At 58.9% G+C, this 112,614-nt stretch carries 111 protein-coding genes, 8 pseudogenes and 1 riboswitch (2 of these 120 only partly in view); of the genes and pseudogenes, 55 read left to right on the forward strand and 64 right to left on the reverse strand.

All coding sequences use genetic code 11. The features are described 5' to 3' along the window. The 5 genes from QA644_RS30000 to QA644_RS30020 all read right to left on the reverse strand — a co-directional run. Positions 1–1,083, reverse strand: the 5' end (the start) of a protein-coding gene (locus QA644_RS30000) for an error-prone DNA polymerase (RefSeq protein WP_283072801.1). Its footprint begins 2,178 nt before the window's first position; 1,083 of the gene's 3,261 nt are visible here — the first part of the coding sequence; it begins with the start codon at positions 1,081–1,083; the stop codon falls past the left edge of the window. Continuing rightward, positions 1,080–2,594 carry a DNA polymerase Y family protein gene (locus QA644_RS30005; RefSeq protein ID WP_283072802.1) on the reverse strand — a complete coding sequence of 505 codons (1,515 nt, stop codon included), beginning with the start codon at positions 2,592–2,594 and terminating at the stop codon, positions 1,080–1,082. Before QA644_RS30005 ends, QA644_RS30000 begins: the two co-directional genes overlap by 4 nt. Beyond that, positions 2,512–3,270: an ImuA family protein gene (locus QA644_RS30010; RefSeq protein WP_283072803.1), complete on the reverse strand. Its 759-nt coding sequence runs from the start codon at positions 3,268–3,270 to the stop codon at positions 2,512–2,514. The genes QA644_RS30005 and QA644_RS30010 overlap by 83 nt, the downstream gene beginning before the upstream one ends. Before the next feature lie 841 nt (positions 3,271–4,111). After that, positions 4,112–4,534 (reverse strand): type II toxin-antitoxin system VapC family toxin, encoded by a 423-nt coding sequence (locus QA644_RS30015; protein ID WP_194730743.1) that lies wholly within the window; start codon positions 4,532–4,534, stop codon positions 4,112–4,114. Then, complete coding sequence (locus tag QA644_RS30020) at positions 4,531–4,785, reverse strand: type II toxin-antitoxin system Phd/YefM family antitoxin (protein WP_283072804.1); 255 nt, start codon at positions 4,783–4,785, stop codon at positions 4,531–4,533. Before QA644_RS30020 ends, QA644_RS30015 begins: the two co-directional genes overlap by 4 nt. Before the next feature lie 495 nt (positions 4,786–5,280). Between QA644_RS30020 and QA644_RS30025 the strand changes: the two genes are divergently transcribed. Next, on the forward strand, positions 5,281–6,123 hold the full coding sequence (locus QA644_RS30025; RefSeq protein WP_283072805.1) for an SHOCT domain-containing protein: 843 nt from the start codon (positions 5,281–5,283) through the stop codon (positions 6,121–6,123). 522 nt (positions 6,124–6,645) lie between these two features. Here QA644_RS30025 and QA644_RS30030 read toward each other — a convergent pair. The 5 genes from QA644_RS30030 to QA644_RS30050 all read right to left on the reverse strand — a co-directional run bounded on the left by QA644_RS30030 (position 6,646) and on the right by QA644_RS30050 (position 10,170). Then, positions 6,646–7,050 (reverse strand): type II toxin-antitoxin system VapC family toxin, encoded by a 405-nt coding sequence (locus tag QA644_RS30030; protein ID WP_283072806.1) that lies wholly within the window; start codon positions 7,048–7,050, stop codon positions 6,646–6,648. Continuing rightward, positions 7,047–7,280 (reverse strand): AbrB/MazE/SpoVT family DNA-binding domain-containing protein, encoded by a 234-nt coding sequence (locus tag QA644_RS30035; RefSeq protein WP_283074055.1) that lies wholly within the window; start codon positions 7,278–7,280, stop codon positions 7,047–7,049. Before QA644_RS30035 ends, QA644_RS30030 begins: the two co-directional genes overlap by 4 nt. Positions 7,281–7,576: 296 nt before the next feature. Beyond that, positions 7,577–7,780 (reverse strand): hypothetical protein, encoded by a 204-nt coding sequence (locus QA644_RS30040; protein WP_283072808.1) that lies wholly within the window; start codon positions 7,778–7,780, stop codon positions 7,577–7,579. 52 nt (positions 7,781–7,832) lie between these two features. Then, a complete protein-coding gene (locus QA644_RS30045) occupies positions 7,833–8,792 on the reverse strand; it encodes a DUF2950 domain-containing protein (protein ID WP_283072809.1) in 960 nt (319 codons plus the stop codon). A 19-nt stretch (positions 8,793–8,811) separates the two neighbouring features. Beyond that, positions 8,812–10,170 (reverse strand): DUF3300 domain-containing protein, encoded by a 1,359-nt coding sequence (locus tag QA644_RS30050; RefSeq protein ID WP_283072811.1) that lies wholly within the window; start codon positions 10,168–10,170, stop codon positions 8,812–8,814. A gap of 390 nt (positions 10,171–10,560) precedes the next feature. Here QA644_RS30050 and QA644_RS30055 point away from each other — a divergent pair. From QA644_RS30055 to QA644_RS30070, 4 genes and pseudogenes are all read left to right on the forward strand, one after another. Further along, positions 10,561–13,301 (forward strand): annotated as a pseudogene (locus QA644_RS30055) (glucosidase). Between the two features lie 73 nt (positions 13,302–13,374). Continuing rightward, positions 13,375–14,235, forward strand: a complete 861-nt coding sequence (locus QA644_RS30060) for an SDR family oxidoreductase (protein ID WP_283072812.1) — start codon at positions 13,375–13,377, stop codon at positions 14,233–14,235. Positions 14,236–14,459: 224 nt separating this feature from the next. Beyond that, positions 14,460–14,876: a potassium channel family protein gene (locus QA644_RS30065; RefSeq protein WP_283072813.1), complete on the forward strand. Its 417-nt coding sequence runs from the start codon at positions 14,460–14,462 to the stop codon at positions 14,874–14,876. Between the two features lie 114 nt (positions 14,877–14,990). Beyond that, positions 14,991–16,076: an AI-2E family transporter gene (locus QA644_RS30070; protein ID WP_283072814.1), complete on the forward strand. Its 1,086-nt coding sequence runs from the start codon at positions 14,991–14,993 to the stop codon at positions 16,074–16,076. A 41-nt stretch (positions 16,077–16,117) separates the two neighbouring features. Here QA644_RS30070 and QA644_RS30075 read toward each other — a convergent pair whose 3' ends face one another. From QA644_RS30075 to QA644_RS30090, 4 genes are all read right to left on the reverse strand, one after another. Continuing rightward, positions 16,118–16,405: a hypothetical protein gene (locus tag QA644_RS30075; protein ID WP_283072815.1), complete on the reverse strand. Its 288-nt coding sequence runs from the start codon at positions 16,403–16,405 to the stop codon at positions 16,118–16,120. Beyond that, positions 16,402–17,430, reverse strand: a complete 1,029-nt coding sequence (locus QA644_RS30080; RefSeq protein ID WP_283072816.1) for a DUF2955 domain-containing protein — start codon at positions 17,428–17,430, stop codon at positions 16,402–16,404. Before QA644_RS30080 ends, QA644_RS30075 begins: the two co-directional genes overlap by 4 nt. Continuing rightward, positions 17,420–18,538 carry an HlyD family secretion protein gene (locus QA644_RS30085; protein WP_283072817.1) on the reverse strand — a complete coding sequence of 373 codons (1,119 nt, stop codon included), beginning with the start codon at positions 18,536–18,538 and terminating at the stop codon, positions 17,420–17,422. Before QA644_RS30085 ends, QA644_RS30080 begins: the two co-directional genes overlap by 11 nt. An 89-nt stretch (positions 18,539–18,627) precedes the next feature. Continuing rightward, entirely contained in the window at positions 18,628–18,909 is a 282-nt protein-coding gene (locus QA644_RS30090) for a hypothetical protein (protein WP_194730734.1), read from the reverse strand. A 466-nt stretch (positions 18,910–19,375) separates the two neighbouring features. On the opposite strand from QA644_RS30090, the gene QA644_RS30095 reads away from it, so the two are divergent. The 5 genes from QA644_RS30095 (at position 19,376) to QA644_RS30120 (ending at position 26,550) form a co-directional block, all read left to right on the forward strand. Further along, positions 19,376–20,602, forward strand: coding sequence for an alpha/beta hydrolase (locus QA644_RS30095; RefSeq protein WP_283074056.1), 1,227 nt, complete (start codon positions 19,376–19,378; stop codon positions 20,600–20,602). Between the two features lie 51 nt (positions 20,603–20,653). Further along, positions 20,654–22,825, forward strand: a complete 2,172-nt coding sequence (locus QA644_RS30100) for a mechanosensitive ion channel family protein (protein WP_283072818.1) — start codon at positions 20,654–20,656, stop codon at positions 22,823–22,825. 64 nt (positions 22,826–22,889) lie between these two features. Further along, positions 22,890–23,537: a MarC family protein gene (locus tag QA644_RS30105; RefSeq protein WP_283072819.1), complete on the forward strand. Its 648-nt coding sequence runs from the start codon at positions 22,890–22,892 to the stop codon at positions 23,535–23,537. Between the two features lie 56 nt (positions 23,538–23,593). Then, on the forward strand, positions 23,594–25,420 hold the full coding sequence (locus QA644_RS30110; RefSeq protein WP_283072821.1) for an adenylate cyclase: 1,827 nt from the start codon (positions 23,594–23,596) through the stop codon (positions 25,418–25,420). Positions 25,421–26,388: 968 nt separating this feature from the next. After that, on the forward strand, positions 26,389–26,550 hold the full coding sequence (locus tag QA644_RS30120; protein ID WP_283072822.1) for a Thivi_2564 family membrane protein: 162 nt from the start codon (positions 26,389–26,391) through the stop codon (positions 26,548–26,550). 150 nt (positions 26,551–26,700) lie between these two features. Here the strand turns inward: QA644_RS30120 and QA644_RS30125 are convergent, their stop codons facing one another. Together QA644_RS30125 and QA644_RS30130 are read right to left on the reverse strand one after the other, a co-directional pair. Continuing rightward, complete coding sequence (locus QA644_RS30125) at positions 26,701–27,123, reverse strand: pyridoxamine 5'-phosphate oxidase family protein (RefSeq protein ID WP_283072823.1); 423 nt, start codon at positions 27,121–27,123, stop codon at positions 26,701–26,703. 676 nt (positions 27,124–27,799) lie between these two features. After that, a complete protein-coding gene (locus tag QA644_RS30130; RefSeq protein ID WP_283072825.1) occupies positions 27,800–28,912 on the reverse strand; it encodes an AI-2E family transporter in 1,113 nt (370 codons plus the stop codon). A 360-nt stretch (positions 28,913–29,272) separates the two neighbouring features. On the opposite strand from QA644_RS30130, the gene QA644_RS30135 reads away from it, so the two are divergent. After that, the gene (locus tag QA644_RS30135; RefSeq protein WP_194730728.1) at positions 29,273–29,437 is read left to right on the forward strand and encodes a DUF3309 family protein; all 165 of its coding nucleotides are present in this window, start codon (positions 29,273–29,275) and stop codon (positions 29,435–29,437) included. A 48-nt stretch (positions 29,438–29,485) separates the two neighbouring features. Here the strand turns inward: QA644_RS30135 and QA644_RS30140 are convergent, their stop codons facing one another. Together QA644_RS30140 and QA644_RS30145 are read right to left on the reverse strand one after the other, a co-directional pair. Next, the gene (locus QA644_RS30140; RefSeq protein ID WP_283072826.1) at positions 29,486–31,264 is read right to left on the reverse strand and encodes an SLC13 family permease; all 1,779 of its coding nucleotides are present in this window, start codon (positions 31,262–31,264) and stop codon (positions 29,486–29,488) included. 174 nt (positions 31,265–31,438) lie between these two features. Beyond that, positions 31,439–31,753 (reverse strand): hypothetical protein, encoded by a 315-nt coding sequence (locus QA644_RS30145; RefSeq protein ID WP_283072827.1) that lies wholly within the window; start codon positions 31,751–31,753, stop codon positions 31,439–31,441. Positions 31,754–31,954: 201 nt separating this feature from the next. Between QA644_RS30145 and QA644_RS30150 the strand changes: the two genes are divergently transcribed. Continuing rightward, positions 31,955–32,188 carry a hypothetical protein gene (locus QA644_RS30150; RefSeq protein ID WP_283072828.1) on the forward strand — a complete coding sequence of 78 codons (234 nt, stop codon included), beginning with the start codon at positions 31,955–31,957 and terminating at the stop codon, positions 32,186–32,188. 25 nt (positions 32,189–32,213) lie between these two features. Here QA644_RS30150 and QA644_RS30155 read toward each other — a convergent pair whose 3' ends face one another. Continuing rightward, positions 32,214–32,405 carry a hypothetical protein gene (locus QA644_RS30155; protein ID WP_239603226.1) on the reverse strand — a complete coding sequence of 64 codons (192 nt, stop codon included), beginning with the start codon at positions 32,403–32,405 and terminating at the stop codon, positions 32,214–32,216. Positions 32,406–32,980: 575 nt separating this feature from the next. Here QA644_RS30155 and QA644_RS30160 point away from each other — a divergent pair. The 3 genes from QA644_RS30160 (at position 32,981) to QA644_RS30170 (ending at position 33,684) form a co-directional block, all read left to right on the forward strand. After that, the gene (locus QA644_RS30160) at positions 32,981–33,130 is read left to right on the forward strand and encodes a hypothetical protein (protein WP_194730725.1); all 150 of its coding nucleotides are present in this window, start codon (positions 32,981–32,983) and stop codon (positions 33,128–33,130) included. A gap of 62 nt (positions 33,131–33,192) precedes the next feature. Next, positions 33,193–33,375, forward strand: a complete 183-nt coding sequence (locus QA644_RS30165) for a DUF2934 domain-containing protein (RefSeq protein WP_194730724.1) — start codon at positions 33,193–33,195, stop codon at positions 33,373–33,375. Positions 33,376–33,489: 114 nt separating this feature from the next. Beyond that, positions 33,490–33,684, forward strand: a complete 195-nt coding sequence (locus QA644_RS30170; RefSeq protein ID WP_194730723.1) for a hypothetical protein — start codon at positions 33,490–33,492, stop codon at positions 33,682–33,684. A 126-nt stretch (positions 33,685–33,810) separates the two neighbouring features. Here QA644_RS30170 and QA644_RS30175 read toward each other — a convergent pair whose 3' ends face one another. From QA644_RS30175 to QA644_RS30185, 3 genes are all read right to left on the reverse strand, one after another. Then, positions 33,811–34,113 carry a hypothetical protein gene (locus QA644_RS30175; RefSeq protein WP_283072829.1) on the reverse strand — a complete coding sequence of 101 codons (303 nt, stop codon included), beginning with the start codon at positions 34,111–34,113 and terminating at the stop codon, positions 33,811–33,813. A gap of 227 nt (positions 34,114–34,340) precedes the next feature. After that, positions 34,341–34,628: a hypothetical protein gene (locus QA644_RS30180; protein WP_239603219.1), complete on the reverse strand. Its 288-nt coding sequence runs from the start codon at positions 34,626–34,628 to the stop codon at positions 34,341–34,343. Positions 34,629–34,789: 161 nt separating this feature from the next. Continuing rightward, a complete protein-coding gene (locus tag QA644_RS30185) occupies positions 34,790–35,092 on the reverse strand; it encodes a hypothetical protein (protein WP_283072830.1) in 303 nt (100 codons plus the stop codon). Between the two features lie 1,025 nt (positions 35,093–36,117). Here QA644_RS30185 and QA644_RS30190 point away from each other — a divergent pair. Together QA644_RS30190 and QA644_RS30195 are read left to right on the forward strand one after the other, a co-directional pair. Further along, complete coding sequence (locus QA644_RS30190; protein ID WP_074072450.1) at positions 36,118–36,474, forward strand: hypothetical protein; 357 nt, start codon at positions 36,118–36,120, stop codon at positions 36,472–36,474. Further along, on the forward strand, positions 36,474–36,668 hold the full coding sequence (locus QA644_RS30195) for a hypothetical protein (RefSeq protein WP_283072831.1): 195 nt from the start codon (positions 36,474–36,476) through the stop codon (positions 36,666–36,668). Before QA644_RS30190 ends, QA644_RS30195 begins: the two co-directional genes overlap by 1 nt. 177 nt (positions 36,669–36,845) lie before the next feature. On the opposite strand, the gene QA644_RS30200 is transcribed toward QA644_RS30195, so the two are convergent. Next, positions 36,846–37,094, reverse strand: a complete 249-nt coding sequence (locus QA644_RS30200; protein ID WP_283072832.1) for a GAD-like domain-containing protein — start codon at positions 37,092–37,094, stop codon at positions 36,846–36,848. A gap of 213 nt (positions 37,095–37,307) precedes the next feature. Between QA644_RS30200 and QA644_RS30205 the strand changes: the two genes are divergently transcribed. Next, positions 37,308–37,781 carry a VOC family protein gene (locus QA644_RS30205; protein ID WP_283072833.1) on the forward strand — a complete coding sequence of 158 codons (474 nt, stop codon included), beginning with the start codon at positions 37,308–37,310 and terminating at the stop codon, positions 37,779–37,781. 276 nt (positions 37,782–38,057) lie between these two features. On the opposite strand, the gene QA644_RS30210 is transcribed toward QA644_RS30205, so the two are convergent. Together QA644_RS30210 and QA644_RS30215 are read right to left on the reverse strand one after the other, a co-directional pair. Continuing rightward, on the reverse strand, positions 38,058–38,243 hold the full coding sequence (locus QA644_RS30210) for a hypothetical protein (protein WP_194730715.1): 186 nt from the start codon (positions 38,241–38,243) through the stop codon (positions 38,058–38,060). A gap of 481 nt (positions 38,244–38,724) precedes the next feature. Further along, complete coding sequence (locus QA644_RS30215) at positions 38,725–39,999, reverse strand: c-type cytochrome (RefSeq protein ID WP_283072834.1); 1,275 nt, start codon at positions 39,997–39,999, stop codon at positions 38,725–38,727. Between the two features lie 382 nt (positions 40,000–40,381). On the opposite strand from QA644_RS30215, the gene QA644_RS30220 reads away from it, so the two are divergent. Beyond that, positions 40,382–41,899 carry an FAD-dependent oxidoreductase gene (locus QA644_RS30220; protein ID WP_283072835.1) on the forward strand — a complete coding sequence of 506 codons (1,518 nt, stop codon included), beginning with the start codon at positions 40,382–40,384 and terminating at the stop codon, positions 41,897–41,899. Between the two features lie 480 nt (positions 41,900–42,379). Here QA644_RS30220 and greA read toward each other — a convergent pair whose 3' ends face one another. Next, on the reverse strand, positions 42,380–42,862 hold the full coding sequence (greA, locus tag QA644_RS30225) for a transcription elongation factor GreA (protein WP_283072836.1): 483 nt from the start codon (positions 42,860–42,862) through the stop codon (positions 42,380–42,382). Between the two features lie 919 nt (positions 42,863–43,781). Here greA and QA644_RS30230 point away from each other — a divergent pair. Continuing rightward, a complete protein-coding gene (locus QA644_RS30230) occupies positions 43,782–44,039 on the forward strand; it encodes a YMGG-like glycine zipper-containing protein (RefSeq protein ID WP_022718096.1) in 258 nt (85 codons plus the stop codon). A gap of 262 nt (positions 44,040–44,301) precedes the next feature. Here QA644_RS30230 and QA644_RS30235 read toward each other — a convergent pair. From QA644_RS30235 to QA644_RS30245, 3 genes and pseudogenes are all read right to left on the reverse strand, one after another. Beyond that, positions 44,302–44,421 (reverse strand): annotated as a pseudogene (locus tag QA644_RS30235) (LysR family transcriptional regulator); the annotation flags it as partial. Positions 44,422–44,585: 164 nt separating this feature from the next. After that, entirely contained in the window at positions 44,586–45,002 is a 417-nt protein-coding gene (locus tag QA644_RS30240) for a cupin domain-containing protein (RefSeq protein ID WP_194731897.1), read from the reverse strand. A gap of 71 nt (positions 45,003–45,073) precedes the next feature. After that, a complete protein-coding gene (locus QA644_RS30245; RefSeq protein ID WP_283072837.1) occupies positions 45,074–45,841 on the reverse strand; it encodes an SDR family oxidoreductase in 768 nt (255 codons plus the stop codon). Between the two features lie 352 nt (positions 45,842–46,193). On the opposite strand from QA644_RS30245, the pseudogene dinB reads away from it, so the two are divergent. Continuing rightward, positions 46,194–47,032 (forward strand): annotated as a pseudogene (gene dinB / locus QA644_RS30250) (DNA polymerase IV); the annotation flags it as partial. A 125-nt stretch (positions 47,033–47,157) separates the two neighbouring features. Here dinB and QA644_RS30255 read toward each other — a convergent pair. Then, positions 47,158–47,346 carry a hypothetical protein gene (locus QA644_RS30255; RefSeq protein ID WP_022712572.1) on the reverse strand — a complete coding sequence of 63 codons (189 nt, stop codon included), beginning with the start codon at positions 47,344–47,346 and terminating at the stop codon, positions 47,158–47,160. 169 nt (positions 47,347–47,515) lie between these two features. Beyond that, positions 47,516–48,061, reverse strand: coding sequence for a DUF4440 domain-containing protein (locus QA644_RS30260; RefSeq protein ID WP_283072838.1), 546 nt, complete (start codon positions 48,059–48,061; stop codon positions 47,516–47,518). A 108-nt stretch (positions 48,062–48,169) separates the two neighbouring features. Here QA644_RS30260 and QA644_RS30265 point away from each other — a divergent pair. The 3 genes and pseudogenes from QA644_RS30265 to QA644_RS30275 form a co-directional block, all read left to right on the forward strand. Continuing rightward, positions 48,170–49,154, forward strand: a pseudogene (locus QA644_RS30265) (LysR family transcriptional regulator). 1,217 nt (positions 49,155–50,371) lie between these two features. Further along, positions 50,372–50,707 (forward strand): hypothetical protein, encoded by a 336-nt coding sequence (locus QA644_RS30270; RefSeq protein WP_283072839.1) that lies wholly within the window; start codon positions 50,372–50,374, stop codon positions 50,705–50,707. A gap of 49 nt (positions 50,708–50,756) precedes the next feature. Next, positions 50,757–51,033: pseudogene (locus tag QA644_RS30275) on the forward strand (transposase); the annotation flags it as partial. Between the two features lie 45 nt (positions 51,034–51,078). Here QA644_RS30275 and QA644_RS30280 read toward each other — a convergent pair. After that, positions 51,079–51,867 (reverse strand): hypothetical protein, encoded by a 789-nt coding sequence (locus tag QA644_RS30280; RefSeq protein ID WP_283074057.1) that lies wholly within the window; start codon positions 51,865–51,867, stop codon positions 51,079–51,081. 697 nt (positions 51,868–52,564) lie between these two features. On the opposite strand from QA644_RS30280, the gene QA644_RS30285 reads away from it, so the two are divergent. From QA644_RS30285 to QA644_RS30325, 9 genes are all read left to right on the forward strand, one after another. Next, positions 52,565–53,449: a peptidylprolyl isomerase gene (locus tag QA644_RS30285; RefSeq protein ID WP_283072840.1), complete on the forward strand. Its 885-nt coding sequence runs from the start codon at positions 52,565–52,567 to the stop codon at positions 53,447–53,449. After that, a complete protein-coding gene (locus tag QA644_RS30290; RefSeq protein ID WP_283072841.1) occupies positions 53,446–54,453 on the forward strand; it encodes a HupE/UreJ family protein in 1,008 nt (335 codons plus the stop codon). Before QA644_RS30285 ends, QA644_RS30290 begins: the two co-directional genes overlap by 4 nt. A 21-nt stretch (positions 54,454–54,474) precedes the next feature. Then, complete coding sequence (locus tag QA644_RS30295) at positions 54,475–55,593, forward strand: hypothetical protein (RefSeq protein ID WP_283072842.1); 1,119 nt, start codon at positions 54,475–54,477, stop codon at positions 55,591–55,593. Between the two features lie 58 nt (positions 55,594–55,651). Continuing rightward, complete coding sequence (locus QA644_RS30300; protein WP_283072843.1) at positions 55,652–57,613, forward strand: DUF3604 domain-containing protein; 1,962 nt, start codon at positions 55,652–55,654, stop codon at positions 57,611–57,613. Between the two features lie 502 nt (positions 57,614–58,115). After that, a complete protein-coding gene (locus tag QA644_RS30305) occupies positions 58,116–58,871 on the forward strand; it encodes a DUF2092 domain-containing protein (RefSeq protein ID WP_283072844.1) in 756 nt (251 codons plus the stop codon). Next, positions 58,868–59,080 carry a hypothetical protein gene (locus tag QA644_RS30310; protein ID WP_022712582.1) on the forward strand — a complete coding sequence of 71 codons (213 nt, stop codon included), beginning with the start codon at positions 58,868–58,870 and terminating at the stop codon, positions 59,078–59,080. The genes QA644_RS30305 and QA644_RS30310 overlap by 4 nt, the downstream gene beginning before the upstream one ends. A gap of 67 nt (positions 59,081–59,147) precedes the next feature. After that, positions 59,148–60,668 carry a guanitoxin biosynthesis MBL fold metallo-hydrolase GntH gene (gntH, locus tag QA644_RS30315; RefSeq protein ID WP_283072845.1) on the forward strand — a complete coding sequence of 507 codons (1,521 nt, stop codon included), beginning with the start codon at positions 59,148–59,150 and terminating at the stop codon, positions 60,666–60,668. A 2-nt stretch (positions 60,669–60,670) separates the two neighbouring features. Next, entirely contained in the window at positions 60,671–61,756 is a 1,086-nt protein-coding gene (locus QA644_RS30320; RefSeq protein ID WP_283072846.1) for a GTP-binding protein, read from the forward strand. 563 nt (positions 61,757–62,319) lie between these two features. Further along, positions 62,320–63,036: a DUF4157 domain-containing protein gene (locus QA644_RS30325; RefSeq protein WP_283072847.1), complete on the forward strand. Its 717-nt coding sequence runs from the start codon at positions 62,320–62,322 to the stop codon at positions 63,034–63,036. A 451-nt stretch (positions 63,037–63,487) separates the two neighbouring features. Here QA644_RS30325 and QA644_RS30330 read toward each other — a convergent pair. Together QA644_RS30330 and QA644_RS30335 are read right to left on the reverse strand one after the other, a co-directional pair. After that, positions 63,488–63,611 (reverse strand): annotated as a pseudogene (locus QA644_RS30330) (IS630 family transposase); the annotation flags it as partial. Positions 63,612–63,778: 167 nt separating this feature from the next. After that, on the reverse strand, positions 63,779–64,177 hold the full coding sequence (locus QA644_RS30335; RefSeq protein WP_074072470.1) for a RidA family protein: 399 nt from the start codon (positions 64,175–64,177) through the stop codon (positions 63,779–63,781). Positions 64,178–64,347: 170 nt separating this feature from the next. Here QA644_RS30335 and QA644_RS30340 point away from each other — a divergent pair, with 170 nt between their 5' ends. Further along, a complete protein-coding gene (locus QA644_RS30340) occupies positions 64,348–64,935 on the forward strand; it encodes a TetR/AcrR family transcriptional regulator (RefSeq protein WP_083636005.1) in 588 nt (195 codons plus the stop codon). Between the two features lie 733 nt (positions 64,936–65,668). Then, positions 65,669–66,301, forward strand: coding sequence for a glutathione S-transferase family protein (locus QA644_RS30345; protein ID WP_283072848.1), 633 nt, complete (start codon positions 65,669–65,671; stop codon positions 66,299–66,301). 473 nt (positions 66,302–66,774) lie between these two features. Here QA644_RS30345 and QA644_RS30350 read toward each other — a convergent pair whose 3' ends face one another. Continuing rightward, on the reverse strand, positions 66,775–67,047 hold the full coding sequence (locus tag QA644_RS30350; RefSeq protein WP_246763403.1) for a hypothetical protein: 273 nt from the start codon (positions 67,045–67,047) through the stop codon (positions 66,775–66,777). A 339-nt stretch (positions 67,048–67,386) separates the two neighbouring features. After that, complete coding sequence (locus tag QA644_RS30355) at positions 67,387–68,295, reverse strand: LysR family transcriptional regulator (RefSeq protein WP_194730692.1); 909 nt, start codon at positions 68,293–68,295, stop codon at positions 67,387–67,389. A 105-nt stretch (positions 68,296–68,400) separates the two neighbouring features. On the opposite strand from QA644_RS30355, the gene QA644_RS30360 reads away from it, so the two are divergent. Beyond that, positions 68,401–69,273: an SDR family NAD(P)-dependent oxidoreductase gene (locus QA644_RS30360; RefSeq protein ID WP_283072849.1), complete on the forward strand. Its 873-nt coding sequence runs from the start codon at positions 68,401–68,403 to the stop codon at positions 69,271–69,273. 78 nt (positions 69,274–69,351) lie between these two features. Continuing rightward, positions 69,352–70,173 carry an alpha/beta hydrolase gene (locus tag QA644_RS30365; RefSeq protein ID WP_283072850.1) on the forward strand — a complete coding sequence of 274 codons (822 nt, stop codon included), beginning with the start codon at positions 69,352–69,354 and terminating at the stop codon, positions 70,171–70,173. 282 nt (positions 70,174–70,455) lie between these two features. Here QA644_RS30365 and QA644_RS30370 read toward each other — a convergent pair whose 3' ends face one another. Continuing rightward, positions 70,456–71,223, reverse strand: a complete 768-nt coding sequence (locus QA644_RS30370) for an alpha/beta hydrolase (RefSeq protein ID WP_283072851.1) — start codon at positions 71,221–71,223, stop codon at positions 70,456–70,458. A 188-nt stretch (positions 71,224–71,411) separates the two neighbouring features. Between QA644_RS30370 and QA644_RS30375 the strand changes: the two genes are divergently transcribed. Continuing rightward, on the forward strand, positions 71,412–71,870 hold the full coding sequence (locus QA644_RS30375) for a MarR family transcriptional regulator (protein ID WP_283072852.1): 459 nt from the start codon (positions 71,412–71,414) through the stop codon (positions 71,868–71,870). A 321-nt stretch (positions 71,871–72,191) separates the two neighbouring features. Beyond that, positions 72,192–73,841 (forward strand): EAL domain-containing protein, encoded by a 1,650-nt coding sequence (locus tag QA644_RS30380; protein ID WP_283072853.1) that lies wholly within the window; start codon positions 72,192–72,194, stop codon positions 73,839–73,841. A 228-nt stretch (positions 73,842–74,069) separates the two neighbouring features. Here the strand turns inward: QA644_RS30380 and xth are convergent, their stop codons facing one another. From xth to QA644_RS30405, 5 genes and pseudogenes are all read right to left on the reverse strand, one after another. Beyond that, positions 74,070–74,843: an exodeoxyribonuclease III gene (xth, locus tag QA644_RS30385; protein WP_283074058.1), complete on the reverse strand. Its 774-nt coding sequence runs from the start codon at positions 74,841–74,843 to the stop codon at positions 74,070–74,072. After that, positions 74,840–75,031, reverse strand: a complete 192-nt coding sequence (locus QA644_RS30390; protein ID WP_283072854.1) for a hypothetical protein — start codon at positions 75,029–75,031, stop codon at positions 74,840–74,842. Before QA644_RS30390 ends, xth begins: the two co-directional genes overlap by 4 nt. Positions 75,032–75,988: 957 nt before the next feature. Continuing rightward, a pseudogene (locus QA644_RS30395) lies at positions 75,989–76,081 on the reverse strand (exonuclease); the annotation flags it as partial. A 139-nt stretch (positions 76,082–76,220) separates the two neighbouring features. Further along, positions 76,221–76,487, reverse strand: coding sequence for a BON domain-containing protein (locus QA644_RS30400; protein ID WP_283072855.1), 267 nt, complete (start codon positions 76,485–76,487; stop codon positions 76,221–76,223). A 79-nt stretch (positions 76,488–76,566) separates the two neighbouring features. After that, positions 76,567–76,833, reverse strand: coding sequence for a DUF1488 domain-containing protein (locus QA644_RS30405; protein WP_074072487.1), 267 nt, complete (start codon positions 76,831–76,833; stop codon positions 76,567–76,569). A gap of 652 nt (positions 76,834–77,485) precedes the next feature. Here QA644_RS30405 and QA644_RS30410 point away from each other — a divergent pair. Next, positions 77,486–77,704 carry a DUF3072 domain-containing protein gene (locus tag QA644_RS30410; RefSeq protein WP_283072856.1) on the forward strand — a complete coding sequence of 73 codons (219 nt, stop codon included), beginning with the start codon at positions 77,486–77,488 and terminating at the stop codon, positions 77,702–77,704. A 303-nt stretch (positions 77,705–78,007) separates the two neighbouring features. Here the strand turns inward: QA644_RS30410 and QA644_RS30415 are convergent, their stop codons facing one another. Both QA644_RS30415 and QA644_RS30420 read right to left on the reverse strand, forming a co-directional pair. Continuing rightward, the gene (locus QA644_RS30415) at positions 78,008–79,393 is read right to left on the reverse strand and encodes an MFS transporter (protein ID WP_283072857.1); all 1,386 of its coding nucleotides are present in this window, start codon (positions 79,391–79,393) and stop codon (positions 78,008–78,010) included. Between the two features lie 240 nt (positions 79,394–79,633). After that, positions 79,634–80,581: a dihydrodipicolinate synthase family protein gene (locus QA644_RS30420; protein ID WP_283072858.1), complete on the reverse strand. Its 948-nt coding sequence runs from the start codon at positions 80,579–80,581 to the stop codon at positions 79,634–79,636. 159 nt (positions 80,582–80,740) lie between these two features. On the opposite strand from QA644_RS30420, the gene QA644_RS30425 reads away from it, so the two are divergent. Continuing rightward, the gene (locus QA644_RS30425) at positions 80,741–81,772 is read left to right on the forward strand and encodes a LacI family DNA-binding transcriptional regulator (RefSeq protein ID WP_194731892.1); all 1,032 of its coding nucleotides are present in this window, start codon (positions 80,741–80,743) and stop codon (positions 81,770–81,772) included. A gap of 199 nt (positions 81,773–81,971) precedes the next feature. Beyond that, a complete protein-coding gene (locus tag QA644_RS30430) occupies positions 81,972–82,688 on the forward strand; it encodes an SOS response-associated peptidase (protein ID WP_283072859.1) in 717 nt (238 codons plus the stop codon). Here QA644_RS30430 and QA644_RS30435 read toward each other — a convergent pair. After that, positions 82,657–82,950, reverse strand: a complete 294-nt coding sequence (locus QA644_RS30435) for a hypothetical protein (protein WP_283072860.1) — start codon at positions 82,948–82,950, stop codon at positions 82,657–82,659. The genes QA644_RS30430 and QA644_RS30435 overlap by 32 nt on opposite strands. Before the next feature lie 115 nt (positions 82,951–83,065). Between QA644_RS30435 and QA644_RS30440 the strand changes: the two genes are divergently transcribed. From QA644_RS30440 to QA644_RS30455, 4 genes are all read left to right on the forward strand, one after another. Continuing rightward, the gene (locus tag QA644_RS30440; RefSeq protein WP_194732003.1) at positions 83,066–83,350 is read left to right on the forward strand and encodes a hypothetical protein; all 285 of its coding nucleotides are present in this window, start codon (positions 83,066–83,068) and stop codon (positions 83,348–83,350) included. Between the two features lie 347 nt (positions 83,351–83,697). Continuing rightward, positions 83,698–83,955, forward strand: coding sequence for a DUF982 domain-containing protein (locus QA644_RS30445; protein ID WP_283072861.1), 258 nt, complete (start codon positions 83,698–83,700; stop codon positions 83,953–83,955). Between the two features lie 1,467 nt (positions 83,956–85,422). Further along, entirely contained in the window at positions 85,423–85,869 is a 447-nt protein-coding gene (locus QA644_RS30450; protein ID WP_283072862.1) for a hypothetical protein, read from the forward strand. 1,069 nt (positions 85,870–86,938) lie between these two features. Then, complete coding sequence (locus QA644_RS30455) at positions 86,939–88,792, forward strand: ABC transporter ATP-binding protein (RefSeq protein ID WP_283072863.1); 1,854 nt, start codon at positions 86,939–86,941, stop codon at positions 88,790–88,792. Between the two features lie 125 nt (positions 88,793–88,917). On the opposite strand, the gene QA644_RS30460 is transcribed toward QA644_RS30455, so the two are convergent. The 4 genes from QA644_RS30460 to QA644_RS30475 form a co-directional block, all read right to left on the reverse strand. Then, the gene (locus QA644_RS30460; protein ID WP_022712627.1) at positions 88,918–89,871 is read right to left on the reverse strand and encodes a sugar-binding transcriptional regulator; all 954 of its coding nucleotides are present in this window, start codon (positions 89,869–89,871) and stop codon (positions 88,918–88,920) included. 21 nt (positions 89,872–89,892) lie between these two features. Next, on the reverse strand, positions 89,893–91,359 hold the full coding sequence (locus QA644_RS30465) for an FGGY-family carbohydrate kinase (RefSeq protein ID WP_283072864.1): 1,467 nt from the start codon (positions 91,357–91,359) through the stop codon (positions 89,893–89,895). Positions 91,360–91,424: 65 nt separating this feature from the next. Beyond that, the gene (locus QA644_RS30470; RefSeq protein WP_283072865.1) at positions 91,425–92,381 is read right to left on the reverse strand and encodes a transketolase family protein; all 957 of its coding nucleotides are present in this window, start codon (positions 92,379–92,381) and stop codon (positions 91,425–91,427) included. Next, a complete protein-coding gene (locus tag QA644_RS30475) occupies positions 92,381–93,190 on the reverse strand; it encodes a transketolase (protein ID WP_283072866.1) in 810 nt (269 codons plus the stop codon). Before QA644_RS30475 ends, QA644_RS30470 begins: the two co-directional genes overlap by 1 nt. 211 nt (positions 93,191–93,401) lie before the next feature. Between QA644_RS30475 and QA644_RS30480 the strand changes: the two genes are divergently transcribed. The 7 genes from QA644_RS30480 (at position 93,402) to ribB (ending at position 99,865) form a co-directional block, all read left to right on the forward strand. Continuing rightward, positions 93,402–94,382: an ABC transporter permease gene (locus QA644_RS30480; protein ID WP_283072867.1), complete on the forward strand. Its 981-nt coding sequence runs from the start codon at positions 93,402–93,404 to the stop codon at positions 94,380–94,382. A 117-nt stretch (positions 94,383–94,499) separates the two neighbouring features. Beyond that, entirely contained in the window at positions 94,500–95,429 is a 930-nt protein-coding gene (locus tag QA644_RS30485) for a sugar ABC transporter substrate-binding protein (RefSeq protein WP_040115964.1), read from the forward strand. Positions 95,430–95,457: 28 nt separating this feature from the next. Next, positions 95,458–96,936, forward strand: coding sequence for a sugar ABC transporter ATP-binding protein (locus tag QA644_RS30490; RefSeq protein ID WP_283072868.1), 1,479 nt, complete (start codon positions 95,458–95,460; stop codon positions 96,934–96,936). A 22-nt stretch (positions 96,937–96,958) separates the two neighbouring features. Continuing rightward, positions 96,959–97,747, forward strand: a complete 789-nt coding sequence (locus QA644_RS30495; protein WP_283072869.1) for an SDR family oxidoreductase — start codon at positions 96,959–96,961, stop codon at positions 97,745–97,747. A gap of 4 nt (positions 97,748–97,751) precedes the next feature. Continuing rightward, positions 97,752–97,958 (forward strand): hypothetical protein, encoded by a 207-nt coding sequence (locus QA644_RS30500; protein WP_283072870.1) that lies wholly within the window; start codon positions 97,752–97,754, stop codon positions 97,956–97,958. Positions 97,959–98,089: 131 nt separating this feature from the next. After that, entirely contained in the window at positions 98,090–98,872 is a 783-nt protein-coding gene (locus QA644_RS30505; protein ID WP_283072871.1) for a glucose 1-dehydrogenase, read from the forward strand. A 106-nt stretch (positions 98,873–98,978) separates the two neighbouring features. Continuing rightward, positions 98,979–99,123, forward strand: a riboswitch (FMN riboswitch). A 115-nt stretch (positions 99,124–99,238) separates the two neighbouring features. Beyond that, entirely contained in the window at positions 99,239–99,865 is a 627-nt protein-coding gene (gene ribB / locus QA644_RS30510) for a 3,4-dihydroxy-2-butanone-4-phosphate synthase (RefSeq protein ID WP_283072872.1), read from the forward strand. 159 nt (positions 99,866–100,024) lie between these two features. Here the strand turns inward: ribB and QA644_RS30515 are convergent, their stop codons facing one another. The 7 genes from QA644_RS30515 to QA644_RS30545 form a co-directional block, all read right to left on the reverse strand. Beyond that, positions 100,025–100,309 (reverse strand): hypothetical protein, encoded by a 285-nt coding sequence (locus QA644_RS30515; protein ID WP_194730670.1) that lies wholly within the window; start codon positions 100,307–100,309, stop codon positions 100,025–100,027. A 125-nt stretch (positions 100,310–100,434) separates the two neighbouring features. Beyond that, the gene (locus QA644_RS30520; RefSeq protein ID WP_074072512.1) at positions 100,435–100,650 is read right to left on the reverse strand and encodes a hypothetical protein; all 216 of its coding nucleotides are present in this window, start codon (positions 100,648–100,650) and stop codon (positions 100,435–100,437) included. A 75-nt stretch (positions 100,651–100,725) separates the two neighbouring features. Further along, a complete protein-coding gene (locus QA644_RS30525) occupies positions 100,726–101,028 on the reverse strand; it encodes a hypothetical protein (protein WP_074072513.1) in 303 nt (100 codons plus the stop codon). Between the two features lie 294 nt (positions 101,029–101,322). Beyond that, positions 101,323–101,565 (reverse strand): hypothetical protein, encoded by a 243-nt coding sequence (locus QA644_RS30530; protein WP_283072873.1) that lies wholly within the window; start codon positions 101,563–101,565, stop codon positions 101,323–101,325. Between the two features lie 175 nt (positions 101,566–101,740). Further along, positions 101,741–103,474, reverse strand: coding sequence for a cache domain-containing protein (locus QA644_RS30535; protein ID WP_283072874.1), 1,734 nt, complete (start codon positions 103,472–103,474; stop codon positions 101,741–101,743). A gap of 336 nt (positions 103,475–103,810) precedes the next feature. Further along, entirely contained in the window at positions 103,811–104,143 is a 333-nt protein-coding gene (locus QA644_RS30540) for a gamma-glutamylcyclotransferase (RefSeq protein WP_194731891.1), read from the reverse strand. Positions 104,144–104,278: 135 nt separating this feature from the next. Beyond that, on the reverse strand, positions 104,279–105,151 hold the full coding sequence (locus QA644_RS30545; RefSeq protein WP_283072875.1) for a hypothetical protein: 873 nt from the start codon (positions 105,149–105,151) through the stop codon (positions 104,279–104,281). Positions 105,152–105,521: 370 nt separating this feature from the next. Here QA644_RS30545 and QA644_RS30550 point away from each other — a divergent pair, with 370 nt between their 5' ends. Next, a complete protein-coding gene (locus QA644_RS30550) occupies positions 105,522–105,866 on the forward strand; it encodes a hypothetical protein (protein ID WP_283072876.1) in 345 nt (114 codons plus the stop codon). Between the two features lie 285 nt (positions 105,867–106,151). Further along, the gene (locus QA644_RS30555; protein ID WP_283072877.1) at positions 106,152–106,601 is read left to right on the forward strand and encodes a DoxX family protein; all 450 of its coding nucleotides are present in this window, start codon (positions 106,152–106,154) and stop codon (positions 106,599–106,601) included. A gap of 157 nt (positions 106,602–106,758) precedes the next feature. Here the strand turns inward: QA644_RS30555 and QA644_RS30560 are convergent. From QA644_RS30560 to QA644_RS30595, 8 genes and pseudogenes are all read right to left on the reverse strand, one after another. Beyond that, positions 106,759–107,062: pseudogene (locus QA644_RS30560) on the reverse strand (DUF736 family protein). Between the two features lie 107 nt (positions 107,063–107,169). Then, positions 107,170–107,565: a hypothetical protein gene (locus QA644_RS30565; protein ID WP_283072878.1), complete on the reverse strand. Its 396-nt coding sequence runs from the start codon at positions 107,563–107,565 to the stop codon at positions 107,170–107,172. Next, positions 107,558–107,803 carry a type II toxin-antitoxin system prevent-host-death family antitoxin gene (locus QA644_RS30570; protein WP_194730664.1) on the reverse strand — a complete coding sequence of 82 codons (246 nt, stop codon included), beginning with the start codon at positions 107,801–107,803 and terminating at the stop codon, positions 107,558–107,560. Before QA644_RS30570 ends, QA644_RS30565 begins: the two co-directional genes overlap by 8 nt. A 404-nt stretch (positions 107,804–108,207) precedes the next feature. Next, positions 108,208–108,933, reverse strand: coding sequence for a ribonuclease activity regulator RraA (locus QA644_RS30575; RefSeq protein ID WP_183927086.1), 726 nt, complete (start codon positions 108,931–108,933; stop codon positions 108,208–108,210). A gap of 21 nt (positions 108,934–108,954) precedes the next feature. Next, positions 108,955–110,691: an L-arabinonate dehydratase gene (gene araD, locus QA644_RS30580; RefSeq protein WP_283072879.1), complete on the reverse strand. Its 1,737-nt coding sequence runs from the start codon at positions 110,689–110,691 to the stop codon at positions 108,955–108,957. 55 nt (positions 110,692–110,746) lie between these two features. After that, positions 110,747–111,619: an ABC transporter permease gene (locus QA644_RS30585; protein ID WP_283072880.1), complete on the reverse strand. Its 873-nt coding sequence runs from the start codon at positions 111,617–111,619 to the stop codon at positions 110,747–110,749. Positions 111,620–111,625: 6 nt separating this feature from the next. Continuing rightward, on the reverse strand, positions 111,626–112,444 hold the full coding sequence (locus QA644_RS30590) for an ABC transporter ATP-binding protein (protein ID WP_022712652.1): 819 nt from the start codon (positions 112,442–112,444) through the stop codon (positions 111,626–111,628). 75 nt (positions 112,445–112,519) lie between these two features. Then, positions 112,520–112,614: the final stretch of an ABC transporter substrate-binding protein gene (locus tag QA644_RS30595; RefSeq protein WP_239603112.1), read on the reverse strand. The gene runs 910 nt beyond the window's last position; only the last 95 of its 1,005 coding nucleotides appear in the window; its start codon lies off the right edge, out of view; its stop codon occupies positions 112,520–112,522.

Below are 112,614 nucleotides of genomic sequence, written 5' to 3' on the forward strand. Positions count from 1 at the left end.
TCGCTCGAATAGGAGATCATTGGTTTCCGGGTCGATCGACGTGATGCCGAGGCAATAGCAGACAGCCGAGTTTGCCGCAGATCCCCTGCCCTGACAGAGAATGCCCTTTGAACGGGCGAACCGCACGATGCTGTAGACCGTCAGGAAGTAAGGTGCGTATTTCATGGTCCTGATGAGTTCGAGCTCATGCTGGACTGCCCTCCTGACCTTGTCGGGAATGCCCTCGGGATATCGTTCGGCCGCCCCTTCCCAGGCGAACTTCGTAAGGCTCTGCTGGGCGTCGAGGCCCGGAACGATCGCCTCCTCGGGATACTGATATTCAAGTTCGCTCAGATCGAAACGGCAGCGGTCGGCAATCTCCCGCGTTCGGGCCAACGCTTCGGGGTATTCGGCAAACAGCCGATGCATTTCCTCGGGAGCCTTGAGGAAGCGGTCTGCATGCCGCTCGCGCTCGAAGCCGACATCGTCGATCGTTGTCTTGTTGCGAATGCAGGTCACGACGTCCTGTAGCTGGCGGCGGGAAGGCTCGTGAAACAGCACGTCGTTTGTGACAACTGTCCGAACTTTGAATCGGGTCGCCAAGGTCGAAATACCATGGAGGCGCAGCCTGTCGTTCGGCCGCCGCCGGAGACAGAGGCTGATATAGGCACGGTCATCGAAGAGCTCGGCGAGCTTGCGCAACTGCATGCCGCAGGTCTCGTCTGCCTCGTCCGGAACGAGGACTGCAATAAGGCCATCGGCGTACTGGACGAGATCCGAGAAATCGAGAACGCAGTTTCCCTTGCCGCCCCGCGATTTTCCGAGCGACAGCAGACGGCAGAGCCGCGAGTAAGCCGGACGATCTGTCGGGTAAACGAGGATCGACATGCCGTCCGAAAGGTCCAGCCGGCATCCGACAACGAGCCGCACGCCGGTCGTCTTCGCCGCCTCCCAGGCACGCACGATTCCTGCCAGAGTATTGCGATCGACGACGCCGAGCGCATCGATACCGAGGACCGCGGCTGTGGCAAAGAGTTCCTCAGCGGAACTGGCGCCTCGCAGGAAGGAGAAATGCGTCGTGACCTGGAACTCGGCGTATCTCATCCGAACACTCCATGGAGGAACCACTGGTGGGAGCCGGTCTCCGCATCGACACCGTCGCCGGCCCGAAAGATCCAGTATCGTTCGCCCACCTCGTCTTCGACGACGAAGTAATCCCGAACCGCGGACCTCTCCGTGGGGCGAAGCCACCATTCGCCGAAGATGCGTTCTGGACCGTCGGCGCGTTTTACGCGTCGCCGCTTACCGCGCCAGGTGAAGACGGCAGGTGGCTGGTCGGGAAGCAGGGCGATCACCTCGATCCGCTCGGGCGTCGAAAGCAGACGTGACGGCCTGGGCCACTTCGCCGCCCAGTTCTCTCCGGTTTCACCTGCCGTCGGACTGATCTTCCTGACGGACCTTTCCGGAACGTCGGAAGCAACGGGGGCGACGCGATAGAGACGCTGGCCGCGATTGCCGAGGATATCGACCAATGGCGTCACGTCGACGATCGTCTCCTCGATCAAAGAGGAGGCGATTTGCTTCTCCACCAGCGGCTCGACCATAACCGCAACGAGCGCCATCTTCTCGATTCCGAAGCCAGGATCGATCTTCTCGATGCGGTCGCAGAGGAGTTTCGAAAGTCGGGCGGGCTCGCGGACAGGCTTTGCGAGGCCCGCCCGCAGACATTGCCTGATGTTGTCCACGCGGTGAATGATCAGGTCGCATCGGCGTACGCCAAGCCCTCGCTCCTCCAGCCTGGCCGTCAATTGAACGACGAGGCGGCGCGTGTATTTTGCGATGGTTTCGGCCGCGCCGATCGGTTCGGAGAAATTGCGGGATACCTCGACCAGGTCCGGCGTCCGGATCGGGTCAATCGGTTCGGCGATCCGGCCGAACATCTGGTCCAGGCGACGGCCGGGTTCCGGACCGAAGCGAAGCGTCAGGGGTGCGCGCGGCATTGCCGAGAGGTGGCCGACGGTATCAACACCGAGCACCCGCAGACCCTGGACCATTTCCGATGGCAGCCTGAGACAGTGGATCGGCAGTTCGGTTACCGCCTTGGCGACCGCTCCAACTGGGACGACGGTCGTTTCGTCCGAAGCAAGCCTCGCAAGCGCGTGGGCCGCACCCCAGGTATCGGCTACGGCTGCCTTCGCTGACAATCCCTTCGCCCGCAGTCTGTTCACCAGACCGCTGACGAGGAGGGCTTCGCCGCCCTGCAGATGATCCGCCCCCTCGGTGTCCATCACGAAGCCATCTGTCCCATCCACGGCGACCACCGGCGTGTACTGCCGGAGTGCCCAAAGGGCGAGCCGCTCGAGCGCGGCGGCGTCCTCGCCAGGAGCCGCGTCAACCATGACCAGATCGGCGACCATCGCCTGAGCCTTGCTGGCGGGCATGTCGATTCTTAGACCTAGCTTTGACGCATTGCAGTCGGCGGCGGAAATCCATCGCTTGGAGCCGCTCTTCGAGATGACGACGAGCGGGCGTTCAGCTGGCACGGCTTCTGCTCCATGCCGTCTGATCCGATCCGTGGCCAGACGCGGGAAGTAGACAGATACGACCCTTGGCATCGCAGGCTCCTATTTCAAACTCAGCACACTCGCCCGCCTTCACACGCATCAATTCCGCCAGCCATCGCGCCCGGCCGACACCGGCAACGGGAAGCGGTTCGGACGGCAAGACGCTCACGCGCCATCTCGTTGTTGCAGCGGTGGGCTGGCCGTAGTCCGAGGCTTCCGTCTGCCGCCGCCAGCGCCGGAGCGCTATACCCATCGTGCCGGTCTTTTCGGCTGCCAGCTGGAGACGGCGCGAGGCTGTCATGGGAAGACGTACGAGCTCGCCGACCACCGCTCCAAGGCCACCGAAACCGAGGCCTTCTTCCATCGAAGCCAACACATCCTCTTCCCGGTCGGCCTCGCAGAAGATCACCCGGTCGGCATGCAGCCCCGCCTGAGATATGGCCGGAAAAAACAGGTCGGGCCTTGTCAGGCACCACAGGATTTTACCCTTTGTGCGGGCGGCGATTCCCGCCGTAAACAGCGCTGCGGCCGCTCCATCGACAGTCCCTGTCCCGCCGCCGGCGACCTCATGCAACGCTCCGTATGAAAGGCCACCGCCCGGAAGGTGTCCATCGATTTCGGCGACCCCGAACGGCAGCACGACCTTGCGGCGGCCAGCCGTTCCTTCGAGATGCTGGATACGGTCTCGAAGCTCGGAGAGGGTAAGGTTCGCGCGCGGCTGCGCCATCTGTGGCTTTCGTCAAAAGCAGGTTTCCATCTCGTTAAAAGCGAGAATGTTCCTCTTTTGTTCCTATGCGAAAAGCGAGTCAATCGGCATGTTTCGGATGGCATCTCAGTTCAAGCGTCCTCCACAGGACGAAAACTCGTGATCCATTAGAGAAATCAATGCGGTACAGGGAGCCTGTCCACAGCGGTCGAAAATGTCATCGATGAGAAAAGATTCCTGCGGCGGCGCAACTTTGAGTGAGCGGTCTCGGGCAACGTGAATAAAAGCCAGACCTGTTGCCTGACGCTAGTGTGTCGCCACGCACTTGCACCGAAGCCCGCCGCGGACGTCAACAATTTCCCGGCCGACGACCATTATTTCTTCATCGACGCCTGCGCGAGTGCATCGTGCTCTACGAGCTCGACGACTGGCCGCTGGCTGAAGCAAGAGCTCTCTGCGGATGCGTATAGGGTGGCGAAGGAGCATTTCGCACTGAACCTTGAAGCCCGCAGGGTCGGCACGCGCGGAAGCCAGTACCGTCTCATCGTCAAGGGTAATATAACGGCGGCTGCCATTTCGAGCCCTCTTTGGTAAAGATAGGAATGCGAAGTAGCTCACCGGATAAGCATGCCTAACCGAGGCCTCACTGACGTCATATGCCTTGGCAGCGGCGCGGATGCCGCCATCCTGTCTCGCAGCGGCAGCAACAGCGGTTGGGACGCTCGTAGCCAGTATCTACTGGCTACTAAAAGAACGAGCAGGATCTGCAATCACGTTAAGCCGACTTCCGCCTAGCCATCAGATAAGCGGTTTCCTATCAGAACCGAACTCGACCGTCTTGAGAACGGGATGGAATATTCTATCAACCCTGCCAAGGATCGACTATGACCACGCCAGTGCCCTCGAAGTCCCTGACATTGCGCGTCACGACGGTCATGCCGTGAACCAGAGCGGTCGCGGCAATTAGCGCATCGGCCTCGTTGCGCCTGTCAGGAATATGCAAATGCGCGCAGCGTGTCGCGATCGCGTCATCTATCGGCAGGATACGGCCTGCGAATTCCGGGCGCACATGATTGTCGAGCCATGAACGCAAGCGAGCGCCCTGCGCCGCGTCCCGGCGCTGCACACCGAGTATACCCCGTTCAAGTTCAAGGATGGTGATCGCCGAAATGTAAAAACTGACTGCATCTTCCGCGTCGATCCACGCCACCACATTGGCATCGGCCTTACCGTCACCAATCTTGCGCAGTTCGGAGACGACATTGGTATCGAGCAGATAGATCAAGATAGATCGACTCCGCGCGGCGTAATCTCAACGCGAGGCGGATCAAATTCGATTCCCGAAAGGCCCGGCATTGCGAGAGCATCGACGAGGCTGCGGTGCTTGCCGGTCAGGCGCTCGAACTCGTCATAGCTCATCAGCACATGGGAAGGCTTTCCCCGATCCGTGATGATAACCGGGCCCTTTATGGCAGCCTTCTTGGCTTTGCTGACGTCGTGGTTCAACTCGCGGCTGGAAAGGGTTGTGATGTTCATGGCACGCTCCCATGTAGGTATTTACCTACATATAGCAATTGAGGATGGAAAGACAAGTCTGGACCGTTCAAGGTGGACGTCCCAGGCCGTGCGTTAGGTTGAACCCGACGCCGAATAGTGCCGGGACTGTCGACCTAGATCTGTTTTGACGATGCGACCGCATCTATCGATTTGTTGCGACCGGTCGCAGAGTTTTTCATCTCGACGTCCGCAGTAATCGCGGCGTGGTCGGCAGATTGTACGAAGATGGCGTGACTTTGCCCGCAGTCGTGGCGCTCCGGCATCTGAGGTCAAGATTATGGAAGCAGTTTTCGAACGCGGCGATATCGGCGCATGAGCCTACGCCGACGATGTGACGGTAGAACCGGTGCGATATCTTGTGACATTTGCCACCTAGTTCCGTATTGTTCTGATGTCGTGGAGAGCTTCTTGACTTCGTTGCGGGGCTCGGCCTTGCGGCGTGCACGCTTTCTTCATCAGCCAAGGGCGATCACGATGAGACAACTCAGTGAAGAGGGTCGACGGACCCTGGAGGAAATTGCACAGCGGTACGGGGTCAGCCTTGGCGCGGTCGAGCACCTTCTGATGGCGATTATCGCCGGGCAGGCGACACAGGCTCAGTTCAACCATCCTGATCTCGGTGGCATGGGGCAATGGTCACAGGGCGGCATGATCATGGTCGGCGACATGTTCAACCATGCTCTGAAGGCGAACGTGGCGGGGATTTGTTCCGAGCTTGCGGCCCTGGTGCGCAGCACAGATTTGCTGGACCCGCAGAGGTCGCACCAGTCCCAATACCAAGGTCAGGACGGCGTCAGTCTGTTCGTGCCTGGGGCGTTGTCGGCCGGCAACTGGTGGCCCGAAGAGCTCGGGCATCCTGCCTCGACCGGGGCGCAGAATGACCTGCGCTATGCCTTTTTCCCGACAACCCGACGACTGGCGATCGATGTCGGCGGCCGGGTTACGGTCTACGACACGAAGGACCATCGCATTGGCGGTTTCTCGCAACAGCAAAGCAGCGACCAGTCGCTGGCCTTTACGTCTCAGCATGGGCTCGTGAAAATTTCGGAACTGGATGTGGTCCGTCAGGACGGCAAGGAACCGGCGGGCACGTCGGCTACCGGACCATCTGCCGCGACCGTTGCGCCATCGATATTCGCATCGTCCGCGCCGGAATCCACCGAGCCACAACAAGCGGCGCGTCCAGCGCCGGAGGCGCGTCGGTCCGATGAGGACATCTTCGACAAGATCGAACGCCTCGCGGCCTTTCATGCAAAAGGTATTCTCACAGATCAGGAATTCGAAGCGAAGAAATCGGAGTTGCTCAGCCGACTATAGCATCCGACGAACAGCGGCTTGCCGGACGCAGATCAGTTGATGGCTTTCCATCGAGCCCGGATAATCACCGTGCGGGCCGCCTGCAAACGTTCATCGCGGATCTTTACCCATCGATCGGATTGTGGTGGCTTTAGCGTCTCAGAAACACCTACGGTGCCGCGTGACAAGGTTTGATCTCATCTGCGAGATCTCAAGAATGAAATCGCCTTCGCTGGTGGAAAGCGTCAGGACGGCGTGTCCTATCTCAGGAAATGCAGCATGTCAGCCTCTGGCTCTTTATTCTGCCATGTCCCGCGCAAGGCGCAAGGAATAAAGATTAGGAATGTCGCTCGACATATTCATGAAAGCACTCACTGCCGACCCTCACCGGTGAAATAAGTTCAAATCCTTTTCCGCGTTTCGGGGCCCTCAATTCGTAGTCTGGATGCCAAACTTTGCACGCAGATCTGAACCCGGAGTTTTGTCACCACATCAGGGGACGCGGACACGGCGCGGTACAACATCCACTGCAAATCTTTCTGGCTACGCGTGCGGCGTAATCAGCGTCACTGACGGAAAATATGTGCGGTAGCGGCCAAGGTCGCGGGTGAGCAACGGAAGCTGACTAACCGCTGCATGGGCACCTATGAGAAAGTCGGGCAATACGCCAGTCTTTGATCCTCCGGCGCGGCGATACTGCGTAAATATCTTGCCGGCAAGGAAAAGGGCGGCTCGCGGCATTGCAGTCATTTCAAGCCCAGCCTCGTCGAGGAATGCCTCGAGTTCTTCGATACGATCGTATCGCACCGCGAGCTCGGCGTATACGGTATCGTTAATCAGTAAAGGCCCATCGAGGCTCGCCGCTTCAAGTTGCGCAATCGACCAATCCGCCCACTCCGGATCATCGGTGACAACGTCCAGGAGGATATTGGTATCAACGAGGGTCAAGTTTCGCCACGTGTCAGTGCCATGATGGCATCGGTGCTGAGCCCTTTGCCCGCATGACCTCGCAACTTCGCAAACCGGCTCACAGGCTGCTTCTTGTCCGCCCGCACCACGACAATGCTGCCATCGGCGGCGCGGCGGAAATCAACCTTGCTTCCGGGACCGATTCCCAACAGATCGCGGACGGGCTTTGGAATGGTCACCTGCCCCTTTGCTGTCACTGTCGTCGTCATTTGACCCTCGGTAATACCTGATGTCCAGAAGGTATTACTTTGCGAGCGTGAAATCAATGAGGCGGTCTCCATGATGATGTGCTTTCACAGGTGTCGTGCCGGTGGCGCGCCGCTAACCCGCGAAGCCGAATGAGGTTCGAGCGGATCGCGGCCAGATCGGTAGCGGCATGACGTGATCGTCGCGCTCGAGCATATGGATGTGGATCGGTCCGAAGATCCGAGGGTGAACACCGCATATCTCACGATTTGGAACGTGCCGATCACGACGTAGTGGTGACGAAGGTGTTTATGAGCGGCTACCGGGTTGATTCACGCGACAGGTATTCGGCACCCCAAACGACCGCGCCGCCATCGGCCTCCCCACTGGAGAGCGCGAAGAGTTCGAGAAGGGTGTCGAAGAAGGCGCTTCGATAGCTGGCAAGTGTCATGGCGTAGTCCCTGGCCGGAAACCAACTTGCGAAATTGGATGCGGTTCCCTGCTTTGGAAAAAAGTCAACCATCCGGAACACTCGTCGACCGCCAACGAGGCGGCAATCACGGTAGCCGCCGCGTTCAGTCTGCAGTCACCTCCCAGTTGTCATCCGGATTGAAGGTCTTGATGCCGGCCGCCGTTTTTTCGGTTTGCCGACCGAGATCGGCCTGGTAGACCGTGCCGTTCGCGTTCACCAGGAATGTATGCACACCGGTTTCGCCGTAGCGGATCGGCCAGGCGATGAGCGCGAATCCTGCGATCATGTTGCCGTTGATGATATAATCGAACTTGCCACCAGCGATGTTCGGCCCCTGACTGTCGATGATCCTGTAACGATAGCCGTAGTAGCCCTCGCCGGCCTTCGCCTTGTCCAGGGCCGCGTTGTCTTCGAGGGCGTTGCCCGCCGGGCTGTCACCCTCGCCAAGATCGGGCGACCAGTAGAGGCCATCCGTTCTACCGTCGCTGCTGATCAGTTTCTGGGCATACTCCAGCACGCCGTCCCCGTCGCGGTCTGCGGAAGAATATTCCTCTTGGGCGCCGACATAGGCGCGCATCGTGACGATGGTCTGCAGTTCGTTTTCGCCGACGCGACGATTGATGATCTCCTCGAAGCCGGCGTAGGTGTCGAAGCTCCATTTGCCGTCGTCGCCCTTCACGATCGGGAACGGCAGCGGCCATAGCTTGTCGCCGACCTCGATGATCTTGCGGCCATCGACGTCCTTCAGGACGGTCTTCTTCCTGGCGCCCTCCCGGATTTGTGCGTAGGTCTCCATCACCCCTTCGCCCGCCTTCGCTTTCGCTGCATCGATACCCAGCAGCATGGCGAACTTGTCGAAGTCATCTGCCGCCAGGGCAGCCCTGAAGGCGTCGACGGCCTGTTCCGGCGTCTGGAATACGGGCGGATCGCTCTGCGAGGCGAAGCCCGAGATGACGGTCGCGTCGGATGGTTCTGCTGCAGATGTTGGAGCCGGATTGCCGGCGAGGGCCGAAACAGCGGCGAACACCGAACCCAGAAGGATGTTTCTCACTGACTTGGTCATGACTGTCCTCTTCTTCCGGTTACCGACGACGTCCGCCGCCTCGGCGGATTTCTCCACGACCGCCACCACCGCGACTGCCTCCGGCCATGGCCTGTCTGCCGCGGTTGGACTGCATCTGGGAGCGCCTGCCGCTGTCGACCTGACCGAGGGCGGATGGCTTTCTTGGCCGGCTGTCGATGCGGGCCGCAGGCTTGGGCTTTGCGACCGGACGTTTGGCGTTGACTGTGGGCTTGACGTTGGCGGCAGCCCTGTTCGCCCGTGCTTCGGGCCGGCGGTTCTGCGCGGCAGGCGCCGCCTTCCTGCCCGCGGGCGCCGCTGCGATGTTCCCTGCCTTGTTGCGGGCCGCACCTATCCTCTCCGCATCGATCTTGCTCTTGCGGACGTCATTGACACTGACTTTGCCGGCCTCATTGCGGATCGTGCCGGCACGATCGCTCACTCTTGCGCCGACCCTGTTGTTGGCGTTCGCTTCGATATTGGTCCTGAAGGCGCTGCGGTCCATCTTGTCGAACTGGGCGGCGTCAAACCTGATCTTGCTCCTGTCGACGTTTTTCCAGTCGACGTCGTTGATATTCACCTTGCCATTGATGTTGTTGAAGCAATTGTTGCAGTCGATATCGACGTCGCCGTTCCAGCGCCCGCCCCATACGCCCCAACGGTTCCAGTCGATGGCGGCAGCCCAGACCGCCCCCGTCACCACCCCCGCGAAAAAGGTCGCGGTCGGATAGTAGTAGTTCGGATACGGGTCGGAATAGTAGCCGATGGGCGCGGCCACGTAGCCTGGTTCATACAACATCTCCGGAGCGTACTGTGGAACGTAGACCTTTTCCGGACTGGCGGAGACGATCACGACGTTGTCGTTTTCCTGGGTGACCTTGATCTTGTCGTCGGTCTTGATGATGCCGTCGGCGACTGCCTTGTCGCGCAGTTGCTGTATGGCGATCAGAACGTCCTTCTGCTGGTAGGAAAGCGCCTCTCCAAGTGACTGCGTCCAGTCCAGATCTTCGCTCATCATCGTCACGATCTGAGGATAGTTCAGCAAGGACACGATGCTGCCGTCCCAGGTCGTCTTCGGCTTGAGCTTGGGCTGCTTCTTGATGGCTTCGAGAAACCGGGCGGCTTCCACGATCTGCAGCGGATAAAGCGAGGCCGATGTGACGAGCGCGACCAGCTCGTCCGGATAGAGCGCGATCCGCGACACCAGGATTTCCAACTCGTCTTCGCTCAGGGGCGCCGGAGCGTCGTCTTCTGCGGCGACTGGATTGGATGCGGCCGGCTCCTGAGCGGCGGCGGTCAGGAGCGGATGTGGAGAAAAGGGGATTCCTGCGAAAGGCAGAAACAGGCCCGTGGCGAGTAATAATGCGCGAGATCTAGCCATCTCAATCCTCCTTGTGCTCAGACATGATTGCAGGCTGTCGATGACTATGTCTTCGCTCGCGCCACAACCTCCTCCGAGCAGGAAGAAGTGATAGTCATCGGCCAAGCATCGTTGGCTCTAAGTTCTACAGCAAAGACTGCTCCAGGCGTAGTCGCAGGAGTGATCTGGGATGTATGTTACAGTAACACACTTACGGAAGCAGGGTTGAGCGCGCAGACTGGGGCCAACCGCGTGAAGGATCTCTCTTTTTGCGATTTGGGAAGAATAGATGGCGCCGCCATACTTCCTTTCGTTCGGTCAAGCCGCCTGATCACGAAGTCATGGCGATGGAATACCGCCTTTTTTGAACGCGATACGTCACGCCAATATCAGTGACCGCGAGGGCGCGTAATGAATGCCGAAACCCAGCGCCTCAAGGAGGCGCGAGACGGAAAAGCCGAGTGGAAGAAATGGGGTCCCTATCTGGCTGAGCGGCAGTGGGGAACCGTTCGCGAGGACTACAGCGAGGGCGGCCGCGCATGGGACTACTTCACCCATGACCAGGCTCGGTCGCGCGCCTATCGCTGGGGCGAAGACGGTCTGGCGGGCATCAGCGACAGCAAACAGCGGCTGTGCTTCGCGCTGGCTCTGTGGAACGGCCGTGACCCCATCCTGAAGGAGCGGCTGTTCGGCCTCACCAACAGCGAGGGCAATCACGGCGAGGATGTGAAGGAGTACTACTTCTACCTGGATTCGACGCCGACCCACTCGTACATGAAGTATCTCTACAAGTATCCTCAAGCCGCCTACCCCTACGACGACCTGGTGAAGACAAACGGCCGGCGCGGGAAAGACGACCTCGAATACGAACTGATCGACACCGGCGTGTTCGACGCTGATTGCTACTTCGACGTCTTTGTCGAATATGCCAAAGCGGCGCCCGAGGACATCCTCGTCGAGATCACGGTGGCAAATCGCGGCCCGGAAGCGGCCACGCTGCACGTGCTGCCGACGTTATGGTTCAGGAATAGATGGTCTTGGGGCGAAGAGCGCCGAAAACCAATCCTGGAACGGGTGGAGCGAAAGGACGCCTCGAGCGTGATCGCGGCCAAGGTCGAACCTCGACAGGTGGAAGGGGAAGCGGTTGGAGTTCGGCCGCCGGAAGCGGACGCCACACGATATCTATATTGCGATGGCTCGCCAGCGCTGCTGTTCACGGAGAACGAGACAAACAAGGAGCGTCTATTCGGCGTTCCAAGCGCCACCCCGTTCGTCAAGGACGGGATCGACAGCTTCGTCGTGCATGGCCGTACCGACGCCGTGAACCCGCAACAGATCGGAACCAAGGCCGGAGCGCATTACGTCGTCACCGTTGACGCCGGGCAGTCGCAAACGCTGCGGCTGCGGCTCAGCGACGTGCCGCCGCCTGCGAGATCCAAGAATGTCCGAGGAGTGTTCGGTCATTCGTTCGACGACGCCATGCAGGCGCGTCGGCGGGAAGCCGACGAGTTCTACGCCGCGATCACGCCGCCATCGATGACCAAAGACGCGGCCAACGTCATGCGCCAGGCTCTGGCAGGCATGATGTGGGGCAAGCAGTTCTACCTCTACGACGTGAACCGATGGCTGGACGAACATGGCACGGATCCCTTCGATCCGAAGCGGCGGACCGGACAGCGTAACGACGGCTGGCACCATATGTACAATGCCGACATCATCTCCATGCCCGACAAGTGGGAGTTCCCTGGTACGCGGCCTGGGACCTGGCATTCCAGGTGATCGCCCTGACGATGGTCGATCCCGACTTCGGCAAGGATCAGATCGATCTGATGCTGCGCGAAGCCTACATGCATCCGAACGGGCAGATTCCTGCGTACGAGTGGAACTTCGGCGACGTCAACCCGCCCGTCCACGCATGGGCGACCATCTTCACCTACCGTCTGGAGGAGGCAAGGTCAGGCAAAGGCGACGTCGCCTGGCTTCAGAGGTCCTTCCAGAAACTGCTTCTAAACTTCACCTGGTGGGTCAATCGCAAGGACCGGTCGGGTAAGAACGTCTTCGAAGGCGGCTTTCTCGGGCTGGATAATATCGGCGTGTTCGACCGCAGCGCGCCGTTGCCGACGGGCGGCTATCTGGAGCAGGCCGACGGCACCGCCTGGATGGCGCTCTACTGTCAGAACATGATGGAGATCGCGACAGAGCTTGCTCTCAAGGACGCCGGCGGCGAGGAGATGGTGCTCAAGTTCACGCAGCATTTCCTATGGATCGCATCGGCGATGCTCCACGCGGGCGACGAGGTCGGAATGTGGGACGAGGAGGATGGGTTCTTCTACGACGTGCTCCGCCTGCCGGATGGGCAGGCCCAGCGTCTCAAAGTCCGTTCGATGGTCGGACTGCTTCCGCTCTGCGCCGCCACCGTATTCGAGGGCGACATCTACCAACGGTATCCCGAGGTCACCGGGCAGATGGGACATTTCTTTAATGCTCGCCCGGAACTGATCGCCTTTATCCACGACCCCCGGAAACCGGGCTATGCCGAACGCCGGCTCGCCTCGATACTGGACGAGAACAAGCTTCGTCGCGTGCTGTCGACGATGCTCGATCAGAACGAATTCCTCAGCCCCTACGGCATCAGGGCGCTGTCGCGCTATCACGACGAACATCCCTACGTCTTCCAGGTCGGTGATCAGGAACACCGCGTAGCGTATCTCCCAGCGGAATCCGACAGCGGCATGTTCGGCGGCAACTCGAACTGGCGCGGGCCGATCTGGATGCCGATGAACGGCCTGATCATCCGTGCGCTGCTGCAGTACTACAGCTATTATGGCACCGATTTCACCGTCGAATGCCCCACGGGATCCGGACATCAGAAGAATCTCTATCAGGTCGCGGAGGAACTCACTCAGCGCTTGGCGGCAATTTTCCTGCGAGGAGACGACGGCCGGCGACCCGTGTTCGGCGGGGCTGCCAAGTTTCAGGACGATCCCTATTGGCGAGACTGTCTGCAGTTCTACGAATATTTTCACGGCGACAACGGCGCCGGTCTTGGCGCGAACCACCAGACGGGCTGGACCGGCTTCCTCGCTCGGGCGATGCATCTGTTCGCCTCGGGTTCGTCCGAGGAGTGGCTTGAACGTGCCAAAACACCCTAGGCGCGTGTGCCCGCCAGTATCGGTCAAATTCACGCCGGACGGCTAGGCTCCGGCAAAACGAGGAGTGGTCATCATGGAAAGTTACTACGAGAACCGGCAGTTGCCGCAACCGGTGATTCCGACCCTGCCGCCAGTCCACCTCTTGAAGGGGCAGACTGCCCTCGTCACCGGTGCAAATTCCGGGATCGGTCGGGGTATCGCACTCGCTATGGCCAGGGCCGGAGCGAACGTGGTCGTAAACTACGTCACGGCACCAGGGGACGCCACGCGGGTCGTCGAAGAGATCCAACAGGGCGGAGGACGAGCTCTTGCTGTCGCGGCCGACGTCTCCAGCGAGACGCAGGTCGAGGCGATGTTCGCTACCGCCGTCGAGGAATTCGGCACGGTCGACGTGTTCGTCAACAACGCCGGACTTCAGCGGGACGCGCCCTTTCACGAGATGACGAGCGCCCAGTGGGACACCGTCATGAACGTCAACCTCAAGGGAGCGTTTCTATGTTCGCGCGCGGCCATCCGGGAGTTTCTCCGGCGCGGCGTCCGTCCCGAAGTCTCAGTTGCAGCCGGAAAGATCATCTTCATCAGCTCGGTCCACGAAATCATTCCCTGGGCCGGACACGTGAACTATGCGGCGTCGAAGGGCGGATTGATGCTTCTCATGAAAAGTCTGGCGCAAGAGGTCGCCGAGCGACGCATCCGGGTGAACAGCATTGCCCCCGGTGCCATTCGCACGCCGATCAACACAGGCGCGTGGGAAACGTCGGAAGCCTACGCGGAGCTGATGAAGCTCATTCCGTACAAGCGTATCGGCGAATCCGAGGAAATCGGCCGAACGGCGGTGTGGCTCGCCTCGGACTTCACCGACTACATCGTCGGATCGACGATCTATGTCGACGGCGGAATGACGCTCTATCCCGGTTTCGAAACCGGCGGGTAGACACGTTAGATGCTACCGTCCGAGGGGATGGTTCCGCCCGGAGGCCGGGTGTTCTCAATAGCTGTATCGGGCCAAGATGCAGCGGGACCAGCGAGTGACCGGGAAAGGCTTGGAGAGAGCCTTGATTTCGTTGTGACGAGCGTTGCACATGCAGATCGCCTGCTTTGTGATCGGCTCGCAAGGGGTGTGCGGCAATGTTAGTACAAATTCTCATGGCGACTGTCATGGTGCTCGCCACGATCATCATTCACGGCGGAGCAGTCATGCTGCTATTTCGTATGGGACGGAGGGCCATTACCCATACGGACAAACTGCCGGCATACGTCCGCTTGACCATCAGTTCGTTTTTTGTCGTCGGTTTCGTCATGGCTCATATGATCGAGATCATGCTGTGGGCGACGGCTTACCGGTTGGCAGGCGAATTGCAGGATTTCGAGCAAGCCACCTATTTCTCTGCGATTACCTACGCAACGATCGGCTATGGCGATATCACGTTGTCAAGGGAATGGCGCCTTGCCAGCGCTATCGAGGGCGTAAACGGGATCCTGCTGTTTGGATGGACGACGGCGTTTCTGTTCAAGGTCTCAGAATTGCTGTGGTTCTCCAAGAGCGCGCAACATCAAGACACCGCTCAACCTTGACGCACATTGCCCCCGATACATGGCTCCGTATGCAAAGGCAAACTGATATAACTATGCGCGGCTGTCCATATTCGAGAAGGCTTCGACTTTTGAACCAGATTGATGGAGGCAGTCATGCAAGAAACGCGCAGTGATAGCGGTCAGCGCCAGCGCATCATCGAGACAGCTCTGGCATTGTTGCTTGTGTCAGTTTTGATAGCCGCGACTTTCTGGGTGTTGCTTCCTTTTGTCGGCGTCCTGACCTATGCGGTGATCCTTGCGACAGCCACAGCAGGGCTGTTCGATCGAATGGTTGCCCTGCTGAACGGCAGGCGTCGCCTGGCGGCGGTGATGTTCGGCGCAGTCGCCGCGACCATCACCATCCTGCCGTTGATCTATCTCTGTTCCTCCGTTGCCGACCATCTGGGTGTCGCCGAAGCGTGGTTGAGCGCGGCCAGCAGTCACGGAATTCCCAACCTGCCCGAATGGATTGCCGGCCTGCCGCTGCTCGGAAAGAAGGTGGCGGCGGCATGGCAGGAATTGCAGAGGGATGGTCTGGTCTTGCTGCAACGGTACCAGTCCCAGCTCGCCGCGGCGGGACGCTGGCTCCTCAATCTGGGCGCGGGTCTCCTGGTCGCTGTCCTCGAAATTTTCCTGGGCGTCATAGTGGCCGCCATGTTTCATGCCTCGCGCATCCCGTTGCTGCGCTACGTTTCCGCCATTATCGAACACATAGTCGGCCCGAAAGGAACCGAACTACTAGGTGCCGCCGGGAAGGCCATAAGGGGCGTTGCTATCGGCGTGATTGGCACGGCGCTGATCGAGGGGGTACTGGCCTGGATCGGCTTCACAATCGCCGGCGTTCCGGGTGCAATTGCCTTGGCCGCAGTAACGTTCTTCCTGGCCGTTATTCAACTGGGACCGCTTCTGGTTTGGCTTCCGGTGGCGATCTGGCTGGCCTCCGAAGGGCAGACGGGCTGGGCGATCTTCATCGCCGTCTGGGGCGTTGTTGCGCTGATTGGAACAGACAATATCGTCAAGCCTATGCTGATCGCACGCAGTGGCCAGTTACCGCTGCTGGTGCTGTTCATCGGCGTGATCGGCGGGTTGGCGGCCTGGGGTTTCACAGGCATGTTTATCGGCGCAACGACGCTCGCCATCCTTTGGACCGTGCTGCATGCTTGGCTAGGCACGCGTGAAGATGGGATCGCAGACGCGTGAATCTAACTTCCAACGCTTGCTTGTCGAAACGGAACCGGGCGTCAGGGCTGCAAATCGTAACACTGCGCCCTGCGGCTGCCGGTCTGGCAGGTCGGCGAGAAATGGAGCCGATAATGCCCCTGCCTCATGCACTCGGTGAACTCTTTCGGATCCGGCGGATCCTTCCAAAGGTGCGTGAGCTCGCAGTGCTTGCGGATGTCGACGAAGTTCTCGGTTCTCTCGACGGCGCCTACGGAAGCCGCCGAAGAGATTGCGGCCACGAACATCGCGCAGCTCAAGGCCGCCGATTTCGTCACGATGAACGTACTCCTGCGCGACGCCCGCGTCATGCCGCAATCCCCTTCGAGTTGCTGGTGCGCGGCCAAAGGATCGCGGAGAACAGCAAGGCGTAGATCAAAGCTGCCGCGACATAGACGATGCGGGTGGCGAAGGATTCTGCGGCGCTCCCCGGAAGGGGCGAGACCCCCAGACCGAAGAGGATCAGGAAGGTCGTCAAAGCGCCTGCGAATACCGCGGCGTCCTTCGACCGTCCAGCAGCGCGTCCTCCCAGCAAAAGGGCGACGATGAGAACGATAAGAAAAATCGAAAGCAGGCTTGGCCGCAACGTCAGCGCCGCGTAGGCGACTGATGCGAGGACTCCCCCGAAGAGATTGACGAGCACGAGTCCGACCGCCGCCCGGCTGCTTGCCGCTACGTCGAGCTGCCCGAGCAGGGACGCCACCGTTATGGGAATGACTGCCGCGGCGGTTAGGTTGTCGCTCGTCAGGCAGATTACGACGGAGGTCAGAAGTATCCCCGTATTCGCCAGCGCCCGAAGCAGAGCTGGTGGCCGTTCACCGGACGAGACGGCCTCGAAGGTCTGCCCAAGGGGTTCAGGGAAGATCGCATATGCCAGCCACATCAGGAGCGTTCCTGACAACACCCCTGTGACCAGGATGGACAGGATGGAATTGGCGAGGTCCTTATTAAGGATGCCAAGCAGGGGGACGATGATCGCAACGACGAGCACGAGAAAGACGGCCGGCCCGCCCTTCCCCGCCGACTGCGCGACGAAGCAGGCAAAATAGGTCAGTCCCAGCAGGAGAAGGAAAGGAGCCGGCCGTTCGCCGAGGAGGCTGGTCAGCATCATCATCGCGATCCCAGTAATGAGGATCACCATCGCAGCGCCGACCGTTTTTCCAAACGGCATCGGTCGCGAGCTGCCGAGCAGGAACTGTGCTGCAAAGAGCGGACCGAGGAACGGCACGATAGCCCCCGCATACACTGCGACCGTAAAACCGATCGAGACCGCGAACGCGACGCGCAGGCCCTTGCGCTTCTGCTCCTCGATCGCGGTAGTCCCGTCAGTTGACATAGGTCAGAACCGACATGATGCGGATCCAGAGCGATCCCCACGCATTGGTGACCGGGTTGTCACCGGTGTAGATCACGACGGTCGCCTGCGAGCCGTAGCGCACCCCGCCCTTGGGCCGGGCGTCCTCCTCGATGTTGAGGCGGACTGGAAACCGCTGCGCTTCCTGCACCCATCCGCTGTCGTTCCTGATTGTCGGCAGTCCGGTGTTGGGATCCGTGGTTCCCTGCGAGACACCAAACCCGACGCTTTCGACCTCGGCTGGAAACAGTTTTCCGGGAAGTGCGTCGAAGAGGATCTCCGCCCTGTTGCCGGCAGCCACCTTCTCGAGGCTGTTCTCCTTGAACGCCGCGTTGATCCAGATGGTGCCGACATCGATGAAGGTCATGGCCGGCTGGCCGGCCGAGACGACCTTGCCAATGGTGAGCTGAAGGTTGGTGACAACGCCCGCCGAAGGCGCTCGCACGGTCGTCCGCACGAGGTCGAGCCTGGCCTTTCCCAGTCCGGCAAGGGCTGCGCGGAGCTGGGGGTTGTCGTTTCCGGCTGGGCCGAGCTCTTCTCTCGCCTTGGCAAGGTCGGCCTGCGCCCCCGAAACGGAAGCCTCCGCCTGGTCATAGGCGGACTTGGTCGCATCGAACCTGGCCTTGGAAAAGACGCCGCGCTTCACGAGCTCGGACGCCCGCGCGAACTGGTCGCGGAGATTGTCCCGGTCAGCCTCGATCTGAACGAGCTTGGCTTGGGCGGCGTCGACTGTCGCAGTCGACGCCCCGATCGACTGGCCGACGCTTGCGAGCGCCGCCTCGGCCTCGGCGACCGCAAGCTCGTAGCGCTCGGGATCGATACGGAAGAGAACCTGGTTGGCGTCCACCCGCGAATTGTCGGCGACGCCCACTTCCACGACCCGGCCCGTGACTTCGGGCGCGATGCCGACGACATAGGCTTGAACCTGAGCTTGTGAGGTCGACGGCGTCCGCCGCTCCATGAAGATGGAGAGGACGAACAGGACCAGCGCCAGAAGGACGACAACGAGCGCGATCCTGCGCAATGGGTTCTGGGGCGCAGGAGAACTCGCAGGCTCGTGTGAAGGCTCGTGTAAGGTCTCGGACAGCACGGTATTCATCCTTCGAATGCGAGAGTTGTATGGGTATCTGAAGGTCTTGGTCTGCAACGACGTCGGCGGCCTCGGGCTCGTCGCCCTGTTCACCGGGAAGGGCGCGCGGATGGCGGACGAAGTGGGAGCACCGTCGCGTTGTCGAGCGCGTCTTCGATCTCCTTCCCAAGTCCGGCAACCAACTCTTGGTATTCCGCACTACGCTCATCGCGGTTCGGATCTTCCGACACGCGCCATTTGGCCAGTTCCATCTGGGCTTCCGCAAAATCCCGGCAGATCTCGCAGAACACGTCGTCCCGTGATGCAAGTTCTTCGATCGCCTTGGCTCTGATCGGAAACTGCAGCCTGACAGCCGCCACGCCCTCATCCATCGTCGACTCCATTTCACGACACTTGAGACCGTGCCGATCGAACGTGCTTCAAGGCCTCATGTTCGTGGATGAACCGGGGTTCGTGGAGTATGTTACTGTATCATACACGCCGACGACGGCGCCGCCCGATCTTGATGCGGGCCGATTTCTCGCCGAACAGGCCTCGGCGGGCCGACGGCGGCTCTGCTTGCCGTCAGGGTCAAAGATCAAAGGGAGGCGCACACTTGCGACTGAGGAAACGTCCCGCGGCCGGTGTAACATACCCGATGCTACGGGTAAGCCCTCTCGTGTTCGCATAGCTTTTTTTCGGGCCGGGGGTTGTCCGCTTCTGGATGAAGCGGCGATCTCGGTCATGGCGCAACGGCCGCGGGGAACAGTGGTGAGCAGAGCGAACAAAGTTTTCGACCGCACTCGCGCGAGACTTGCTCGCGGTTTGAACACGATTCTTGTAATCGCCGCGCTGGCGATGGCGGGAGGGTGCGGCGGCCACCCGAAGAACGTGCTCATCCCCGTTGCCGACAGCGCGCCGAAATCGACCAAGATCGACATGCTGGTTACGACCACACGCAGTCGTTCCACAATTCGGGGTGAGATGTTCACGGGCGAGCGCGCCCTTGCCCCTGCGTTCGCGGACATCACCGTATCCATCCCGCCTGCGAGCGTCCGAAAGGTCGGGGAAGTTGCATGGCCCAAGAGGCTTCCATCCAATCCGGCGACCGATTTCGCGACCTTGAAGGCCGAGGAGATCACACGCGATGACGCCAAGAAATGGCTGAGTGCATCGGTCAGGAAGAGCCGCGACGGCAGCGTCCTGGTGTTCATCCACGGCTTCAACAACCGTTTCGAAGATTCCGTCTACCGCTTCGCCCAGATCGTCCAGGATTCCGGCGTCCATAGCGCGCCGGTGCTGGTGACATGGCCGTCGCGCGGCAGTCTGCTGGCCTATGGTTACGACCGCGAGAGCACCAACTACACGCGCAACGCACTGGAGACGCTCTTCCAGTACCTCGCGAAGGATCCGGAAGTGAAGGAAGTCTCCATCCTCGCACATTCCATGGGGAACTGGCTGGCGCTGGAGTCGCTGCGGCAGATGGCGATCCGCAACGGCCGGCTCCCCGCCAAGTTCGAAAACGTGATGCTGGCCTCGCCCGACGTGGACGTCGATGTCTTCCGCCAGCAGATCGCCGACATGGGCAAGCAGCATCCGAAGTTCACATTGTTCGTCTCGCGCGACGACCGTGCGCTTGCGGTCTCCCGCAGGGTGTGGGGCGACGTCGCCAGGCTCGGCGCCATCGACCCCGAGCAGTCCCCTTTCAAGAAGGAGCTGGCCGACAGCCAGATCACGGTGATCGACCTCACCAAGGTCAAGGCGGGGGACCGCCTCAACCATGGCAAGTTCGCGGAATCTCCCGAGGTCGTTCAGCTTATCGGAGCGCGCATCTCCGACGGGCAGACGCTGACCGACAGCAAGGTTGGTCTCGGAGACAAGATCCTTGCAGCAACGACGAGCACCGCCGCCGCGGCAGGCAGCGCGGCGGGGCTGATACTGGCCGCCCCGGTCGCAGTCGTCGATGCGGACACAAGAGACAACTACGCAAGCCAGGTGAGCGGCCTCACGGGTCCGACAGGAACCAAGCGAAAGCCGGCAGCCTGCACGGTCGGCTTGCGCTCACAGGAGGCGTGCGCGCGCTAGATGCAGATGTCGGCGTCACGTGCATCTTCTTCATTCAGATCAGGATCTACAATGGACGTACTTTTGAAATTCGCGTCGCTTCGAACGCTTCTCTCTGCGGCGGCGCTCACGGTTGCTCTTGTGACGGGTGTTTCCCCTGCCGCGGCACAGACCGAGGCGACCGCACAGCCACGGCCCGAAAGCGTTCAGCGGTTCATTGGAATGTTCTCCGATCCGGACGTTCAGACCTTCCTGCAGCAGCAGGCTGCAGCGGCCAAGGCCGCAGCCGAGCCTGCCGCGGAGAGCGCGGGGACCGGCGTTTCATTCTCCGAGTTCTCAACACGTTTTCGCGCTCACGCTGCCAGTCTTCTAGGTGCCGTGCAAACCTTTCCTTCTGAGACCATGCGCGGGGCGACCGTTCTCGAACGCGAGGTTCAGGCGAGTGGCGGCACCCGGCCCATCTTTCTGGTAGCGGCCTTCGTTGCCGTGGGGCTGGCCGCACAATGGCTTTTCTGGTGGATCAGCGCCGGATGGCATCAATGGATGGCGCGCGCACCCTTTGCCACCGTTTCGGAGAGAGTAGTCGCGGTAAGCGCAAGATTGCTGTGGGCCGTGTGCTACGTTCTCTCGTTCGGCCTCGGCAGTATCGGCTTCTTCCTTCTTTTCGAGTGGCCCCCGCTCGTCCGGGAGATCGTCGTCGGTTACCTGTTTGCCGTCGTGGTCTTCCGCATCGCGAGCGTCCTCTTCGACGTGCTTCTGGCTCCTCGCGTCGCGACAGACCTCTCACCGGAGCGATATCGGGTCGTGCCAGTTACGGACGAGGCCGCCGCTCACTGGGCAAAACGCCTGGGCTATCTCGTGGGGTGGTATGCCTTTGGCTGGGTGACGATACGGCTGCTTGGAACACTCGGCTTCTCTGTTCCTGCGCGGCAACTCGTTGCCTATTCGCTTGGCCTGGTGCTACTCGTTATCGGCATCGAAGCTGTCTGGCGACGCCCTTCCGGGCTCTCCCAAATGGCACCGCCCAGTCGGCTCGGTCTGCGCGCGAGGAACTGGCTCTGGACCGCCTACTTCATCGGAGTCTGGCTCCTGTGGGTGGTCGGGGCGATGAAGCTATTCTGGATTGCCCTGGTCTGCGCTGGCCTGCCTGGTGCGATCGCGCTCACTAAGGCGGCCGTCAACAACCTCCTGCGGTCCTCTGCCGTTGAAGAGGATGGCGACAAGAGAAGCACGGTCGTCTCGGTGATCATCGAGCGCGGCATCCGGGCGGGCTTGATCGTCGGCGCGATCGTTCTCCTCGCGGACGTTCTGGAGATCGAGCTTACGCGAATGACAATGCAAGATTCTCCTGCATTGCGCCTCGTACGTGGAATATTGAGCGCCGGCATTATCCTCCTGGTCGTCGACCTCGCCTGGAACGTCGTGAAGGTGCTCATCGATCGCAAGCTCGGAGACACGCAAACGGTCCTCGAAGTCGGCAGCGAGCAGGAACGTCGCCGCACGCGCATGAGGACCTTGCTGCCCATCCTGCGTAACTTCCTGATGATTCTATTCGTCGCGATCGCCATCATGATGGCGTTGTCGTCGCTCGGGGTAGAGATCGGACCACTGATCGCCGGAGCCGGCGTCGTTGGCGTCGCGATCGGCTTCGGCGCGCAGACGGTGGTGAAGGACATCATCAGCGGCATGTTCTACCTGCTCGACGACGCCTTCCGGATCGGAGAATATATACAGAGCGGCAGCTACAAGGGCACCGTCGAGTCCTTCAGCTTACGGTCGGTCAAGCTCAGACATCATCGTGGTGCAGTCTACATCGTCCCCTTCAGCGAACTCGGGGCCATCCAGAACATGAGCCGCGACTGGGTAATCGAGAAGATGACGATTACCGTGACCTACGACGCCGACATTGAGAAGGCCCGCAAGATCATCAAGAAGATCGGGCTGGAGCTATTCGAAGATCCCGAGTTCAAGGCGACCACAATCGAGCCGCTGAAGATGCAGGGCATCGACAGCCTCGGGGACTCCGGCCTTCTTCTGCGAATGAAGGTCATGACGCTCCCCGGAGAGCAGTTCACGCTGAAGCGCCGCGCTCTGCGGATGATCCATCAGGCATTCAACGAGAACGGGATCAAGATCGCGGTGCCGACCGTGCAGGTCTCGGGCGGAAAGGACGACGACATTGCCGCGGCGGCGCAGCAGACGCTTGCGAAACACACCGCTGCAAACGCCGCTGGAACGGCCTGAGCGAGCGGCCACAGCAGGCGCCTTGAACAGAATTCGATCCTTCGGGTATTGAAAGGAGACTTCCATGGATTTCACAGTTATCGACGCTCCGCTTGTCGGAAAGCTTCTGCTCCTGCTCCTGATCGGCATGGGGCCGAAGATCGCGCTGGTTCCCTTCCTCGAAAAGACCCACGCGTTCGACGCAGAAACCAAGGTGCGCATCGCTCGCCAGATGGTTCTGATCGCATTGGTCACGGCTCTCATTCTGTTCGCGACCGGCGCGCTGCTGATGCGCCTTCTCCACATCACAGGTGGCGCCGTGGCCGTGGCCGGCGGGATCATCCTCGCGCTTATCGCGATCAAGATGGCATCCGGACCGACGGAAAAGCCGCATGACGAAATTGAGGTGCCGGTCGATCCGGAGAAGCTCGCCGTGTTTCCGCTTGCCGTCCCCTACCTGCTCAACCCGGTCGGCATCACGGTCATCATCCTCGCCTCGGGCGAAGTGGTCTCGATCGCCAGCGCGGCACTGGTTGTCGTATTGATCCTGGTCGTCGCTGCCTTAGACTATCTGGTGTTCACCAACATCGACAAGCTCGCCAAGCGGATGAAACCGGCCAGCATGGTGGTCTCGGAGGTCGTCTTCGGCATCCTGCTGACGGCGGTAGCGATCCAGTTGATAGTGAGCGGCCTTGGCAATCTCGGAATAATCGCTCCACCAGCCGCGCATTGACGGCCGTGGACGAAGACACGTTCCGGGTGTAGGTTCTCTTTCCGCGCATGCGTGGCATGGCAGCCACGCCGACAGCGTCGACGGAGGGGACCGTGACAGCAGCGACGACGAACGAACTGCCTTGTGTCGACGAAATCCGGACGCAGCTCGAACGCATCGTGTCGAGCCCGGAGTTTCCAGGGGTCGGACGCGCTGCGGCATTCCTGCGATATGTGGTCGAGGAGACGCTTGCCGGGAGGGGCGGCCGCATCAAAGGCTATTCGATCGCCATCGAAGTGTTCGGCCGCGACGAGACGTTCACTCAGGACGACCCCGTCGTCCGCATCGAAGCCGGGCGTCTGCGCAGATCGCTCGAGCGCTACTACCTGGTCGGCGGCAGGAACGATCCCGTCAGGATCGACGTGCCCAAGGGCGGATACGTGCCGTCGTTTTCGTGGAATACCGTACCTGCGGAGCACATCGAGACCGTGCCCGCTCCCACTTCGCCTCCTCGTTCGAGCGAGCCGTGGTGGCGGGCCAGGCGCGCCGTGCTTGCATGCGTTGGCGCGGCACTGGCCGCCTCCGGTTACTTGGCCGCCGGCAGCCTGGCCACGTATCCCCCACCACGGAGCTCTGGCGAAACATTTCCCGATCGGCCGACGCTTGTCGTCGCGCCATTCGCCAATCTCGGCGACGGATCCGAGGCACAGCTCTACACCATCGGACTCACCGAAGAGCTGCTGACGGCGCTTCCTCGTTTCAAGGAGATCAAGGTCTTCGGCCGCGAGACGTCGAAGTCGCTTCCCTCGGACGTCGACGCCTCGCGGGTCCGGGACGAACTCGGCGCACGATATCTTCTGGCCGGCGGCGTCCGGGCGTCGGGTGACCGCCTCCGGGTCACGGCGCGCCTTCTCGACACGTCGGACAACGAGATCGTCTGGTCGCAGGACTACGACAACGATTTGGGATCGGGCGACCTCTTCGCCATCCAGACGGACGTCGCACGCAGGGTCGCGACGACGATCGCGCAGCCCTACGGAGTGATGGCGCAGGTCGATGCGGCCAATCCGCCGCCTGACGATCCAGGCACCTACGAATGCACCCTACGCTTCTATGCGTACCGGTCGGAACTGAGCACCGAGGCACATGCGGACGTCCGGGACTGCCTCGAAACCGCCGTCGCGCGCTACCCGACCTATGCGACCTCGTGGGCGATGCTGTCGATCATCTACCTTGACGAGGGCCGCTTCAAATTCAACTCCGAGCGCGGGTCGGAGGCGCCGATGCAGCGCGCGCTTAGAGCGGCCAGGCGCGCGACACAGCTCGATGCGAGCAACACGCGTGCTCTTCAAGCGCTGATGATGGCGCTTTTCTTCAACAGAGAGCTGGCGGATGCAATGCGGGTCGGCGAACAGGCGCTTGCCACGAACCCCAACGACACCGAGCTCATGGGCGAGTTCGGCACGCGACTGGCGATGGGTGGTCAGTGGGAGCGGGGAGCCGCACTACTTGACCGGGCGATCGCCCTCAATCCGGGCGGGGGCGGCTACTATCACGGCACGCGCGCTCTCGCCGCCTACATGCTTCGCGACTACCCAACCGCGGTCAGCGAGATCGAGCGGGCCGACCTGCAGAAGTTCCCGCTTTATCATGCAGTCGCCGCGGTCATCTATGCCGAGGTCGGCATGATGGACGACGCCCGGCGCGAGGGCGAGGCGTTCGTCCGGATGCGACCGGACTTCCTGCCGAACGTCGTGGCGGAACTCGAGATGCGTAATCTCCAGCCGGACGACACCGCCCGTCTTGTCGCCGGATTGCGCAAGGCGGGCATGCCGGTCCCGCAAGATGTCGCGGACACGGGTGCAGGGATTGGTGGCGCAACCTCGGATCTGCAGCCTCGCTGACCCGCCGGGCGAACGTCCGGCATACCAGTAACATACCCGATGCGACACGCACGTGCCCGCCTCATCCGAAAATCTCCTCTCTCGTGCCGCTGCTTTGTGCTTTGCGATGGGACAAAGGACGATCCGATGATTAATTCCGCCCACAAAGCAGTGCGCCTGACGGTGTCGGCGGCATTCGTGCTTTCCGCCGTGGCGAGTTCGACCTCCCGCGAGGGCCGGCGAAAAGGAGGCAAAGGATCTCGCGAAGGCGATGTTCGACTATCTCGACGCCCAAAGGCCATATCATTCAGATTGATCATCCGGTAAACCAACTCTTCGCGAGACAAGGAATCCTTCAGTTACCGGCAGCGCCGCTGCACGAGGAACGTCGGAACTTCGGTCTGCTTCCGCCGGTAGATGGGCGGCGTGCCGCGTCTTCGCCAGCCGCATTGATGTCGAGGTCAAGGTCTCAAACCACCTGGTGTAGGATGATCCTCCAGTCGCGGTTTCCGCCTGCCTTGCGGGCGAGGGTATTTTCCAGAGTCTCGGCATCGGCCTGGCGCCGTTCTTGGCACTGCGAAAGGGCCGACGAGCTCTATCCGCTCTATGCCTACCATCCATCGCGCCATCTGCCGCCGGCGAAGGTTAGGGCCTTTTTCGATTTCATCCAGGAAATCGGTCAAGATGAAGCCCCTCCATTCTATCATTGAGGCGCGCAGTCATTGCCAACCTATAGAACGGTTGGCGAGCTCGGCACGCCAGGCATTATGATTTTCCATCGACGCGGACACCTAGGGCCTGGTTGGCGGAGATTTGAGTGTAACGACGAAGATAGAAGCCTCTCCTTCGGAAATATTGGCCGAAAATTGTTTTTGGATGGGCGAATGGATCGGGTCGCTGTGCCCCCAGCCACGCCGCCCTTCCCTTTACAGAACTCAGCCATATTTACACCTTCAATGCCGGAAGCTGTCGTTCAAAGGACCTGGGGCATGTCCATCATAATCAGCATCCTGATCACGGTCCTTCTCATCGCCCTGGTGCTGTACCTCGTGCAAAAACTTCCGATTGACTCGACGATGAAGCAGGTGGCTCAGATCGCCGTTGTAGTCGTCGGCATAGTCTCGTTGCTAAGCTCTCTGGACGTATTCTGATCAGCGCACGGGACTTGCCGCAACTCGACTCAGCCGACGCCACCGGCCGGGGAGTTGCTCCCGCCCCTTTTCCGCCTTTACGGTCAGACTCCCGGGCGATCCGCAGGCACTTCGGTTGAGGCATTCCCTGACTAGCAGCTTTACAAAGAACTAGTTCGCAAGCGCTTCACGGCCCGTCACTTTGTCCATGCTGATGGCAAAAAAAATGGGAAGATATCCCGATGGCTTCTCCTCCGCGCCCCAGTTAAGGGCACCTGGTTCCCACCAATCATTGTACACGTTCAGTATACCCCATGCGTGTTTCTTCTCGGCGTCTTCGTGGAATTCGCGGTACCTGCCCTCAATGACTACGCATCTCCATCGGTGCTGATCAGCGAAATGCTCGATCTCGATACATACGAACGGGTTGCTTCGCATGAATTCAATCTTTCTTCCCGGCATCGAAAAGCTGAAAATTTGGTCCTCTGCTCGGACATAATATATCGGCACAACATAAGGTTGATTGTCACGGCAACATCCGAGCCGGGCCACGCGGTGCTCGGAGATGAGCATGCTGCATTCACTGGATGGCATCTCGCGCAATCTCATTGGTTCGGTCGGGCTCCGTGCCGATGCTTGCGAATAACCGCAATCTATCCTTCATTTTACCATGGAAAACGGGACCGTACGAGCGGGTGGCATAAAACGTCGGTTTCGTGCGTGTGGCCCGGTTCCTTCGGAGGTGATCATTGATTGCAATTCTCTCGGATGGACCCATACTATGACTAAGGCCGAAGACTTGAGCGGACGCCTCATGGTCCCGCGGTGTCCTGCCGAGGTGCCCCAACTAAAGGAGGACAGCATGTCTTCCACCTCGCCTCAGCGATACCTTACCTCACTCAATCTTAAGATGTTGAAGCGTTGTGCTTGACACAACAGGACTCTTTGACGTCGATAGCGCTTGGCATCAAGAAAAAAGGCAGATGCGGCGACATATCTCATCACCGCTTTCCAAACTGGCATTTATTCGGGGCGGCGCTTGTAGCCTCGCTTATGCAACGGATCGAGGTGCTCTTCTTGTCTTCTTGTCTTCTTGTCTTCTTGTCTTCTTGTCTTCTTCGCCTCTTTCGATCACCAATCCGCCTCAAAATGAGGGTGAGCGGCGTTGGGAGAACGAAGGCGGCGCTGGAGCGGCGCGGAGCGTGATGCCGGAACCGTTTGCGAAGATCAGCCGAGCCCGCCCCCTTTTCTGAAGCGAAAACCCGTCAACTCAATCCCTTGTATCGGCTTCCAAGTGGTCGGCCGCAAGGGAAGTCGGGGCCGATTGCATACGCTCTTCAAGTTCCGCTGCCACCCACTCGAGAAAGAGGTTATAGGCCACCGCCAGTAGGGTTGGTCCGAGAAAAAGCCCGATGAATCCAAAAGCCAGTACGCCGCCGACGAGCCCGAATAGACCGAGCAGCACGGGCAGATTGATGTTCTGGCTGAGCAGATATGGTCTAAGGAAGTTGTCGATACTGCTGACGAGAAGCAGGCCCCATGCAGCGATGAAGATCCCCCACCAAACCGATCCCTGCATGAGAAGCCAGAGCGCAACCGGCCCCCACACGAACGGTGGCCCTGCGGGCACAAACGAAAGCAAAAACGTCAGACCGCCAAGCAATAGCGATTGCGACACACCGGCGATCCAGAAGCCGATGCCGGCCAAGAGACCTTGGGCGAGGGCCGTTCCGATCATTCCGTAAACGACACCATTCACGGTCATGCCAATGACCGTCAGCAACCTTCTAGCGCGAGTGCCGGCAATTCGCTCACCGATTTGACGCATGAAACTGATCATGCGCCGGCCGTGCAGGAACAGAAAAAAAGTGATGAATATACTTAGCGCAAGTTCGATTAGGCCGATGCCGAAAGCTGCACCGCCAGCAAGAGCAATATCGGTGACAGGCCCCGTCAGCTTCTTGAGCTCGAGGATAAAGGCAGGAGCGTCATGCGCAAAGTTTTCCCAGTAAGCGGCCACACTCTCGCCGACGATCGGAAGGCCTCTCACCCAGATTGGGGGCGCGGAGGGACCCTGCTCGAGGACGCGCGTAATTCCCGCCGCCAGGTTCTTTATATCGTCGGCGAGCGCCGTCACGAGGAACGCAAGCGGTGCGGCCACAACAAAGACCACCAGCACCGTCATAGCTGCGGCGGCAGCCGCCCGGTTACCTCCGACAGCACGTTCACATCGGCGGTAGATGGGCCATGTCGAAAAACATATCACCGCAGCCCACATTATTGCCGACAGGAAAGGCCAAAGGACGAGAGCGCAACCAATCGCCAGCAGCACAAGCGCGCCGATACCCAGAAGCTGCTCGACCAGTCTGCTTAGAGGAATCATGACTACCCCTCCGGTTCCTTGCGATTCTACTCCATCGGCAAGCATGACACTCATCGACATTCGCAACTGCCTCGCTGTCACGAACGGACATCAAGTGAGGCAGATCGCGTCGCTATCGCACAGCAGACCGCTGCTTCGCAGCGGCGGCAACGGGCAGCCCGCTTTACGCGTCAGCCGATTGTAGAAACTACACCACTTAATAATATAGTGTATATTATTACATGATGCATTAATCCTCATTCGACAATCTTGCTGATCAACCTTTCAAGAGAGACGAGATAAGACAGCGGTCAAGCTCAATTTTGGCGAGGGCAGCATTTCGTCGAGACGAAATAGAACTAGATTCAAGTGGAGAAAGTCATGACATTGGGGATGATACTTCTAATTATTCTTATAGTATTTCTGTTGGGCGGGTTTAGTGGTCGATTCGGAGGTTATGGCTACGGTTATGGGCACGGCGGCATCGGTGTCCTCGGCATCGTGGCGATCATACTGTTCATTCTGATCCTTACGGGCAGGCTTTAGGCCGACGCCACGGTGCATCTGAATCGGAATTGAAACGACGCGTGCGCGCTAAACTGGCGGCCAAAACAACAGGATCAGAGGCACGCCCAGCAAGACCACAATGAACGAGAGCGGCAGTCCCAGTTTCCAATAGTCGCCGAAGCGATAACCGCCGGGGCCGAGCACCAATGTGTTGCACTGGTGTCCGACAGGCGTGAGAAAATCGCAGGCCGCACCCACCGCTACGGCCATCAGAAAGGCGTCCGGACTGTAGCCAAGGCGTTGCGCAAGGGTAACCGCGATCGGGGCGACTACGAGAACCGTGGCTGCATTGTTCAAAAACGGCGTTGCGGCCATTGCGACCACCATGATCATTGCAAGGGCACCGTAAAGGGGCAAGGCGCTAGCAAGCTGAGCGAGGCCGCCGGCGATAAGGTCGGCACCACCGGTGGTACGGATCGACTCGCTCACGGGAATGAGGGCCCCGAGCATTATCAGGATGGGCCAGTCGATGGCCTCATAAGCTTCCCGAAGCGAAAGCGAGCCGAGCAGTACCGTCAGGACAGCAGCCGTAAAGAAAGCTGTGGCAACGGGCAGCAGGCCAAATGCCGTTAGCGCCATGGCACCAGCCAGGACCACCACCGGAACCAAACCCCTTCGCGGATTCCCCAGGCGGATCTCACGTCCCGCCAAGGGAAGAAGACCGAGTTCCATCAGCTTGGTCGGGAGAAGCACGAGATCGCCCTTCAAAACGAGAACGTCGCCTGGTCTTAGCGCGATGTCGCGCAAACGTTCGGTGAAGCGCTTACTGCTCCGGCTCACTGCGAGCAGATTGATGTTGAAGCGCTCATGCAGCGCCAGACGCTTGGCGGTTTGCCCGATCAAAACCGATTTTGGGCCGATCACGACTTCAATTCCGGCGATCTCCTCGTCGACTCCTTTTGCTTCCGTGGAGCGGTTGTGCCCCTCCAGTTCCAGACGCGCACGCCTGATTCCTCGCTCGAGCGCCTGAGGGTCTCCCTCCAACAGAACGATATCGCCCTGACAAAGGATGAGGTCCGGCAGTGATATCATGCGCTCGACCTGATTGCGGACAAGCCCGGTGACAAGGACCTCCTCGTCCAACAAGGCCGACAGGTGCCTGATCGACTTGCCGTTAACGGACGAAGTCGCAGTGACGCGAGCCTCTGTCATGTAGTCCTTGATGTTCAGCGCTTTCTCCATTGTCGGGGCCGCCTGCCTGTCTCGCGGGAGCAGCCGATAGCCAAAGGCCAGAAAAACCACTCCCGCTGCGGCAATACCAGCGCCGACAGGAGTGAAATCAAACATGTTGAAAGAGTGGCCCGTGAGTTCCTCGCGCATCTGCGATACGACAATATTTGGCGACGTGCCGACGAGGGTAATGAGCCCGCCAAGCAACGAGCCGAACGCCATCGGCATGAGAAAAGACGAAGGGGACGCTTTCGACCGGCGCGCCATCTGAAATGCGACGGGGATCATCATCGACAATGCGCCGATGTTCTTGATGAAGATGGACAGGACCGTGACGGCTCCCACGAGAATAACGACCTGGCCCTGCAAGGAGGTCACCTTGGGCCCGACCCGATGAAGGAACGCCTCTATGACACCACTGCGTTCGATTGCGGCGCTTACGACCAGCGCGCTCGCTACGATGATGACAATGTCGTCACCGAAACCGGAGAATGCTGCCTTGTGCGGCACGATGCCGGTGAAAACCGCCGCAAGAAGTGCGAGAACTGCGATGAGGTCGTAGCGAAACCGTCCCCATATGAAAGCGACCATTAGTCCGATCAGAATGGCAAAGGCGAAAGCCTGATCTTGTGTCATGGATGCCGTCCAGACCGACCCCTCCAAATACCGAGCCCATATTACTCGCCTGGAGGAGCTAATGTCAGGAAAACTGACAAGCTTTGCCCCAAAGGCGCTGCCCCGAGCGTCAGTTAGAACGCTTTCCAGACAGCATGGCTGAAAACCGTGCTATGATGAGCAATGAAAAAGCGCTCAGCACTTGAAGCAGCAAAGCAGCGGGTCACCGATGATCGAATCCAGATCGCGGTCCAGGAGGCCGAAATTGCCGGGGGCGTTCTCAGGGGCGAGCCTACGTCTTTGGCTCGCGAACAGCTCGTCAGCTTTTTGCAAACGCTCCGATTTCACGTCTTTGCGTGCGACCTGATGAAAGCAAAGATAAGCGCAGATCAAAACCTGCCCCCCGATCGGGGAAATGAATTCCACGAAACTTCGTAAAACGACGAGCAGCTGCATAAATTCATTTGCGTTTCCGCTTCCTCGGCGCAATGTCGCCCCTTCGGCGGCCATAGCACGGGCGCTGCCGGTTAAGGGCCTCCACACCCTAGCCCGTCATGGTGCATGTCGATCTGTTGTGGTGGTGCCAGGTGGTTTATCTGGGCAATCGTCCCGCCACTCGCAACATTCTCGTTTGTCTTGATTTGCCGCAGCCTTTCATAGGGCGGCATATCCCACTCTACGTCAATTTGGCGTCTCATCGAGGAAAGAAGAATGAAGATGATCAATGACTGGCTGGCGGACAAAGTCCAAGAAAGCGTAGCGCTGCCGCTGCTTGAAAACTGTAGCGCGGGATTTGAGCAGGAGGTAGATATGTTACGCGACCAAGCACTGGCGGAAGAATATTCGATCCAGAACCTTACGGCGACATGCGGAGGAGAAATCGACGTCTATTTGAAGGAGCGACAGAACGCTGGGATTAGGCAAGAGAGTGAGAAGGACCTGTAGCCAACGATGAGGTTTGGCGAAAAAGTCAAGTCGGTGAATATTTTCGCGTTTTAACCGTCGCCGCACGCAGCCTGACCCGCTCTTCATTTTCCAATCGCAGGGCTTTCAGATGGGCGGTCTTGGCCATTCTTGCCTTCATCTCGGCTCGAATGATGATCGCCGAAACGCGGTGCGTTTCCTCCGCTATCGTGGGCGGCTTTCCGGCGGCGTGTTTCATCGGACGCATGCCCGATGTGCCGCAGGGTAGTATAGCTCGCGACCGGGGACATGCCATGCGGATATCCGGCCTGGCCGTGACCTTATCGTCCAGCAGCTCCGACTTTGATTTTTCATTCCAGTCGTCGAATGCAATTCTCAGGCTTTCAAGGTCGTAAGATGAATGTCTATTGTTGTGATCGAAACGGTCAGGAAAGGACATGACCTTCTCCCCAATGCTTGGGGCGGGAGCGTAGCGCTCTCAAGCGGCAGTGCCCTTTTCAACGGCTGCCGACAATACGCACCCTATGCTCTTCTACCGGGAACGCAACGAAATCATTTGTCCTTCGAGGGGAACAATAACCTACGCGCCTTGTTTACCGGGTGGACTGCGGAGGCGGAATGGTCCCACCCTGTTCCAGCGCAAGCCCTTGTCCTGCACGGTCCACCATTTCCCCGAGCTCGCCACTTAAATCTTGCATGGGGCAACCAGCAGAACGAGCCGTTCATGATCAATTTCCATGCCGCAAACGAGGTCTTTTGACCACACGCGGCTATTCGATGTTCCTCATCGTAGCCACGCTCAAGGAGGCTAACATGCCATCCACCGCGCTCCGTTCTTATCGTGAAAACACGGTTCGCCTGATCCGGGAAACTAACTTCCGCTCGGTTGCGACATACTTTGCGGTTCTCGTCGCGATGTTCATCTCGGTCGCCGTCCTGGGGCATTTGCTGCTCAGGACGTGAGCTAAACGTGTGTCACAAACCTCGCCGATGCGTGACAGAAGCGACCAGGAAAGGATAGCGCTATGCAGAAATCCAAGGAAGAACAAGTACAAGCCCGCGCTTACGCTATATGGGAAAGGGAAGGCTGCCCTGAAGGAAAAGACCGCGAAAATTGGGAGCTCGCCATAAAGGAGATGGAAGGGCAATCCCCTCCCCAAGTGGAAAAAGGCCCATGGCGGACGCCGCAAGAAAACGCGGCCAGTTAACTGCGCTTTCGCGTAGTCGCGACGCGTATCGCCAGTAGGCGATTGTGAAGTTTGTACGCGGTTCCGCTTGCGAAAGCTCTGGCTTCTACGATGCTCCCACAATGAGGAACAGACATGATAGAAAACGCCGAAAACGCGCTTATTGCGAATGTGTTTGCATTTCCGGTGACCGACTGCCGCGTGCGGGTCGAAGCTGCGATGTTGGAAATGATCGGGCGGTTAGAGAGTACGGGCCTGTCACCTAACGATATCGCTCTCGTGCTTGCGGATGCATCCGAAGACTACGTCATGTTCTTAGCCCAAGTCTAAATCGGCGCCCCACTCACAGTTACCTGAGTATCCACGGCAGTTCGGCGCGTACTGTGAGGTCGCGTCTCCTTCCGAGAATGTTGCGCGGCAAAAAGGCTCTGTCGCTCATTGCCTTTGGATGTGGGCTTAATGGATCGCGCCAGATGGATGCGCCGGAAGCCCTTGGATCGCAAAGCGATGGAAACGTGGGGCTCCGAGCATAACAGCCTCTTTCTTAGGCTTACCGAAATGTCGTTCGAGCTGGATAGTCAGTTCGGCTGGACTGGTCGTTCCCTCTTGAAAGAGGCCGATCAGAAGCCGGGCTGCGATGGGGAAGGGTCGAGGCTGCTCAAAGAGAACGTCGTCCGTATAGCCAGCATCCTTCAGCACCCCCTGAAGTAAGTTGAGGTCGTCGCTCGTCATATATTTAATGGATGTTTCGGAAGACATGACATCCTCCTTTCGGTCGGGGCAAAGGGTTTGGGGACCCTCAAACAGCAGCGCCCGTAATGATTACTGCTGGAAGCTTAGACCATGCGCCCTCGGAGTAGACAAAGCAAATAATATCTCTCGAGGATGCTCATATACGACGGCAACATCAGTCTCCCTCGACGGACGAGATGCACGCCTCCTCGGCGCGGTTCCGTGGCAAGTCACGATAGAGCTGCGTTCCCTATTTAGACGCGATCTTCGGTCGCCGGCGGTCGTGCGGCTTGCTGGTCTTTCAGCAGCGCCGCATCGATTTCCGCTCGCGTGACTTGCAAATGCTGCCTCTTGAGCGAAGGCGTTTCAATTGACGGAATTTCCAGATGAGCGGCTAATGTCCTGTAAGCGGCAAAGGACAGTTCCTCGATCCGTTCTTCGTCCACCGTTAGCCGATATGTCCCGGCTGCCAGTGGCATAACGAGAGATTCGATGAGGAACGAATGATCGAACCTGATCTCGGTTTCAGTTGTTCTGTTCATGGCAGACTCCGTCTGGTTTGATGCTGAGGCGACAGGCGCTTGCCGCGCAGCCAGGAGATCTTTCCGTCCCGGTCAGCTTTCTCTTCATGCGTTTATGGCCCTGACGCGATCTGGTCCGGATCGGACAGCCCTTTGTGGTCGCTGCGCCAGGTCACCGCAGGTCACCTTCGGTTCGCCGCAGCTTTCGAGGCTGCCGCCGAGCGCGCGCTGGTTGCGCCGCCTTCGTTCTCCCACGACGCCAGTGCATCCGGGTCTGAGCTTTGCCTGCGCCGAAGAGAGGGCGGGTAGCTCTGCGAAGGTATCGTGCCGGCCTCAATGCGGCGGATGATCACGACTTCCTCGTGACGCTCCGGGCCCTCGTCGGCTTGCATGTCCGATGTCGCATAATTGGCTCGCTTCAAAATTCGCTGCAGCGTCGAGCCCTCGATAGCTGCAGTTTCACCGACGTAAAGAATGGTTACCACAGCCAGCCCCCCGAAATCAGAAACAAGATGAAGGCGAAGCTGAGCGCGACCAGAATTCTGATTGCAACGTGTTCAAAGGAAAATTGATGATGGAACATGGAAGACATCACGTCCTCCTTTGATTGGGGCGAAGGATTTTAACCCTTTTGCGGCAGCGCCCGCTTCAAATGCTGCCGACAGAAATACTGTGCGCTTTGATTAGGTTTTAAGCAAGGCATTTCGCCGCAATAAAAATAAAAACGTTCTACAAGTTCCTGTGATATGGTGCGCACATTGGAATATTATTGCGAGGAGACGCTTCAATGAAAGCTATTTTTCCAGACATGACCGGACGACAAGTGGCGATATTTCTGATCGAGACATCGCTCGTAATGGCAGGACTGATCGTAATCCTTATCGTAGGGATACCCATGCTTTAGAGTGACAGTCGATCACGACTTGGATGCCGCCATGCGAAGGCAGATCAGGATAATTCGGCGGCTGGTGAGGTCTACCGCAGAAGCAATCGCCCGACCTTTAAGAAGAAGTCGCGGCTCCACAAAGACCCCCGAATACGCGTTTTTCTGTTTACCTAAGGAAACCCAAGTAAGCTTAAACTTCACCTGTAGCCTCCGACGCAGCACCAGGAATGACGCCGGGTTCCATTCAGTTCCTCTTTTGCTCCAACCGCGAACATGCCCGCTGGCTTTGAGCGTCGCCCGCGTCGGCGGCGGCAGTCTATCTACATGCCCTGAATACTCACCTGAACCGCGCATTCCCGCGGAGCCGGCCGTCCTGGGCCTGGGCTGAACCCAAATCGGCTCGAACCTGGAGAACATGCCGTATTCACGCACCGGCAACGGGGAGAAACTCCAGAAGTGCCGACTGGCCAGAACCTTGTTCTTAAGGTCGATCAGCCGTCTCGGTAGCTCGATCTTTCGGCGCACATCCAAAGATGTGTTGACTCTTATCACGATGAGAACATAATAGGAACAAACGGCGGCGCGACCGCCCGTTGCAACAAATTGTGTAAGGGGAGAACGATCATGCCCCGGCAGCCGATCAAGAGAGAATTGGAACAAGGTACCTATTGGACGCCGCCTTGCGAAGTCGCCCTTTCTGAAGCGCATCCACGATTGCTCAACGCGCTGAAAACCGGCTCGGGATTGGATCGCAAACGCCTCTTCGTGGCAGGCGCCTACGATATGGCCCTCGGTTCGCCGATGGGTCAGTTCGAGGTCGCCATAGATTGCGAAAGCGGGCTTTCCTGCGGCGTCTTCAGAACCATGCGTAGCTCGGAAGATGTTTCGGGAAAACCTGTGTGGTTTACCTCTGACGGCGATCCGGACAACGCGGTCGAGACGGTTCTTCGCAGCGCCAAGGCGGAAGGGCTAGTTCCCTGATGCGGCCTGTCACAAGGGAAGACACCGATTATGAAGTCGAGGCCGCTCTCGCCTTTCACGACGACGACGCCAAGGCGACGATCGCGACACTGTTGGCCGATAATCATCATTTGAGGCTGCAGCTCGCATTGGCGGAAAGCGCCCTGAACCTTGGCTTGGTCCGTGGCTGGCGTCCGCGTTTCGACCGGGACTGACATGCCGGAAATGAACGACATGCGAAAGTTGTCTCGTTGGAGGCTGCAGCACGCTGCAGATGCTGGGCAGCTCTTGATGATTACCTGCCCTACTGCAAGGAAATGGCAGACGGCAAATACCGTGCCGCGCCCGAAAACCAGCATGGTGCTTGCGGTCGGCACCGGCGCGGCGCCGATTCAAGAGAGCTGGCGCTCAGCTTTGATAATCGGGGCGTATTTGTCGGGATCGTCGAACTGGTCCAATATGATCCCGGTCCCGTTCTGCTGCCAGAACTCGATCATCGCATCTGGAACTCTGCCGCGAAAGTGCTCGGGATCGGGAGGAGGAACGGCTCCTCCGCCTTGGGGAACACCGAAATCCTTGACGATCGAAGCAAGCCCAACTTGATAGCCTTCGCGACACCTCCAGTTAGAAGGCAGATACACCGCGCAGCCCCATGCAAAAGCAGCACTCTTGCTTCCAGCTCTCAACGACCGCAATTGGCGCGTTCCGCCGTTCAGTCCAAAGCGGCAACCACGTCAAGGTTAGCGCCCTTTACGATCGACACTTCCGAGGATGGCGAAAAACGGTTGGTTCCCTATTTCCGAGCGTAGCGGATGAGGAAAGGCCAGATTGCTTCAAAGCGAAAGGAACACGCAATGGCTAAGAATACGATTTGCCTCTGGTTCGACAATGACGCCGAGGCTGCCGCTCGCTTTTACTCCGAGATCTTTCCCGACAGCATGGTGAGTGCCGTGCACCGTGCACCCGGTGACTACCCGGCGGGCAAAGAGGGCGGTGTGTTGACGGTCGAATTCACAGTTGCGGGCATTCCTTGCCTCGGCCTCAACGGGGGGCCGGTATTCAAGCACAACGAAGCCTTCTCGTTCCAGATCGCCACCGACGACCAGGAGGAGACCGACCGCTACTGGAATGCCATCGTCGAAAATGGCGGCGAGGAGAGCGCGTGCGGCTGGTGCAAGGACAAGTGGGGCATTTCCTGGCAAATCACCCCCCGCGTATTGACTGACGCGCTGGCGGCTGGCGGTGACGAAGCAAAGCGCGCGTTTGAGGCCATGATGACGATGAGAAAAATCGACGTCGCCGCTATCGAGGCGGCGCGGCGTGCTTGACGCTCCGTCCGCGTCTTGTGGCCACCAGGTCGAGGCGCAGGTCGGCCGCTTTTTCATCGCTGCTCTCAAAACGGACGTTGCAGGAACTGCCGAGATTGATGCGCAGCGCTCCGTCCGGCGCAAAGGCGAGTTCGCCTCCCGTGCTCGCCCCGGCGAATAGGTCGTCGATGCCCGCTTCGAGCTAGCCGATCGTGCATCCGCATTCACGTTGCCCGCCATCGCCATGAACGGAGCTAGGAACATACGGCTATCTCGAAGAGCGGTGCCGTGGAAGCGTCAAGGTCGGAGGCCACCAAGCGGTGGTTTGAAGCGCCCTCCTTTTCCTCGGGTCGCGTCACCGTCATCTGCAACCACAATCATGCGTGCGTTGCCGATGTTGCGGGCAAAAACGCTGCCTTCAAAGCCATCGTGCACCTTGAGCCGCTTCAGGATCTCCTCGCTGGTGGTTTGGCCTGAAAACATTTGTTTCTACGCTGGAGAACAGCAAGATGCTCGCCAGCAATGCGGCTGGCGTAATCATATCTACCGTCCTGCTCACCGGGTGCGTCCATCTTGGGTCTCACTTCTTCAAGCCGGCCGCGGCTCGTGGAAGCGGCACCAGCCATTGGGGCTGATTTCACCTGCAACGATCTCACATGCATTTGGCTTGAGGAAATGGGTGCATCCGCCGCACCGACGCCCCTTATTCGGCGAATTCTGGTAGCGCGCCGCAGACTTAGGGGTCGTTCCAGCGCCGCGTGCGCCAGGCTGACCCGTCATGCAAGAAGAAAGCGCACCTGCACCGGTAACCGCGACGCCGGCCATCGTCACTTTCAAGAATTTCCGTCGGGATACCGCTTGGCTTGAGCGACCTTGCGCCGGGCTTTTGGCCTCCGGACCACGATCCTTTTTCATGATCTTGCCTCCCTATTATCGAATAGCTGTCAACGTTGTCGAACAGCGGTCAGATCGACTTCAGGTACTCGATCAGATCGCTCCTCTCCTCATCGGTGAGATCGAGTTTGAGGTGACGGTCGTAGTGCCTGACGACGTCCTCGAGCGTCGCGAACCGACCGTCATGGTAGAATCCGCCCTTATGGATCTTTTCCGTGTTCCAAAGGGCCCGCAACGACGCAGTCCGGTAGCGCTCGTCCGGAGATCGCATTGCCTGGAAATCATCGATTCCGATCTCGTCTGCCGTATGCAGGTTCCAGCCAGGCTCCGTGAAGAGCGGCGGCACATGGCAAGTGGCGCACTTGGCCTTATCGTTGAAAAGGGCCTTTCCCTTCTCCGCCGCTGCGCTGTCAAAGGAGCCCTTAGGAGGCACTGGGGTCGGCAATGAAAGCTGATAGAAGTGAAGCGCCGGCAGTTTGGCGGTTATCCGGTCTTCCTTGTCCTGCTTGTGGCCCTGTTTCGTCCTGGCGGCGACTGGATACTTCTCCGCATCGTCAAGGCGCGGGTCGTAGAAGACACCTTTGCCATGCATTTCAAGATTGCCGACATAGGCGTTCCAGTAGCTGACAGTGCCCCAGGCTCCGGTCCAAGTATGGTTGTTCACACCTGCCAATCCGAATGCCGGGGGATTGAGCGTGGCGGACGTCTTTCCGTCCGGCCGGAAGGCCTTTCCGTCGAGGTTCAGTTCAGCATCGAACTTTCCCGGCCCCCACGCCTCGATCGCCTTCTTCACCTCGGTTTCGGAAATCTGCAGCATCTCGGTGAACGCGCTCAGGTCCGGCGCGAGCGCGACGATCGCGCCAATGTTCAGGTCGCGATTGGGCCAGCCGTCCAGTCTCGCACCGATGCCTGGCGCGTAGGCATCGTCGACGGTCGAGTGGCACACGGCGCACTGAATCCCCACCGACGTGAGGGTCTTGCCATCGGTGTCAAAGAACCCGGTTACGCCGACAACGGCGTTGGCCTTGAGCAGGACAAGGGTGCTGGTCGGATCGGCAAGATCAACCTCGCCTCTATTCAGCGCTCCGGCTACGTCTTTGGGGATAGCGTTTACGTCGACTTTCAACCCGAGCTCGAGCGCCTTTTTCGGGCTGAGACCAGGCCCTTTGCCGCCCAGCTTCTCGCCAGCGATCGCCTCATGAAGCTTCAGCTTGCCTCCCCAAAAGTCCTCGCTGCCGAACGTATCGTAGCGAAACGTTTCGCGGCCCTCCTCCAGATAGCGCCTCGCCTGCTCCGTCGCGGCCGCGTCGAAATCCTTCCCCCGCATCGAGGTATTGCCGCTCATTTGAGCAGCGGCTGGGATCAAAGTCGAAGGGAGAAGAACCGAAAAAAGTATCACGTTAAGGAAGCTTCGAGGCATGTCACGTCCCTCCCCGCGGTCGATCTCTCGACGCGCGACATCCTATCTCCGACAAAGGAAAATCTCACTATACATTAAAGTTTACTAATATACAAAGCTTCACCTCACTTGCAGTGGCATTTCGGGAAGGTTGGGGAACTGCGCGAAGGCTGGAAAGTGATTGCGCGTTGTCGGGATACACCGTCTGCGATGGGATCCGCAGGGCCGGCTTCCGCCTGAGTGATCCCAAGATCCGCTGGGCAAGGTTCGGGGGAACTTTTGCGTTCTTTCTCCTATTTAGCAGGTGTAGGTTTTGGAGAAGTCGGCCATGAATGTCAGCGATGAAAGAACCGTCTCTTTATGGGCGCCGATCAAAGTCGCGCCTGACGCCGTTCCGCTCCCCCACGATGACCAAGTCGATGTCGTCGTTGTCGGCTCGGGAATTGCCGGCTTGTCAGTGGCCTACGAGCTCGCACTCGCTGGGAAGAAAGTGGCCGTCATCGATCGCGGCCAGATCGGAAGCGGCATGACTGCCCGCACGACCGCGCATCTGACATCGGTATGCGACGACTATTTTTCCGAACTCATTGGTCTGCGGGGGCGTGAGCTGGCGCGGCTCTTCCACGAGAGCCAATCTGCCGCGATCGATCGCATCGAAGCGATTCAAGAGACAGAGGCTATCGCGTGCGATTTCAGACGCGTCGATGGGTTTCTGTTTCCGTCGTCAGCGCAGGAAGCTGATCTCGAGCGCGAACTCGATGCCGCACTGCAAATCGGCGTCGCGGTCGAAAGAACCATCGGCTTGCCGTTTGCGGGGTTCTCCGCGGCACCCGCCCTTCGCTATGCCCGTCAGGCGACATTCCACCCGCTCAAATATCTCCGCGGGCTGGCCGTCGGCGTCCGCGCCCGCGGCAGCGTCCTTTACCGGGACACAGTGGTCGAAAAGGTCGAGGAAACAGACGACGGTGTCCGCGTGGCGACAGCCTCGGGCTTTGTCGTCACTGGAAAATGGGCTGTCGTGGCGACCAATTCGCCGATCAATGACCGTGTCGCCCTCCACACCAAACAAGCGCCCTACCGAACCTATGCGATGTCCTTCGAGATCAGGCGCGGTGTTATCCCGGATGGGCTCTACTGGGATACTGAAGACCCTTACCACTACGTGCGTCTGCAGCCGGGCGACGGCGAAACGGACTTTCTCGTCGTCGGCGGCGAAGACCATAAGACTGGCGCGGCCGACGACGGCCACGAGCGGTTCGCAGCCTTGACGTCGTGGACCAGACGTCTAGTGCCCGATCTTGGCGTCGAGACCCATCGATGGTCCGGGCAGGTGATGGAGACAATCGATTACGCCGGTTTCATTGGTCGCAATCCGGGCAACGAGCGGGTGTTCGTGGTGACTGGTGATTCCGGCGAAGGCATGTCCCATGGAGTGGTGGCTGCTCTGCTGATCCGAGATCTCATTCTCAATGGCAACAGCCATTGGCGGGAACTTTACGAGCCATCCCGCAAGACCCCAAAGGCGATCGGTGACTACCTCGTGGAGAACGCGACAGCGATCAAGAATTTCGTCGAGTATATCGCGCCTGGAGAAATTGGTTCCCTTGACAAGCTGCGGCCGGGAGAAGGTGCCATCGTCCGCGTGGGCCTCACCAAGATCGCCGCATTCCGGGACGAAGACGGCACGCTCTACAAACGTTCGGCGTCTTGCACGCACATAGGCTGCCACGTGCACTGGAACTCCCTCGAGCGCTGCTGGGATTGCCCCTGCCACGGTTCGCAATTTGCCGTCGATGGTACCGCCCTGAACGGACCGGCTGTGTCTCCCTTGGCTGATCTCCAATAGGTCATTACGGCGCGGACGGATTTCATCCTCGAGATGCGGGACGCCGCGTCGTTGGTCTGCGTAGGCTTGAAATTGATGTGCAATAGGACCTACATTCCGGTGAATGCCATCCCACCCCACTTGTAGCGATAGAGCAAATGCCAAAATTGGCTCAGGATCGGCCACTCCCCGTGGTCGCCGCAGCCATGCGTGAAGGTATGATCAACAATCTCACCGATCCCAGGCGGCCACCGACTTCATGCACGCTTTCCTGCGCAGCGCCGTTCTGCGACTTGGGCAATTCAGAAATTTTCCGTTCGTTGGTCTATGAGCGAGGGCCTTCGGCGCGTTTTCCCGTCGCTCGACCTCATTGCTTGGCAGGAAGGTTCGGGGTATCGGAATGGTGCTTCTTGGCCTTAGGCTCGCTTCTTAGAAGAAACTGTCGCTCCAGCCAGTAGCTAGCTGTCCCTTGCGATTGGACATTGGGAGGGCGTAACTTCTCTAGGAGATGGCAAGGATCTCAAGCTCTTGATCACCTACATTGACTATGTCTCCAATAGCTTTGCCCATTAGAGACGTTCCTACAGGTGATGCGAAGGAAATCGACCCGGACTTCGGATCAGCTTCATCTTCTCCAACGAGGCGATATTTCTGCACGCGCCCGTCGTCGCGACGGAAGGTTACCGTGCTTCCGAACGCAACAATGTCAAATGAAGCAGGGTCAGGGACCACCTGCGCCGTGCGAATTCTTTCGCTAAAGTAACGCATGTCACGCAAGGGGATTGCTGCCTGCCGCCGCCGTTCATTCACGTCTTCGATTGTACTTGCAGCATCGTAGGCTTCACGAGCTTTTTGGCGCTGCAAATCCAAGCCCTTCAATCCCGCTTCAGTAACCAGGTTCGGGTGAGGCGAAATCGGACGGTCGGGCAGCAGAGTTTCCGAAGCCGTTTCGGCACTTTCTTCCTTGGTGAACGCGGTGCTCAATCTCAGCCTCCATTTAGACTGGCCAACGACATCGGCGATCCGTCACATGCGCAGATCGATTTTGTTTCGATTTTTCGATGGTCGCGAGCAGATAAGATACCTCTATCGTGGTCCGACGACGAGAGGATTTTTGCCGGATTGTCATATTCCGCATTACGCCGCCCGGAAGGACATCGCGCGGCCCGTGAATAGCGACGCTTTCTGGATGGCAGGAGGCTCATTACCGGGTCGCTGCTCCGGCTCGCGCTGTCACGATCCAGATTGCAGCCAAAAGCTGCACCTGGAGGGGTCGCCCAAGGCAGCCAGCGCCTCAGGCAACAAAGGCTCGGCCGCCACTTGCAGGACGGTGTTCTCGCGAATGAGCTTTCCGAGCGGCCCAACTTTCAGGAGCACCCAGGTCATTGCGTCGAGATCGCCGCTCGATAGCTTTTCATCGTGCGACTGGATGGTAATCTCCCGAAATCCGGCCGCCTCAAGAACGCGGCGTACGTGTTCGGGGTATGTCCGTCGCCGGATCTTTGTCCCGCGCCATTCCGTAACGCAGCGATGAGATTAGGAATTTCCCCTCGGCCAACCACTCCCCAACAGGGCGAGAGACAATTATCGGGGCGCCGGAACGCGTACTTCGCTCCATTCTGATGGAAATTGAATGATAAACTAAGACCAAAGTCCAGCCACTTTCAGGCTTCGGTCCAATGTTCTTTGCCGCAAGCTTGATCCATGTTGTGGGCGGCCTGACGCGCACGGATTCGGTAAGCCGCGCGAAAGGTTAAGGGCTTTCCCGGTCCGCCGCTGGGAAGGCCCCCTTTTTTGCAGGGACGCCGGCATCTCCTGGCTCGGCCTTGGATTCTGGACTTCCATGGATGCTCGGGCTATCTGCTTTCTGTCGTTCGAAAATTGAATTTAGGAAGCAACCAAAATGATGAAAAAAATCGTTCTTGCCAGTGCATTGGTAGGTACCTTAGCATCCTGTACAGCGACCGAACAAGGGACCGCGATCGGCGCCGGATCCGGCGCCATCATCGGTGGTGTCGTCACCAACAGTTGGGGCGGTGCTGCTGTTGGTGCAGTGGCAGGCGGGCTGGTCGGCGCTTTGATCGGACGCTCGACGGAGCACCGTGGCTACTGCATCTATCGTGATCGCTATGGTCGCCGCTATGAGGCCCGTTGCCGTTAAAGCGGACATCCGCCGAGAAACTTCCTGGTCTGATAAGAAAATAGCCGTCTCCTTTCTAATAAGGGGACGGTTTTCCACTCGGCGTGACGCTCCCGGCCCTCGATGTCGGGCAAGGTGGTCTTCGGTATGATCCGGCCTGCTCCCCTCAGGGACAGCTTCGGCTATTGAGTTCGGCAGCCGGCACGGCGTCTCGATCAGGCCAAGCAGGGGGAACGCGACGATGAAGAAGGCGAAATAACCCTCGCGGAGCCGCTACCCCGGCCATTGATTGGTAAAGCCAATCGGAAACCGTCTGGGTGGCCACGCGTGTACCAGCGCTCTGAAGCAGCGCGTCGTAAGTCAACTGAGCACCGAAATAAGATACGGTTTCGTCGGTGATTACATGACAACATCCTCTGTGGTTCCGGGTCTCGGGCCGCTCACCTTGGGTTTCCAAGACAACCCGCGCCTAGGCAGTCGTGTCTTACAATTGCCAGCTCCCAAAACAGTCGATCCGACCGCCGGAGAGGTGGCGATCGGTGTATCCTCGCCCTCTCACATCTGAAGCTATTGGTGATACGGAAGAACGAGCTCCTTTGCGTCCGTATCCACGACGAACACTGCGAGGAGACGCATAGGTTCAGTTTTGCTGGCGTTTTCACTCACTCCGTGACGGTCTCCCGGAAATTCCGAAAAACTCTCGCCGGCCCGGTAGGTTTTGATCGGGCCGTCGTTAACCTGACTTTTCATGGCCCCTTCGAGAACCGTTGCATAGATAAATGCCGAATTGGGATGCGTATGTGCAGCCGATGACCCACCAGGGCCGTATTCGACCAAGACACCTTTGATGCTTTTGCCAGGAACATTCGGTAACTCGTGTTCGTACACCAGAGTGACCTTCGCCTCGTTGTGAGCGTCACCCGCAAAGGAGGCCATCGTTGATGAAAGGGCAAAGGCTGCAGTGAGTAATAATCTTCTGATCATCTTGGTGTTTCCTTCGGTTTTTTCTACGTCAAGCAGGGTTGTGGCCAGATCGCCTATCCACGGCCAACGGATCATGCGCTGACTTGTCTCGCCTGCTGGGATTGACGGAACCAATCTTCGAAGCCGATCTTGCCGAGACGAGCCTCACCCAAAGGCACAAGCGACTGGTCATTCAGCTCGGCGCCGAAGTAACGGGCATGGGCATCCGCCTCAATCGTTCGCGGATCGTTCATTGCTTTTAGATAGCGGCCGACGAGCTCGCTCAAACGAACACGCTCCGGACCTGCGATTTCGAGTGTTCCGTTCACAGGCCGACCGAGCGCGACGTCCGTCATCGCATCGGCCACGTCGTCAGATGCGATCGGCTGAACGTAAGCCGGGGAGAGACGAACGATCGTACCGACGGTGCTGGAATCGGCGATACCCTTCAGGAATTCCATGAACTGGGTGGAGTGCACGATCGAGTAAGGGATCGGCGAGGCCTTAATGAGCTTTTCTTGAGCCAGCTTGCCACGGAAGTAGCCGCTCTCCTGGAGACGCTCTGTACCTACGACAGAAAGCGCGATGTGGTGCTTCACACCAGCCTTGGCTTCCGCTGCGAGCAGGTTTTTGCCGGCCGTCTCGAAGAACTCGAGTACGGCCTTGTCTTCAAAAGAAGGCGAATTGGCCAGGTCAACGACCACTTCGGCTCCAGCGAGCGCCTCCGGCAGGCCTTCTCCCGTCAGCGTGTTGACGCCTGAATTCGGCGAAGCTGCGAGCACTTCGTGGCCTCTGGCACGCAAGCGTGTGACGGTCTTTGATCCAATGAGGCCGGTACCGCCGATGACGACTATTTTCATAGCATTCTCCCTTCTGGGACCCTACGGTCTGGTGTTTCACTTGATTTCGAACGCCAAGGCCGCGATCGTTCATAGACTAAGGCTTGGACGGCTATGATCAGGTCGCGGCCGAGCTTGGGGCTGGGATCATTGGATCGCTGCCGACAATGGGCGGAAAGCTCGGACCTTTCTATCATGCGTGAGGTTTAACCCCCTTAAACATCGGGTATAGTGGAGCAGACCCGAAGTTTAGAATGAACCATTCAGAAGGCTCTGCAATCCTCCGGTTCTTCATTTCGCCGAAAATTCCGACGAGATTGCCAACGCATCGATGTCCGGCGCGGTCGCATGATCGGCTCGCCCGGGCGTGAAGAAGCCGCGCTTCGACGTTTACAAGGCGGTCTCGCTGCAAATCCGTGAAATCTTCGCCGAATACACCCCTATCATCGAGCCCCTGTCGCTCGACGAGGCCTACCTCGATGTGACTGAGAATTTGAAGGGCATGGAGATCGCGACGGAGATCGCGGAAGCAATTCGCGCGAAGATCAAGGCAGTGACCAGCCTGACGGCCTCGGCCGGCGTCAGCTACAACAAGTTCCTTGCGAAGATGGCATCCGACCAGCACAAACCCGACGGACTGTTCGTGATCACCCCGAAGAACGGTCCCTCGTTTGTCGAGGGGCTGCCGGTCAAGAAGTTCCATGGGGTTGGACCGGCAACGGCCGAGAAGATGCGCCGTCCCGGCATAGAAACAGGCGCTGACCTCCGCAGCAAAGACGTAGAGTTCCTGCTCGAACATTTCGGAAAGTCAGGACCATACTTTTACGGCATCGCGCGGGGCATCGACCAAAGAACAAGTCAAACCGGACCGGGTCCGCAAATCGGTCGGGGCGGAGGACTCTTTTCTTGAGGACATTCGTGCCTATGAGCTTGCGCGCAACGGCGTCCAACCCCTGATCGAAAAGGTCTGGGGTTACTGTGAGGCAAACGAAATCGCCGCAAAAACGGTGACTAGTGAATACTCCGACTTCACGCAAATTACCCGCAGCAAGTCAGCGCCTGCCCCGCTTGCATCAATTGCCGAGCTCGAGCGAACAATGGATCTGTTGCTTCCATCGATCTTTCCCGGGCATTCGGCTTCTCGGCGTTACGCTGACTTCGCTCGTACTTAAGACTCCGGCGGAGCAGCCACAGCTTTCCCTTGCCTTTTAGGCAATGCAATGCGCCGAACACAACAGCTTTCCCGCACCACGAGGGCGCAGGCTAAATGTTTTGCAGAGAAACGCCATGCGCCATCTCTCTATCGGGTCATACTGATGAACGAAAAAGCGATCTGCTCAAAGGCGCTGTTTTTTTCCCGCGCTCTTGCCGTCGGAGCTTTTCGAACGTTCCTCAAAACGTTCTGCCCCCTTTGCAAGGTCAGAACCTTTTTGGGCTTCGACTTTCTTTTCCTCTTTTGCGGTGCTTTTTCTCAGTCCGCGTGCGGCTTGCCTACCCTTTTCTGTCGGGGCTTGCTCGATACCCATTGTGTTTCCTCCGCGTCTTGCTGCCGCAAGTTCAACGGTTAGATTCTGACTTCGTTCCACCCCGCTCCCTTGGCAATCTTATGCGACTGCACGCTAAGAGCGGCGCTGAGCCGCCTTGCCTGCCAGATCCAGCGCGAAAAGGCCAGCATCTGAGCTTAAGCGTGGATCGTTACGGCGCTTCGCCGCGCGCAAGCGCGGCTGCCTGTTTCAGGCTGACGCCGTTGACAAGAGGGTCGGCATGTCGATGTGCCAACCGCCATTCTACGCCTTCGCGGCGGTAAACCAACGTAACACGCAGCGGCCAATCCTGGGATGGCAGGCCGCCGGCCTCGACGCGGCATCGTTCGATGATCACAAGAACCGCCATGTCGACTGAACCGTAGGTTTCGACCACTTCCTGCTCGAACGTGCCGTTCCTGAAGAAGCGGCCGACCGCCTCCCAGCGCTCATCCGTCATCTGCGAACCGCGCGTGGGTGGGCCGCCGAATGGAGACATCAGCACGTAGTCGTCCGTGTGAGGGTTCAGCGCACGATATCCGTCGATGTCGCCGCGCATGAGCGCAGCGTTCGCTTCCGTGGATTGTCGGATAAGTTCTGCGATCGCCTCACCGGGACCGCAGCCTTCACCGTCCTCGAGGGAAGCGCTCGTGGCGATTTGCGAGAATGCGGGGCCGATGCCTTTTGCGTCGAGAATGGGGCGTCGTGTGGCTGACATGCGGTTCACTCCTGTCTGTTTCCACCAGTGCGGGGCAACCGTGTGCGGCCTCGCCTGCTCAGGAGATCACTTCAAAGATACTGAATCTAATGATATTATTTCACCGACATGCTGAAGCTGGTTGACCTATCGCGCACAGACCTCAACCTTCTCGTCCTCTTCGAGGTCGTGCTGGACGAACGGCATGTCGGTCGGGCCGCCGATCGGCTGAATCTCTCGCCTTCGGCGGTCAGCCACGGACTCGGCCGACTGCGCCGGCTTCTGAACGACCCGCTATTTCTTAGTACGCCCTGTCGTGCCGACGGCGCGCGCGGTAGAGCTGGCCGCGCCGATCGCAGAGGTCTTGGCCCGGGTAAGGAGCGTCATTTCGACAGCTGAACCGTTCGATCCCGCGAGTTCCGCGCGCCGGTTCACGATCGGCGCTCCCGACGGCGTCTCGGCGGTGTTCCTGCCCCCGCTTCTCGACGAGCTGCGGCGTACCGCGCCCAATATCGACCTCGGCGTGCGTCAATTGCTTCCCGTTCCGGGAGAAACTTCGCCCGAGCGCGCATGGCGCAACGCCTTCGCTGATCTGGAGGTTCGCGCGATGGATATCGCGGTCGTCCCCTCTGAGCACATCCCGACGCGCTTTCATTCACGCGGCCTCTACGAGGAGGATTTTATCGTAGCAATGCGCGCCGGACACCCGTTCGCAGTTGATCCTACTCCGGAGCGATATTGCGAGATGCAGCATCTGGTGGTCTCACTCACCGGCGATCCTCATGGCTTCGTCGATGAAGCTTTGGCGAAGCAAGGCTATTCACGGCGCGTTGCACTGACGGTTCCGAATTTTATGTTCGCGCTCGCTGCCATTGCCGGGACCGACCTGATCTCTGCACTGCCAAGGCGGTTTGTCGCGATCCATGCGGCACACTTCGGAGTCGTCACTGTCGAAGCCCCTCTGCCACTCCCGCGCTTCCGGCTCAATGCTGTCGCGCCCAAAGTCGCGATGATGGATGCCGGCCTGGCCTGGCTTTTCGGGATCCTTGGAAAAGCGCAGTCGTCGGCATCGGAGCTGGATAGGCATCGACCTCGACGAACTCCAATATCGTAGGGTTCGAGACCTCCCGGCCCCAAAAGGCGGCCTTAGATTTCGGCCAGCTGGCGCAGGCTGTGGGACATCCAATAGTTTCGTTGACTGGAAAACTGCCCCACGTTTCTGCAAGTCATTGATTTCTAACACTTTCCGAACACCTCTTCTAGGGCGCCATGAATCCAGGGCCTTTAGGCTCTGCCCGCAGTATCGGAATATAGCTTTCGCTGAGGGTTCGGGGGTCCTTGCTCTTGGCTGTTCAGCAGCGCTAGGGGACCGGATAGGCCAACCAAAAGGCGTACCAAAGGGAACCAAGAGCGAACCAAAAGGGATAGCTTTTTAGTCCATGCTAACTGACCTAATGTGTTCCGTGGGCGTCATTCTGGCGTGTTCATTAGGCGCAGCTAACCGTCTAACTTCACGCCATGGAAGGGGTACGGGCAAAGGGGCAGACATGGCAGACATTCAATCTACGGGCGTTGGTGGCGTCACTCTCCGGAAGGACTGGCTATCGGTCATATCCATTCTATTCGTTGCGGGCTCTATCGCTCTTTCCTTGTGGGGGCATGGCAGGAACGAGCCGGGTGAGGGTAACGCGGTCCTATCGATCGCGTCTAAGACGTCGATAAGCGCACCATGACGGGAGCCGAACCGTTCTTCGCTTACTGCCGTCTTAATGGCTTCCTCTTTCTGGCGAAGGCATCCTTGATGACAGCAACTATGGGAACGAGCGGCAAACCACTTTGGTTAACCCCTACCCTATCCAATTGATTTCGTCTCACCTTCGCACGCTCTGAGACGGTGACGAATGCGGTTTTCTTAGATTTGCGTCCGGATGAGTTTCTGCGTCACCCTACTTTGCGATAGGAATCTTGAAGGAACATGGCGGTGCAACTGCCATGAAAGAAGCCGACCTCTCCGAAATCTACCGAGACTCCATTGCCTGGCCCTTGTTGAACGCAATCCGGGGCTCAGCATGCGAACGTGACAACCACGCTGGTCTAGGCCGCAGAACCCACGGATGGCTCTGCCCCCACTCCTTCACTATTGAGTTTGTTTCGTGGGTCAAAAGCAATTGCGCCGTACCATCGGCGACGACTTTTAGCTTTTCCCAATCGGCGAGGCCGCGCTCGTCGATGCCTTTTTTGAAGGGCTGCGAGCATCCAACCGGCAGCGATATCGTCTTCAGCCTTGCAGACCTTGAAGCGTTCGAGGCAGGCTAGAATTCGAGGGCGGGCATGGTCATTTTCAGCTTCGATGGCGGCGACCACCCCCTGCGCCTCATAATAGGCCTGCGCGATCCGGTGTCGATCTGCGGCGTTGCTCGTGGTGTGGTGATCACCCCCGGGGTAAACGCCAAGGTTTCCAGGAGCGCTGAGGCTTCATCCTGCATCGCTTTAAAACTTCGGCCCTCTACGCCGATGCGGATAATCCTAATCTATCACTGGTTTCGTAGTCGAGAAGAAGCCTTTCTTCCCTCACTATTTCTACAGCACCTCCCGATCTCCCTCATCGCCCCGGACGTGCCAGCGACCGTGCGGTATCGAACGATGTCATCGCGCAAGGCGGCCTGATCTTCCTTGTTTCAGGTAACGCCGAGCCCGATCCTGAACTCGACACCCTCCAGTGCTGCCGATGATGCCCGGCGCACCTGAACGGCGTACCCATTCTTATGGTCGACACGGCACAACCACGTTGTTTGCAGCTCTAGATGTCGCCTCCGGTTTTGTCATCGGCGCCAATATTACAAGCGGCATCGGGCCACCGAGTTCCTGGCCTTCCTGAAGCAGATCGATGCGATCGTCCGATTTGGACGTTCCTAATCGTGATGGATAACTATGCGCCCCACAAAACTGTATCGATCAAAAACTGGCTGATGCGCCGGCCACACTACCACGTCCTTCGAAGTGTCCAATTCTTCTGGCGGCGACCCCGTGGGCGCAGCTTAGAAGCGGAATGCTATGCCCAGAATCGGACCCTGCTCGACGACGTCGAAGACGAATCCATCGTTGTCGTAATTCACGCCCAGCGCACGGTAGCCCGCGACTGCCGAGATCGCATCATTGAATTTGTATCCGACCCCCAAGGCCACGTCCCAGTCAACGTCGGCGCCGCCTCCACCGACGAGCCCCCATCCGGTGAGATAGATCTCCGGTGTGAAGAAGTAGTTGCCCCTGATGCCAACGACGGCATCGGCCCAGGTCGCATTGTCGTTCGCTTCGATCCCGCCGAGGAGGCCGCCGTTGAATGAGATGGTTGTGTCGACCGACCACACTTTGATCCCGCCGACGACGTCTAGGTGCCCTGTTTGATCTTCGAGAACCGAGTAGCCCACACCCACAAGGCCAGAGAACACCTTCGACGTCACGTCGACGCTGTCGGCCAGGATGCCGTTTCGGGTGTTCCCGTCTGCTCCGAGCTTGGTGTAGATAATGTCGCCGAAGATGCTGAACCGCTCGTACCGGGCTTCACCCGCCCCCATGAAGGCGAAGTCCAGGTTCTTCAAGATGTCGCCAAAGTCAGCGTCCACCTGAACTTCCGGCAATCCGAACTGCCCGATGTCGCCGGAAATCCCGGCGCCCCAGAAGTAAGGCGCGACGGTGAACGTCCATCCGCTAGGGCTTTCGATCGCTTTGGCTTCCGGCGCTAGCGGCGTGATGTCCGCCGTGCGGCCGGGAGATGCGATTCCTAAGCCCGCGCACAGAATGGCCGTACATACCAAAGTAGCCTTCATGATCATCCCTCACTCATCGGCGATGGACTTGCCCCTGGATGTCCAGCCGAGATTCCCCTACGACACAAGCTGCCCGAATATCAGTAAAATGCTAAGTAACTTACTGTTACATCGGTCGTGAAAAATTGCACTGTGCGACCAACGCAACCCTTGGTAGCTTGATCAAACATCAAGGGCGCCAGCCTTCGGGTGCCGGTCGGCTGCTGTCATGGTATTTCAACTTGGCGGACTGTGGTCGATTTGTCACTCCATTCATCCCGCCCACCTGGTTGGTGTCGTTGTCTCTGGTGTCCGGATCGACGACGGCGGCCGGGGCGGCCGGTATCAGTCCGGGGCGCGTTTCGGCAGCGGCCGTGCTGGGTCTTGCTGCGATAATTTTATCTCCGAGACCGATCTGCTGTCGCTCAGCGTTTGCCCGTCTGAAACGATTCGACGATAGGACGGACCTACGCTTCGGATACGGAGGCCGTTGCCCTCAACCTGCAGCCGATGAGGCGAAAGCATACACTTACAGCCGGCGACGGTGAATTGCTCCCATCCTTCCCTTATCGAAGCCCGGTGATACGGTTGGTCGTCGTCGGCGACTATCGCCTTGCCAAACACGCCAAACGGTATCAGTATTTCAGCCGTTTCGAATATTCGTGATCCCGCCTTTGACAATGCCTCGTGAGCAATCCTGCATCTGAAGGGACGTCCTGTGAACCTCCTCAGGGAACCACTGCTCCACTTCGTCGTCGGAGGCGCGTTGTTGTTTGCCGGATACGCATGGCTGGACCGCGAACAGACCGATGCCAGCGACCTCGAACCGGTCCGGATTGGTGAAGGCGAGGTACGGTGGTTGAAGGAGACCTGGGCCAACCAGTGGCTTCGCGCACCGAGTACTCAGGAGCTGCAAGAGCTTGTCGCCGATCTCGTGTCCGAGGAGCTGCTCGCCCGCGAGGCGCGGGAAATGGGTCTTGACAGGAACGACACGGTCGTGCGCCGCCGTCTGGCACAAAAGCTGAAGTTCATAGTCGAGGATACCTCGCGTCTCGTCGAGCCAAAGGAAGCAGAGCTTCGGCAATTCTATGAGGCCAACGCCGCCCGCTTCCAAAAGGGGGCGCGGGTGTCTTTCACGCAAATCTTCTTCAACCCGGCGCTGCGCAACGACGCCTCCTCGGATGCAAAGGCGGCGCTTGTGGAGCTAAAGAGCGCGCGCGATACCGAGCTTGCGGCGATGCTTGGCGACAGATTGTTGCTTGACGCCGAAGTCCGCGATGCAGACGAGCAGGCAGTATCCGGCATGTTCGGGCCGGATTTTGCGCGGGCGGTTTTCGCTCTCAAGCCCGGAATGTGGAGCGAGCCGGTCAAATCTGGATACGGCTTTCATCTCGTCTCGATAGCTGACAGCAGCGCCGGGAGGCAGCCCCCCTTTGAGGAGGTTCGCGATGAGGTACGGCAGGAATGGCGACGTGAGAAAGAAAAAGGCGCAGATCGGGACTACATTGCTCGACTTCGCGAGAAATACGGAGTCGTGCTCGATGATAGCGTGAAGGAACTGCTCGGTGCGGACCGTGTCGCTGACATGGCGGCAGCACCATGAGGCGGATCTGGAACTACAGCGTAGTGTTAGTGCTGTTGACACTCAGCATTGGCCTTCTGTCGCTGGTCGCTGCCTCCGCACATGAAGTACGTCCCGCCTACCTCGAACTCCGCGAGGAGATGCCCAACGAGTTCAGCGTTCTACTTAAGACGCCGATGCGTGGCGACGCAAGGCTGGCGCTTTCGGCGGTATTCTCGGGCAAGATTGAGAACATCACGCCGATCGTCTCGCGCCCGACTGGCAACGCCATGGTTCAGACCTGGCGCATGCGGACGATCGAGCCGCTCCAGGGCCAAAAGGTCTTGATCGACGGGCTACGGAGCACCATGACAGACGCGCTGGTGAGGGTCGAGTTTGCCGGGGGCGGGCCATGGGTCGCGCGGCTAACGCCCGGCGCGCCGGAAGCCACCATTCCTGTGGCACAAACCCGCGGGATGGTGGCCGCCACTTACCTCACGCTCGGGATTGAGCACATTCTGCTTGGATTCGATCACCTGCTATTCGTGCTTGCCCTTCTCATCATCACGCAAGGGAACTGGCTGCTCGTAAAGACCGTCACTTCATTTACGGTTGCCCATAGCATCACGCTGGCGCTGGCGACGCTCGGCTTTGTTCATGTACCCTCGCCCCCTGTGGAGGCCGTGATCGCATTGTCGATCGCCTTTGTCGCGGTCGAGATCGTTCACGTTCGACAGGGGCGCAGACGTCTTTCTGCCCGAGCACCTTGGCTGGTGGCCTTCGCCTTCGGGCTTCTCCATGGCTTCGGCTTTGCCGGTTCCCTGAGTGAGATTGGATTACCAGTGGGACAGATTCCATTGGCGCTGCTTTTCTTCAACGTCGGGGTGGAGATTGGTCAGCTTCTTTTCATCGGAGCGGTGCTTGCACTTGTCGCGCTCATCCGATTGGCCAAGCGGCCTTTGCCTGCCTGGCTTAACCTCGTGCCGCCATACGCCATCGGCACGATCGCTATGTTCTGGGTCATCGAAAGGGTCGCGGCGTTCTAAGATCATCAGGGGGGATGGCACATGGACACCTCATTCGCGTTAGTTGCAGCTCGCGGGCCAATGAGCGCCATCCTGGCCTGGCTGATGCCCATGATTGCTGCTGCGTTCCTCGTCGTTCCGACGCCCGCTCACGCCTGCGTGCTCTGCTTGCCCTATCCCCAAGAGACTAATGCCGATCAGGTCATTGGAAGTGGTACGGCGGTTTTTGCCGGCGAGAATCCGGCAAAGCCTTTCTCCTATGTGGTCCAGGAAACATTCAAAGGACACTACGACGGCAGCGCAATCCCTCTGTTCCTCGATTCGATGACAGGCCGCGCCCTCAGGCTCAATTCGACGCTTCGGGTCATTCTCGTTCAGAACCGCCCCGACGGAATCTGGAGGGCCTTAGGGCTGGCGGGCAGCGAGTATCAAGGTGTTATGCGCCAACTCGCCGATTGGGATGCGGGCTCGAAGACGCCAGCCGAACGCGCGATATTCTTCGCCCCTTACCTCCGGCACGAAGATCGCAGGCTCGCGGAGCTGGCCTTTCTGGAGGTCGGGCGCGCGCCTTACGCAACGCTGCGCAATCTCAAAATAAATGTGGGGCGAGATGATATTTATCGGATCGTCAACGACTTCTTTCATGCCGAATGGCATGGGCTTTACATCCTCATGCTCGGCACGTCGGACCGACCGGATGACATCGCCTTCGTGCGCGCAAAACTGAAGACCGCGGCGAAGTATGCGCTGACGACCAATCTCGCTGCTTACGCAACCGCGCTCATTGAGATGACGGGCGCGGACGGGGTATCGCGGCTTGCGGAAGAATATTTCGTTAAATCGGGCCGAAGTAACGGCGAGTTGCTCGAAATTGTGAAGGCGCTGTCGGTACAGGGAACAGGCGGGGCAGTCGAATTGCAGCCATCGATCATCGATGCATATGGACGTTTGCTGGCGGTTCATCCCGAGCTTGCCGGCTATGTCGCAAATGATCTGTTCGCCTGGAAAGTGACGCGTTTCGTGCCCCGGCTGCGTGAAATCTTCAATGCTGGCGTCGGGCTCGACGAAGCATCGCGTTTTGCAGTCGCCGCATACCTTTCAAGCGCCGATGACGGCGGAAGCTCCGAGGGTGGGCTCGCTCCGTCCGATGATCTCCGATGAGCAGTTTCCAGGGAACAATTGGCTTGGCATGCACCAACCGAATAATATGGAGGAAACAATGAAAACCTATCACCTATTACTGCTTGCTTCGGCCGCTATCCTTGTCGGAGCCCTGACAGGCATTTCACCCGCCGTGTCGCAGGACGACACGCCTGCCCTCGATTCTGGAACTCTCAACAAGGATGCCGCCGACCAGCTCTATCCGACCAAGCGGCCCTACTCGCCCTATGCGGGACGAAAGTTCCCGACGCGGCCGCTTTTCGGCGATACGCATCTGCATACGTCCTTCTCTATGGACGCGGGCGCCTTTGGCGCCCGGCTGGGACCAAGGGACGCCTATCGCTTCGCCAGGGGCGAGGAGCTCATGTCGTCCACTGGCCAGCCCGCAAAGCTGTCGCGACCGCTCGACTTCCTCGTCGTTTCCGATCATTCCGACAATATGGGCTTCTTCCCCGACCTGTTTGCCGGCAAGCCTGCGATGCTCGCCGATCCGACCGGCCGCAAATGGTACGACATGATTCAATCTGGCAAGGGGGCCGATGCAGCGATCGAGATCATCGTCGCTTTTTCCCATGGAACCTTCCCCAAGGATCTGATGTATTTTCCCGGCACGACCGCCTATCGGGGCGCCTGGCAGGAAACTATTGCCGCGGCAGAGGAGTACAACGATCCGGGCCGTTTCACCGCTTTCATCGGCTACGAATGGACATCCAATACTGGCGGCAACAATCTGCATCGCAACGTCATCTTCCGCGACAATGGCGACAAGGCGAGCCAGGTTGAACCGTTTACGGTCTATCCTCCCATGGGCAGCGACAATCCGGTCGACCTCTGGAAGTGGATGGAAGCCTACGAAAGCAAGACCGGCGGAAACGTGCTGGCCATTGCGCACAACGGCAACCTAAGCAACGGCACGATGTTTCCGATCGTCGAGGCTTTGGGAAAGCGACTCGACAGCCAATATGCCGAAACCCGCCTGAAGTGGGAACGGCTCTACGAGGCGACGCAGACCAAGGGCGATAGCGAGGCGCATCCTTTCCTGTCGCCGAACGATGAGTTCGCCGATTTCGAGCGATGGGATAAGGGAAACCTCGACGGAAGCGTCGCAAAGACCAAGGAGATGCTGGAGTTCGAATATGCGCGCTCGGCGCTGAAAAACGGCTTGAAGCTTGACAGGCAACTCGGGGTCAATCCTTACAAGTTTGGATTGATCGGCAGCAGTGACGCGCACACCTCGCTGAGCGCGATGGAGGAAGACAATTTCTTCGGCAAAACAGTGCCCCAGGAGCCGAGCCGGCAGCGCACCACCGCCGCGTTCATCGATAACAAGCAGACCGGCGTGAAGATCATGGACTGGGAGGTTTCCGCGTCGGGCTATGCAGCCGTTTGGGCCATGGAGAACACGCGCGAATCCCTGTGGGATGCGATGGAGCGGCGCGAAACCTATGCCACGACCGGTCCACGCATGGCGGTGCGCCTATTCGGCGGATGGGATTTCAACGCCGATGACGCCAACACCAGAAATCCGGCCATCGCCGGCTATCTCAAGGGCGTGCCGATGGGCGGCGACTTGGTGTCGGCGCCCGAAGGCAAGGCACCGACCTTCCTGGTTGCCGCCCTCAAAGACCCGATCGGCGCGAACCTCGACCGCTACCAGATCGTCAAGGGCTGGGTCGACGCCGCCGGCGAGGTCCATGAAAAGATCTATGACGTCGCCTGGTCGGGCGACCGCAAGCCCGGCGTCGACGGCAAGCTGCCAGCGGTGGGTACCACGGTCGACATCAACAATGCGACGTGGAAGAACACGATCGGAGCGCCCGAACTGGTCGCCGTCTGGACCGACCCGGAATTCGACCCCGCGCAAAGCGCCTTCTACTACGGGCGGGTGCTGGAGATCCCGACGCCGCGATGGACCGCCCATGACGCCAAATACTACGGCATTAAAGTGCCGCCGGAAGCCAAGATGGAAATCCAGGAGCGCGCCTACACATCGCCGATTTGGTATTCACCTGCGCCTTGAACAGGCTATCGGCTTTGCGGGTCGCACTGCTCGTGTGTGCGATGCCGCCGCTTGCCTCGACGGGTGGATAACGATTTTAAGCGCTTCACACATTCCTCTCGACCGAGGCCGAGGAATGTCGGCAACAGCCTATGGACGGAGCTGCATTTGCGGAGTACGTTTAGTAGCAGATGCTTATATTGCGGGCGTTTCGGCCAATGGGGAGCAACTAAAGCCGCTGCCAAATATGTGGCGGGTTTGATTAGCCTGCCTACATGCCTGGGTGACCTCTCACTGCTCAAGATATACACGCTGAACTGGTGTTGTGCCAATGATGCGTTCAGCTAAATGTGGTCGGCGAAACCATCTCGGGGTCTGGGTCCGAGGTCAGGCGGCCATTGCGTCGTTCCGCCTCAACCACAGATGCATTTTCGAAGCCTGCACAAAATGAATCCGGACCAGGTCGATACCTGACGAACGTTCAAGGGAGGCTACCTCGATGAGGACGATAGCGCAAACGGCTATGCTGGCACTGATCATTGTGTCTGGAACGGGTTCGAACGCAAAGGCTGGCGAAGCGGAGGCCAAGGAGCTGGTCAAAGCGATGTCCGACTATCTGGCGGGACAAAAAACCGTCTCGTTCGCCTACGATACCAGTTTCGAGGTCGTCACCACAGAACATCAGAAACTGCAATTGGCGAGTTCAGGCAAGGTGGGAATGGCTCGTCCCGACAAGATTCGCGCCACACGGTTCGGCGGGTTTGCCGATGTCGAGATAACCTTCGACGGAAAGTCTCTGACGCTGATGGGCAAGGACGTCAATCTCTACACCCAGTTCGAAGTGCCCGGTTCGATCGACAATCTGATCGAGGAGTTGAGAACGAAGCATCACCTTCCCGTACCGGGCGCTGATTTACTTCAGTCAAACGTCTACGACGAGTTGATGCGCGACGTTGTCGATGTGAAGGATCTCGGCAGCGGTGTGATTGCTGGCACTGAGTGCGATCATCTCGCGTTTCGGACGAAGGACGTCGACTGGCAGATATGGATCGCCCAAGGGGAGCACCCGTACCCATGCAAATATATCATCACGTCCAGTCAAATAGACCAGGGGCCACAATACAGCGTCCAGTTCAGCGAATGGAAGAGCGGTGCAGAATTGGACGCGGAGGATTTCAGCTTTAAGCCCCCGACGGACGCCAAGAAGGTCGACGACCCGAAGCAACTTATCGATATCGACGAGCTTCCAGATAACTTTGTCGTAGGAGAGGCCAAATGAACATATCGACGAAACTCAAAATCGCCGTGCTGGCGGGGATGGTGGCGTTGTTCGGGCTGGAACTGGGATCGGAGCTTTCAATTCCGGGCGTGCACAGTTTTGTGGCGACCAGCGAGGCGAGGGTTGGACGACCCCGTACCCCAGTGAGCGTCGCCGGGGTGGCACGGCGCACGGTGCGGCGCTGCGCGGCCGGTGTGTACTACTGCTAGGGTTTTGCCTCAAGGCTGAGGTTGTGAACCCGTCCCGGAGGGCTTCGATCGGTGAGGTAAACGCGCCATGAAACCGGAAACAACAGAAGAAAAGATCGTACGCAATGAAGCTGGCGCTGGTCAGCGGCCGATAAGTCGCCGCGAGGCACTCAAGGCAGCAGGACTGGCCGGAGCCGCGGCTCTGTCAACGGCTACCGTGTCATCGGCGCAAACGGCTGGGGAAACACCAGCCGCGGCCCGGGCGAAAAACCCTTATGGTGGGGTGCCGAGCGGCGGGATCACGCTCCCACCCTACTACCGACCCACCCCGGGCCTAGCGAGCAACAACGTTTATTATCCGGGCCAGGAACAGCTCGGACCCGATGAGATGCGGATTTCCTTCATCGGCAGTACGCCGATCCCGGTCACCCGTGCACAGGCCGGCACCTGCATCATGGTGGAGCTCGGAAACGGGAAGCGGTTCTTCTTTGATTTCGGCTCCGGCTGCGTGCGCAACATCATTGCGATGGCCGTGCCGTTGTCGGTGGTCAACGACATCTTCTTCACTCACCTTCACGTGGATCACTACGCGGACCTGCCGTATCTATTCGCTTTCGCCCCCTGGATGGGGCGCTGGAAGCCGCTGCGCGTGCATGGTCCATCTGGCCGTACGCCCGAGGACGGCATCAAGACGATGATCGAGGGCATGAAGATGATGACGCGTTGGCATACGGACTCCTTCAACGCCTGTCCGATCGGCGACGGCTACGAGGTCGAGGTCAACGAGTTCGATTTCCGAGACGACAACGGCGTCTGCTACGACAAGGATGGCGTGACCATCCGTCACTGGCGGCGATCGCACACCAAGGACGGCGCCTCGGCCTACAGGCTCGACTGGAACGGGTTATCGTTCGTCTGGACCGGCGACGGTCGACCGGACGAACGCACTTTGGAATTGGCGAAGGGGGTGGACGTATTTGTGACCGAGGTGCAGCCGGACACGGCCAATCTCCAGGCGATGAAAATGGGCATGCCGTCAGTCATCATGAGTACGACGATCGACCAGGCTCACAGCCCCCATTACGCGGTGGGCTACATGTTCGACAAGATCCAGCCGCGCCTCGCGATGGTCACGCATACGACTTACGACGAGGAGTTGATCCCGGAGATTACGGCCGGGATCCGTATTCACTATAACGGGCTGTTCCAGTTCGGCGCGCCAGACGTCGTGGTCGTCAATGTTACAAAGCATGCAATTTGGTCGCGCAAGGCAGCAATTCCCGATTCCGGCAACATGACACGTCCGAGCCCTGCCGAGGCCGTTGAGCTATTCGGCCTGACGCCGACAAATCTGAAAGTTACATTTCCAAATCCGCGAAATCCGCTTGCTGATCAATTGGAGCCGGAAACTCTCAACGGGGACATCGACCCCAAGAAATATTACCCACCGGATGTGTATCGCGAACCGAAGAAGGATTACCCGAGGGACTATACCATCGATGTCCGCGAAATGGCTCTGGTGAAGGCAAAACAGGCCCAGACCAAGCTGTCGGAAAAGGCTGCGCATATCCAGGCCATCATCGACGCTATTGAAGGAAGCAGGGAGTAGCGATGGATCGCGACATCATCTTCCCGCCAGGCGATACCGAAGCGGCGTCGTTCTGCGCGCCCCAGCAATCTGCCGCGCAGGCGGTGCCGTTGACCGTCCTCACTGGCTTTCTCGGAGCAGGCAAGATGACACTCCTGAACCGTATTCTCAATGGCGGTCACGGCCTTCGGGTCGCGGTGCTGGTGAACGACTTCGGTTCGATCAACATCGACGCCGAGCTGGTTGTCGGCATTGAAAGCGACGGGGATATCATCAATCTCGCCAACGGCTGTGTATGCTGCAACATCCGCGAGGATCTGGTCGCAGCGGTGACGCAGGTGATGGCTCGTCCTGAAAAGCCCGAATACGTCCTGCTCGAGGCCAGCGGGGTGGCCGATCCTTCCGGAATCGCACTGGCTTTCATGAACGAAGATATGCGCGACCGCATCAGGCTGGACAGCATCATGTGCGTCGTGGACGCAGAGCAGATCTTTGCTGCACCGGAGATGATGGAACTAAAGCTCCGCCAAGTGGCATTTGCAGACATGCTCATCCTCAACAAGGTCGATCTTGTCACCCAGAAGGAGATCGAGCGGATCAAGGCATGGCTCGACGACCGGTTCCACCGCTATCGGCTCGTCCAGACATCCCGCGGCGACGTGCCTTTGGAAATCCTGCTATCGGTGGGTCGATTCGATCCCTCCCGGCTCGATGGCACATCTTCTCGTGACCAGAGCAGCCATCCTCACGACTGTAATGGACATGATTGTGAGCATAGCGCCCACGGCCATCGGCATGACCACTTGCAAGCCTTCAAGACATGGAGCTACGAGACGTACGCGCCACTTTCCCTGGAACCATTGCGGGAAGCGGTGCGCAAGCTTCCTGCCAGCGTCTACCGATGCAAAGGCGTGGTGCATACGGCCGAAGAACCGGGCCGACGGGTCATTCTTCAGGTTGTCGGCAAGCGAGTTGATATCGCAGTCGGGGACGAATGGAATGGCAAAGAGCCACTAACCCGGATAATCGCCATCGCAGCACATGATGGTGTGGATGGAGTGGACCTCCGCGCGACTTTTGACAGATGCCGTTGTAGCTCCGTTTCATAGCAAAGCAGCCATGTCGGAAGGTGGATCGATCCTGTCGAAGCCAGTTCGGTTATTGATCAGGGAGACTACACGCGGGATTCGGCGGGCAAGGAAGCAACTGGATTCAAACAGTGCCGGGCAAGGAATGGTTCACGATGCTGCGACACTCAGGGTCGATGCCTGTGGATCAATGGCGGTTCTGCGATTGACCTTCAGCGTGTCGACATACCGATCCGGCTCATAGAGATCTCGCGGCCGTGCCGAAAGCTTTGGACGATCCCGCGGATCCGGCCTCCGCCAATCTAATACCTGATCGCTGGCGAGATGGGCGACGTACCGCACTTTCCTAGCCTGCTCGGCCTTGGCCCGGTGTCGATCCTAACGCCGCCATGGTGCGACAACGAGTATGCTAGGGCAGCCCCGCAGCCGGGGTACAACCCGAATGCGAGCCTCCAATAGGACGGGCGCGAGCGTTCGAGCAGAATTGGCGAACCGGCGAGATTTAGTGCGCAAGTGCTAACATTAGCGTCTTGTGATATTGTGCCGAGCTGTTGTCGGTGGCCAAATTCACGAGAACGTGCGTCATGATGACAATGACGATTTTATTACTCACTGTGTCGTTTGCTGTCGCGTGGGCTCGGCTTGGCGACATCGGCCATCCCGAACAATTTCTGCGCAACGTCCAGCGAGAAGCGGGCAATGCACAAAGCGACGTGCCAAATATCTTTGGCCGCATCGGCTGGGAGATCGCGGATATTGGAAAGGAATTGGATCGCGTTCGCTCGGAAGCCCAAGTCTTGACCGCAGCTACGGCATTGGAGCAATGGATCATCGCATCACGAAATACGGCCCGCTCCAGCGGTGTGATGCCAATGCCGCCGGCGCTTCGTCAAGCGCTCGGAAACTTTTACGATGAGCAGATCTATGACATGGTGACTTTCAAAATTGGTGATAGCGCCCCCCTGAACCTCGCAGACCTGGCCATGCGATATGGCGATGCAGACGCGGTTACATTGATCGACACCGTTATTTTCAGAGATGAAGCTGGAGCAAACGATCCTGGGCTATGGGTTCATGAGCTTAAGCATGTTCAGCAGTTTCGGGACTGGGGAACGCGTAGTTTTTCCATACGGTATTTGAGAGACTGGAAATCTGTTGAGGACGAGGCATACGCCGCCACTGCCCGATTCAACACGATCCAACAAAGGACAACGCCACAGACCCGTTCGCCCAACGTCATTCAGCCGACGCCCACTGTACCTCAAGCCGTACAGCCTCGGGCCGAATGCAGTCGGTTGTAGGATAGGGCGCGCGGTACGCGCGGTATACGGGGGAAATTTCCGGCGGCTCGGCCGAGGCCCCTGCGCTCACTTCCCAGATGTCTGAACCTCGTAAATCCGAAGGGCGCTCGACCCTTTCGGGGAGCGCCCTTCGCCGACCCGGACAGCTTCAAACGCGCGACAAGATCGCTGCAGGATGCCATCACATGTGGGTGGTAGCCTCCATATGTGTCGTCGGAACGAGAATTCAATAGCTCGCCGGCCCCCAATCAGGTTTCACATAGTGCATGATCTCAATGGCCTCGCCGCTCATGCGGTGATCAACGTCCAGACAGCCACCCAGATGGCATCCTCAGTGAAGAAGCAGGCGGTTCCTTCAAACAAAACCACCGGTCATGACGGCTGACCGACATGTGTCCCAAGCCTTCATTTCGATGCAGGTGATCATTGTGGTTTGCGCGAAATGTCTCCGCCAGGCCCCGCAAGCGGCGCCGATGATCACCTCATAAGTGTCGAAGACGCGGTTTGAGAGCCGGTTGGGCCACGTGTATTGCCACATGTTCTCGACCGGTTCAGTTCGCGCGAGACGGCAGAAAGCGCGAGCCCCCCAGGTGGACATGACGGCTGCTCTTGCAATGTGCAGCTGCATGCGACACCGGCGGCATCTGCTCGGCTTACACCGTCAAACACCGCCGCGAGCGAAAACACCCGGCTGCCCTGCTGCGCCCTGTAAGCTTGAGCAACCGCTCTGGTAGGAAGTAGCTTATGCCGCTTCAGGAATGCGAGCGATGACCTTGATTTCGAAATCAAAACCGGCGAGCCAGTTCACACCGATTGCCGTCCAGTTGGGATAAGGCGGACTGCTGAAGATCTGGTTCTTGACGGCCATGATGGTCTCGAACTGGTTTTCGGGATCTGTGTGGAACGTGGTCACATCGATAATATCGTCGAAGGTGCAGCTTGCCGCTTTCAGTGTTGCCCTTAGGTTGTCGAAGGCCAGTTCGACCTGACGCCGGAAATCAGGTTCGGGAGTCCCATCGGAATGACTGCCGACCTGCCCGGAGACGAAGAGGAGGTCGCCGGAGCGGATCGCGGCTGAATAGCCGTGTGCTTGGTAAAGTGCATGCCTATCGGCAGGAAAAATTGCGTCGCGTTGCGTCATGTGTCGATCTCTCTTCATCTTGGTGGGTGGCGCTCGATGAGCAAAACGCTGCTTGCGGAGCTTCACAGGCTGTCGCATCATTGATATACGCCACGTATGCCAAATATCAGACATACGCCTCGTATGTCAATTACATATACGTCACGTATGTGAAAAACAGGAGTCATCAGATGGCAAAGCGACGCGTCGAGATGATGGAAGAGACCCGCGCAAAGCTGGTTGCGGCGGCGCGGAAGGCATTTGCCGAAAAAGGCTACGCTGCCGCCTCCATGGACGAGCTGACCGCCGAGGTCGGCCTCACTCGGGGAGCGCTTTACCACAACTTCGGGGACAAGCGTGGACTTCTGGCCGCCGTCGTCAACCAGATAGACGCTGAAATGGCCTCGCGAGCGCAGGAGATCGGCGGCCGAGCGGAAAACGCCTGGGAAGGGCTGCTTACTGAGGGTACGGCCTATATCGAAATGGCGCTCGATCCCGAAGTACAGCGGATCGTTCTGCTCGACGGGCCAGCGGTCCTCGGAGATCCATCGCAATGGCCTAGTCAGAGCAACTGCTTGCAGGCCACAAAGCAGACGGTAAAGCGGCTGATCGCCCAAGGAATTTTGAAGCCAGTGGATGCAGAGGCGGCCGCCCGGCTTCTGAATGGCGCCGCGCTCAATGCGGCTCTCTGGATTGCGGCCAGCGAAGATCCGAAAGATGTCTTACCGAAAGCCACCCAGGCCTTCCGTTACCTGGCCACAGGTCTGCTTGCAAATTGATGATCTCATCCACGCTGCCACGCGCCGCGATTGTCGCCTGCCCCGGATGGCAAAAAAATCCCTCATAGCGGCCCTGCCGCCGGTCGCTCGACCCTTGGCGTCGCGTGCTCTTTCTACGGCCTGGAACCGCATGAACCGCGATCACGCAATGGTAGCAGGAAATACGAAATGTCTTCGTTACACTTTTGCTTCAATGCAACCGCAACACCTGCCCTGCCCGGAGAAGCCAAGGATCGGAAGGACAGGGCAGGTGCGGGATTGTCGAACGGACCGTGAAGTAGGAGCGCGACCCTCCTTCGTCCCGAGAAATCACAATCAAGCCGCCAAGGAACCCAATCTGCGCTGCTGGCATAATGGGTAAGGAGGTGTCGAATTGCCTCGGTGAAAGAAGTTCCTTGCCGCTTGCACCCCTTCGATATCGTGAAAGCAGCACGGATGACTTTTTTGTGACCCGCTGTCGGATCGGATTTTCCTCCAACGTCCTTTGAATGCGACGACGAATTCAATGATGGGAGGAGAATGAACATGATGATTGTCGCAGGCCATTACAACGTTCCGGCCGCTCGGCCGAGGACTGGCGTGCAGTTCCAAGTTGGAAATGTCCAGAAACATCACATCGGTCACCCGGGGGCCTCGGTTCTGGCAGCTTAAGTGGCCGAAGCGTTCTGCTTCCCACCCCCTACGCACTTGTCAACGCCGTGACGCTGTCTGTTTGAAACTGGAGGAAATCAAGATGATGAAACTATATGGATTAGGTCCGACGCGCTCGCTTCGCGCACTTTGGGCCCTTCAAGAGCTTGATGCGGAATTCGAGTTTGTGCCCGTCAATCTCCTGGCTGGCGAAAACCGTCGCCCCGACTTCCTGCGCCTCAATCCCGCCGGAAAACTCCCAGTGCTGGTTGACGGTGACCTTATACTTACAGAATCCGCCGCGATCGTCATGTATTTAGCAGAGAAGTATGGTGCCAAAGGGCTTATGCCTGCCGACCTAAGGGAGCGGGCGCGGGCGTATCGCTGGTCTATGTTTGCGGTGACCGAACTTGAACAGCCGCTGTGGCGGATCGCCAAGCACACCTTTATATATCCCGAAGACAAACGACTGCCAGAAGACATAGCTCTCGCCAGAGAGGAGTTTATGGCGATGGCGGCAATACTTGAGCGTCACATGGACGGGCGTCAGTTCATCGTTGGCGACAAAATAACCATCGCTGATTGCGTCACCGCCTATGTTGTGGACTGGGGTAATGAAAATGGGCTGGTTGACGGCTGTCCAAATCTCAAAGCTTATCTTGAGCGGATGTACGCGCGTCCTAAGGCGCCGCAGCGGATCGCCGAAGCCCTCGCAAACCTCCAACCTGTTGCCTGATCGAGATCTTCGGAAGTGCGCTCGGTGACAGGCGATGCCTGCATGCTACCCGAAGTGCGTACCGAGAAACTGCTGCCGTGACCTGAAGAATACGACGAGGGCTCGTCCAAAAGGTTCAAAAATGGCGAGCCCTGTCGCACCTCGTGCCGCGGGAGCTCATCTCAATTCCCGCTGCACTGGGAATCACGGTCCTTTGAGTCCCTGTAAAAATGATGCCAAAAGTCAGCACGCCAGCAAACTAGCTAAAAAGGATTAGTACGGTCGCGCACCTTCAGCGGAGGTGGCGCCGGGTTCTTCAGAAGTCAGATGCCTCTTTCTCAGGGCATCGACAAATCTCCATGGCCGTGGCTTCATCAAGGCGTTCGAGCGGCAGCGTTCAGCAATGACAGCGACCTTGCGCGTCTCCGTGTCGACAATCGACCAGCTGCCATCTTCGTCGCGTCTGGCGTAATATTGCGGGCTTATTCGAACTATCACCTTGGTCTCTGTTTTTCGGTGAGCTGAACCGAGGTTTCGGTCACGTCAATGTTTTCATCGCCGGCGATGCTAGCAATTAGCCGCTCCAGGCTTTGTTCGTTGGTGACACCGTGCTGATAGAAATAGATGATCTGGCTTGCGAGTTGGTCGCGCTCAGCATCGCTCGTTATGTGATGGGTAGTACAGATGCGATCGAAGATTCTCTTGCAGATTTCAACATCGTCGTTCTGCAAAGGCATTTCACGGGCAGAGAAATGGTCTCTGGTCATGGTTGGTTTCCTCAACACTCCCTAAGAAGCCAACAGAAACCCCGCCAAAAGCGGGGTAAGGTACCTCACGAAGTTATTGCGACAAGGGCTCGTCTAGAGAGGGGTCGAAGGCGAGCCCAAGCCATCAGTCTAGTGCCCAAGGGATGATCCCACTGCACTACGGTGCACGTCGACTTCAGCGACTGGAGGGCGCTAAAAAAGCGTGCAACCCACAACGCGCATGAGAAGGAAAAGTTCCCCGGTATACAGCGCATGCTATACGGGCAGCTTCTCTCAACATCGAGCGTGGTTAACATCGACGCCATTATGACGTCTCTGGGCTGACCGCGGCAAGCGCGCTCAGCGTCCTGCCCGCAAGACCTGTCTTGCCAGATCGATGAAGGCGCGCAGCTTCGGTTGGGCTTGAGCGCGCCGCGGAAAGTAAAGGAAAAGACCAGGCGTCGTCGGCAGGAACTGCTCAAGCACACGAATAAGTTGGCCGGCGCGCAATTCCGCTTCTACGGCGATATCGGCGACATAGGCGAGGCCAAGGCCGGCCCGCGCCCAGGAGACGAGCAGCGCACCGTCGTTGACGATCAGGCTACCCGGCGGGTCGACGGAGAAGCTCCGGCCGTCGCGTTCGAATTCCCACCTGTAGAGCGCGCCCGAATTCGGAAAGCGATACCGAATTGCCTCATGGCCTGCCAGGTCCTGTGGTGCCTCCGGTCGGCCGCGAGCGGCGAGATATGCGGGGCTCGCCACGACCGCCCAGGTAATGTCCCGGGAAAGACGCACCGCGACCATATCGCGCTCAACATACTCGCCGATGCGGATGCCGGCATCGAAACTGCGTGCGGACAGGTCGATTGTCGCATCCTCGACCGCCACTTCGACTGCGACCCTCGGATACTCGCGCCTCAGCGCGGGAACGACAGGCTCCATAACCAACGGCACCGCCATGCGCGGCACTGTGAGGCGCAACAATCCCGACGGTTCGTGCACTGAGGCGACGTCCTCGACAGCGGCGATGATTTCGGCGGCCGCAGGAGCGGTGCGCGCCAGCAGAGCCGCGCCGGCTTCCGTCAGGCCGACGCGCCGTGTCGTGCGGATGAACAACGGCGTTCCAAGCTTTTCTTCGAGGGACTTCACCGCCTGGCTTACGGCAGCTGGCGACACACCCAGTCGCGCAGCCGCTGCGGTGAAGCTGCCCGCCGCCGCCGCCGCAAGGAAAGCTGGGAGGCCAAAGAATGGATCCTGTCGCAAGCTCATGCGTCGATTATTAACCCATGCTTTAAAATGCTGAAAGGAGATTGGGATTTTTCCCGGGAATTTCCTCAGTTAGGCTCTGCCCATCGACGGTAGAGGAGATAGGACATGACCGACGCAATTATATCCGACACAATGGTTCTGCCACGCCGCGACATTCTCACTGGCATGCTTGTTGCTGGCGCAACGGTTGGCGCGGGGTTCGCCGCTAAACCGGCAGCGGCGCAGGCTCCCGGTGTCCTTCAGGGTAAAGTCGCAATCGTTACCGGGGGAACGTCTGGCATCGGCGCGGTGACCGCCGGCGTCCTAGCTCAGGCCGGAGCCAAGGTTGCGTTCAACGGCCGGCGAGAAGCACTCGGGCGCGAAGTGGAAGGGCGGATTCGGGCCACTGGCGGCGAGGTCGTCTATATCAAATCGGACGTGCGCGACGCCCATCAGGTCGAGCGTTTCGTAGCTGAAACAGTCGAGCGTTACGGCCGCCTCGACATTGCCTTCAACAATGCTGGCATCGACCTGCCGCCAGCGCCAATCGCCGACACCGATATTGCCGGCTTCGATGATCAGATTGCGACGAACCTGCGCGGTGTCTTCGTCGCAATGAAATACGAGCTGCCGCATCTCGTCCGCTCCGAAGGGGTGATGATCAACATGTCTTCGATCGGCGGCCGGCATGCCTTTCCAAACATCGTCGCCTACGGAGCTTCAAAGGCTGCCGTCATCCACATGACTCGCGCCGCCGCACAGGAGTACGGACGGCACGTACGCATCAACGCCATCGCGCCAGGAGCGATCGAGACTCCGATGCTCGAGCGGGTGCGGCGCGACTGGAAAGTGACGACCGAACAACTCGTTGGCCCCTACCCTATGCGGCGCGCCGGGGCGCCGGAGGAGGTTGCGTCCCTGGTCGTTTTCCTCGCCAGCGATGCCAGTTCCTATATCAGCGGACACGTCATCGGGATCGACGGCGGCGATCTTGCTTAGTTTCTGGCTCCGAAAGCGGACCTCACCAATCCCCACGGGTCATGCTAACATTATGAAGTTGGCATTGAGGGTGAACGTTTGGTCGAACCGATTTCGCAAGAGCAATTTTCGGCGCTGAAGCGGAACGCCGTTCTTTCGAATGGGCTTCGGCTTGCCTATGTCGAGATGGGCGACCCTGACGGCGTGCCGATCCTCCTGCTCCACGGATTTACCGACAGCGCCAGAAGTTGGAGCCTCGCCGCGCCATATCTCGCGACAGGCTTCCGCGTGGTTGCGCTGGACCTGCGCGGCCACGGGCATTCTGACAAGCCTGAGGGCTGCTACACGATACCCGAGATGGCAACTGATGTCCGGTTCCTCATAGAGACGCTGGGTCTTGTGCCGACCCACGTGGTCGGCCATTCGCTTGGTGGGCGGCTTGCGCAAGCGGTCGCTGAGCGCTGGCCTCGTCTCGTTCGCAAAATCGTACTCTTATCGACCTCGGCCGCGCTGCGCGAACGTCGGGGGTGGTTGTGGGAAAACATTCAGATGCTCCGCGATCCGATCGATCCAGAATGCGCATTCATACGGGAATGGTGTGCTGGAAAACCTCCAGTCGACGAGAATTTTCTTGCCCATGCTCGACGCGAAAGCGCCGCGTTGCCGTCACGCATCTGGCATTCGATTTATTACGAGCAGCTTGCCTATGACCCGTCGCCACTTCTCCAGGATATTTCCGCGCCGACCCTCATCCTGCGAGGTGAGGAGGATATGATCGCGACTAAGAAACATCAGGCCCAGATGCTTGAAGCGATCGCCGGCGCGGAGCTCATTTCTCTTCCCGGCCACGGCCATAACCTCCACTGGGAAGACCCTGAACGAGTGGCCGGCTTAGTTCGGACTTTTCTGGAACGCCCATGACAAGCCGGAGCTGAGTTGCATTAAGCCCCTTGTGACGGATTCCCTCGGGAACCTCAATCCGCGCAAGCTGTGTCAGAGGAATGCACGATCTCCCGACCTAGGCTTGCCTATCAACTATCCGGAGTCGGCCGGGACATGATGCTCGGCATCAGCCGTGGCACCGGCCAGATCCTTCGAATATCGCAGCAGCGCATTGCGGGAAGCACCCGATTCGCATCGGCACGAAGGTGGGCCGGTGCGAGGACGCACCGGCCCCTTTCGATTGCGAAATGGCAGAGGCCTCTATTGCGCGGCTTCTTCGATCAAGTCGGCGACGACTTGCGGCTTCGAGGTCATCACGACATGGGAAGCGCCTTCGACCACGACAGTGTGCTTGGAGCCTGCCCGCTCCGCCATGAAGCCTAGCGCCTTTGCCGGGATATTCTTGTCACCATCGCCATAGATGAACCATGAAGGCAAGTTTTTCCAGGCGGGCTCGCCGGATTTCTCAGTCAGCGCCGCCTCGGCGATCGGGCGCTGTCCCGCCGCCATAAGAGCGGCTTGTTCCGACGGTACGTCGTGAGCAAACTGCTGGTGGAACTTTGCCTTGTCGATGTAAAGGTCTACGCCGCCATCGGGCAACTTGACGGGGGCCGCGAGCGCTTGGCCAAGTGTGCCACCCGGAAATTTGCCGGCCAGGTCCGCTGCCGCTTCTCCAGCTTCCGGTGCGAAGGCTGCGACATAGACAAGCGACTTGACGTTGTCATGCCCCCTTGCCGCGTTCGATATCACTTGCCCGCCATAGGAGTGGCCAACGAGAACGACGGGGCCTTCGATACTGCTCACGACGTTTGAGACATATGCGGCATCACTCGAAACACTGCGCAGTGGGTTGGCCGCGGCGACGACCGGATAGCCGTCCTTTTCGAGAATTTGGATGACGCCGTTCCAGCTCGAAGAGTCGGCAAATGCGCCATGCACGAGGACGACGGTGGGCTTGGCCGACTGTGCGGCAGCGGCACCTGCAAAAAGAGCACCAGCAAGGGCGACGGCGGTAACAAACTTGGACATGTCATTTCCTTTCTATCGTTGGTGGTTTCAGGTCTCGGAGTGGTGGCACTGAAATTAGCGAAGCAGCATTCGGATGTAAGTTGCGTGCTATTTATTTGTGTGCAATCTAAATAGACGAGCGGGATATTGCAGTCAATAGCTTGCAAACAGATCGCGCACAAAATATTTTCAGAAGGATGGAGAGTGCCATGAACGCCAACGCAGCCGATACTGAACTCGACCCCCCTGATATCGGAAAAATGCTATGTTTTTCCATCTATTCGGCGGGCCACGCCTTCAACCAGCTCTATCGGCCCCTGCTTGCCGATCTCGGTCTTACCTACCCTCAATATCTGGTTTTGGTTTCGCTCTGGAGCCGCGACGGACGCACCGTCAAGGAACTCGGAGAGGCTTTGTTCCTGGACTCCAGTACCTTGACGCCCTTGCTGAAGCGACTGGAGTCGGCGGGTCTTGTCACTCGCACACGCAATCGGAAGGACGAGCGCCAGGTGCTTCTTCACCTCACGGCTGAGGGTCGGGCGCTTAAGGATCGTACCGCGCAAGTTTCGAAGTGCATCAGCGAAGTTGTGGGGATCGATGCCGAAACAGCGCGAAAGATCAAGGTCGCAATCGAAGCTATCCGCGACGCTATCCACGAGAGGGCGTAGAAAGACGCTCCGAGCCGGCCGCAATCTCGCTGATCGGCGCGATAAAAAGCACGAGGCTTCTCTCGTGTGGTCACCATATGAACGTTGTTTGCCTCTCCCGACGGGCGTTTGATTGCGAAGCTGGCTTTGGTGGCAGATGCTGCGTCCATACCGCACTTTTCGATATGCCGGCAGGATCGCGAGGGATCTGAATGAAGGCCGATTCCGGACACTTTCTTTTCATTTGACGCTCCCTAGTTGTTATCTTGCTAACCAAAGCGAAACCTGATTGAAAAAATGACCTTCAGCATGTTAGCAATGTCTCAACAGCCTGAGGTGGGAATGAAAGATTCTAATGTGGCTGCGTCTATGAACGGTCAAGCTGATGAATTTGTTTCTTATTATGGGAATAGCCTAAGACTGGTAAAATGCTCTGCAAAGGTTGCGCAGGCCTACAGAATCGTAGCCGCGGCCGATGCGACTCTTTGGCAGGTATATCCAGAGCTGCTGGACCCCGACCGCAAATCGCTTGTCGAGGCCGTGCTTGCCGGCGCCATCCCGTGCAATATCGCGATTGAACCTGGCGCGTCCAATGACGGGCGCAATCTTCTCCTTTTCAGCACAGAACGCGGACTCGGCGTCATCGAGTCGCGAACCGAGACGGCTCGTTCGAAGGCGCCGAATGGAGATGCAGATCGAGCTTTGCTTCTTCATCAGGCTAGGCATGACGCATTGACGGGACTGGCCAACCGTCGCCAGTTCAGCAGCGACCTTCAGGCGAATCTCCCGATGCTTGCCGGGTACAAGCTTGCATTGATGCAGATCGATCTCGATGACTTCAAGCCGGTCAACGACACCCTTGGTCATGGCGCCGGCGATATCGTGCTCAAGATGACGGCGGAACGGATCCAGGCCGTTCTTCGCGACGGTGAGACCGCCTACAGGCTCGCAGGCGATGAATTTGCCGTCATTCAATCCTGTGACGACCAGCCCGCTGAAGCAGAGCGTCTGGCCGAATCCCTGGTCCGTGCGTTCAAAGATCCGTTTACCATCGACGGGATCAGTGTGTTTGTGGGCGCAAGCGTCGGAATTGCCATTGCCCCGATTGACGGCAACGACGGCGAACAATTGATGAAGGCTGCCGACATTGCGCTCTACGCGGCCAAGAATGACGGACGCGGCCGCGCGAGAACGTTCAACCGCTCGATGATGATTATGCTGGAACAGCGTGAGATGCTGAGGCGCAGCTTACGTGTTGCCCTGCAGGAACAACAGTTCTTCATTGAGTATCAGCCCCTCGTCGAGATTGGGGACGGGATCATAGGCTTCGAGGCCCTGCTGCGCTGGCGTCACCCTTATGCTGGCGTTGTTCCGCCGGGCCTTTTCATTCCCATGGCCGAAGCCGACGGCCTGATGGGCGATATTGGAGCGTGGGTGCTCGAACAGGCTTGCCGTGAGGCGTCGACCTGGCCCTCGCATTTTATTGTATCGGTCAATCTTTCTCCGGCGGAATTCCTGCGCGCCGGCTTCACCGACCGAATAACCCGGATCCTCGACGAGGTCGGGTTCCCGGCCGATAGACTGGAGCTCGAAATAACCGAAACCGTCTTGCTTGAGCGCACGACCAACAACCTCGACACGCTCCACACCCTTGAGGTCTTGGGCACCCGGATCGCGCTCGACGACTTTGGCACTCGCTATTCGTCCCTGAGCTACTTACAGAGCTTCCCGTTCGACACGATCAAGATCGACAAGCACTTCATCAATGATGTCGAGACGAACCCGAAGAGCCAGACGATCGTGCGCTTCATCATCGGCCTTGCACATGGATTGGGGATGCGGGTTACGGCAGAAGGCGTCGAGACCGCCGGTCAAGCGGGTTGGCTTGGCAGAAAAAAATGCGACCGACTGCAAGGAAACCTCTTGGGCGCCCCGATGTCTGCCGAAGCGATTGGCGATTTTCTGCGTCAATCGTCGTTCGAGATGCTTTAAGCTCTACCAAACTCGCTCCCGCCGGCAGGCGTCCTTCGACCTCAAATCACACACAGGCGATGCGCGCACCTTGTGTTCGTCAAGCGCGGAAAGCCGCGAGACAGCGGAAGATGCGGCCCGACAACAACAACTCCCCATCAGGACCTCCTTTGACGGAGCCCTGAATTCACATATGAATCAAAATTCATAGACGGCGCTCGACCAGCGCCGCCCACTGCGCGGTTTTTGTCAATCGCGGATTTCTATCCAAGCTGGCGCATGATCACTCGCGTGCGGTAGCGATCGGACAGACTTGTCGACGCCCGCAGCTACCAGATCCTCGGCCAACGATGCGTTTAGCAGAAAGTGATCGATGCGAAGGCCGGCGTCGCGAGCGAACGCGTTTCGAAAATATTTCCAGAATGTGTAGATGCGTTGATCAGGATAAAGATGCCGGATCGCATCGGTCCAGCCTTGCGAAACAAGATCAGCGTAGGCCGCCCTCACCTCGGGCCGGAACAAGGCGTCGTCTCGCCATCGCTCAGGGGCGTAAACGTCGATATCGGTCGGCATGACGTTGAAATCACCTATCAGCGCGCTTGGAACATCCAGTTCCAGAAGCTCGGCAGCGTAGCTTTTAAGGCGCTCGAACCAGCGAAGCTTATAGTCGAATTTCGGGCCTGGCGCCGGATTGCCGTTGGGAAGATAGATGCACCCGATGATGATGCCGTCGATAACTGCTTCAATATACCGGCTATGCGTGTCGTCAGGATCGCCGGGCAGTCCACGCCTGGTTTTCACAGGCTCTTTTCCTTTCGCCAAGATGGCGACACCGTTCCAGCTTTTCTGGCCATGCCAGATGGCCCCATATCCCGCCTTCTCAAGCGCGCGTCGCGGGAACTTCTCGTCAGGCGTTTTCAGCTCCTGCAGACATGCAATATCCGGCGAGGCTTCCTTCAGCCAGCGCAGGAGAACATCGAGCCGGCCATTTATACCGTTGACGTTGAAGGTGGCGATTTTCACGGCCAATCAGAGCTCGGTGTGGCGGTTGCGCGGTCACATTCGCCGGCCTTTGGCTCGTCTTTCGCCTTGTGACGGCAATCGGCGAAAAGCAAGCCGCCAACGTCGGCGCTCGCCTCAAACCGTCCCTTCTCGTTGCGCCGAGCGTAGCGTTCCTCGGAGCTCGCATCGGTGAGCTTGCGCTTGATCATGTCATTTCATCCTCCTGGTTGCCGTCCCATTCACAACGCATGTCGCGACAATAAGATGCATTGAATCAAAGGCATGTTCTTGGCTTGGAAAGCGCGAGACTGAGCGCCGCCGAGCCATTGCGGGGCATTTTGTATTAAGATATGCAGCCCGCTGGCCGGAATCGTGCTGCCTTCCCAGCGTTTCGAACGGGAACATTTGAACGCCCGACCGTTGCGTAATGGATTTCCGGCCGGGTAAATAGTTCACCCCTGATACGTGCTATGCGCCGTCCTCCATGCCCCACAATCGGCTAGCGAAGGAACTATCGTTTTTGTCATGCGTTCATTTGCCGGACGTGGTCGCTAACGTCCCTCTTCGTCACACTAGCCCGCTTTGGCGGGCATTTTTTTGTACATACGGAGACGGCTTCGGGCCCTAAAGATTGGGTGGGTAATGGATGGACGTGCTTCCACACATCGGCGGATGCGGCCTGTCTCGTTTTCAAGCCCTGCGGGGCCGGCTGATGTCCACAAGCGTCGCATGAACCCCGTGTTCCGCGGCAGGTGGATCGCACATCGAGGCCCCCGCCGCACCAAGCCATGAAAGCTTGAGCCTCACCCACAATTGCGGGTGGCTCTCGCCCGGGGGCCGATCGTGATGTGGGAATCGGACTGGCCGAGCTTCATCGGGGCACGCGCTCACAGTGTTAACGACGTTGAGGAATCGTGACTCGACTCGTCCCTGACCTCGATGGTTCTATTTGAGAACAGGTTGGGGAGTTGGTCGATGGGATATGAGTGGGATGACGCCCGCGAGCGTCGGGCTTACGCTATAAAGGTCGTCTCGATAGTGCTGGCGTCAGCGGTGACGGCAGGAGTTCCAACTTGGATCGTTGCAAAAGCCATGGGGCTTTGAAAGCGTAGCGATCAATCCTCAGAGGCTGGCTCGGCGATACCCGCCGTGACATTTGCGTCTATGATTTTATCGGGATCGTGAGCCGCGCACCAAAATCGGTATTGCGAACCTTCAAGGCAAAGAAATTCGCAGTCAAATATGATTGCAGTCTTCATGATCACCGTCGCTCTTTGGCGAGGCCCTTGGTAGCGGGAATATATGTTACCGTGAAACCGACGACGATCCTTCGGCGACTAACTTCGGCGCCGTAACTGATTTTTCGAAAAGGTCACGCCGTCATGGTGAAGACGGCGGTCACAAAGTTTGCGATAATTCATTGCGGACTTTTTGCACGCCCTTGGTTTGCTGAGTAACCTCCACGGCCCTGGAAATCTCGGCGCGGCCGGAGACCCAGCCGGAAAGAGTGATCTCGGCTCCGTGAGCCGATACGAAAATATAGGTTGGATCAATATCGGCGGCACATGCCAACGCGTCGTAAACGGCCGACTCGATATCAGCCGCTTCCGGAAGTGCCGTTGCGGCGCGATCTCTCACACCCAGATTTTTTCTATCGACCGACATAACCTTGTCTCCAGGGCTTATCTAAGGATCTCGGCCATACCGTCCTTGCGGGACATTGACCGCCTATAGATGTAACGGGCTATCGACGGATGTCCTCTGCCGTTAGTGTGTAATTGTTTCTGCGGCTACGGTTATAGGCTTTGGATGCGGCCTCCAGAATCGATGGTCGCTCTGCGTCGAACGCATCGAGGCATTCAATCTCGGACCGACTAGGTTGGTCCGTGGACCGCAGAGCGGTCGCTTCGATCAGAAATCGGACTTCGAACATTCCATCGTAGCCCAAGAAGCGGACCCCCTTCCGATTTTCGTCGAAACTGCGACTTCTATTTGGGAAGCTGAGGGGCATTACCACTTCTCTCCATCAGGGTTTGATTGGGTTGGTACTTGATCGGAACGAGCCGATGCCGGGGCAGGCATTGCGCTTGAGCTCCCGCGGCCCCCATTCATCGAAGGCTTCAGACCACGTATGACCGGCACGGAGGCTTGCTCGCTGCGGTTGAGAAGCGCAAACAGCAACCCGGCCTCACCGACCCGGATGTTCAAGACATGCCCGATGAGAAATTTCGTCGCGCTCAGAATGACCGGGAGGTCCTCGATCGGGCGAAGTTCATAAACGCCGGCTTTCGCGAGGACACGATCCATCGTGCTCATAGTGGCAGTCGTAAGATGACTGGAAAGTTTAGGGGACGACATTACCGTCCTCCTGTCGGGGCTTCGAAAGACCGATCCGAAAAGGCGGCGCCCGTTCCAACATGCCACCATCGCCCTTATATGGGGACGCCGATCGGCATTGCAACGACTGCTTGGATCAAATAAAAATTGCACGAGCCGGATAGAGTTCAATTGCCGGTCGCCGGGAAGCTTGCATTCGCAGCTTTGTGGGACGCATGCCTGTCAACTTGCCTGCGCGCTCGACCTCCAACGGGTTGCCGGATCTCCTAACTCGGAACCTACGGAACCTTGGGTCGTTTCATCAACGCAACGGAGGAGCTCAAGCGATGACTAAGACGGCAAATACGACCAATTCGAACCTGGAAAAGGATCCTGAAGACTGGGTCAGTGGCGACGAGCCTATGACAGGAGCCCAGCAATCCTATCTGAAGACGTTGTCCGAGCAGGCGAACGCCCCGGAGCTTTTCTCGGTGAAACTGACGAAAGCGGAAGCCTCGAAACGGATCGACGAACTCCGCTCGAGACTTGGCCTTCCGGACCGATGAGACCTTAAGGCACCGCACTGTTGCACCCTTAATTTCGGTCTCGGTGCTTAATAGCGTATGCTTCGTTGGCTAACTCCTCCGCAACAACGTCGAACCGCCTTTGCGCTCCGAGCACGTCCAGGTTCGTGCACCGAACAGTGGGGCAAACCTTGCGGTCGATATCCGTAAGGTGCGTCCGCTGGATCACTTGGCGGTGCTGCGCCATTTTGGCAATGAGGTCTAGATCCCCGTTCTCAAGATCTGGCGGCCTCACGCCCGCCAGATCTATACCTCATTGAGGGGACCACCCCCGCCTTCAACGCATTACGGCGACAACTCTTCCAGCACACGGCCCTTGGTTTCGATTGCAAAGAGCGCGGTGATGAGAGCTCCAACCAGCAAGATTGCGGCAAAGGTCGCAAAGACATACCCGATGCCCATCGACGACATTACGAAGCCCACGACGATCGGGCCAGCCGAAGAGCCGAGACGCAGCCAGGCGCTACCCGTCCCCGTTCCGACGGCGCGCAGACGCGTCGGGTAAATCTCCGCCGAGTAAAGGTAGAGCGAGAACGTCACCGTCTGAACGATCGCGTAGGAAAGGCCGGCGAGAACCAGAACCTGGATAGGTGACGTCGCGCCCAGCCAGGCGAGCAGGAGGAGCGGGATTGGTGCGATCAGAAGCGCTCCGGTGTACCACCTCTTGCGACCAACCGTGTCGATCGATAGTGCGCAGATGATGGCCGCAATAACGCCGCCCGCCGACGTCATGAAGCCGTAGAGAATACTCGTTTGCAGGGGCAGGTTGAACGTCTGACGATAGAGCGTCGGCAGCCATGTAATCGTTCCGTTGGCAACCATGTAGGCGCAGAACCACATAGCCCAAATCGACAGAGTCCGCTTCAGGTAGATACCCTGAAAAAGCTCGCGCCAGTCGGACTTGCGCCGAGCGGGCACTACGACAATTTGCGGCTCCGGCAGTTCTTTGCCGGCGGCGCGGGCATTGTTTTCCAACCGGGTCACGATGCGATCGGCCTCGTCATATCGGCCGTTGGCTACTAACCAGCGTGGGGATTCATTCAAGAACCAGCGCAGAGGGATCATCAGGATGGCAGGGACGAGGCCGACCACGAACATCGCCTTCCAGCCATAGGCCGGCACCATGAAGTAGCCGATAAGACCGGCTCCGACGAGGCCAAGCAAGAACATTACCTCATAGAGAAGGAAGAAACGGCCGCGCCCCTTGGATCCGATGAGCTCATTGATATAGGCGCTGGCGACCGGCACCTCACCGCCTGTTCCAATACCTTGCACGAAACGGAATGCCATCATCGTTCCGGCGCCCGCTGCAAACAGGCAAGCAACGTCCATGCTGACGAATAGAAGGATCGTGAAGAGCAAAACCTTCAGGCGACCGATCTTTTCGGCCAACCAGCCAAACAGGACCGCCCCGAGCAACTGCCCAAGATATCCCATAGACAGGATCATGCCGGTCTGGGATGGATTTAACCCCCATTCGCGCACGAGAACTGGCATGGCATAGGCGATTGCGATGACGGTATAGCCGTCAAAGAAGGTCGCGGCACCGACAATGTTGCGCGCCCAGAACACTTCACGGGTGACGGGAAGTCGCTCCAGGCGGGCGCTGATTTCGGCCTGAGGGTCAAAGCTGCGCGCTTGGGTGGATGGGATCGGTTGTTGGATGTTCATTCTGTTCCTCCTTTTGCCCCCGCGCTCGTCTCTCTCCCAGCCGAAGGCGCAAATCCACGATTTGAAGTGACCGCTCCGCCCCGGGACGGCGGAAAACCGCAATCCGAGGGGGCGTTAGCCGATCGGTAACCCGCCCTTAGTGGAACATCGAGGCGTCCGCTCGCGGGACAGCCTCCGGATTTCCGCGACGTTTCCTCCCGTCTTCGAAAGGCCCCGCGGCAGTCGCGGAGGCTTCAGGGATCATTCTGCGGCGACCAACTGTTCGACCCGACCGATGCCGGCTGCGTCGAAGGCTGCAAAGACTTCGGCTTCTGCCTTTTCGCCAAGGTTCTTCAACGGTTCGCGGATCGTTGCGTGATCCAGAATCCCGCGGTGAACGAGGCCGAGCTTCAGGGCGACCGTGCCTTCCATGTGCGAACCGCGATGATAGACCGCGCGGGTTACCGGCAAGAGCCGTTCAAAGATTGCGCGGGCGGCCGGATAATCCTGTGCCTTACCAGCGTTGATGAGGTCGATCAGCAGTTCCGGTGCGATATTGCCGTAGCCGACGAGCAAACCATCAACGTCGAACATCGTCGGCAGCAGCCACTCGTCATGGCAGCTGAGAACCTGAAGATTCGGATTGGCCTTCTTCAGCTCGGGGATTTCGACATACCAGCGCTTCATGTTGCGGACGCCGTTCTTGGTGGCGACCACGCCTGGCTGGGTCGCGATCGCAAGCTGCGTGTCGAGGTCGTAAGAGGCCTTGGTCGTATCCGGATACTGGAACAGGATGCACTGAAGACCGGATTCTTCCCAAATTGCCTTATAGCGGTCCTGCGGCGCGCCCTTCTGGAAGCCGAACCGCAGCCAACCATGGTTAGGATAAACGAGCGCGCCGGTCGCGCCGGCTTCCTTGCATTTTTTGGCCTCGGCGGCGGCGACCCTGGTGCCTTCCCCGGTAATCCCCGCAATGATCGGCACAGAGCCGTCGACGGCCTCCACATAGGTGCCAATGAGAGCCAGACGTTCTTCTTCTGTCAGGAATGTGCCCTCGCCAGCATGGCCGAGAATGACAAGGCTTTTTACGCCTTTCATCGAAACCAGCCACTTGGCGATTTTAGCATTGGCCTTGTGATCGACTTCGCCGCCGCGAGTGAAAGCGGTTACCGGCGCTGGGCTTAGACCGCGCAGATCCATCGGTTGCATTTGATTTTCCTCCTTCGATCGCTGTCCTCACGATCAGCGATGGGATCGTTTGTGGGAACGTTCCCACTATCGTTGCCGAAAATTCTGGAGTCAACAGTTTTTTTAGGGCATCCTAAGAAGATGCAAGCGGTCACAACACCTGGAAAGCGGAAAGTCGTAATGAATTCAAAGGCAAATGAGGCGTCGCGTCAGTCACGCGTGACCTTGCACGGAGTGGCGGCTGCAGCGGGCGTGTCCAAGTCCACGGTTTCGCGAATTCTCGACGAGAGACTGCCTCGTTCCGAGAGTGAAACCGCCAGGCGTGTCAGACAGATTGCCGAAGATCTCGGATATGTTCGTGACCTTTCCGCCGCGAGCCTGAGGCGCGGCAGCACCATGACGATCGGTGTTATCGTACCACGTCTCACTGATACGGTTATGGCGATGCTCTACGAGTCCCTCGCCAAAGCTTGCAGTCGCGCCGGCCGCTTCGCGATCGTCGCGACGACAGACGACAAGCCAAAAGCCGACCGCCTGGCCGCGGAAACCTTGCTCAAACGTGGCGTCGACGGGCTCATTCTCTCGACTGCCCGCGAGGACGATAATTTTCCTGAGGAGCTGACCAACCGAGGCGTGCCTTTCGTTCTCGCACTGCGCACAGATGGCCGAAGTCTGTCCTCTGTCGGCGACGACAAGCTCGGCGGCTATCTGGCGACCCGGCATCTCCTTGATCTTGGGCATCGCCGTATCGGTGTTATTGCGGGACCGTCGTATGCCTCCAGTTCCCGCGGGCGCGTCGAGGGCTACAAGCAGGCCCTCAACGAAGCTGGGGTAACAATCGATCCGGCCTACATCGTTCCATCGACCTTCGGCATTGATTCCGGATCGGAGGCCGCCGAAACTCTCATGCGGGTCGAGCCGCGGCCAACCGCAATCTTCGCGGTCAATGATAACACAGCGATCGGTGGACTCTCCGGCCTGGCGAGGCTTGGCCTCTCGGTCCCCGATGACGTCTCGCTTGTGGGCTACAACGACATCCCGATCGTCAGTCACCTGGCAACGCCACTGACCACATTGCGTGTGCCTTTTGATCAGATCGCATCGAATGCCCTTGATCTCTTGGGTAGGGACATTCCTAACGAGGACCGTATTCGGGTGTCAGCACCTACTCTCATTCCAAGAAGATCATCGGGTGCCGTCCGTCGCCAATGAGCGATCTGCGCACCTGTCCGATCGCGCAACCGTGTCACCACGGTCATGCCACGAGCCGGAGCCGTCGCGGCAATTATCGCATTGCGCTCGTTGCACCGACATACGAGCGAGAGGCTTCCAGATGAATAGCGTCAGACGTTGCTCAAAGGCAAAATGGCGCGTTAAATAGAGCTCTTGAGAATTTCGAGTGAGCCCTGACATGTGCGGACGCGTATTCATCAAAACCAACCTCGAAAGCATGATGAATGCCTTTGCTTTCGCCGATCGCAAAGGCGTGCTCGGCCTGGCCAACCAGTTCCCGAGGTATAACGGCGCCCCGTCGCTCGACTATCCGATCATCATCAGGGAAATGGTGCGCGAACCGGATGTCATGGGACCGGTGTTCGTCAGCGCGGGGTGGGGCTTGATACCTGGATGGATGAAACCGGGAGGGCGGCCGCAGGTCAATGTCCGCTCAGAAGGCATCGCCAGGAACAGCAAATTCAAGGTTGCCTATCGCGCTCGCCGCTGCCTTGTTCCAATCGACGGCTTCTTCGAATGGAAGGACATCTTGGGCACGGGCAAGAACAAACAACCGTATGCCGTCGCCATGAAGTCAGGCGCACCCTTCGCACTTGCCGGCATCTGGGAAGCTTGGCGCAATGCGGCCGACGTCGATGTTCGCACCTTCGCCATCATCACCTGCCCGGCGAATGCAACGATGGCTGCGATCCACGACCGTATGCCGGTCATTCTGCATCCAGAGGACTACGAGCGCTGGCTGTCGCCGGAGCCGGAGCCCGATGATCTGATGAAACCGTTCCCCTCCGAACTGATGACTATGTGGCCGATCGGCAAAGCCGTAGGCTCACCGAACAACGACACGCCGGACATTATCGAGCAGATCAATCCTGATCCAGAACCGCCGATGTTGTGAGAATTCCCACGGCGTGGCGGCTGCTTTCAACGATGCAGGGCGTTTGGCCTCGACAAAAAGAGGATGGACGCATGACAGTGCACTTGGTGCTCAACACAGTTGGAAAACTTGCGAAGAGAACCGACAGGTTCGCCACGCCCCGCGGCTCGCCGAGCTTGGTCGCACCCATCCAATGGATGTCTAGTCGCAACAGGAAATTGCGGCCGTTGCGCTTCTGCTGTTCGATGAGTTCGCGGCTGCTACGCCCTTCGTCCTGGCCCATTGAGCCAGCGCCCCAAGACTATTAATTAAGAGCTTGCTAATTTTATGATGTTGAAGCAACCTCTAAGGTTCGCCCCGTTTCGTGGGCTTCGCTGCCTTCAGCGAAAGGAGGTTCTATGTCTTCCGACATCCATTACATGCCATACGGCTGCCGCGCGGAACAAGACGGCAAATGGACGGTGTTTGACACCGTCACCGGCTATCCCGCCATGATAGGGTGCAAGCAACTGACTGATCTGACTGAAAAAAATGCCACTGAACTGATGGACATCCTCAACCGGAACACTGTTGGGTCCAAATGGCAGCGCCTTCCCAGATATGCAATCCAGGGACTTCCATCACAGATAAGCGGCAGCGATCTCGACCAGAAGACGCATTCGCCGTCACCCAGGCATCAGTGATCGCTTTTCGTAAACGTTCGGTGTCGTCTCGCTACCGCGGCCCATTGGCCATCAGTTCAAACGCCCACCACCAAGTCAGACACCTTCATTCTTTTCATGATGTCGAACCCGTGGCAATGGGGTGCGGCAGCCCGAGACATCTGCGAGCGCCGGCTGGGGCCAAACGATATCGTCCGCCGCGCGAAAGCCGCTTCTCTTCCTGTGCATGTCCGATGGTGAGGAGCGCAGCTGGAATTCGTTGCGATCAGGCTGGAACTAGTCCGCGCCTTGCCAGGGATGCCAGACGTTCTCCACTTGCATCGCGCGGCCGTCCATCGTTAACCTGCTTTTCTGGCGAGGGGCGGAATATGAGTAACAGACGTTGGGATCACCCCGTAATGATCATCTGCAGGAGGACCGGGCAGCTCTCGACCATCGCATCCACAGCCGAGGCGCTCGAGGTTCTCACGAATTCTTGGCCGGTGGCGGACGGAAAGGCGTTCATGGCCGCGTTGCTGATCTGCTCCGACGTCGAAGCCGGTATCCGAGAACCTGACGAAGCCCGCGCAAGCTTCATCGCAGCAGCGAAAGAAGCAGGTGTTCCGTTCGACACTATGGGCGGTTAGGGAAGAGATGCCTCCCGAAGTGCGCTTGACTAGGCATTAAACAATCTTATCAGACGGCGCCGTTTCGCCGCAAAACCAGCGACTTCCGGTGGCGGCAATGAGGTTAGCCGAGCGGCTTTGTTCCCACTGGCGAGCTTGGCGTTGCAGCTGTATTTCACCGCTTTCCTTGCTCCTCGCGGGCATTTCTTCAATGCTGGTCTGGTGCCTGTGGCATGGCAAGGTCGCGCCGTCTTGGTTCGGCAATTGCTTCGTCCAGCTCTTGGACGATCAAGAAATGCAACATATGCGCGGCAGGCTCTTTGTCTGCCATGACGCCCTGGGCGTAAAGCATCGAAGGTTTGGAATTTCGCTGATGGCAGCCCTCACCAAAAAGTTGTCCTCCCTTGTGATGATCTCTCAATATGTGAGCCGCAGTCACGTTTCATGGAAAACAAACGCCCGGCTAGGACCAAAGTCCCGCCAATATTCAGACTTCGGTCCAATATCATCCGCATCAAGCATAATGCATGTTCTGAGTGACCCGAAGTGCGCATTGCGCGCGCGAAAGGTTAGGGCTCTCCTCGTGCAGCCAGGGAGGGCCCTCAATTTGTACCGCGTACTCCAAGTGTCGCAAAGCTCCGAAGGCAGCAGCGGCACAAGGTACGGCCAGGGCTCGCCTTAGCCCACCCATCCGAAGGCGAGCCCTCGTCGCAACTTGTCCGTCGGTGCAGTATGCCGTCCGCGCAACCACTGCTTGAAACAACCGCAAGATCTGTCTTCCCAAAGCCGCCCCCGGTTAAGGAGAGACTGGTGTGCATGCTACTTAAGGCAAGAAAGGGCCGAGCACCCTTGATTTCCGAGCCGGGCAGCGTCGGCGGCGGCGCGTGCAATTGAACCGGCCGTGGCCGGCAGAACGATCCTCAAATGGAACCGAGCACGAGAAAGAGAGCGGCCCAGAACATAGCTGACAGTTCGGCCGCCACCAAGAACCCAATCGTCCGCTCGTACATCCGGTCCTCCTCCAGATGGAACGAGGGCCTGCCGCACATCAGATGACGAGCCCTCCCTACCCGCGAAATCGTCTGCTAAGACGTATCAGGATCGCGTGTTTACCGGTCTTGGCGAAGACGCGATATCGTAAAATCTCAGGATACTGGACTCCCTCGCTTTGTCTGTTTCCCGATGTCGTGCGACGGTAACGGAAAACGGCAGGGATTTGTTCCGTTCGCCGTTGATTGCCCGGTAGAAGGCTTGGAACATCGACATTCTGCCGCTTACTTGTGGAGTGCTGCGGGAGACAGGAGTATCCTAGCTGCGATCGTGCCGCCTTCCAGAGCGGCGCTTGAAAAACACCCCGCCGTTAGAAGCTGTTTGCACGGCATTCTTGTTTAACGCCGAGCGAGGTTCAGGATGATCTCGCCATCGCCCGATGTCTGCGGCGCACCAGAGATCTTCAATCGGAGGTAACCTAGCAGGGAGGTTGATTTCATGTTTATCGACAGCAAAGAAATGTCCGTGGAGCGTCGGCACTTCGTCTACGGTGGCGCCGCCGCCTTTAGCGCCATAGCGGCCGCACTGGCGGGCGGCGGTAGCTCGGCGCAGGCCCAAACCTACCGAGCCGACGAGGGAAAGGAGTTGGCGCCGGGTGTCCGCGCTGTGGAGCTCGGCAAGGGGGCTGCGATGATCCCCGGCTACAAGACAGTCTCGCTCATCGATCTCGTGTTTCAGCCGCAGTCGAACCTGCCTGTCAGCGCCATGCCCAATGCTATGATCTGCCACATCACCGAAGGGGAACTAATGGTTCTGCAAGACGGCAAGGAGTTCCAGGCCAAAAAGAATCACGTGTGGACCTGTGCCGAGGGGACGAAGGAGGGCGCTCGCAACGACGCAAGCGCACTTGCGGTTATGCGGATTGCCAACCTGCTGACCGTATGACGCAACGGCGGCAAAGGAGGCCTCGGTGCCGACGAACAGGTGCAACGCGTTCGCCCGCCTTGTCGGCACCCAAGCTTTGCTTGGATGGTAATTGATCGGCACCGCTCCGTTTCGACAGCATTTGTTAACAAACTGAGCTCTCGATCTTTCCGTCAGGCCAGCCCTGATCTTCCTTGATGTCGCTATGGTTTTGCAGGTGCGGCTCTTGGATCATGCCGGTGTAGCAACACAGGCACGATGCCGAGTCGAACGAGGAACAGGACCCCATTTCCTTGGATGGATCGGACGCACCTACGAACTACTCTGTGGAGGTGCCTTCGCCGCGGCGTTCGCGAATGGCGTCAAGTCTTTTCAAGTAGGGGCCGAAAGCCTCGTCAGTGTCTGAAGGCACGGCAAATGTCGGCAGCGATTGCAACTGCCGAACAAGAGCTTTGTCAGTTTCGTACGGCAGATACTGCAGCACGGCCGGTTCGTCTGGTTCCGATGTCATGCGGCCGAAACGGAAAACAGCCGAGATTGTTCCGCCAACGGGGCGAATTATATTACTAATACTCACGAAGGGCGTACACCAGGCTGCTGTTTTGCGGGAACTCCTGCTTCTCATTTATGCCCTTTCGCGGGCCATAAAGGTCGGGATCCGGCGTCCACGGCGATACTGATCTGGCGCGCTGATGCTGCACCCATCCCGCAAGGCCTCTTCGTGCTGTTTACAAACCGCTAACAACTTCCAGATCGACGGCTCCGATAGATCATCCGGCGGTAGCCCGGCAGTGTTACGCTCCCCAATCTCGTTGAACGGGCGAACCAGCTTCGAGCCTTGTTTGATGTCGGCGACGAGGCGTCGCAGGCCGCTCTTGAGAGCAACTCCTGCCACGCCGAGACCGATGTCGGGACTGTGTGCGATCGCGTGCCCGCTTGCTGTCCCACGATATCAGATCCGTTTTTCACGACCTCAATTTCGAACATCTGCTGAGATTTTCTAGTTGAGATTGCAGCCGGAAGATGGTCCTATGCGAACCCGCGTAGCTGTGTCCCCAAGCCCTCCCCCGATTTTTGACCCGAGCGGCCCATGTCGATTTCAGATGCGATCTACCGTCCCTTCGAGACGCTGGTCCGGCCGCTCGAGATCCCCTACCGCCCGCTGCCCTCCGAGGGCCCGGTCGCGGTCCTTCTGCACTTCATCTCGATGTTCCGCGGCGTTCTGATCGTCCTGGCGCTTTCCTCGATGGTGGTCGAGGCCATCAGCCTGACGATCGTCTGGGGGCTTTCGGTCATCGTCGACGGCGTGACGGCTCAAGGCGCCCTCGCCTTCCTGCACAGCGAATGGCCGCTTCTTGCCTTTCTCGGCCTCCTGATCTTTCCGGGCACGCCGGTCGCCTCGTTCCTTGTAAACACCCTCACCTCGCATACGCTGGGCGTCGGCATGCCGGCCGCCATCCAGTGGCAGGGTCACAAGGCGGTGGAACGGCAGGATCTCGCCTTCTTTCACGAACTCTTTGCCGGACAGGTTGCCTCGCGTCTGTCGCAGGTGGCGTCCGCGGTACAGCAGCAGATCATTGCCGCATTCCAGTCCATCCCGCGCTTTCTGCTGCAGATGGTCGGCTCGATGATCCTGCTCAGCACGTTGTCCTGGCAGCTCGCCCTGCCGGTCCTCGTCTGGATCATCCTCAACGTCGCGCTTGCCGTCAGGCTTGCGCCGATCTTTGCCGAACGCTCGCGCCGCACCGCCAAGCAGCGCAGCCTGGTCGCCGGCGCCATCACTGATCTCTACAGCAACATGCAGATGATCAAACAGTTCGCTGCTGAAGACAGCGAGGCGGGCGCCATCCGCCGCATCCTACAGAAGGCCGTGCAAACGCAGCACAAGGAACAACGCATCTACCGGACGTCGGAACTGATCGTCGTAGCGCTCAACATGGCGCTCTGGCTGTCGATTCTTTCGATCGGTTTCTCGGGCCTCGTCAACGGCTTTCTCACGGTAGGCGAGTTCGTCGCGGCGGTCTACATCCTCCACCGGTTGTCCGGGCACACCTTCACCTTCCTGCAGATGGGCCAGCAGATCTTCCAGGCGATAGGCACCATCAAGGACGCCATGCCGGTGATGACGACGCCGCCCACCATCATCGACGGGCCGGACGCGGCCGAACTGACTGTCAACCGTGGGGAGATCCGTTTCGACAATGTCCGCTTCGCCTATAAAACCGGCAAGCGGGTGATCGATGGGCTGTCGCTGACGGTGCGGCCCGGCGAAAAAGTAGGTCTCGTCGGCTTGTCCGGGGCGGGCAAGACAACGCTGGTTAGCCTGCTGCTGCGCTTCTACGACATACGCGACGGCGCGATCTTGATCGACGGACAGGACATCCGCATGGTCGCGCAGGCAAGCCTTCGCCGCGCGATCGGGGTCATCGCGCAGGACGTCTCGCTGTTGCACCGTTCGATCGGTGACAACATTCGCTACGGCCGGCCAGAGGCGACGCAGGACGAGATCGAACAGGCGGCAAAGACGGCAAGGGCCGATGCGTTCATTGCCGATCTTGCGGACGGCGAAGGCCGCAAGGGTTTTGACGCCTTCGTCGGCGACCGCGGCATCAAGCTCTCCGGCGGCCAGCGCCAGCGTATCGCCATTGCGCGCGTCCTGTTGAAGAACGCGCCCATTCTGGTGCTCGACGAGGCGACCTCCGCACTCGACAGCGAATCTGAGGCAGCCATCCAGGAAAAACTCAATCTGGTGATGGAGGGAAAGACGGTCATTGCCATCGCACACCGCCTTTCAACCATCGCCAGGATGGATCGAATCGTCGTGCTCGATCAGGGGCGCATCGTGGAAGAAGGCAGCCCGGACGAACTGGTCGAACAGGATGGCCTGTTTGCCCGCCTTTGGAAACGTCAGACAGGCGGCTTCATTCCTGAAGACATCAATTGACTTTGCGGGCATCGCCTACGAGATGGCGGACCACTGCTGCAGCCTCGCAGGGCCTGTGCAGTTCGCCTCCCGGCCCGTTGGCAGACAATGCAGGCGCCGACGCTTTGGGTCGTCCAATGCTGGCTTTACAGATCAATGAGTCGTTGAGCGGTGAACTTGTCCGTGACAAGCATGTCGATGACCCCAATTCGAAGGGCGCCGGCGATGGCGGCGGTCTTCTTAAACCCGCCGGCTAAGGCAATCACGCGATCCACACGTTCGAGGTCTTCGAGCGGGATACCAATAACGCGCTCGTCGAGCGGCGTCTTAACCGCCTTACCGTTCCTGTCGAAGAACCGGAGCGAGATATCGCCAACGGCTCCCGCTTCAGCCAGGTCGGAAAGCTCCCGCGACGAAAAGATGTTGCCCGATCGCGCAAGGAGCTCGGAGGGCTCGACCGCTCCAATTCCGACAATTGCCAGTGTGATGCTGCCGAACAGGTCCATCGTCTCACGGACGAACGGATCGGCTTGCATGAGCAGCTTGGCCTCGCGCGAGGTCGTCACGCCTTGCACCGGAAGCAGCTTCGGCTCCGCGCCGGTCAGGCGCGCCAGTCGAGTCGTCAGCTGAGTGGCATGTGTCTGCACCGAGGGATCGCCCATGCCCCCGAGCGTCTGGACGACATACTTCGCCTGGGCGCTTTTCTGCGGGTGAATGTTTTCGACCATCTTGAAGATGGTCTGACTCCAACTCGAAACTCCAATGATCTCGCCAGGGGCAAGCGTGACCTCAAGGAGATGGGCGGCCGCTTCCCCAATCCGTGCCATGACCGCGCCGTCTCGATCCTCGCTGCATTCGACGACAACGGCTTCGGGTAGTCCATACTTCTGCCTGAGAGCGCCCTCAAGCTCACTGTACGTGCCGACTGGAGGAATGACGCTCGTCCGAACGATGTCCTCGGCCTCGGCACGTTTCAGCATTCGGGAGACCGTGGCCTGCGACAGGCGAAGATGCTGCGCTATCTCAGCCTGCCGTCGCCCCTCGATGTGGTACATCTGGGCCACTCTTGACATGAGGCGGAGTTCGTTGAGGCGAGCCATGGCTGATCCCGGTGGGAATTTTTATTCACCTTTAGCCATTGTTTGGCGCGACGTCGAGCGGGCGAGAGCATCATTCCAGGTATTCAGGAGCGCTGCCCGGTCCACAGGTTCCGGGGCAATGATCTGCGTGCTTCTGGGTAATCCCGCGATGACTTCGAGATCGCGCCACAGACCAAGCGACAGTCCTGCCAGATATGCGGCACCAAGGGCCGACGCCTCGGGGTCCTCGCATTGGATGACGGCATGCTCGACAAGGTTCGACACGCACTGCATCAGGAAGCGGTTCTGGCTTGGTCCGCCGTCGACATAAAGGGCGCCGAGTTCGCCGTCACTCTGTGCTCGCATGGCCGCCATCACGTCGTGGACCTGAAACGCAATCGAATCGGTCACCGAACGTGCCATCTGCGCACGCGTCGTACTGAAATTGATCTGAGAGAAAAGGGCGCGAGCGTCAGAGTTCCAGTACGGTGCGCCCAGTCCTACGAAGGCTGGCACGAATCCCGGTCCGCCTGCTTCGGCGGTCTCCGCGAGGTCGATCAGCGCAGCGACGTCCGCAAGGCCGAGAATGCCCGCCATCCATGGAAGGCTCGCGGCAGAAACGAGGATGTTACCTTCGAAAGCGAAAGTCGGCGTTCCGTCGATGCGCCAGGCGACGGTGGTCGTGACGCCGTTGCGTGGGGCGATGAACCGCGGAAGGGTCGTCATCACCGAAGACCCCGTTCCGAAGGTTATCTTTCCATCACCAGGTTTAAACGCCCCATGGCCGAACAGGGCTGCATGGCTGTCCCCGATCGCGGCCCTGATAGGGGTGCCGTCCGGTACGCCCTGCAGCCCCTTTGTTGTCCCGAAATCGGCGGAGCTGTCGAGCACCTCCGGGAGGAGTGCGGTATCGACACCGAAAATTTCGCCGAGCTCCTTACTCCACGTCTGCTCCTCAAGGTCGAACAATTGGCTCCTGGCGGCGTTCGAGGCATCGCACACGTGCCGGCGTCCGCCGGTCATGCAGTGTACGAGCCAACTGTCGATCGTTCCCAGCCGCACTGGTCGGCCGTTCGGCACACGATCAAGCAGCCATCGGAATTTCGAACCTGGGAACATCGGGTCGAGAGGTAGGCCCGTGAGCGCCTGCACGCGATCCAGATGTCCTTCGACGAGGAGACGCTCGCAATCAGGTGCCGTGCGCCTGCATTGCCAACTAAGCACCGGTCCCAGCGCGTCTCCCGTCTCAGCATCCCAAACCGTGACCGACTCGCGCTGATTGGAAATTGCCACAGCCGCAATGGTCACGTCCGGGACCGCTTTCAGGCAGACTTCGATCGCCTCGCAAACAGACGTGTAGAGACGGTTCGGTTCTTGTTCGACCCAGCCGGGCTTCGGATAGGAAATCCCCACAGCTGCGGAGCCTCTGCCGAGGACTTCCCCCTTTTCGGAAACCAGAACTGCCTTTGAATTGGTCGTGCCCTGATCGATCGCCAGAATAGCGAGCATCGTATCCTCCACAAATTAAAAGACCGGGGCGGCTGAGCGTCCCGGCTCGATCGCGTGCGACCGGCTTATTTGCGCTTGATAAGCACCTCGGCGGCATCCGCGATTGCCGACGGAGCCATGCCGAATTCATCGAGAAGGAACTCAGCCGAACCGGTCGGAGCATAGACGCCCGGAACGCCCAGGCGCTTCATCGGAACGGGCGCATTGTCGACCACCACCTCGGCGACAGCGGAGCCAAGCCCGCCGAAAATCGAATGCTCTTCTGCCGTCACAATCGCTCCGGTTTCCTTGGCAGCGGCAATGATGGCATCCTCGTCTATAGGGCGAACCGTCGCGAAGTTGAGAACCCTGGCCTGAATTCCACGTTCCGTGAGGATTTCGGCAGCTTTCAGCATACGGTGAGTCAATGTGCCGTTCGCAATGAGCGTGACGTCGGAACCTTCGCGCAGAAGATTTGCCTTGCCAAGCTCGAACTTGTGACCTTCCGCAAGAAGGTCGGGCACGCCCACGCGCGAAAGCCGGAGGAAGCATGGCCCGTGGTAGGTCGCCGCCCACTCGACGGCCGCGGCGGTCTCGATGCGGTCGCAGGGCGCAATTACAGGAAGGTTCGGCAGGACTCGCGTCCAGGCGAAATCCTCGATCGAATGATGGGTTGGACCGAGCTCGCCATATGCCATTCCAGAGGAGATGCCCACGAGCTTAACATTCGCGTTCGAGTAAGAGATGTCCGCCTTGATCTGTTCAAGCGATCTTCCGGTCAGGAACGGAGAGGCGCCGCAGACGTATGGTAGGTGCCCGCCGTTGGCCAGGCCCGCTCCAACGCCGACCATGTTCTGTTCCGCGATGCCGACATTGACCAGGCGCTCCGGAAATTTCGACCTGAAGCCGCCAAGCTTCGACGAGCCTACCGAGTCATTGCAGACCGCTACAACTTTCTCGTTCTCGGTCGCCAGGCGTTCGAGCGTCGCTGCGAACGCGTCGCGGCAGTCGTAAAGCTTGGGTGCGTTTACTGGGGCGTTCATTACAGTGCCTCCGACAGTTCTGCCACTGCGATTTCGTATTGTTCCTTGTTCGGAACCTTGTGATGCCAGTCGACACGATCCTGCATGAACGAGATTCCTTGTCCCTTGTTCGTGTGCGCGACAATGCAATGCGGGCGGTCGCCTCGATGTTCGAGCGCAGGAACGATCTCGTGCATATTGTTACCGTCAATCTCGCTCACCTCCCAGCCGAATGCTTCTAGTTTCGGACGAAGTGGAGCGATGTCGTTAGTGTCGGCAAGTGCCGCACCCTGCTGGAACCTGTTGTGGTCGATGATCAACGTCAAGTTATCCAGCTTGAATTGGGCGGCCGCCATGATTGCCTCCCAGTTGGAACCCTCCTGCATCTCCCCGTCGCCGGTGACAACGTACGTATGATACATCGCGCCCGAGAGCTTGGCGGCCTTCGCCATGCCCACCGAAACCGGCAGACCATGGCCGAGCGGACCGGTATTCGTTTCGACGCCTGGAACCTTGTTGCAGTTGGGATGTCCATTCAGTCTCGAGTGCGGCCGCAGAAAGGTGGAAATCTCCTCTTCGGGAATGAAACCGCGCTTTGCCAGGGTTACGTACAGGGCGCACGCCGTATGCCCCTTCGAAAGGACAAACCTGTCTCGATCGGGATGCTTCGGCTGGTCCGGCCAGACTTTCAGGACGCGGAAGTAAAGGGCCGTGAGGATGTCGATGACCGACATTTCACCGCCGATGTGGCCGGCGCCTGCTTCAAAAACTGCCCGAAGATCGCGCAATCGGATCTCGCGAGCGAGGCGCTCGAGTTCTGTGGTATCCATGGATTCCTCATGTGCATAATTATTCAGTCGGCAATATTTTTGCACATGATGCCATTTAGTCAAGCCCCTTACGCGAACATCGCACACCCAGTGGCGCGGACAAATGCTGTTGACAGCCGCAAACCAACTTGTTAATGAATTTTCCAACGGGTGTGAATAATTATTCCTGCCTGCACGAATATTGGCTACCAGCTAGACCCAGGGAGGAACGATGGTGGCGCTCGACATCAATGAACAGAGGCTTTCATCCGGCACCTGGCTGAGCAAGCTCAAGGGTGCCACCGGCCCGCTCGTGGGGCTGCTCGCGCTTTGCGTCTTCCTGAGCTTCAGCACAGACGCGTTTCTCTCGGTTCGAAACGGCCTCAATATCCTCGATCAGATCACCGTCCTTGGCATCATGGCGGTTGGAATGACCTTCGTCATCCTCATCGGCGGCATTGACCTGTCGGTCGGTTCGGTTCTTGCCCTTGCGATGATGGTCATGGGCTGGACCGCCAATATCGCCGGCCTTCCGCTTCCCGTCGGGATCGCTTTCGGTCTGACCGCATCCGCGGTTTCGGGGCTGATCGTAGGCCTGCTGGTGACGCAGTTCAGGGTTCCGGCGTTCATCGCCACTTTGGCCATGATGTCGGCGGCTCGCGGCGTCGCAAACATGATCACGGACGGTCAGCAGATCGTGGGATTCCCTGACTGGTTCATGATGCTCGCAATCGATCGCCATTTCGGTGTGCTGACGGCCACCGTCTTTCTAATGCTTGCCGTCGTCCTTGCCGCTTGGCTATTCCTGCACTTTCGTTCCGAAGGTCGAATGCTCTACGCCGTGGGCGGAAATCCGGAGGTCGCCCGCCTGGCGGGCATCAACGTCCAGCTCGTGACGATCGGCGTCTATGTGATCAGCGCAGTCCTTGCAGGACTAGCAGGCATCGTGCTCGCGGCCCGCCTGGACTCGGTCCAGCCGTCCAGTGGCTTTGGCTATGAGTTGGACACCATCGCTGCGGTCGTCATCGGCGGGACTTCGCTCTCTGGCGGCGCCGGCGGTATCGGGGGGACGCTCATCGGTGTTCTCATCATCGGCGTCCTTCGTAACGGTCTCAATCTTCTCAATGTCTCGCCGTTCCTTCAGCAGGTGATCATCGGCATCGTCATCGTGCTTGCGGTCGGCGCGGAGACAATTCGTCGGCGTCGCGCCTGACGAGCCGGCCGCCGAGTTGGCCCGCTCCACGAATTCCGCCCCCAAGGGTTGGGGCGGATCAATACCCCGAGGGGGAGGAATGACCCGAGGGTTCCATCAAACAACGGAGGAATTAAAATGAAAATTGCGCGCACCATGCTCGCGTCTGCCGCACTACTTGGTCTCACGCTCGGGCCCGTACATGCGGCGGAGCTGAAGAAGCTCGGCCTGGCCGTTGCCAACCTTCAGGCAAACTTCTTCAATCAGATCAAGCAGTCCGTCGAGGACGAAGCCAAGAAGCATGGCATCGAAGTCGTCACGGTCGACGCGAAGGGCGACGGACCGACGCAGGTCAACCAGATCCAGGACCTTCTGACCCAGAACATCGACGCACTGATCTACATTCCGGCGGGTGCGGCCGCAGCGACCGTTCCGGTCAAGCTTGCCAAGAATGCCGGCGTTCCGGTGGTGAACGTTGACCGAAACGCCGACGGAGCACCCGGCGACACCTTCCTTGCAACGGATTCCGTCGCGTCCGCCAAGGCCGTCTGCGACTACATTCTGAAGCAAGCCGGCGGCAAGGGCAAAATGGTTATCATCCATGGCCAGAAGGGGACGACGCCCGAGGTCGACCGCTCCAAGGGATGCGCTGAATCCCTCAAGGCCAATCCGGACGTGAAGGTTGTTGCCGAGCAGTACTCGAACATCTGGAGCCAGGACGAAGGATTCCAGATCATGCAGAACATGCTCCAGGCAAATCCCGACGTCTCGATCGTATTTGCCCAAGCCGACGCACTCGCACTTGGCGCCGCGCAGGCAATCAAGGTCGCCAATCCCTCTCAGAAGATCGTGGTGGGCGGCTTCGACGGTGACACAGCAGCCCTTGAAGCGCTCAGCAAGGGTGTCTTCGACGTGACTGCAACGCAGCAAACGCAGAAGATGGGACGCGACGCGGTCGCAAACGCCGCCAAGCTCGTCGCCGGAGAGAAGGTACCGCCGGTACAGCTCTTGGATGCCACGCTGACGACCAAGGAAAACGTCGCAGGTTTCATCGCCAGCCACCCGTAACAAAGTCGAGGTCTTGAGGAGGTGTGCCGTGACTGATCCGGTTCTTTCCCTGAGGGGCATATCCAAGCGATATGGACCGCTCCAGGTTCTGAGGAATGTCAGCCTTGACGTCTATCCGGGCGAAGTTGTTGCACTTCTGGGTGAGAACGGAGCGGGCAAGTCAACGCTCTCCGGCATCATCGCCGGGTCACGCACGCCATCCGAAGGATCAATGACATGGCTGGGGCAGCCTTATGCCCCGGCCACCCCAAGGGAGGCGATCGACAAGGGTGTCGTCCTGATCCACCAGGAGCTGCAACTCCTTCCGCAGCTTTCCATTGCAGAAAACGTCTTCATCGGACGCTGGCCCATGAAGAACGGCGTCGTCGACCGCGCCCAGATGGTTCGCCGCGCAACGGAGCAGCTCGCTCGCCTGAACCTTCATATACCAGCAACGCGGAGAGTCGCCGGCCTTTCGACCGCAAATCAGCAGCTCATCGAAATCGCGAAAGCGCTGGCTCTGAATGCAAAGCTCCTGATACTGGACGAGCCGACCGCAGCACTCGGTGGCGCGGAGACGGAAGCTCTTTTCGAACAGGTCCGAAAGCTTCGGTCCGAAGGCGTTGGCATCATCTACATCTCCCACCGCATGGAGGAGATCAGGCAGATTACCGACCGGATCGTCGTGCTTCGCGACGGTGAGCGCGTGCAGGAATTCGCCGACAGCGCGACGCCCGTGCGCACGATTGTCGAGAGCATGGTTGGACGTTCGCTCGACCGTCTGTTCCCGACCCTGCCCGTTCCGACGGATCATCCGGTACTTGAGGTGTCGGGGCTGAGTTCTCCGGACAATTCGTTCCGCGACGTTACCTTCGACGTGAAGGCAGGCGAAATCCTTGGAATTGCCGGACTGGTCGGCGCCGGCCGCACGGAACTTGTGCGCGCCATCTCGGGTGCGGATCCGATCAGTGCAGGCTCGATCAAGCTGGAAGGCGATGAACTCAGGCTCCGCGATCCTGCCGACGCGATCGCCAAAGGCATCGTAATGGTTCCGGAAGATCGCAAGGATCAGGGTCTGGTGGTCGAGCACCGGATCGGCGAGAACATTATCTACGCCAATCTCGACATGCTGGGTGGACGTTGGATCACACCCCGCGTCAAGCGCTCGTTCGCGCAGAAGGCGGTTGCCAAGTTCGGCGTCAAGGGTCGCGCAGAGCAATATGCTTCGGACCTGTCCGGCGGCAACCAGCAGAAGGTCGTCATCGCGAAATGGCTCATGCGCAATCCCAAGGTCGTGGTCCTCGACGAACCCACGAGAGGCATCGACGTCGGCGCCCGAGCGGGCATCTACGACATCATCGTCAATCTTGCGAAACAGGGCGTGGCGGTCATCGTCGTGAGCTCGGACCTCGAGGAAGTTCTCGGCGTCTCAAATCGCATTCTCGTGCTTGCCCAGGGCAAGCAGGCAGGCATTCTCAATCGTGACGAGGCAAATGACGTCTCGGTCATGGAGCTCGCTACAATCTAAATAGACAGAGAAAGGAAGAGCGGTGTCCGACATCACTCTGAACGCCCCGAAGCTTTTCGATCTCAGCGGCCAGGTTGCCATCGTGACCGGAGCCGGCAGCGGAATTGGGCAGCGCATTGCCATGGGTCTTGCACAGTGCGGCGCCGACGTCGCGCTGCTCGACCGCCGAACCGATGACGGACTGGCCAACACGGCTAGACACATTCAAGGCGCAGGCCGCCGCTCCATCCAGATCGAAGCGGACGTCACGCGCAAGTCATCCCTCAGCGCGGCGGTAGCACGCACCGAGGCAGAGCTCGGCGCACTGACGCTTGCCGTCAATGCCGCGGGTATCGCCAACGCCAACCCGGCGGAAGAGATGGAAGAGGATCAGTACCAGACGTTGATGGACATCAACCTGAAAGGGGTCTTCCTTTCTTGCCAGGCCGAGGCCCGCGCCATGTTGAAGAACGGACGCGGATCCATCGTCAATATCGCGTCCATGTCCGGCGTGATCGTCAACCGGGGACTGAGCCAGGCGCACTATAACGCTTCCAAGGCCGGCGTGATCCATATGTCGAAGTCCATGGCGATGGAATGGGTCGGCCGTGGAATCCGCGTCAACACGATCTCGCCCGGATACACGGCGACGCCGATGAACACGCGTCCCGAGATGGTCGATCAGACCAAGCTCTTCGAAGAGCAGACGCCGATGCAGCGCATGGCAACGGTCGACGAAATGGTCGGTCCGGCCGTGTTCCTGCTGTCGAATGCGGCAAGTTTCGTGACAGGCGTCGATCTGCTTGTCGACGGCGGTTTCTGCTGCTGGTGATGCCATGCGAAAGCTGATTGCCGGCAGCTGGAAAATACACGGTCTCGCTTCCTCCCTGGCCGAGATCGAGGCGCTGAAGGGACTTACGAGCGAGGCGGCGTGCGACATCGTCGCCCGCTCGCCCTTCACGCCGATCGAGAACCCCGCGAAGCGCTCGAAGGGTTCGACCGCGATTACCGTCGCGCGTTCCACGACGACATTGACGCCATAGCCAGAGGGGCCACTGTCGCTCACAAGGCCGAGATCATTTCTGCAGCCGCTTGAAGGCAGCATGACGCAACAGGAACTGCCGGCTCTGTGGCCGACGACCGATATCGCCTGGCAACGGGAAAGGAAGAGAGAATGAAACGCTTCGAAAACAAGACCGTCGTCATCACGGGAGCCAGCCGCGGGATCGGCGCAGCGATCGCCAAGCGGTTTGCGAGAGAAGGCGCCAATCTCGTGGTCTCAGCAAACGAAGAGTCGGTCCACGCAGTCGCCGAGCAAATCAAAACCGATGCCGGCAATGCTATCTCCTTCGTCGGAGACGTCACCGACAAAGCCAGCGTGAAGGCTCTCTATGACGCGGCGGAGAAAGCTTACGGCACTGTCGACGTGTCGATCCAGAACGCCGGCGTCATCACCATCGCCCGCATCGAAGACATGACGGAAGGCGAGTGGGACAGGGTCATGGCCGTCAACACCAAGGGCGTCTTCTTGTGCGCGCAGGAAGCAATTCTGCGCATGCGCAAGCTGGGACGCGGCGGCCGCATCATCAACACCGCCTCTGGCCAAGCCCGCGACGGGTTCATCTACACACCACACTACGCCGCTTCAAAAATGGGCGTCGTCGGGATCACCCAGAGCCTTGCCAAGGAAGTCGCGACCGAAAACATCACCGTGAATGCCTTCTGCCCCGGTATCATCGAAACGGACATGTGGGCCTATAACGATCAGGCCTGGGGAAAACTCCTCGGCAACTACGGCCCCGGAGAACTCATGAAAGAGTGGGTCGAAGGGATTCCCATGAAGCGGGCAGGATCTGGCGAGGATGTCGCCGGTCTCGTCACCTTCCTTGCCAGCGACGATGCTGCCTACATCACCGGCCAGACGATCAACGTCGATGGCGGCCTGATCATGTCGTAGCTTTATTCGACATTGAGGAACGGTGCGTTCACCGCGAAAAACAGATTCTCGATGGGCCGGCGGCCGGCAGCCTCTTGCAGAACACGGCATCGATCCTCTATGTTACACGCGTTCTCAGGGCGGGGTGCAATTCCCCACCGGCGGTATCGAGGCAACTCGGAGCCCGCGAGCGCCTTCGTGGATGCGGAGGGTCAGCAGATCCGGTGAGATGCCGGAGCCGACGGTTATAGTCCGGATGGAAGAGAGCAATGCAGCGGACGCCGCCTCAAGCGCGGCGTTTCCTATGCTTGTTCGCCCAAGGGAAAATGGTGGCTTTGACAGGCCATGCACGCCGCTCACAACGGCTAACCCTTGAAAGGCAAGAAAATGGCAATTTCCAAAATCGACGATGCGGTCGCCGCTATTGCGCGGGGCGAGATCGTCGTCGTTGTCGATGACCGTGACCGGGAAAACGAAGGCGATCTCGTGATCGCGTCGGAGGCCGTCACTCCGCAAGCGATCGCGTTCATGATGAACCACGCCCGTGGCCTTATCTGCGTTGCGATGGAAGGCGACAGGCTCGACGAGCTCGATATTCCTTTGATGGTTCCACGCAACACCGAGGTGCTGAAGACTGCCTTCACCGTCTCCGTGGACTACATTCCCGAAACGACGACTGGGATATCGGCCGCCGACAGGGCTGCCACCGTTCAAGCACTCGTCAGAACAGGCTCTCGCCCCGAGGATTTTGCCCGGCCAGGTCATATCTTTCCGCTCCGAGCCCACCCGAACGGCGTTCTTTCCCGCCCTGGCCACACCGAAGCAGCGGTGGATCTCGCCAAGCTTGCCGGTCTGTCCCCGTCCGGGGTGATTTGCGAGGTGGCCAACGACGATGGCACGATGGCACGCCTTCCCGAACTCGAACGGTTTTCTGAACGGCATGGCCTCCATCTGATCACCATCGAAGACTTGATCGCCTACAGGGCAGCGAGTGTTCCCGTTAAGGCAGCCTGAAATCCGGTTGCCCGTCTTCTTTTAGGTTTGAGCGGTCTTCCTCCCGTGGCCGCTCGAATCTGGTCCGGCGCTCGCGACCTTCCGATGAACGATACGAGCGGTATCGGCGCATCGAAAGGCGGGCGACCCCGTGGCTGCGGCCCGCATAGTCGAAGGAACCTACATAGATTGTGTGCCTCGCCATTCGACAACATCCGCGCTTTGAACCCAGATGGTTTCCTCTTCGCCCGCGCGGCCATGCTCCAATTTATATGTGGCGACCTCGCCGAAGGTGTCGGCATATGCCAGCAGGCGCTCCAGCGACGCGTCGGGCGGCGACGCTACTCTCTCCAAAGCCTCGCGCGTCACGATCACGAGCCAGTTCGCCGCGATGTCGGTCATTGGGATGTGGCCGTTCTCATTGGTGACGAACGGCGGCATGTTCGGGCGCATTTTAAGCGACATTGCTCCTCCTCAGTCGAACAACATTATGTCTCCGGCGGCTCGACGGTCCTTCTGAGCTTCCTTGTGCCAGTGATCAGCGGAAAGATCGCGATGGCGATCAGCGCCGGCATCATCAAAGTTGGATTTCAGGAGCGCAGGCTTCGGAGCAATGCGGGGTCCTGCTTAAAGCCGTCGATCTCATTCTGGGCCTTAAAATACGCCTCTCTCCAGAGCCTGTAGCGAACCGGATCCGTTTGGGGATCATACGGATTGTCACCCAGTAACTTTCCAGTTTTTGGCGCTAGCGCGCCCATGTTTTCGGCTTGCCAGTCGTCCAGTTCCCTTCTGCTGCCTTCAAACATCGTCCACTTCCTCGTCTATCAAAGCGTTCGCTAGTTCTGCCGCCGCATGATCGAGCCTCGCCTTTGAGCAGGGCGTTAATGAACAATAGAACGGAGCTCCGTCGGAAGACCTTGGATCGCGAAGCGATGAAGCGGTGAACCTGCAAAAGCCGTCTCCATTTTCCGAGACTTCCCGAATTGCCGATCAAGTTCATTGGCGAGGTCGGTGGGATCCGTCATTCCCTGTTGAAAGAGGCGGACCATCAGCTTGGCTGCTGCATTGAAAGGTCGAGGCGGTTCGATAAGAATATCGTCTGTATAGCCGGCATCACTCAGCACCTGCTGCAGCATGCCGAGGTCTTGGCTCGTCAGATATTTCGTAGAAAATTCGGAAGACATAAGGCCCTCCTTTCGGTCGGGGCAAGGGCAAGGCAGCCCTCAAACAGCAGCGCCCGTGATGATGACTGCTGGAGGCGGGAACCATGCGCTGCCCCCGGAAGCAAAGCAAATGAAATCTTTCGAAGATGCTAAAATACGCTCCGACTGGCAAGCGGGCCGCATTTGCCGGATCAGCCGCAATGAACACGCGGCGTAGATATCAGGCAGAGCACCTTGATCGAGATCCGCTACCGACAGAACCTCGACAGTTCCCACTCACATCATTTCGGTGCCGAGGCAGCAGCCGGCGAGGCGCTAGTGAATCGCCGACGAAGACCGCGCGTTCACGCGTGTTGCCACCTCTCCGATGTGGGTGCCGATGAGCAGTGTCGCGATGTCGTCTGAGGTGCGATAACCGTCATTAAAGAATGCAAGGGCAGCAGCACATAAGAAATCCGTTGTCTTCTCATCAGGAGCGACCTGATAATAGTGATACCATTCACCGACAGCCCGCGAGAGCACGGCAAAATCGGGTTCCCGCACCAGTCTTTGCAGCATGATTGATCTCCCATTCCTGAGACTAAATGCTAGGTCGGGCGGAATTTTCTTCAACGGAAGAAGGTGCTCCTTATTTATTCAGAGCGAATGACCTCAACGTCAGGCAGGCCTGCAAACAACCTGCATGCGGACGGGATTCAGTGCCTTTGACGGTTCGTCGGAGCAGCAGCCTTTCTCAACTGCGGCCCGCTTTGCGCGGGTTTTCGATTGCGCCATCCTCGCTTTGTGCGCGGGCAACCTGGAAAGACGTCGCCGGATGATCATCCGTCGGATCTCCCGGCAGAAAAAATGCAAGTTCAAATATCAGGCCGCTGGTCCCATAGGTGGAAAGGCTTTTTGCCTGATATTTTGCCGGGAAGGCCTTTTCGATCAGCACCGAGCCGAACCCTCTAGCGTTGGGCCGAGTGACCTCGGGCCCCCCGGTTTCCTGCCAGGTCAGCAGAACCCGCCGGTCCTTGAGGGTCCAGTTAACGACAATCCGGCCCTCGTCGGTGCTGAGTGCGCCGTATTTCATCGCGTTCGTGCCGAGCTCGTGCACGACCAGCGACAGGGCCAGCGTGAGTTCCGCCGGTAGAGAAACCTGTGGACCGGTTACTTCCATTCGGCTGGCATCGACCTCATGGTGGGGGCGCAGCGACTTTCGGATCGTCTCGGAGATATCCGCCGAATGGGCCTCTCTTGTGAGAATGAGGTCGTAGGCTCCTGCCAGCGCCGTTAGCCTTTTGGAGAACACGGCATAACGCGAAGGATCGCTCTTCGCAAAACTCTGTCGGGCGATCGCCTGCACCAGAGCGTAGCCGTTCTTGACTCTGTGGGCCATCTCCCGCGACAGCAGGTCTCTTTCGTCCTCCGCCTCCTTCGCTTGCCGGTGCCGGGCGTCCAGTTCGTCAAGGAGACTGTCCAGTGTCGCACCCACAGCACCGAGTTCATCTTTCGCCGGATTCATTCCCGTGCGCACGTCGGTCCTGCCGGCGCGCCAGTCTCCCATCACGCGAGCGATGTGGTGGATGGGTCTGACGATGAACCGGTTGCCTATGAGAACGGCGGCCAGAAAGGCGAGCAGCGCGCCTCCGAGGATAGACAGCGCATTGACTTCCGTCGCTCGGTTGATCGGTGCGAATGCCTCTTCCTTCGAGATGCTGGCGCCGATGTAGAGCGGGTTGTTTGGAAGCTTGATCGGGCGATATCCAAGGATCCGTTCGATACCGTCCTGTCCTGTAACCTCGATGATACCTGGGAAATCCGCATAGATCAGGTGTTGAAAGGCATGAGGTATTGCGGTTCCGACAAAGCGCTCGGGATATGGCACGCGTGCCAGTATCGTCCCCTTGCCGTCTGCGATCGTTATGGCGTTGCCACCCTCTACGCCGCGTTCTGCGATCCTGTCCTGCAGCCATTCCAAGCGCAGGCCCGTAACCAGCACGCGTTGGGCGACCCCCTCCTTCATCAGCGGCATCGCTACCGGAAGGACTGCACCCTTCGACATCCGGCTGACGGTGTAGGTGCCGACCACAAACCGGCCTGACGCCAGGGCTTGCCTGAAGTAGTCCCGATCCGCGAACCGGACGCCACTCGGCGGCTCGACGCTGCCGCAGACAGGATGCCCCGCCAAGTCGGTCACAAAAATCGTGCGAATATTGGACACGCTCGAGGCGACCGACCGAAGGGCCCGATCGCAAGCCGCCGCGTCGAGATCCTGGATCGCGGGCATTGAGGCAACGGCGACAAGAAGGCCATGCAGCCCTTCGATGATCCGTTCGACTTCGGAAGCCGCCAGCCGCGCGGCCTGCGCAGCGTTGCCCCTGATTTCCTCGTTGCGCTGAAGGCGTGTCTCTACTTCGTTATAAACGAGCATCGCGACAACGGGCGCTAGCGCCGCAACCGCGACTGCAACGAGCTTCAGTCTCATTCTTCCGCCCTTTGGATCGTATGGATCCGTTCCCCAACCGGGTTTCGATAGCATGACTATTCAGGCCTGACTATCCATGTGTGTCATTCGTACGCTGGATCGCCGTCCATGCCAGAACGTGGCCAGAGGCCCTGAATGAGACGCCCTGAGTTTAGGAAATGAAGATGGGAAGCCGCTCATGAAAGAATCCTTCATCAGCGTCGCGCGCGGCCAATGCGAACCGACTGCTGGAGAAAGAGGGCTGAGGACGGCACTCGAAGCTGCAGTGCATTAGAGGCGCACCCTCTCGCACCGCATGCTTGCAATGCTCATATCTTATGTCGGCAGCCAATGCGCCTAGGGCGCGAGCACGTAAATAAAGGCCTCTAGTTGCCCATCCGGCGTACTGATCTTTGCCCGTTCACGGCGATACCCCGCCCCTTCAAATGCGTCGAGCCGTTCCCAGTGGTCCGGGAGATCCAGCGACTCGAACAAAAGCACGTCCACTGCCGCGCCGCCTTCATCGAGCAGCAAGCCTGGAAAACCAAGGGCAGCTCCCCATCCGGATTCCACGAGAGTCCCTCGAACCGTCCCCTTGCGCCAGGTTCCTTCAAGGCCGTCGAGCTGGTGATGGTTCACCCGGCCGGGGGCCAGCGATCCGTAGGTTGCAAGCCGGTGTTCGACGGTCATCGTGTCATCCTGTCCAATAGGTCTGTGAGCAGCCATTTGGTTCTCTCGCGATGCGTGACGCAGGCAGACCTTCGCAGTCGCGCATCAAACTCGAATTTAGGCGCCGCTTATGCAGATGTATATGAATGCACTCAATTACTTTCGTCTGCGCCGTTCCCGGGAGCGCGCCAGCCGGCGGGCGGGCCTCAGCTCATCGATGCTCGGAAGCCACCATTCTCGCCTCCGGTTTTCTGGAACCGGCTTCGCGGGCCATGTGCAGATCAGTTCGTCCAGCGTCGGCGTCCGCCACAGTCCCCAGACGTGGTCGTCCGTCGCACCCGGATAGAAATCCGCAACGGTATCTGGCGGCTCGACGAGTTCGCCGGTGATCTCAGTGAAGACGATGACACCGTACTGTTCGGTCGCCACGGGCCGCTGCAACGGCGGCAGGTCGTTGCACGCCAGCGGATAGCGACGACGCTTCCTCTCGGCCGAGCGAAGTCGGGCGCGCCTGTCGTCCTCGGTTCCCTTTCGCTCTTCAGCCCTGCGCTTTCGTTCTTCGGGCTCGTTCCGCCGGGCCGCCGCCTCGATCGTCGCCCATCGCCGCCTTAGGTCGTCGAACGACCGGAAGGGCACATGCCAGACCCTAAGATCGCTGTCCCAATAGGCCCAGGGAACTTCGCGCAGCTCATCGACGACAGTCCGGGAAAACGGCGTCCGGACCCGTAAGCCCGCCTCCCCGACCTCCAGATAGGGACTTTCGATCGGATCGAACTGGAAGGCGTCGCGTCCCTTCTCGTCCGCATAGGCTTCGACCTGCGTTGCCTCATACGCCCGCCAGCGGGCGATCCGGCGACCGGCAGTTTTCCCGGGAACGAACCACGCCTTGAGGTCATCGCTCCACCGCGCTTGGGGAAAAGCCGCGCGAAAACGCTCGACCGTCAGTCGGTCGTAGGGGAATGAGGTGGTTTCCCCGATCTTCTCTTTGAAGGCGCCTTCGGGCGTCTGCTGTTCTCGGCGGTTCGACATGGTGAGTTTATCTTTCCCTCGAGAAACGCTCTGACGTGCCGCGCGGTTTCGGCCAGCTGCGATCAGATTTGCCTCCGACGCTCGCGCGCATGCGGTGAAGCGCAGGTCAATCATCGGTGTCAGTGGATTTCCTCATGTCAGAAGGATCGGTTGGGTGCGGGCAGCGTTGCTACATGTCACCGAGGCTTTTGCTCCTCTCTTGACGATGACAAGGAGAGGGCCTAGACGGCGGCACCGCGCTGAGATGCAGGCGGACTGGGAGAGGCCCGGCTTGACGAGGAGCCGGGTCTTTTGCCGCAGGGCGGAGCAGAAATTCCCTTAGTCTGTTTCTCACCGGATTTGCACGTTGAAGAACTGGAGAGAGGCACTTATGCGCTATATTTTTAAATCGGCTATGATCGGTCTTGCCGCACTCAGTTGCGTTACGATCAGCCATTCCTTTGCAGGCGCGCAGGAACTGGAACTGCGGGTAGGTCCAGGTGGAGTTGGCATTTACGATCGCGACCGCGATCGGGACCGGTATTACGATCGCCGCTATAGGCCGGCTCGCCGGGCATGCGACCCGGACGATGCGCTTGACAGTGCGCGCGACGCAGGTCTCCGTCGAGCTCGTATCGTTCGTGTCTCGTCACGCAGTGTCGTGGTCCAAGGCTTTACGCGCCGTGGTCCCGCACGGATGGTATTTGCCAACGTGCGCGGCTGCCCCGAGATCTAAAATCTGTTTCCTGGAAGCTCTAGTAAGAGCATTCAAAGGCCCGCCACTTTCATGAGTGGCGGGCTATTTGTTTCCGACAACTCTTCGGGCCGGACCCTGTGGTCAAGGACAGAGCTCGCAACAGGGCATATGCAGCGTCTGCCCGCTCCGCAGCCCGCATTCGCTATTGTGACGTCGAAATCACGTCATTGTTAACTCAAACGATCATATTTTACCTCGTCGGACTTGGCTCTTGAACCGGTTCACGGGAGATGTGTTGCATCGCAATGAACGGAAAGGTCACCAATGCCAGATTTTGCCGATAGCCGACCCCGCCCGATGGTGCCGGCACTTCAGAGAATTTACATGCCATTTAACACCATCGCTGAAACGGCTCTGCGTGTCATCGCCGGCGGACTGCTGGTGACCCATGGCTACGGAAAGATCCTGAATCCCTTCGGAGCTGTCGGCATGGTGGAAGGTCTCGGCTTCTATCCCGGTTTATTCTGGTCGCCGTTGCTGGCGGCAACCGAATTCTTCGGCGGCATTTTGATCGCAATCGGGCTGTTCACGCGGCCAGCCGCTTTCGCTGCAATGATCGTGCTCCTGGTCACTGTCTATTTCCATGGCGTGGTGCGAGGTGAAGGCTTTGGTGGCGCCGAGAAATCGATCCTCTGGACTGCCATTTTCTTGTTCTTCGCGGTTCGGGGATCGAATTCGCAGTCTGTAGATGCCAAACTTGGCAAGCAGATCTGAATCCGAAGTCTAGCCACCTGGGGAAGCGGGCACGGCCTCGCCGTTGCCCCTTTTTGACTGCTACAATCGCAACCCAGAGCGCACGCAGATGAAACGAGGGCCGCGAACGGACCGGGCTTAGCGCCTGCCCGCTTCCAACCGCGGCTCCTCCTTTCCGTCAGCGGCGCGTGTTGCGTGACCAGATGAGCTGCGGGCCTTCCTGGCCTTGAATCCTGGTCAGAGTGGCGTAGATCGGAGCTGGGCGCTCGGATCGTCGAGCTTGACTGAATGTAGTCGCGTTCGGTTTCGCGGGCCTGTTTCTGCCAGCCGGCACCGAACCCGACATTGCCGGCCAGCATCCGGAAGTCGGGAGCGTCTTCAAAGATGCATTCGACACGGACGATATTCGCTTTGACGTTGAGGGTGAGGGTCTTGATGGTGCCGACGAAGCCGTCGGTCGATGTTGCCGGGGTCGCGCCCATCGCTGGCCTCACGATGGCTGTCGATAAGACCGGGGACGATCGGCGCGCCCGCAGGGCTGCAACGAAGTGGAGGACGGCCATGGGCCCACTGAGGCGGGCGTCAGGCATCAGGTACGCGTGATACCAGCGAGCCTTCGGGCTGCGGCCGCATTTTTGACGGTCAGCGCGATTTTCTTGAGGAAGGCAGGACTGAAACTGCCCAGAGGCGTCGTTGACTCGAAGTCAAATGCCTTGTCGAGTTCAACCCTATTGTACTCGTCGAGAATGATCCAGCACGGAAAATCCAGCCCTGCGCGACGGCATTCCATTTGGCTGATCGCAAGAGAAAGCCGCTCCGTGTCGGGCAGTTGCGATGTGACGGGAAACAGAAACACAGCTCCCGGCACTGCCGCGGTGCGAACGACGACGCAAACGGGCCTTGCCTTGCGGCCGGACTCTTCACCTGCGGTCGCCTGGCGTTTCCACAGGTAGAAAAAGCGGACGATCTGCCCAGGTTCAAGCATTATCGCCCTCGATAATATCCTCAAGACCGGTCATAAGTTCACGGTGGATGTCTTCGGGAGCATCCATCAGGTCGTATGCAACGGTATGGGAACGACCGATGAGCTTGCGGTATTGTTCCGCGGTCAGAATGACGAGCTTGTCCTTGCCGCGCTTTGTCAAGGTGACGGGTTCGATCAAAGCCGCTTCGAGGATTTCACCCGAAGCGCGGTTCATGTCTGAGAAGGTGAATTGCTTCATTGCCAAGTCTCCGTACCGAATTACCTATAATACGTATTCTATGCGATTTACGCAATTCGGATGGCGATCAGCGCCAGTCCCGGCGGTCAAAAGCAGCGAGGCGGCCGACCTCCTCGCTGCCGACGACGATTAATTTCGGCCGATGCGCGACACGACGGGCGTAAACCGGATCCCTGCTCCCTCCGCGTCGGGGAACGATCGAAGCGGTCGGCCTTCTTGGAACGGCGGAGCGTCCAGCTTCGTCCCGTCACGTTCTGGCTCGAAAGCGGCCAGGGCGTTTGGCAACAGCTCACGGCTATTCCTCAACGGCCGGAGCCTGCGTCGGAATGATGGCCGCGAGCTGGTTTCCGGATCTCCTGACCTCAACTGAGCCTTCGGGTTCGGGGAATGCGGCTTACTCAGGGTCAGCGCCCGGTTCTCTTACGCCATTGAGCATAGTCGTTTTGCGCTTTGTCCGTCGTTGGCGGATAAAGGCCGATCACGGCAGCGCCGTCTTGGACCTGTTCAAGAACAAAATCCTCGAAGCTTTCCATGCCGGCGCATTCTTCGGCGATCTCATCGGCCAAATGCGCTGGAATGACCATGACGCCGTCACCATCGCCGACGAGCACGTCCCCGGGGAAAACGGGGGCGTCACCGCAGCAAATCGGCACGTTGATGTCGAGCGCTTCGTGGAGAGTTAGATTGGTCGGCGCCGACGGGCGCTGATGGTAGGCCGGCATATCCAACCTGCCGATGCCTTCGGCGTCGCGAAAGCCTCCGTCAGATACGACGCCGGCGCAACCGCGCATCGCAAGCCTTGTAACGAGGATAGAGCCTGCCGATGCGGCCCGCGCATCTTTCCTGCTGTCCATGACAAGCACCCAACCAGGCGGGCAGGTTTCGACCGCGACACGCTGCGGGTGGTCCGCGTTGCGGAACACAGTGATGGGATTGCGATCCTCACGCGCCGGAATGTAGCGAAGGGTGAAGGCCTGTCCGACCATGTTTTTGCCCTTCCAGGCGACCGGGTGGACGTTCTGGATGAACTGGTTGCGCAGGCCGCGTTTGTAGAGCGCAGTGGCAACGGAGGCGGTCGACGCCTTCATCAATTTTTCGCGGGTTTCGTCGGAAAGAGCGTAGTCGGTCATTATCATCTCCGGCTGGAAAGATCAGTTGATCGCTGGTTCATCGACCTGAGGGCCGAATTCCGTCTTCAGGAAATCGAAATCGCAGCCCTTGTCGGCCTGTTCGATATGTTTGGAGAATAGGAAGCCGTAGCCGCGGCCATAGCGTGGGGCCGGCGGCTTCCACGACTGTCGGCGAAGGGCGAGTTCTTCGTCCGGTACGAGCATGTTCAAGCTGCGGTTGGGGATATCGAGTTCGACGATGTCGCCAGTCTTCAAAAGCGCCAGCGGGCCCCCGACATAGGCTTCCGGCGCCACATGCAGGACGCAGGCGCCGAAAGAAGTGCCGGACATGCGCGCATCCGACAGTCGTACCATGTCTCGCAGGCCGAGCTTCAACAGCGCCTTGGGCATGGGAATCATTCCCCACTCAGGCATTCCCGGTCCGCCCTGGGGGCCGGCGTTGCGCAAGACGAGAACGGTCTCCGGCGTCATCGGATAGTCGGGATCGTCGATGATCGTCTTCAGCTCGGCGTAGCTATCAGCCACGAGAGCCGGACCTTTATGCCGGTGGAATTTCGGGTCGCAGGCGGCGGGCTTGATCACCGCGCCGTCGGGACTGAGATTGCCCTTGAGGACGGCAAGCGATCCCTCGTGATAGACCGGGTTCGACAGCGGCCGGATGACGTCGTCGTTCCAGACCTTTGCCAAGTCTAGGCCCTCCGTAAGCGGCTTGCCGGTGACGGTGATCGCCGACGAATTGAGCTTGTCGCCCAGTTGCTTCATCAGCGCCCGGAGACCACCGGCGTAGTAGAAATCCTCCATCAGGTACGTCGCACCCGATGGCCGGATGTTGGCAATGACGGGCGTTTCGCGTCCGATGCGGTCGAGATCGTCCAGTTCCAGCGGGATCCCGGCGCGACGCGCCATGGCGATCAAATGGATAATGGCATTCGTGGAACAGCCGGTCGCCATCGCCACGGTCACGGCATTCTCCACTGCTGCCGCCGTGACGATCATGTCCGGCGTCAGGTCCTCCCAGACCATATCGACGATGCGCCGGCCGCATTGCGTGGACATGCGCTGATGACCTGCATCGGCGGCGGGGATGGAGGAGGCGCCAGGAAGCGTCAGTCCCATAGCCTCGGCGATCGCCGTCATTGTCGATGCAGTTCCCATGGTCATGCAGTGGCCATAGGAACGGGCAATACCCCCTTCGATCCCTTGCCACTCTTCCTTGGAAATCGTGCCGGCGCGGCGTTCGTCCCAGAACTTGAATCCGTCGGTACCGGAACCCAGATGCCTGCCCGCCCAGTTGCCGCGCAGCATCGGTCCGGCAGGCAGGTAGATAAAGGGAAGCCCCATGCTGAGTGCGCCCATCACCAGGCCCGGAGTGGTCTTGTCGCAACCGCCCATGAGGACCGCGCCGTCGATGGGATGGGAGCGCAGCAATTCCTCGCTCTCCATCGCCAGCATATTGCGGTAGAGCATGGTCGTTGGCTTGACGAAATTTTCAGACAGTGACAGCGCTGGAAGCTCCATCGGGAAGCCTCCGGCCTGCAGCACGCCGCGCTTGACCCATTCCACTCGGTCCTTGAAGTGCATGTGGCAGGGCTGCGCATCCGACCAGGTGTTGAGGATGGCGATGATCGGGCGGCCCTCCCAGTCGGCGGGGTCATAGCCCATCTGCATGGTGCGCGATCTGTGACCGAAGGATCTTTGATCATCGGGGACCATCCAGCGGGCGGAGCGGAGTTGCTCGTAAGTTTTGCGTTTTTTCATGGCGTTGTCCGAGAAGGCTGATGAACGGAGGCGAATACAAACAAGGAAACAGTCTTCATTCCTTCATGCCCCATTTCTGGATAGTGTGGCGTTCAATCGTCTGGAAAACCAGATTTTCGACCACCAGACCGATGACGATGACGGTCAGCAGTCCGGCAAAAACGGCCGGGATATCGAGAAGGTTGCGGTTTTCGAAGATGAACCAGCCAAGGCCGCCCTGCCCGGACGAGACGCCGAAGACGAGTTCGGCGGCAATCAGTGTGCGCCAGGCGAAGGCCCAGCCAATCTTAAGACCGGTAAGGATCGAGGGAAACGCAGCCGGAATGAGAATGCGAACGACGTAGGAGAAGCCGGACAGGCCGTAATTGGCCCCGACCATGCGCAGAGTGCGGGAGACGCCGAGAAACCCGGAATGGGTGTTTAGCGCCACGGCCCAGAGCACGGAATGCACGAGTACGAAGACGAGGCTTGAGGCGCCCAGGCCGAACCAGATGAGCGCCAGCGGCAGAAGTGAAATGGCCGGAAGCGGGTTGAACATGGCGGTCATCGTCTCGAGGAAGTCCGTGCCGATGCGCGTGTTGATCGCCAGCACGGTCAGGATGGCCGCCAGGATCGTTCCCGCCGCATATCCCATCAAAAGGATCTTCAAGGTGGTCCAGATGCGCGCCGGCAGCGTGCCATCCGCGAAGCGATCGACGAGCGTCACCAGCGTGTCGGTGAGGGTCGGAAATAGAAGCGGGTTGTCCAGATAAGTGGCGTAGACCTGCCACAGGAGCGCAAGCACGATAATCAGCAGGGCCTTTCGGACAGCGCCGATACCCCAGATGAGTTCAACTGGTCTGAGCTTCTGCTCGATCGCGGCGATGTTGGCATAGGCCGGGCGCGCGTTGGCGCTTTCTTCGGCCAGCAGGATCTGTGGTGCGCTCATGATGGCTTACTCCCGATGGCCTGGTTCAGAGAACAGAAGATCGTGGATATCCCGCTCGAGTGCAGCTGCGGTCCCGTCCTCGTTCGAGGCTTTGTCGACATCCACGACTTCCGCTTTGACGCGCCCCGGGTGGGGTGACAGAAGCAGAATACGGTTGGAGATCTTGATCGCTTCAGCGATCGAATGGGTGACGAAGATGACGGTAAACTTCGTATCATCCCAAAGCTGAAGCAGTTCGTCCTGCATCTGGCGGCGCGTCAGCGCGTCGAGCGCCGCGAAAGGTTCATCCATCAAAAGGATGTCGGGTTGCATCGCCATGCCGCGCGCAATGGCGACACGCTGTTTCATCCCGCCAGATAGGGTATGGGGAAAACTGTCGACGGCGCGCGTCAGCTTTACCTTGTCGATATAGGCGCGGGCGATTTCCTCCGCTTCCTTTGGCAGCAGCTTGCGCGCAACCAGCAGCGGAAACATCACGTTTTCCAGAACGGTCTTCCAGGGCATCAGTTGATCGAATTCCTGAAACACCATCATGCGGTCCGGACCCGGTTTCGTCACCGTCCGGCCGTTGATGCGGATGGAACCGCTGACGGGCTTCATGTATCCGCCTACGGCTTTCAGCAGCGTCGACTTACCGCAGCCCGATGGACCTAGGAGCACGAACCGATCTGATTTCCGGACGCTGAAGGAGACCTGTTCGGTGGCGGTGACCAGGAGGTTCGGCGTCTTGTAGCGCAGCGTAACTTTCTCGACACTCAAGAGTGGTTCAGCCGCTTGCGCAATGGCCTGATGCGCCGGTGAAACAGCTGCTGCGGACTGGAACATTGACGACGTCCTCACATGAAAAGGGGGCGGGCTTATCCGGCAAAAAGCTGCCTGCCTTCTGCCGGTAGATGTTGCTCAGTTGCCGTTGAGGTCGGCGGATTCAGGCAAGTAGTAGTCGGTCCATGCTTTTGGCTGCATCTTCAGCGTCCCGATCTTGTTCAAATGCGTTG

This window comes from Rhizobium sp. CC1099 (assembly GCF_029714385.1).
GTDB lineage: Bacteria > Pseudomonadota > Alphaproteobacteria > Rhizobiales > Rhizobiaceae > Rhizobium.

Bases quoted from the DNA above. Each gene is read 5' to 3' on its own strand.
- QA644_RS30220 (WP_283072835.1), top strand. From the start codon at position 40,382: ATGAATGTCAGCGATGAAAGAACCGTCTCTTTATGGGCGCCGATCAAA.
- QA644_RS30080 (WP_283072816.1), bottom strand. From the start codon at position 17,430: ATGTCAACTGACGGGACTACCGCGATCGAGGAGCAGAAGCGCAAGGGC.
- QA644_RS30545 (WP_283072875.1), bottom strand. From the start codon at position 105,151: ATGTCGAACCGCCGAGAACAGCAGACGCCCGAAGGCGCCTTCAAAGAG.
- QA644_RS30135 (WP_194730728.1), top strand. From the start codon at position 29,273: ATGACATTGGGGATGATACTTCTAATTATTCTTATAGTATTTCTGTTG.
- QA644_RS30110 (WP_283072821.1), top strand. From the start codon at position 23,594: ATGGCAGCCACGCCGACAGCGTCGACGGAGGGGACCGTGACAGCAGCG.
- QA644_RS30305 (WP_283072844.1), top strand. From the start codon at position 58,116: ATGCTGGCACTGATCATTGTGTCTGGAACGGGTTCGAACGCAAAGGCT.
- gntH (WP_283072845.1), top strand. From the start codon at position 59,148: ATGAAACCGGAAACAACAGAAGAAAAGATCGTACGCAATGAAGCTGGC.
- QA644_RS30310 (WP_022712582.1), top strand. From the start codon at position 58,868: ATGAACATATCGACGAAACTCAAAATCGCCGTGCTGGCGGGGATGGTG.
- QA644_RS30060 (WP_283072812.1), top strand. From the start codon at position 13,375: ATGGAAAGTTACTACGAGAACCGGCAGTTGCCGCAACCGGTGATTCCG.
- QA644_RS30045 (WP_283072809.1), bottom strand. From the start codon at position 8,792: ATGACCAAGTCAGTGAGAAACATCCTTCTGGGTTCGGTGTTCGCCGCT.
- QA644_RS30575 (WP_183927086.1), bottom strand. From the start codon at position 108,933: ATGACCGACTACGCTCTTTCCGACGAAACCCGCGAAAAATTGATGAAG.
- QA644_RS30550 (WP_283072876.1), top strand. From the start codon at position 105,522: ATGCGCTATATTTTTAAATCGGCTATGATCGGTCTTGCCGCACTCAGT.
- QA644_RS30215 (WP_283072834.1), bottom strand. From the start codon at position 39,999: ATGAGCGGCAATACCTCGATGCGGGGGAAGGATTTCGACGCGGCCGCG.
- QA644_RS30190 (WP_074072450.1), top strand. From the start codon at position 36,118: ATGCCCCGGCAGCCGATCAAGAGAGAATTGGAACAAGGTACCTATTGG.
- QA644_RS30530 (WP_283072873.1), bottom strand. From the start codon at position 101,565: ATGCTGCAAAGACTGGTGCGGGAACCCGATTTTGCCGTGCTCTCGCGG.
- QA644_RS30270 (WP_283072839.1), top strand. From the start codon at position 50,372: ATGGTCATTTTCAGCTTCGATGGCGGCGACCACCCCCTGCGCCTCATA.
- QA644_RS30175 (WP_283072829.1), bottom strand. From the start codon at position 34,113: ATGTCTTCCGAAACATCCATTAAATATATGACGAGCGACGACCTCAAC.
- QA644_RS30375 (WP_283072852.1), top strand. From the start codon at position 71,412: ATGAACGCCAACGCAGCCGATACTGAACTCGACCCCCCTGATATCGGA.
- QA644_RS30050 (WP_283072811.1), bottom strand. From the start codon at position 10,170: ATGGCTAGATCTCGCGCATTATTACTCGCCACGGGCCTGTTTCTGCCT.
- QA644_RS30140 (WP_283072826.1), bottom strand. From the start codon at position 31,264: ATGACACAAGATCAGGCTTTCGCCTTTGCCATTCTGATCGGACTAATG.
- QA644_RS30150 (WP_283072828.1), top strand. From the start codon at position 31,955: ATGAAGATGATCAATGACTGGCTGGCGGACAAAGTCCAAGAAAGCGTA.
- QA644_RS30450 (WP_283072862.1), top strand. From the start codon at position 85,423: ATGTTTATCGACAGCAAAGAAATGTCCGTGGAGCGTCGGCACTTCGTC.
- QA644_RS30165 (WP_194730724.1), top strand. From the start codon at position 33,193: ATGCAGAAATCCAAGGAAGAACAAGTACAAGCCCGCGCTTACGCTATA.
- QA644_RS30325 (WP_283072847.1), top strand. From the start codon at position 62,320: ATGATGACAATGACGATTTTATTACTCACTGTGTCGTTTGCTGTCGCG.
- QA644_RS30590 (WP_022712652.1), bottom strand. From the start codon at position 112,444: ATGTTCCAGTCCGCAGCAGCTGTTTCACCGGCGCATCAGGCCATTGCG.
- QA644_RS30025 (WP_283072805.1), top strand. From the start codon at position 5,281: ATGAGACAACTCAGTGAAGAGGGTCGACGGACCCTGGAGGAAATTGCA.
- QA644_RS30380 (WP_283072853.1), top strand. From the start codon at position 72,192: ATGAAAGATTCTAATGTGGCTGCGTCTATGAACGGTCAAGCTGATGAA.
- QA644_RS30205 (WP_283072833.1), top strand. From the start codon at position 37,308: ATGGCTAAGAATACGATTTGCCTCTGGTTCGACAATGACGCCGAGGCT.
- QA644_RS30010 (WP_283072803.1), bottom strand. From the start codon at position 3,270: ATGGCGCAGCCGCGCGCGAACCTTACCCTCTCCGAGCTTCGAGACCGT.
- QA644_RS30585 (WP_283072880.1), bottom strand. From the start codon at position 111,619: ATGAGCGCACCACAGATCCTGCTGGCCGAAGAAAGCGCCAACGCGCGC.
- QA644_RS30040 (WP_283072808.1), bottom strand. From the start codon at position 7,780: ATGGTTGACTTTTTTCCAAAGCAGGGAACCGCATCCAATTTCGCAAGT.
- QA644_RS30505 (WP_283072871.1), top strand. From the start codon at position 98,090: ATGAAACGCTTCGAAAACAAGACCGTCGTCATCACGGGAGCCAGCCGC.
- QA644_RS30035 (WP_283074055.1), bottom strand. From the start codon at position 7,280: ATGACGACGACAGTGACAGCAAAGGGGCAGGTGACCATTCCAAAGCCC.
- QA644_RS30565 (WP_283072878.1), bottom strand. From the start codon at position 107,565: ATGCTTGAACCTGGGCAGATCGTCCGCTTTTTCTACCTGTGGAAACGC.
- QA644_RS30415 (WP_283072857.1), bottom strand. From the start codon at position 79,393: ATGAACATCCAACAACCGATCCCATCCACCCAAGCGCGCAGCTTTGAC.
- QA644_RS30160 (WP_194730725.1), top strand. From the start codon at position 32,981: ATGCCATCCACCGCGCTCCGTTCTTATCGTGAAAACACGGTTCGCCTG.
- QA644_RS30290 (WP_283072841.1), top strand. From the start codon at position 53,446: ATGAGGCGGATCTGGAACTACAGCGTAGTGTTAGTGCTGTTGACACTC.
- QA644_RS30065 (WP_283072813.1), top strand. From the start codon at position 14,460: ATGGTGCTCGCCACGATCATCATTCACGGCGGAGCAGTCATGCTGCTA.
- QA644_RS30255 (WP_022712572.1), bottom strand. From the start codon at position 47,346: ATGGGTATCGAGCAAGCCCCGACAGAAAAGGGTAGGCAAGCCGCACGC.
- araD (WP_283072879.1), bottom strand. From the start codon at position 110,691: ATGAAAAAACGCAAAACTTACGAGCAACTCCGCTCCGCCCGCTGGATG.
- QA644_RS30540 (WP_194731891.1), bottom strand. From the start codon at position 104,143: ATGACCGTCGAACACCGGCTTGCAACCTACGGATCGCTGGCCCCCGGC.
- QA644_RS30145 (WP_283072827.1), bottom strand. From the start codon at position 31,753: ATGGCCGCCGAAGGGGCGACATTGCGCCGAGGAAGCGGAAACGCAAAT.
- QA644_RS30075 (WP_283072815.1), bottom strand. From the start codon at position 16,405: ATGACGCGGGCGTCGCGCAGGAGTACGTTCATCGTGACGAAATCGGCG.
- QA644_RS30480 (WP_283072867.1), top strand. From the start codon at position 93,402: ATGGTGGCGCTCGACATCAATGAACAGAGGCTTTCATCCGGCACCTGG.
- QA644_RS30070 (WP_283072814.1), top strand. From the start codon at position 14,991: ATGCAAGAAACGCGCAGTGATAGCGGTCAGCGCCAGCGCATCATCGAG.
- QA644_RS30465 (WP_283072864.1), bottom strand. From the start codon at position 91,359: ATGCTCGCTATTCTGGCGATCGATCAGGGCACGACCAATTCAAAGGCA.
- QA644_RS30500 (WP_283072870.1), top strand. From the start codon at position 97,752: ATGCGAAAGCTGATTGCCGGCAGCTGGAAAATACACGGTCTCGCTTCC.
- QA644_RS30170 (WP_194730723.1), top strand. From the start codon at position 33,490: ATGATAGAAAACGCCGAAAACGCGCTTATTGCGAATGTGTTTGCATTT.
- QA644_RS30180 (WP_239603219.1), bottom strand. From the start codon at position 34,628: ATGAACAGAACAACTGAAACCGAGATCAGGTTCGATCATTCGTTCCTC.
- QA644_RS30095 (WP_283074056.1), top strand. From the start codon at position 19,376: ATGGCGGGAGGGTGCGGCGGCCACCCGAAGAACGTGCTCATCCCCGTT.
- QA644_RS30005 (WP_283072802.1), bottom strand. From the start codon at position 2,594: ATGCCAAGGGTCGTATCTGTCTACTTCCCGCGTCTGGCCACGGATCGG.
- QA644_RS30425 (WP_194731892.1), top strand. From the start codon at position 80,741: ATGAATTCAAAGGCAAATGAGGCGTCGCGTCAGTCACGCGTGACCTTG.
- QA644_RS30295 (WP_283072842.1), top strand. From the start codon at position 54,475: ATGGACACCTCATTCGCGTTAGTTGCAGCTCGCGGGCCAATGAGCGCC.
- QA644_RS30485 (WP_040115964.1), top strand. From the start codon at position 94,500: ATGAAAATTGCGCGCACCATGCTCGCGTCTGCCGCACTACTTGGTCTC.
- QA644_RS30470 (WP_283072865.1), bottom strand. From the start codon at position 92,381: ATGAACGCCCCAGTAAACGCACCCAAGCTTTACGACTGCCGCGACGCG.
- QA644_RS30280 (WP_283074057.1), bottom strand. From the start codon at position 51,867: ATGAAGGCTACTTTGGTATGTACGGCCATTCTGTGCGCGGGCTTAGGA.
- QA644_RS30340 (WP_083636005.1), top strand. From the start codon at position 64,348: ATGGCAAAGCGACGCGTCGAGATGATGGAAGAGACCCGCGCAAAGCTG.
- QA644_RS30125 (WP_283072823.1), bottom strand. From the start codon at position 27,123: ATGCCATCCAGTGAATGCAGCATGCTCATCTCCGAGCACCGCGTGGCC.
- QA644_RS30195 (WP_283072831.1), top strand. From the start codon at position 36,474: ATGCGGCCTGTCACAAGGGAAGACACCGATTATGAAGTCGAGGCCGCT.
- QA644_RS30410 (WP_283072856.1), top strand. From the start codon at position 77,486: ATGACTAAGACGGCAAATACGACCAATTCGAACCTGGAAAAGGATCCT.
- QA644_RS30390 (WP_283072854.1), bottom strand. From the start codon at position 75,031: ATGATCAAGCGCAAGCTCACCGATGCGAGCTCCGAGGAACGCTACGCT.
- QA644_RS30245 (WP_283072837.1), bottom strand. From the start codon at position 45,841: ATGAAAATAGTCGTCATCGGCGGTACCGGCCTCATTGGATCAAAGACC.
- QA644_RS30360 (WP_283072849.1), top strand. From the start codon at position 68,401: ATGACCGACGCAATTATATCCGACACAATGGTTCTGCCACGCCGCGAC.
- QA644_RS30420 (WP_283072858.1), bottom strand. From the start codon at position 80,581: ATGCAACCGATGGATCTGCGCGGTCTAAGCCCAGCGCCGGTAACCGCT.
- QA644_RS30230 (WP_022718096.1), top strand. From the start codon at position 43,782: ATGATGAAAAAAATCGTTCTTGCCAGTGCATTGGTAGGTACCTTAGCA.
- QA644_RS30130 (WP_283072825.1), bottom strand. From the start codon at position 28,912: ATGATTCCTCTAAGCAGACTGGTCGAGCAGCTTCTGGGTATCGGCGCG.
- QA644_RS30555 (WP_283072877.1), top strand. From the start codon at position 106,152: ATGCCAGATTTTGCCGATAGCCGACCCCGCCCGATGGTGCCGGCACTT.
- QA644_RS30345 (WP_283072848.1), top strand. From the start codon at position 65,669: ATGATGAAACTATATGGATTAGGTCCGACGCGCTCGCTTCGCGCACTT.
- QA644_RS30155 (WP_239603226.1), bottom strand. From the start codon at position 32,405: ATGAAACACGCCGCCGGAAAGCCGCCCACGATAGCGGAGGAAACGCAC.
- QA644_RS30210 (WP_194730715.1), bottom strand. From the start codon at position 38,243: ATGTTTTCAGGCCAAACCACCAGCGAGGAGATCCTGAAGCGGCTCAAG.
- QA644_RS30260 (WP_283072838.1), bottom strand. From the start codon at position 48,061: ATGTCAGCCACACGACGCCCCATTCTCGACGCAAAAGGCATCGGCCCC.
- QA644_RS30400 (WP_283072855.1), bottom strand. From the start codon at position 76,487: ATGTCGGTCGATAGAAAAAATCTGGGTGTGAGAGATCGCGCCGCAACG.
- QA644_RS30320 (WP_283072846.1), top strand. From the start codon at position 60,671: ATGGATCGCGACATCATCTTCCCGCCAGGCGATACCGAAGCGGCGTCG.
- QA644_RS30355 (WP_194730692.1), bottom strand. From the start codon at position 68,295: ATGAGCTTGCGACAGGATCCATTCTTTGGCCTCCCAGCTTTCCTTGCG.
- QA644_RS30440 (WP_194732003.1), top strand. From the start codon at position 83,066: ATGTCTTCCGACATCCATTACATGCCATACGGCTGCCGCGCGGAACAA.
- QA644_RS30570 (WP_194730664.1), bottom strand. From the start codon at position 107,803: ATGAAGCAATTCACCTTCTCAGACATGAACCGCGCTTCGGGTGAAATC.
- QA644_RS30240 (WP_194731897.1), bottom strand. From the start codon at position 45,002: ATGATCAGAAGATTATTACTCACTGCAGCCTTTGCCCTTTCATCAACG.
- QA644_RS30120 (WP_283072822.1), top strand. From the start codon at position 26,389: ATGTCCATCATAATCAGCATCCTGATCACGGTCCTTCTCATCGCCCTG.
- QA644_RS30460 (WP_022712627.1), bottom strand. From the start codon at position 89,871: ATGGCTCGCCTCAACGAACTCCGCCTCATGTCAAGAGTGGCCCAGATG.
- ribB (WP_283072872.1), top strand. From the start codon at position 99,239: ATGGCAATTTCCAAAATCGACGATGCGGTCGCCGCTATTGCGCGGGGC.
- QA644_RS30455 (WP_283072863.1), top strand. From the start codon at position 86,939: ATGTCGATTTCAGATGCGATCTACCGTCCCTTCGAGACGCTGGTCCGG.
- QA644_RS30100 (WP_283072818.1), top strand. From the start codon at position 20,654: ATGGACGTACTTTTGAAATTCGCGTCGCTTCGAACGCTTCTCTCTGCG.
- QA644_RS30430 (WP_283072859.1), top strand. From the start codon at position 81,972: ATGTGCGGACGCGTATTCATCAAAACCAACCTCGAAAGCATGATGAAT.
- QA644_RS30435 (WP_283072860.1), bottom strand. From the start codon at position 82,950: ATGGGCCAGGACGAAGGGCGTAGCAGCCGCGAACTCATCGAACAGCAG.
- QA644_RS30335 (WP_074072470.1), bottom strand. From the start codon at position 64,177: ATGACGCAACGCGACGCAATTTTTCCTGCCGATAGGCATGCACTTTAC.
- QA644_RS30515 (WP_194730670.1), bottom strand. From the start codon at position 100,309: ATGTCGCTTAAAATGCGCCCGAACATGCCGCCGTTCGTCACCAATGAG.
- QA644_RS30535 (WP_283072874.1), bottom strand. From the start codon at position 103,474: ATGAGACTGAAGCTCGTTGCAGTCGCGGTTGCGGCGCTAGCGCCCGTT.
- QA644_RS30525 (WP_074072513.1), bottom strand. From the start codon at position 101,028: ATGTCTTCCGAATTTTCTACGAAATATCTGACGAGCCAAGACCTCGGC.
- QA644_RS30405 (WP_074072487.1), bottom strand. From the start codon at position 76,833: ATGCCCCTCAGCTTCCCAAATAGAAGTCGCAGTTTCGACGAAAATCGG.
- QA644_RS30370 (WP_283072851.1), bottom strand. From the start codon at position 71,223: ATGTCCAAGTTTGTTACCGCCGTCGCCCTTGCTGGTGCTCTTTTTGCA.
- QA644_RS30020 (WP_283072804.1), bottom strand. From the start codon at position 4,785: ATGAACATCACAACCCTTTCCAGCCGCGAGTTGAACCACGACGTCAGC.
- QA644_RS30445 (WP_283072861.1), top strand. From the start codon at position 83,698: ATGAGTAACAGACGTTGGGATCACCCCGTAATGATCATCTGCAGGAGG.
- QA644_RS30090 (WP_194730734.1), bottom strand. From the start codon at position 18,909: ATGGATGAGGGCGTGGCGGCTGTCAGGCTGCAGTTTCCGATCAGAGCC.
- QA644_RS30300 (WP_283072843.1), top strand. From the start codon at position 55,652: ATGAAAACCTATCACCTATTACTGCTTGCTTCGGCCGCTATCCTTGTC.
- QA644_RS30105 (WP_283072819.1), top strand. From the start codon at position 22,890: ATGGATTTCACAGTTATCGACGCTCCGCTTGTCGGAAAGCTTCTGCTC.
- QA644_RS30520 (WP_074072512.1), bottom strand. From the start codon at position 100,650: ATGTTTGAAGGCAGCAGAAGGGAACTGGACGACTGGCAAGCCGAAAAC.
- QA644_RS30350 (WP_246763403.1), bottom strand. From the start codon at position 67,047: ATGACCAGAGACCATTTCTCTGCCCGTGAAATGCCTTTGCAGAACGAC.
- QA644_RS30475 (WP_283072866.1), bottom strand. From the start codon at position 93,190: ATGGATACCACAGAACTCGAGCGCCTCGCTCGCGAGATCCGATTGCGC.